Source organism: Streptomyces sp. NPDC005925 (genome assembly GCF_040638805.1).
Classification (GTDB): domain Bacteria; phylum Actinomycetota; class Actinomycetes; order Streptomycetales; family Streptomycetaceae; genus Streptomyces.
Window position 1 is genome coordinate 1 of record NZ_JBEXVL010000017.1, and the last position, 115343, is coordinate 115343.

Genomic DNA, 115343 nt, shown 5'->3' on the forward strand with positions numbered 1-115343 from the left:
CAGGACTCCGGCGAGGGCCGCTGGACGGTGGAGGCCGCGATCGACAACGCGGTGCCGCTGCCCGCGATCACCGCGTCGCTGTTCGCGCGGTTCGCGTCCCGTCAGGACGACTCGCCGCAGATGAAGATGATCGCGGCGCTGCGCAACCAGTTCGGCGGCCACGCGGTCGAGAAGAAGTAAGCAGTACCCGAAGGCTGGGGAGGCCGGCGAACGACCATGCACGTCACGCATCTGTCGCTTGCCGACTTCCGTTCCTACCCCCGGGTCGAGGTTCCGCTCGACCCGGGGGTGACGGCCTTCGTCGGGCCCAACGGGCAGGGCAAGACCAACCTCGTCGAGGCCGTCGGCTATCTCGCCACCCTCGGCAGCCACCGCGTCTCCTCCGACGCGCCGCTGGTCCGCATGGGCGCAGACCGGGCGATCATCCGCGCCCAGGTCCGCCAGGGCGAGCGGCAGCAGCTCATCGAGCTGGAGCTCAACCCGGGCCGCGCCAACCGCGCCCGCATCAACAGATCCACGCAGGTCAAACCCCGTGACGTACTCGGCATCGTACGGACCGTGCTGTTCGCGCCCGAGGACCTCGCGCTGGTCAAGGGCGATCCCGGCGAGCGCCGCCGCTTCCTGGACGAGCTGATCACGGCCCGCTCGCCTCGCATGGCCGGCGTCCGCTCCGACTACGACCGCGTCCTCAAGCAGCGCAACACCCTGCTGAAGTCGGCCGCGCTGGCCCGGCGGCACGGCGGTCGCACCATGGACCTGTCCACCCTCGACGTCTGGGACCAGCACCTGGCGCACGCGGGCGCCGAACTGCTCGCCCAGCGCCTCGACCTGATCGCCACCCTCCAGCCGCTCGCCGACAAGGCGTACGAGCAACTCGCCCCGGGCGGCGGCCCGGTCGCCCTGGACTACAAGCCGTCGGCGCCGGGCGAGGCACACACGCGTGACGACCTCTACGCGCAACTGACGGCGGCGCTCGCCGAGGCGCGAAAGCAGGAGATCGAGCGGGGCGTCACGCTGGTGGGCCCGCACCGTGACGACCTGCTGCTCAAGCTCGGCCGGCTGCCCGCCAAGGGCTACGCCTCGCACGGCGAGTCCTGGTCGTACGCGCTCGCCCTCCGGCTGGCCTCCTACGACCTGCTGCGCGCCGAGGGCAACGAGCCGGTGCTCGTCCTGGACGACGTGTTCGCCGAACTGGACACCCGCCGCCGCGAGCGCCTCGCCGAACTGGTCGCGCCCGGTGAGCAGGTCCTGGTGACCGCCGCGGTCGACGACGACGTACCGCTCGTACTGGCCGGGGCGCGGTACGCGGTGGCCGAGGGGACCGTGGAACGCGTATGAGCGAGAAGCCGGTGGAGAAGACGGCCAAGGGCACGCCCGAGCCGTCCGGCGTCGACCTGGCACGCGTGGCACTGCGGGCGGCCAAGGAGGCGGCCCGCGCGCGTGGCGACGCGGCACGGCAGACGAAGCAGGCGCGGCGGGTGGGTCTGCGCTCCGGCGCGCGCGCCGACGGCCGAGACCCGATGGCGCTCGGCGCTGCCGTCAACCGGCTGATCACCGAGCGGGGCTGGGAGGCCCCGGCCGCGGTGGGCGGCGTGATGGGCCGCTGGCCGCAGATCGTCGGCGAGGACGTGGCCAAGCACTGTGTGCCGGAGAAGTACGACGAGGACGAGCACGTGCTGGTCGTGCGGTGCGACTCCACGGCGTGGGCGACGAATCTGCGACTGCTCGCCCCGACGCTGGTGGCCCGGCTCAACGAGGACCTGGGCCACGGGACGGTGCGGCTGATCAAGGTCAACGGGCCCGGCGGCGGCAGTCGTCGCTACGGCCCGCTGCGCGCTCCGGGCAGTACGGGGCCCGGCGACACCTATGGGTGACAGACATCACATTCAAGGCCGCTGAGGGGCCTCTTCCAGGGCTCTCGGCGGCCTTCGGCGTGCCCCGGGACAAGGGTGGGAATCCCGACCTGACTTCCAAGTAGCCAAGGGTTGACACCCGGAAGCGCTGAGTGCCGTTGTGAGCCTCTTGGAGCCCCCATCCGTATATCGGGAGTCGGGAGAGCCAGGTTCAGGGCGGCACATGAGGACTCAGGGACCGGCACGCCCCCATCAGTGTCAGTGCTACCGGTAGACTGGAGGGCAATCCCGCCCCCACTCGTGGGGACCGTCGGGAAAAGCTGAGCAACGCTGATCAAGGCTTACCAACGCAACATGCCGCAGCCGCTCCGGCAACCGCCGACGAGCCCGGCTCGTGCTGTGCCAGAAAGGGCGCTTCGTGGCCGATTCCGGCAACCCCAACGAGAACATCCCGTCCACCGACACCGGCGTGAACGACGCGGCGAGCACCTCGAACGGCGAGGTCGCGGCGGCCTCGTACGACGCCAGTGCCATCACCGTCCTCGAGGGTCTGGACGCGGTCCGCAAGCGACCGGGTATGTACATCGGTTCGACCGGTGAACGAGGACTGCACCACCTCGTTCAGGAAGTCGTCGACAACTCCGTCGACGAGGCGCTGGCCGGCCACGCGGACACCATCGACGTCACGATCCTCGCCGACGGCGGTGTACGCGTCGTCGACAACGGCCGCGGCATCCCGGTGGGCATCGTCCCTTCCGAGGGCAAGCCCGCCGTCGAGGTCGTGCTGACCGTGCTGCACGCGGGCGGCAAGTTCGGCGGCGGGGGCTACGCGGTCTCCGGCGGTCTGCACGGCGTCGGCGTGTCCGTCGTGAACGCCCTGTCGACCAGGCTGGCCGTCGAGATCAAGTGCGACGGACACCGCTGGACGCAGGACTACAAGCTGGGCGTTCCCACGGCCCCGCTCGCCAAGCACGGCGCGACCGAGGAGACCGGCACGTCGGTCACCTTCTGGGCCGACCCGGACATCTTCGAGACCACCGAGTACTCCTTCGAGACGCTGGCGCGGCGCTTCCAGGAGATGGCCTTCCTCAACAAGGGCCTGACCATCAAGCTCACGGACGAGCGCGAGTCCGCGAAGGCCGTCACCGGCGCCGACGAGGCGGGCGCGGACGAAAAGGCCGAGGTGAAGACGGTCACGTACCACTACGAGGGCGGCATCGTCGACTTCGTGAAGTACCTCAACTCCCGCAAGGGAGAGCTGGTGCACCCCTCCGTCATCGACATCGAGGCCGAGGACAAGGACCGGCTGCTCTCCCTCGAAGTCGCGATGCAGTGGAACAACGGCTACAGCGAGGGCGTGTACTCCTTCGCCAACACCATCCACACGCACGAGGGCGGTACGCACGAAGAGGGCTTCCGCTCCGCGCTCACCAACCTGATCAACAAGTACGCGCGCGAGAAGAAGCTGCTGCGCGAGAAGGACGACAACCTCACGGGTGACGACATCCGCGAGGGTCTGACCGCGATCATCTCGGTCAAGCTGGGCGAGCCGCAGTTCGAGGGCCAGACCAAGACCAAACTGGGCAACACCGAGGCGAAGACGTTCGTCCAGAAGGTCGTCTACGAGCACCTCAACGACTGGCTCGACCGCAACCCCAACGAGGCCGCGGACATCGTCCGCAAGGGCATCCAGGCGGCCACCGCGCGCGTGGCGGCCCGCAAGGCGCGCGACCTGACCCGCCGCAAGGGCCTGCTGGAGTCGGCGTCCCTGCCGGGCAAGCTGTCCGACTGCCAGTCGAACGACCCGACCAAGTGCGAGATCTTCATCGTCGAGGGCGACTCCGCCGGCGGCTCGGCCAAGTCCGGCCGGAACCCGCAGTACCAGGCGATCCTCCCGATCCGCGGCAAGATCCTCAACGTCGAGAAGGCGCGCATCGACCGGATCCTGCAGAACCAGGAGATCCAGGCGATGATCTCCGCGTTCGGCACGGGCGTGCACGAGGACTTCGACATCGCCCGGCTCCGCTATCACAAGATCATCCTGATGGCGGACGCCGACGTCGACGGCCAGCACATCAACACCCTGCTGCTGACCTTCCTGTTCCGCTTCATGCGGCCGCTGGTCGAGGCCGGGCACGTGTACCTGTCCCGCCCCCCGCTCTACAAGATCAAGTGGGGCAAGGACGACTTCGAGTACGCGTACTCCGACCGCGAGCGCGACGCCCTGATCGAGATGGGCCGCAACGCCGGCAAGCGCATCCGCGAGGACTCGGTCCAGCGCTTCAAGGGCCTCGGCGAGATGAACGCCGAGGAACTGCGCATCACGACCATGGACCAGGAGCACCGCGTCCTCGGCCAGGTCACCCTCGACGACGCGGCCCAGGCCGACGACCTGTTCTCGGTGCTGATGGGCGAGGACGTCGAGGCCCGCCGCGCGTTCATCCAGCGCAACGCCAAGGACGTCCGCTTCCTCGACATCTGAGTCGGTCTCAGCTGACCGCACCAGGAAGGACCTTCACCAGCAATGACCGACGAGAACACCCCTGTGACGACGCCCGAGGGCGACGCCCTGGCGATGCGTGTCGAGCCCGTGGGGCTCGAGACGGAGATGCAGCGCTCGTACCTCGACTACGCGATGTCCGTCATCGTCTCCCGCGCGCTGCCCGACGTCCGTGACGGACTCAAGCCCGTCCACCGCCGCGTGCTGTACGCGATGTACGACGGCGGCTACCGGCCGGAAAAGGGCTTCTACAAGTGCGCCCGCGTCGTCGGCGACGTCATGGGCAACTACCACCCGCACGGCGACTCCTCCATCTACGACGCGCTGGTCCGCCTCGCGCAGTCGTGGTCGATGCGGATGCCGCTGGTCGACTCCAACGGCAACTTCGGCTCGCCGGGCAACGACCCGGCGGCGGCCATGCGCTACACCGAGTGCAAGATGGCGCCGCTGTCGATGGAGATGGTTCGCGACATCGACGAGGAGACCGTCGACTTCACGGACAACTACGACGGCCGCTCCCAGGAGCCGACCGTCCTGCCGGCCCGTTTCCCGAACCTGCTGATCAACGGCTCGGCCGGCATCGCGGTCGGCATGGCGACCAACATCCCGCCGCACAACCTGCGCGAGGTCGCCGCCGGCGCCCAGTGGTACCTGGAGAACCCCGAGGCCTCGCACGAAGAGCTGCTCGACGCGCTCATCGAGCGCATCAAGGGCCCCGACTTCCCGACCGGCGCGCTCGTCGTGGGCCGCCGGGGCATCGAGGAGGCGTACCGCACCGGCCGCGGCTCCATCACGATGCGCGCGGTCGTCGAGGTCGAGGAGATCCAGAACCGCCAGTGCCTGGTGGTGACGGAGCTGCCGTACCAGACCAACCCCGACAACCTCGCGCAGAAGATCGCCGACCTGGTGAAGGACGGCAAGATCGGCGGCATCGCCGACGTCCGTGACGAGACGTCCTCCCGCACGGGCCAGCGCCTGGTCATCGTCCTGAAGCGGGACGCGGTCGCCAAGGTCGTGCTGAACAACCTCTACAAGCACACCGACCTGCAGACGAACTTCGGCGCCAACATGCTGGCGCTGGTCGACGGTGTGCCGCGCACGCTGTCCCTGGACGCGTTCATCCGCCACTGGGTGACGCACCAGATCGAGGTCATCGTCCGGCGTACGAGGTTCCGGCTGCGCAAGGCCGAGGAGCGCGCGCACATCCTGCGCGGCCTGCTGAAGGCCCTGGACGCCATCGACGAGGTCATCGCGCTGATCCGGCGCAGCGACACCGCCGAGATCGCGCGCGGCGGCCTGATGGACCTCCTGGAGATCGACGACATCCAGGCCAACGCCATCCTCGAGATGCAGCTGCGCCGGCTGGCCGCCCTGGAGCGCCAGAAGATCGTCCAGGAGCACGACGAACTCCAGGCGAAGATCCGCGAGTACAACGAGATCCTGGCCTCCCCGCTCCGCCAGCGCGGCATCGTCAGCGAGGAGCTGGCCGCGATCGTCGAGAAGTACGGCGACGACCGCAAGACCAAGCTCATCCCGTACGAGGGCGACATGTCCATCGAGGACCTGATCGCCGAAGAGGACATCGTGGTCACGGTCACGCGCGGCGGCTACATCAAGCGCACCAAGACCGACGACTACCGCGCCCAGAGGCGCGGCGGCAAGGGCGTCCGCGGCACGAAGCTGAAGGAAGACGACATCGTCGACCACTTCTTCGTCTCCACCACGCACCACTGGCTGCTGTTCTTCACGAACAAGGGCCGCGTCTACCGCGCGAAGGCGTACGAGCTGCCGGACGCCGGCCGTGACGCGCGCGGCCAGCACGTGGCGAACCTGCTCGCCTTCCAGCCGGACGAGGCCATCGCCGAGATCCTCGCCATCCGCGACTACGACGCGGCGCCGTACCTGGTCCTGGCGACCAAGGGCGGCCTGGTGAAGAAGACCCCGCTGAAGGACTACGACTCCCCGCGCGCGGGCGGCGTCATCGCCATCAACCTGCGCGAGCGGGAGGACGGCACCGACGACGAGCTGATCGGGGCCGAGCTCGTCTCGTCCGACGACGATCTGCTGCTGATCAGCAGGAAGGCGCAGTCGATCAGGTTCACCGCGACGGACGACTCGCTGCGCCCCATGGGCCGTGCGACCTCGGGCGTCAAGGGAATGAGTTTCCGCGAGAGCGACGAGCTGCTCTCGATGAATGTCGTGCGACCCGGTACGTTCGTGTTCACTGCCACTGACGGCGGGTACGCGAAGCGGACCGCCGTCGACGAGTACCGCGTCCAGGGTCGCGGTGGCCTCGGCATCAAGGCCGCCAAGATCGTCGAGGACCGCGGCTCGCTCGTCGGCGCGCTGGTGGTCGAGGAGACCGACGAGATCCTCGCCATCACGCTGGGCGGCGGAGTGATTCGTACGCGAGTCAACGAGATCAGGGAGACGGGCCGTGACACCATGGGCGTCCAACTGATCAACCTGGGCAAGCGCGATGCCGTGGTCGGTGTCGCTCGCAACGCCGAGGCGGGGCGCGAGGCGGACGAAGTCGACGGCGACGTGGTCGTCGACGAGTCGGCGGACGACGCGGGCACCGGCGCCGGCGGTACGGACGAGGGTGAGGCGCCCTCGGCCGAGTAGGACGAGGAGTGAGTCAGCGTGAGCGGAGCCACGGGCCCCGGACCGGCCGGTACCAACACGGGAACGGACGGCGGAGGCCGTGGCTCCGCCCCGCAGGCACAGGACTCGCACACCACTCAGCTGAAGGCGATCAAGTCCCCCGGGACCGACGCGCACTCGCCCGACACGCCTGGCACCCAGGGGGGAACTGTGACGGACACCCGAGGCCCGCAGGCCCAGCACTACGCGGCCGGCGCGGACCCGGCAGCAGGGGCACAGCCGCAGCCCGCCGCCCACCGGGACACCGCCTCGCCCCTCCCCGGGGAGCGGCAGGCGCAGCAGCCGAACGGGCCCTACCACCCGCCGCAGGCCTACCCCACACAGGGCGACGACGGCCGGTCCGGTGCGGCCGTCCGCCGACCGCGCACGGGCGCGCGCACCACGCCCCGGGTCCGCAAGGCCCGTCTGCGGGTGGCGAAGGCCGACCCGTGGTCGGTGATGAAGGTCAGCTTCCTGCTCTCCATCGCCCTCGGCATCTGCACGATCGTCGCGGCCGCGGTGCTGTGGATGGTCATGGACGCGATGGGCGTCTTCTCCACGGTCGGCGGCACGATCTCCGAGGCCACCGGCTCCAACGAGTCGAACGGCTTCGACCTGCAGTCCTTCCTCTCCCTGCCCAATGTGCTGCTCTTCTCGTCGATCATCGCGGTCATCGACGTGGTCCTCGCCACGGCCCTGGCGACGCTCGGCGCGTTCATCTACAACCTCTCCGCAGGCTTCGTGGGCGGCGTGGAACTCACGCTGGCCGAGGACGAGTGACGGGGCCGGGACGAAGGCGAGTCACGGGCGGGCCGGGGGCCTGACGGCCAGGCCGATACAGGTCCAGGTTGGCTTGCAAGGGACCTGGTTCGGCGGGTCGAGAACGGGGGAACGACCGGCGCCGGAGCGGTGCGGGGGCGGCACGGACAGCCCCCGGACAACCGATTTTGGGACTCCCCACCTCGTGCGCTAATCTTCAGGGGTCAGCGCGCGGGACACCCCCGCAGAGCGCGGCGGGGCTATAGCTCAGTTGGTTAGAGCGCATCCCTGATAAGGATGAGGCCACAGGTTCAAATCCTGTTAGCCCCACAGCGAGAAGACCCCCAGTCGATCAGACTGGGGGTCTTTTGTCATAGATGGTCGACACCGACACCGACAGCGCCGGTCGGCCGAGGGTCGGTCTTCCCGTATCTCCGCGAGAAATGACGCCCGCCCCACGGGTGTGGGGCGACGGCGGGCGGGCCGTCGGGTCGGGATTGGCGAGGGTGGGGCGCGTTCCGCGCTGAAGTGCCCGTTCTGGTTCTGTGCCTCGCGCCGGACCGGGCTCGGCCCGGTCGGACAGGGGCGAGGGCTGTGCGATAAAACGCCCTATTGCATCCATAGCGTGATTCGGGCGCGGGCGCGCAACCGGTGGGTCCCTCCTCGGTTTCTGTTGAGACCGAGGACGGCGTTCACGACCCGAAGGAGAGCGGTATGCACACGATGACTGCCCCACCCGCTGCCGGCCTGACGCGCGGTTACGCAGCCGAGGGCGACTTCCTGCTCGCCCCGCCCAACCCGGTCGACCGCCTGTCGAGCCGCCGTATCGATCCCAAGGACCAGCGCCGACTGGACCTGCACGCCGCCCTGACCGCAGCCGGTATCCCGCCCTCGCCGGGGGACAGCGAGGCCATCGAGCGCCTCAGCGACCTCCCGGTCACCGTGCACGAGGCCCTGCACCGCTGGCTCAAGACCCTGTCGTGATCGCCGCCGCGCCCGGGCGGGACAAGCCGACAGCGCGAAGACCCGAGGACCGTGTCGGCCCGTCGGGTCTTCGCGTCGAGGCGGTGCTGTACGCAAAGCGCCGGAACTGCCGGTACTGCACGGCATGGCTGGAACTGCCGCGTCCGGTCAGGGAGAGGGGGCGGCCGGGCGGCACCCGCGCCGCGGTCAGCGCTGGAGGGGGATCTCGGGGGTGAGGGGTTCCTCGGAGGCCGTACCCGGAGTGCAGGGGCTCGGGGCGGCGGGGGACTCGTCGGGGCGGTGGCGGCACCTGGGGGCATTGCCGTGGGCCTCGGCGTGAATGCGCTGCTTCATCGTGGGGGGCAGGGCGCCGGTACGGGCCCAGGACCAGGGGGACGCCGTGCGCGCCGCCGGCTGGGGAGTGCTCCGGCCGGTGTTGCGCCCCCTGTCGCTGTGGCTGTTGCGCGTGGTCTCGGTCTGCTGTACGGCCGCCGAGGCGTTCGTGGTGGCGACTCCGAGCGCCGCGAACAGCGCGAGGAAGGCGGTGACGATGGCGGTCCACAGCTTCATGACCTTGATCCGGGCCATGGCCCCTCACTTTCGGGTCGGACGATTTGCGTACTTTCCTCATGATGTGTATGGGGGTCGAGAAGTGGTGGACCTGCACCCGTGGCGCGGCGATGTTCAGATGAACACCACTCGAATGGGTGCAGAGTGGCGAAAAAGAAGGAGAATCAGGAGGGAAGGGCAGAAAACGCGTCCTTCTGGAGGGTGTGATCACCTTCCTGTCGGAGCGGAGTACTCCCCTCCTTTGCAGTGCGCCGGACGGGAGTTGAGGGCCGACACAGGTCACTGATCGGTATCGGCCGGTGTGTATAGTCGGGCGCCAGAAGTCCCCTACGTCAAGGAAAGACGAGGTCGCGCGGTGAAGAAGCTTCTCCTGGTCGCACTGGCCGCCATCGGCGGGCTCCTCGTGTACCGCCAGATCCAGGCGGATCGCGCCGAGCAGGATTTGTGGACGGAGGCGACCGACTCCGTACCCACGGGTTCGTGAGCGTCGACTTTCGCATCAGAACAGACCCCGGCCGTCGTAGCGGTCGGGGTTTTGTGTGTCCAGGGGCTGAGGGACCGCCGTGTCAGCGCCGGCCCACGTCCCGCCGGCCGGGCGCCCCGGCCCCGGCCCACGTCCCGCCGGCCGGGGCCGGGGCGGCGGGCGGTCGTCTTCGGCGGTCGTACGGAATGTGCCGACGGCCTGGGGATGTGAGGGGCGTGGGGGCAGGATGGACCGCGGTCCGGGTCCGGTGTGCGGACCGGGCCGGCGTGAAGGCGGTGACGACGTGGGGTGGGGTGGCGAGTCATGACGGGGTGGCGTACGGCGAGGGCGTGGCGTAGGGACGGAGCCCGGGGCCCGGCCCTGTGGCGCGCCGCCTCCCTGGCTGTCGTCGGCGCGGTGCTGTGGACCTGTGCCGTACTGCCCGCCCCCGCTGCCCTGGCCGCGGGCACCGGGAGCGCGTACGACCACGCCGATGGCGCTCGCCGGGTCGACGGCGCGGGGAGCGCCGCGGACGCCGAGCTCCTCGAACCCGGCACGACGTACCGCAGCTCCCTGTCCGCCGACGGCACGGTTCACTACCGTCTCGACCTCGACGACGTCTCCAGTACGTACGTCTCCGCCACCGCCGTGCCCCCGCCGGACGGCACGATCGCCAGTGTCGACGGGATCGAGGTGACCGTCCGGGACGCCGAGGGACACTCCTGTTCCGCCAGTACGGCCCGTATCGGCGCCGCCCGCAGTCCTCATCCGATCGCCGCCTGGGGCATGCGGGAGGTCTCCCCGGGCAGACCCCTGTGCCAGGAGGCCGGCAGCTACGACGTCTCCGTCCGCCGCGTCGCACCGGCGGACACCTCCCCCGACACCTGGGACCTGGAGCTCACCGTCGCCTCCGAGCCGCGCCCGGCGAAGCCCGGTGCGACGAGCCCGCCCGGCGCCTGGGACTCGGCCTCGCCCGAGCCCGCCGGGGGCCGCGCCGTACGCCGTTCCGGCGGCGCGGGCTTCGCCACGGCCGCTTCCGTCGGGCAGGGCGTCTGGCGCGCCGACATCGCGCCCGGCGGGACGCTGTTCTACAGGGTGCCGGTGGACTGGGGGCAGCAGTTGTCCGCCACCGCCGAGCTGGGCAGCGCGGACGGGGGCGGCGGATTCGCCGAAGGCGCCCTGGACCTGTCGCTCTACAACCCGGCACGCGGCCAGGTGCAGAACACCGTCGTCGGCTACGACGGTACCGGCGCGGCAGCCACTCTCGCCCCGCTGCCGCCGGTGGCGTACGCCAACCGGCGTGCCGCCACCGAGCAGGCGAACACCGTACGTTTCGCGGGCTCCTACTACCTCGTCGTGCACCTCGCCGAAGGGGTGGCCGGCAGCTTCGGCGAGGGGCCGTTCGCGCTGACGCTGCGTGTGCGGGTACGCGGGGCCGCACAGGCCGGCCCCGACTACGCGGGGGAGTCGGCGCCGCGGGGCCTGTTCGAGGTCACGGAACAGGACCGGGAGGCCGCGGTCGAGGGCACTGCCGCCGACGACGACCTCGCGATGACGGTCCTCGCCGCGGGAGGCATCGGCACCGGGACGCTCCTGCTCGTGGGGCTCGGGGTGTGGACGGCCGTGGAGCGCCGGAGAGCCGACGTCCCGTAGGGCTCGAAGGGACAGAACGGCTCGAAGGACAGAACGGCTCTAAGGGGCAGAACGCAGAGGTCCTGGGGCTCAGAGGCGGGTCAGGGCCCAGAAGCCCACGGCGTAGCAGGCCAGCGCCAGGAGAACGACCGGGACCGTGACCCTGGCCCGGGGGCCGGGACGGCGGGGGCGCGGGGCGCGGTGCCCTCGTACCGTCGACGGCATGGGCGTCGGTGGCGGCGGTCCCTGCGGGGCCTGCGCGGTGTACGAGGCCGTGACGGCGCCGGTGCCGTGCTGGGGAGGATGGCCCGCGGGCGTGGGGCCGAGCCGAGGGGGCGGGGCGGCGGCGTACGGCGGTGGGGGCGGGGGGAGCCGGGCGCCCAGGGCGTGGGCCGCATCCAGGGGGGTGCCGTGCGGCGGCTGGGGAGCCGTGGGTGGGCGGGGTGTGGCGGCCGTGGTGGCCGTGGTGGCCGTGGCCCGCGGGGGCGGCAGAGGGAAGCTGCCCGTGTCGGACAGGGAGGGCGGCTGTTCCGCCGGGGCGGACCCCTCAGGGGCCGGGGCGGCCGGAGGCGGCGCAGCGGCGGCAGAGACGGCAGGCGCTGGTGGTGGTGGTGGTGCTGGTGCTGCGGCGTCGGCGGATCCCGTGCCCGGTTCCTGGCGGGCTGCGGACACCGGGGTGGACGTGGGGGACGGTGACGGGTCCTGGGAGGTGCCCTGCACGGCCGCCCCGGACGCATGTCGGAGCGGGCCGTCCGGGGCGAACTCCGGTGGCAGCGGGCCGATGTGATCGAAGATCTCGATGAGTTCGTCGTCGGGACCGGGTTCCGGCAACAGCTCCGCGGCCGAGGCGAGCGCCTTCCGCGCCCCCGTCGCCGAACGGAAACGGGCGTCCGGGTCCGGTTGCAGCATCGTGGCCACCACCTGCCACAGCGGCTCCGGGATGCTCTGGGGCGCGCCGGGCGTCCCGTGCTCGGCGAAGTACTGCACGAGTGCCCTCGCGTCCGGCTTGGCGCCCTCCAGGAGGTACAGGGCGACGAGGCCCACGGCGAACAGGTCGGCGGGGAAGTCCGGCTCCGAGCCCGTCAGCTGCTCGGGTGCGAGGTAACCCGGCGTCCCCACCACGAGGTTGGTCTCCGTCAGGCGTGGTTCGCCCAGCCGCATCGCGATGCCGAAGTCGGACAGCCGCAGCCGGGGCCGGGCGGTGCCGGTCGCCTCCAGCAGCACGTTGGCGGGCTTGATGTCCCGGTGGACGACGCCTTCCGCGTGCACGGCGGCCAGGCCCGACAGGAGCTGGTCGAGCAGGGTGCAGACGAAGGCCGGAGGCAGGGGGCCGTAGTCGCCGACGAGGTGGACCAGGGAGCCGCCTGCGACCAGGTCCATGGTGAACAGGACCTTGTCGTCGTCCGCGGCCCAGCTGGCGGGCGCGAGCACGTGCGGGTGGTCGATGCGCAGCGCCTGCTCGCGGACGAACCGCAGCAGGGAGTGCGCGTCGCTCTGCTGGAGCACCTTGGCCGCGACATACCGGCGGCGGCGGTGGTCCCAGGCGCGCCAGACGGCGCCGACGCCACCGCGCCCGATCGGGTCGACCAGCTCGTACCGGCCGGCGAAGACCTCACCCATGGCTGTGCGTCGCTCCTCCCCTGCGGCCTGCCCGGACGACCCGCGAATTCTCCGGTCTCCCGGGCCTTCGGCTCTCCGCGATGTCCTCGGCTTCCCGGATGCCCTCGGTCCCGGACGCCCTCGGTCTCCGCTGTTCTCGGTCCCCCCGGTGAGGACACGCCCCCACGTGTCCTCACCCCCAGACCCGTCGTCCCGGCTGCCGACCCCCTTCGGCCGCCGGACGGCGGGATCAGCTCTGGTGGGACTCGTAGTGCGCGACGGCGTCCGAGGTGCGGCCGGCGCCGTACACCCGGAGGAACTCCGCCAGCTCCGGGTGGGTCGGAGAGAGCGTGTTCGCCGCGTCGATGATGTCACCGGCCGCCGCGACCGAGCGGAGCAGCGACTGGATCTCGCGGACCACGCGCTTGACCGTGGGTGCTCCCGAATTGCTGGTCGTCTGCGTGGTGTTGTTGAGCACCGAGCCCCCCTGCGACTTCTTGATCTCCTCCATGCGTTCGGTGGCCTCGGCGGCACTCACGTTGCCGTGGGCGACCTGCCCCGCCAGGTCCTGCAGCAGCTGCACCCGCTGGACCACGGCAGGATTGCCGATCTTCGCCCGCTGACCGCTCATCAGCTGCGACAGCATCGGCGCCGACAGTCCCAGTACCCCCGCGAGACGAGCCTGGTTGAGACCAAGATCGTCGATGAGCCTACGGAAGAGCGCCCCCAACGGCTCCCCGTACCAGTTCCGCTGCAGTTCCCGCGCTCTTGCGGTGGCTTCCTGCTGTGCGGCGTCCATTGCGTCTCCCCATCGCTTCCCCTTAAGACCGCGGTTCGCTGTAGCGAACCACGCGTGCATCCTACGGAGAGTGGTGGGGCATCGGGACCCCCTCATTTGCGAGATCCCGGGGCCGACCCGGTACTCTGGACTGCGGCGTCGACCGGTATGAAGTCCCTCCGGCCAGGCGCTCGTCATCCAGGGGCCTTAGCTCAGTTGGTAGAGCGCTGTCTTTGCATGGCAGATGTCAGGGGTTCGACTCCCCTAGGCTCCACCTGAAAACACCCTCTGACCTGCGGAAAAGCTGGTCAGAGGGTGTTCGTGCGTGAGAGGGGCGCTGCCACCGGCGGCCTTGACCGGCGGGCGGGCCCCTGCCGCTTGCTCCGGCGGACGAGCCGCCCGCGAGTACTCCCCGCCCGAGTCGGAGCCATATGTGGAAGCGCTCGGCGACACCTCAATCCACCCGGCCCCAAGGTGAGTTGGGGATATCGAGCACCGAGGGGTGGCCGACGTCGACGGTTTCACGTGAAACATGGCTGTGGGGCGGGAAATCGTGCAGGCTTCCCGCCCCACCCAGCGACGCCGGGATGATCCCCCGATAGGGCTCAGTGCCTGTCGTAGCGGTTCGTGCCCTCCTGCTCGGCGTCCTTGGCGTCCTTGTCGTCCTTGGCCTGCTCGGCTTCTTCGGCTTCCTCGGCCTGCTTGGCCTCCACCTCGGGGTCGAGCACGGTCGTCGAGCCGCTGCCGTCGACCGAGTTCAGTCGTCCGGACTCCGGAACCTCCGTCGCCGCGGGCGGCTCCACCAGCCAGTCCGGGTTGGCCTGCTTGTCCCACCACTTCCAGGCGGCGAAGGCGCCGCCGGCGAGAATGCCCAGCACTGCCAGCATCCTCGTCGCCCGGCCGGCGCGCGCCCGCCGCTGGTGCTTGCGGACCAGCTTCTGGACGTCCTTCGCGGAGACCTGGCCGCGCAGCGCGGCCAGCGCGGCGGCACCGCGCGCGGCGGCCTCGTCCTTGACCGGAGTGGCGGCGGCCACGGCCTGCTCGATCCGTGGGCGGGAATACACGGCTGCCTGCTGTGCGGCCCTCCGTGTCCGGCAGGCGGCTTCCTGGGCGGCCTGGTCGATCTTCGGCGGCACATGCGTACGGGCCTGCTCCAGACGCGGTGCCACATGGGCGCCGTACTGGGCGCGGGCCTGTTCGGCGGCCAGCGTCACCTTGGGCGCGAGCCGTACGCGGGCCTCGTGTGCGTAGTGCGCGGCCCTGTCCTTGGCCGTGTCGGCGTAGGGCGCCACCACTTCCGCGGCGTGCAGCACGCTGTCCTTCGCCAAACCGGTCGCGGCGCGCACGCTGTCGATGCGGGTCACGGGTTCCTCCTCCTCGGTGGCGTACGGTATTTCGACTTTCCACCCTTTTACGGATCATGCCTGCCGGTGCGGTACCGGGCATGCGTGGACGGGCATCCGGGTCACGGGACAACGGCCGCGGAGCCCCGCAGGCCGCCGGTGCCGGACGAGGCCGGAGGACAGGGCCGAGGGCGCTGACGGAGGGGGGCGCCGGTCGGTGCCGGGGTACGGAAGTCGATCTCGTGGGAATCGTCGGCCTAGGGGTGTCATAGGGGGACGAATGCGGAACAACGGGAGGCTGGTGCCGACACTGTCACGGATCGCCGGTTCTCGCGCCCGTCTCGCGTCTACGCGGCCCGTTTTCCACAAGTGACACGCGACGCATGCCCCCCACGCCTCGCCCGCCGGACGACGAGGGGCTCCGGCCGTGCGAGGATCAGGGAGTCACAGGAAGACAACGGAAGGCAGATCGTGGCTGAGCAGCTTTACGCCACCCTGAAGACCAACCACGGCGACATCGAAGTCCGGCTCCTGCCGAACCACGCGCCCAAGACGGTGCGGAACTTCGTGGAGCTCGCCAAGGGCGAGCGGGAGTGGACGCACCCCGCCACCGGCGAGAAGTCCACCCAGAAGCTCTACGACGGCACGGTCTTCCACCGGGTGATCAGCGGGTTCATGATTCAGGGCGGAGACCCGCTGGGCAACGGCACCGGCGGCCCCGGCTACCAGTTCGAGGACGAGTTCCACCCGGACCTGTCCTTCGACAAGCCCTACCTGCTGGCGATGGCCAACGCGGGTCCGGGCACCAACGGCTCGCAGTTCTTCGTCACCGTCGCCCCGACGACGTGGCTGAACCGCAAGCACACCATCTTCGGCGAGGTCACGGACGCGGCCAGCCAGAAGGTGATCGACTCCATCGCCGGTGCGCAGACCAACCAGCGCACCGACCGACCGGTCAACGACGTGGTCATCGAGTCGGTGGTGGTCGAGACCCGCTGAGGCGCGTCCCGACCTCGGGTTCGACTTCCGGGTGCCCGAGTGCCCTTGCTCGGGATCCTGGTCCCGGGCAAGGGCGGGACGCCCGGCGGAAGCACCGGCAGGGCCGGCGGAGAACCACCGCGAGGGCCCTGGGAACCAAACGCCCCGCTCATCCGTAAGGATGGGCGGGGTGGTGCTTTCCCCGGAAGGCACCTGCCCGAGGTTTTCCCGCGCCGACGAATGAGGGGACGCCATGGACCAGGCGCCAGGCAGCCCGAAGGACCCCAGGGACCCGAAGGGCCCGGGAGACACCGGTCCGACGGACGATGCCCGGAGCCTGCCCACCTGCTATCGCCACCCGGAGCGCGAGACCGGCATCCGCTGCACCCGCTGCGACCGCCCGATCTGCCCGGACTGCATGATCGACGCGTCGGTCGGTTTCCAGTGCCCCGAATGCGTCCGGGGCGGCTCCGGCACCGGACACCCGCCGGGCGCTTCCCGGCCCCGCACCCTTGCCGGCGGCGCCGTTCCCGCGGACCGTCGCCTGGTGACCAAGATCCTCCTCGGGATCAACGTCGCGGTGTTCGTCGCGGTGCACGTCTGGTCGGGGCTGCTGGATCACCTGCTGCTCATCGGAGCCTGGCCTCCGGCCCCGTTCGGCCCCGTCGAGGGTGTCGCCGAGGGCGAGTGGTACCGCATGGTGACGGCGATGTTCGCGCACGAGGCCCCGTGGCATCTCGCGTTCAACATGCTCAGCCTGTGGTTCCTCGGCACACCGCTCGAAGCGATCCTCGGCCGTGCCCGCTATCTCGCCCTGTATGTCACCTCGGGGCTGGCGGGCAGCGCCCTCTCTTATCTGCTGGCCGAACCGACCGCGGCCTCGCTCGGCGCGTCCGGCGCGATCTTCGGGCTGTTCGGCGCGACCGCCGTCGTGGTGCGGCGCCTCAACCACGACATGCGCCCGGTGATCGCCCTGCTGGTGATCAACCTGGTCATCACCTTCGGGTGGAGCAACATCGCGTGGCAGGCGCACATAGGCGGCCTGGTCGCCGGTGCCGTGATCGGTTACGCCATGATGCACGCCCCGCGCGAACGGCGGTCACTCGTGCAGTTCGGCAGCTGCGCGCTGGTGCTGCTCGTGGTCGTCGTCGTGACGCTGCTGAGAACGGCGCAGCTCACCTAGGGGCCTGTCGTGTGGATCACCCCGGCGTCGCGGGGTCTGGCACGCACGTCTGCCGCGTTGTCGTCGGTTGCCGACGCTCCGCGTTGACGCCCTCCGCCTTGCAGCCGCACGCACCAGACCCCGCTCGGGTCGGCCGCAAAGCACCGCGTCCCACAGCCGGCCTGATCCACACGACAGACCCAAGGGAGACGCGGGGTTGCTGAGCGCTTGGTCAGCGTTATCCACAGTAGGTGGCGGATCTTGTGCATATTGTGCGGGAACGCGTGTGCGTCCCGTATCTGATGCGTGTTTCCGCAGGTCAGGCGTGGGGTGAACAGGTTTTCGACCGCCGGTAGGGCAGTCACACCGGCGTCAACCGTCACTGGGTTATCCACAGATCGTCGTTCTTTTCCCCAGTGTGGAAAACGGCTGTGGATAACTTGGTGGACGGTTGCCGGCGGAGCCGTGTTCACGCGGAAGCAGCCGGTACCTCTCCGGCTGCTCCCACGGCGCGCGAAAGCTGCGTCACCGCTGTCTCCACCGCTCTGTCGCTGCTCCCGCCGTTCCTTCAGCCGCTACTTCCACTGAGTGGAGACGCCGAATCCGGCGGCGATGAACCCGAAGCCCACGACGATGTTCCAGTTGTCGAACGTGTCGACGGGCAGGGAACCGTCGGTGACGTAGAAGACGACGATCCAGGCCAGCCCGAGGAGGAACATGGCGAGCATGACGGGGGCGACCCAGGAACGGTTGGTCAGCTTGATGGCCGCTGCCTGCTTCGCGGGCGGCGGCGTGTAGTCGGCCTTCTTGCGGATACGTGACTTCGGCACGAGGGTCTCTCCTGTCGATGCGCTGCGTGGCCGCGCAGGTTCTGGGTCGGGCTCGGGGCGGCTTGCAGGGGACTCTGAGCGCTCCCCCGGGCGTCCGTTAGCGTAGTGCTTCCGTGGCGCCGAAGGAGATAAGGGTACGTTGAGCAATTCTGCCGACTCCCCCGGGACGGGATCCAGCCCCACCGGCCGACGTTTCCGGCCGGTCCGGGTGCTCACCGTGGCCGTCTTCGCTCTCGCGGGGCTCATCTTCTTCACCAGCTTCGACACCGCCAAGGGCACCAATATCCGTACGGACTCGTCCTTGCTGAAGCTTTCCGACCTGATTCAGGAACGAAGCCGCAAGAACGGACAACTGGACGAGTCCAACGCCGGCCTGCGCGACGACATGGAGGTGCTCGCCGAACGGGACAACGGCAGCACGGCCGCGGAGGAGAAGAAGCTCGCCGGGCTGGAGAAACGCGCCGGTACGCAGAAACTCACCGGTGAGGCGATCTCCGTGACGCTCAACGACGCCCCGCCGGACGCCACCGCCAAGCTCCCCGGCTACCCGGAGCCGGAACCCGACTACCTGGTCATCCACCAGCAGGACCTCCAGGCCGTGGTGAACGCGCTCTGGCAGGGCGGCGCCCAGGGCGTCAAGGTCATGGACCAGCGGCTGATCTCCACCAGCGCGGTGCGCTGCGTCGGCAACACGCTGATCCTTCAGGGCCGGGTCTACTCACCGCCGTACAAGGTCACGGCGGTCGGCGACCCGCGGCGGCTGAAGAAAGCCCTCGCCGTATCCCCCGCGATCCGCAACTACATGGTGTACGTGAAGGTCTACGGCCTCGGCTGGAAGGTCGAGGACGAGGGCAGGACGACGCTGCCCGGCTACTCGGGCACGGTCGACCTGCACTACGCACAGCCCGTGGACTGACCGAACGCCCTACCGAAACGTCTCACCCGACGCTCCCTGTGGACAACGGGATGCCGGGACCGTCCCGCCGTTAGTCTGTTTGCTGTACGGCGTGAGTCTGGTGCCGTGGTGCGACGGAAGGGACGGCATGTACGGCTGGATCTGGCGGCATCTGCCGGGGAACGTGTGGGTGAGGGCCCTGCTCTCCCTCGTACTGACCGTGGCCGTGGTCTACGTGCTCTTCCAGTACGTCTTCCCGTGGGCGGAACCCTTGCTGCCCTTCAACGATGTGACGGTGGACAACCAGTGAGCGCACGCATCCTCGTCGTCGACAACTACGACAGCTTCGTCTTCAACCTGGTCCAGTACCTGTACCAGCTCGGCGCCGAGTGCGAGGTCCTGCGCAACGACGAGGTGGCCACCGCCCACGCCCGAGACGGCTTCGACGGCGTCCTGTTGTCACCCGGACCCGGCGCTCCCGAGCAGGCCGGCGTCTGCGTCGACATGGTGCGGCACTGCGCGGCGACCGGCGTGCCCGTCTTCGGCGTCTGCCTCGGCATGCAGTCGATGCAGGTGGCGTACGGCGGGGTCGTGGACCGGGCGCCCGAGCTGCTGCACGGCAAGACCTCGCTCGTCGAGCACGGGGGCCGGGGCGTCTTCGCGGGCCTGCCCTCGCCCTTCACGGCGACGCGCTACCACTCCCTGGCCGCCGAACCGGCGACCGTCCCGGCCGAGCTGGAGGTCACGGCGCGCACCCGGGACGGCATCGTGATGGGCCTGCGCCACCGTGAACTGCCCGTCGAGGGCGTCCAGTTCCACCCCGAGTCGGTGCTGACCGAGCACGGGCACCGCATGCTGGCGAACTGGCTGGTGGAGTGCGGTGACCACGGTGCGGTGGCGAGGTCGGCGGGGCTCGCCCCGGTGGTGGGCAGGGCAACGGCGTGACCGCACTGCGCCCCGAGCGCGAGTCCGGCACCTCGTACGGGCAGGAGCCGTACGGGGCGCGGGGCGCGTTCGAAAACTGGTCGCACGGGGACCAGGGGCAGGCGCGGACGCCGTACGAGCAGAATCCGTACCAGCAGTCCCAGCCGCAGCCGCAGCAACCGCACCGCACCACGGTGTACGAGGGGACGGCACCGTCTTACGATCCGGCGCCGCCGCCGTACCAGGAGGCGTCGTACGACCCGCGGCCACAGGGGCAGAGGTACGAGCCTTCCGCACCCGCACCTGCGCCGGTGTCCCCGCCCCGGCCCGGCGACGACGAGACCGTGGCGCTGCGGATGGCGGATCTGCCGGACGGGCCGGAGGGAGCGGGTGGGGCCGCGGGCCCTGCAGCGGCCTCTGCCGCCTCCACGGCCGCCGGGGCTTCCGGTCCCGCGCACGGAGGCCGTGCGGCCCGCAGAAAGGCCGCCAAGCGGCGGCACGGGCGTCATGGCGCCGGCAGCCGCGCGGGCTCGCCGGGGGCGCGGAGCGAGGACACCGAGCCGGAGGAGCAGCCCGCCGCGCCGCTGTCACGGATGGAGGCGCGCAAGCTGGCGCGGGCGCGCAAGGCCGGGCCCGCGGTGATCGCGAGCCGCGCGATCGGTGAGGTCTTCATCACCACGGGCGTCCTGATGCTGCTGTTCGTCACGTACCAGCTGTGGTGGACGAACGTCCGGGCGCACGCACAGGCCGGCAGGGAGGCCAGCGACCTCCAGGAGGACTGGGCGAACGGCAAGCGCAGTCCGGGCGCCTTCGAGCCGGGCCAGGGTTTCGCGCTCCTGCACATTCCCCGGCTGGACGTGGTGGTGCCGATCGCCGAGGGCACCAGCAGCAAGGCCGTCCTGGACCGGGGCATGGTCGGCCACTACGCGGAGGGTGCGCTGAAGACGGCCATGCCGGACGACAAGACCGGCAACTTCGGGCTGGCGGGCCACCGCAACACGCACGGCGAGCCGTTCCGGTACATCAACCGCCTCGAGCCGGGCGATCCGGTCGTCGTCGAGACGCAGAACAAGTACTTCGTCTACAAGATGACGTCGACGCTGCCGGTGACCCCACCGAGCAATGTGAGCGTCCTCGCCCCCGTCCCGCGGCAGTCGGGTTTCACCGGGCCCGGCCGGTACATCACGCTCACGACGTGCACACCGGAGTTCACCAGTAAGTACCGGTTGATCGTCTGGGGCAAGATGGTCGAAGAACGGCCGCGCAGCAAGGGCAAGCCGGATGCGCTAGTCAACTAGGGGCAGAGGACACGTGGCAGCGACCACCGACGGCACCGACGGCACCGACGGCACCGACGAGCACACCGACGCGCACCCGCCGCCACCCCGTTCGGCGGCACGCCGCCGAGGGCCGGGGCCGCTGGGCAGGGTGGTCGGCTTCATCGGCGAACTCCTGATCACGGCAGGCCTGGTGCTGGGCCTGTTCGTCGTGTACTCGCTGTGGTGGACGAACGTGGTCGCCGATCGTGCGGCCGACAAGCAGAGCGACAAGGTCCGTGACAGCTGGGCCCGGGACTCCGGTCCCGGCGCGCTCGACACCAGGAACGGCATCGGCTTCCTGCACGTCCCGGCGATGGGGAAGGGCGAGATCCTCGTCGAGAAGGGCACGACGTCGAAGATCCTCAACGACGGCGTCGCCGGCTACTACACCGACCCGGTCACGTCGGCGCTGCCCCCCTCGGGCAAGAAGGGCAACTTCGCCCTCGCCGCCCACCGCGACGGCCACGGCGCGAAGTTCCACGGCATCGACAAGCTCGACAAGGGCGACCCGATCGTCTTCGAGACCAAGGACACGTGGTACGTCTACAAGGTCTTCGGCATCCTTCCCGAGACCTCGAAGTACAACGTCGAGGTCCTCGCCCCGATCCCCGAGGAGTCGGGCAGGAAGAAGGCCGGCCACTACATCACGCTGACGACCTGCACCCCGGTCTACACCAGCCGCTACCGCTACGTGGTCTGGGGCGAACTGGACCGCGTGGAGAAGGTCGACGCGGAGCGGACCCCGCCGAGGGAACTGCGCTGACGCCCACCGCACGACGGGAACCGCGCCGGGCCCGACGCGGCGACCGCACCACATGACAGAGCCCCGGCACCGGGAAGGTGCCGGGGCTCGCGTCGTCGCGACGGGCGGACGGGTCAGTCGCCGCCGGTGATGCCGCCGAAGACGCCGCCGTTCTGACCGCCGTTGCGGCCGCCGTTGTTTCCGCCGACGGTCGTCAGCGTGATGGCCTGGCCGCCGGGGTTGTCCACCTCGGTGCCCGGCTGCGGGTCCTGCTGGGTGACCACCGCGTTGTCTTCGCCGGGGCCGGCCACCTGGATGTTGGTGAACCCGGCGCTCTGCAGGATCTGCTTGGCCTCGGCCAGGGACCGCAGGCGGACCTCCGGAACCTTCGCCTTCTGCTGCTTGGCCTTGCCGATCTGGATGGTCACCGTGGACTTCTTGTCGACGGAGGAACCGGCTGCCGGAGTGGTCGCGATGACCTTGCCGACCAGCGCCGGATCGTCGGTCTCCACGTCGGTGCAGGTGCCCGTCAGCTCGTTCGCCTGCATCTGGGCCACGGCTTCGTCGCAGGTCTTCCGGGCGACATCGGGCACCGTCGCCTTGTCCGCCTTCTTGGCGACCGTCAACGTGATCGTGGAGCCCTTCTCCACCTCTTTGCCCTTGATCGGGTTCTGGTCGAGGACCGTGCCCGGCTCTTCCGAGGACTCGCGGGCCTTCGTCTCGACCGTCAGCTCGTAGTCGTCGCCCTCGAGCTGCTTCTTGGCCTCGTCCAGGGGGAGGCCGATCACGCTGGGAACCGTGACCTTCGGCGCACCGGTGGACACCACCAGGTCGACCGTGGAACCCTTTTCGATCTTGGTACCCGCCGCGGGTTTCTGCGAGCAGATCTTGTTCTTGCTCTGGTTCTCGCAGGGCTTGGAGGTGAAGGAGAGCTCGAGCTCCGCGTTGGTGGCGAGCTCTCTGGCGGTGGTCTTGGTCTCACCGACGAAGTTCGGGGCCGAGACCCTGTCGTTGTCGGAGCCACCACCGGTGAACGCGTACTTGCCGATCAGGATGGCGCCGACGAGTACGAGCAGGCCCGCCACGACCAGCAGGATCGTCGAGGTGTTCGACTTCTTCTGGCGGCGCCGGTCCGGGCGGTCGTCGTAGCCGTAGCCGCCGTCGTCCGGGTTCATGGGCGGCAGCATCGACGTGGCGCCGGCGCCGGAGTCCGCGCGCAGGGCCGTCGTCGGCTGGTCGTCCGGGTAGCCGCCGTAGCCGGCCGGACCCATCCCCGCCGCGGCCGCGACGGGCCGGCCGTCGAGGCAGGCCTCGATGTCGACGCGCATGTCGTCGGCGGACTGGTAGCGGTAGTCGGGGTCCTTGACCAGCGCCTTCATCACGATCGCGTCCATCTCGGGCGTGATCTCGGGATCGAAGACGCTCGGCGCCTGCGGTTCCTCCCGCACGTGCTGGTACGCGACCGCCACCGGGGAGTCCCCGACGAAGGGCGGGCGGACCGTCAGCAGCTCGTAGAGCAGGCAGCCGGTCGAGTACAGGTCGGACCGCGCGTCGACCTGCTCGCCCTTGGCCTGCTCCGGCGACAGGTACTGCGCGGTGCCGATGACCGCGGCCGTCTGCGTCATCGTCATGCCGGAGTCACCCATGGCGCGGGCGATGCCGAAGTCCATCACCTTGACCTGGCCGTTGCGCGTCAGCATGACGTTCGCCGGCTTGATGTCGCGGTGGACGATGCCCGCCCGGTGCGAGTACTCCAGCGCCTGGAGGATGCCGATGGTCATCTCCAGCGTCCGCTCCGGCAGCAGCTTGCGACCGCTGTGCAGCAGCTCACGGAGCGTGGAGCCGTCGACGTACTCCATGACGATGTACGGGATCGAGACCCCGTCGATGTAGTCCTCGCCCGTGTCGTAGACCGCCACGATCGCGGGATGGTTGAGCGAGGCGGCCGACTGGGCCTCCCGGCGGAACCGGGCCTGGAAGGACGGGTCGCGCGCGAGGTCCGCGCGAAGCGTCTTCACCGCCACGGTGCGGCCGAGGCGGGTGTCATGCGCGAGGTAGACCTCCGCCATGCCACCGCGGCCCAACACCTGGCCCAGCTCGTACCGGCCGCCGAGGCGACGCGGCTCTTCCATAGCTACCTACCAGCCCTCTCCGTCGGTCCCGGCCGGCGTGTGCGCGCGGCCGGAGGCTGCCGTCCGGGCCTACCGTACCCGGCTCGTTTTGTGTGACCTGGCCAAGCCTGTCAGCCGATACCGGACCGGTACCGCAACGTGCACCGATGTGAAGCAGACGTGATCGGTCTCACTTCCGGTCGTGTTCCGGTTGTTCACTTCCGGTTGTCGAGGACCGCCTCCATCACATTCTTGGCGATCGGCGCCGCGAGGCCGCCACCGGAGATGTCGTCGCGGACGGCGTTGTCGTCCTCGATGACCACGGCCACGGCGACCGGCGAGCTGCCGTCGGCGAGCTTGGCGTAGGAGATGAACCACGCGTACGGGTTCTCACTGTTCTCCACACCGTGCTGGGCGGTACCGGTCTTGCCGCCGACCGTGACACCGGGGATCCGGGCGTTGGCGCCCGTGCCCTTCTCCACCACGGTCTCCATCATCGACTGGAGGATCTGCGCGTTGTCCGCGGACAGCGGCTTGCTCATCTCCTCCGGGTCCGTCTTCTCGATGGTGTCGACGTTCGGGGCCTGGAGCTCGTCCACCATGTACGGCTTCATCAGCGTGCCGTTGTTGGCGACGGCCGACGCGACCATGGCCATCTGCAGCGGGGTGGCGGCCGTGTTGAACTGACCGATCGAGGACAGCGCCGTCTGCGACTTGTTCATGTTGTCGGAGAAGACCGAGGCACTGGAGCGGATCGGCGTGAACTGCTCCTCGGTGAAGCCGAACTTCTTCGCCGTCTCCAGCATCTGGTCGTTGCCGAGGTCGGCGCCGACCTTGCCGAAGACGGTGTTGCAGGAGTACTGCAGGGCGACCCGCAGGGTGGCGTCCTCGCAGGGGATGTCGCCCTCGTTCTCCAGCGGGGTCGTGGTGCCCGGCATGATCCACGGCAGCGGGGTGTCGGTCTTCTCGTCCGGGTCCGTGTACAGGCCGTGCTCCAGGGCCGCGGCGGCGGTCAGCACCTTGAAGGTGGAGCCGGGCGGGTAGACCTCGCGCAGCGCGCGGTTCAGCATCGGGTCGTCGGCGTTGTTCTTCTTCTGCAGGTTCTTCCACGCCTTGGCGTCCGAGGCGCCGTCGCCCGCGATCGTCGACGGGTCGTACGACGGGTACGAGGCCAGCGACAGGATCTTGCCGGTGGACGGCTCCAGGGCCACCACGGCACCCTTGGCACCCTGCCGCTTCAGGCCGTCGTAGGCGGCCTTCTGCGCGGCGGCGCTGAGGGTCGTGACGACGTTGCCGCCCTGCTTCTTCTCGCCGGTCAGCATGTCGAGCGTGTTGCGGAAGAACAGCCGGTCGTCGTTGCCGGTGAGGATGCCGTCCTCGATGGACTCCAGCTGGTTGGCGCCGAAGGCCTGCGAGACGAAGCCGGTGACGGGCGCCCACATGGGCCCGTTCTTGTACGTCCGCTTGTACTTGAAGTCGCCGGACGTGGTGGCGTGCCCGGTGATCGGGTCGCCGCCGACGATGATGTCGCCGCGCGGCGAGGCGTACCGCTCGATGGCGACACGGCGGTTGTGCTCGTCCGTGCGCAGCTCGTCCGCCTTGACGTACTGGAGCCAGTTGTCGCGGATGAGCAGCGTCAGGACGAGAAGGCCGCAGAAGATCGCGATCCGGCGCAGGGGCTTGTTCACGGGCGGACCACCTGGGTCATCTCGGCGTCGGGGTTGGCGGCGGGGGCGGGCGCCGGGCGGCGCGCGGTGTCGCTGATGCGCAGCAGAATGCCGATGAGCGCCCAGTTGGCGATGACGGAGGAACCGCCGTACGCCAGGAACGGCATCGTCATACCGGTCAGCGGGATCAGGCCCATGACGCCGCCGGAGACGACGAACACCTGCAGCGCGAACGCGCCGGACAGGCCGATGGCGAGCAGCTTGCCGAACGGGTCGCGGGCCGCGAGGGCGGTGCGCACGCCGCGCTCCGCGATCAGCGCGTACAGCAGCAGGAGCGCCATGACACCGGCCAGGCCCAGCTCCTCGCCGAACGTGGCGAGGATGAAGTCGGAGTTGGCGGCGAAGCGGATGAGCTCGGAGTGTCCCTGGCCCCAGCCGGTGCCGAGGGTGCCACCGGAGCCGAAGGCCCACAGGGCCTGCATGGCCTGCTCGGAGTGGCCGCCGACGCCCGCGCGGCTGAGCGTGTACTCGCGCATCGGGTCGAGCCAGGCGTCCACGCGCTGCTGGATGTGCGGCTCGAAGCTGGCCACGCCGACCGCGCCGCCCGCGGACATCAGCAGACCGAACACGATCCAGCTGGTCCGCTCGGTGGCGACGTACAGCATGATGACGAACATTCCGAAGAACAGCAGCGACGTACCGAGGTCGGTCTCGAAGATCAGAATGAGGATCGAGATGAACCAGACCACGAGGATCGGCCCCAGGTCGCGGCCGCGCGGCAGGTACAGGCCCATGAACCGGCGGCTGGCCAGCGCGAGCGCGTCCCGCTTCACCATCAGGTAGCCGGCGAAGAACACCGCCAGCACGATCTTCGCGAACTCACCGGGCTGGATGGAAAAGCCCGCGACCGAGATCCAGATCTTCGCGCCGTAGATGTTCTTGCCGAGGCCCGGCACCAGCGGCAGCAGCAGCAGGAACAGCGCGCCGAGCATGGAGATGTAGGTGTAGCGCTGCAGGGCGCGGTGGTCCTTGAGGAAGATCAGCACGACCGCGAACAGCGCGATGCCCATCGCCGTGTAGAACAGCTGGCGGGGGGCGGCCGTGCCGGCCTGCTCGATGTCCTGGAGCAGCTCGGACTGGTCGAGCCGCCAGATGGCGACGAGCCCGAGCCCGTTCAGCAGGGTCGCCAGCGGCAGCAGCAGCGGGTCCGCGTACGGGGCGAACTTCCGTACGACGACATGGCCGACGCCGGCCAGCAGGCCGAGGCCGAGGCCGTAGCCCAGCAGGCCGGCGGGCACCTCTTCGTTGATCGCCAGCCCCACGTTGGCGTAGGCGAAGACCGGGATCACCACCGCGAACACGAGCAGCGCGAGCTCGGTGTTGCGTCGGCTCGGCGCGCCGATCGAGCCGATCGTGGACGTGTGGTGCGTCGGCGAGTTGGTTGAACTGCTCATCGTGTGACAGGGCCTCTCACGGCTTGCCTATTGCTTGCTGCACAGCGAGACGACCTTCTGCTCTTCCTCCGAGAGGCTGGGGCCGGGCGTGGGCTTGGGGGATTTCTTGGCCGGTGACGACGGTGAGGCCGCCGGCGGCGACGGGTCCGGTGTCGCCGTGGCCCTGGACGTGACGGCGGTGTGGCTGGTTCCCAGCGTGCCGCCCGCCTCGCCCTCGCCCGTGCTCGCGTTGTTCTCGCTCTCCGCGGCGCGCCGGTCGGCCTCCTTCTCGCAGGCGGAGGCCTGTACGGCGAGTTCCTCGATCTTCACCCGGGCGTTGCTCAGACTGCCCTCGGTGATGGTCGCCCTGACCGCCTTCTGCTGGTACGGCGGCAGGTACTTGAGTTCGATCTCGGGGTGGTCCTTCTCCACGTCCGACAGCGAGAGCCAGGCGAGGTCCTGGCTGATGCCGCGGTACAGCGCGACGTGCTCGCCGTTGGCGCCGACGTAGTACTGGGTCTGTGTCCAGCGCCAGCCGCCGTACAGGCCGCCGCCGACGACGGCGAGCGCGAGCGCGCCGTAGAGGGACGTCTTCAGCCACCTGCGGTTCTTGCGGGGTTTGACGAAGTCGTCGTCGCCGTAGTCCCCGAAGGTGCCCGCGGCGGCGTAGCCGGTGTCGCCGCTGCCGGGCGGGCCGAACTCGCCGCCGCCGGGCGGGCCGCCCTGGCGGCCGAGGTGCGCGGCGCGGCCGGCCGGGGTCTGCATGATGCCGTTGTCGTTCAGCTGGTGCTGGTTCTCGGCGACGGCGCCGACCACGACGGGGGTGTCGGACAGCTGACCGGCGAGGGTGTCGCCGGTGTCCAGGTCGAGGACGTCGGCGACGATCACGGTGATGTTGTCCGGGCCGCCGCCGCGCAGCGCGAGCTGGATCAGCTCCTGCACGGTCTCCTGCGGGCCCTGGTAGCCGGCGAGGGTTTCCTCGAGCGTCTGGTGCGAGACGACGCCGGACAGGCCGTCGGAGCAGATCAGGTACCGGTCGCCGGCCCGCACCTCGCGGATGGACAGGTCGGGGTCGACGTGGTCGCCGCTGCCCAGCGCGCGCATCAGCAGGGAGCGCTGCGGGTGGGTGGTGGCCTCTTCCTCGGTGATGCGTCCCTCGTCGACGAGGCGCTGCACCCAGGTGTGGTCCTGCGTGATCTGCGTCAGTACGCCGTCGCGCAGCAGGTAGGCGCGCGAGTCGCCGACGTGGACGAGGCCGAGGCGCTGGCCGGTCCACAGCAGGGCGGTCAGGGTGGTCCCCATGCCCTCGAGCTGGGGGTCGTCCTCGACCATGGAGCGCAGTTGGTCGTTGGCGCGCTGTACGGCCGTACCGAGCGAGGTGAGGATGTCGGAGCCGGGGACGTCGTCGTCGAGCGCGACGATGGTGGAGATCGCTTCGGAGGAGGCGACCTCGCCGGCCGCGGCGCCGCCCATGCCGTCGGCGATGGCGAGCAGGCGCGGGCCGGCGTAACCGGAGTCCTCGTTGCCCTCCCGGATCATGCCCTTGTGCGATCCGGCGGCGAAGCGCAGTGACAGGCTCATGCGCACCTCGCCCGTCGGCTCCGGGTACAGCCGGTCTGGTCGAGCCACACTGCCCACCCTCCGGTCGGGAGCGCGCCCGGGCCCGGGGTGCCGGGCGCCGCCGCTTGCTCGCTCCGCTCGCGCTCATTCATGACGTAGCACTACTTCCGCAGCTCGATGACGGTCTTGCCGATGCGGATCGGCGCGCCCAGCGCAATCGGTGTGGGGGTCGTCAGCCGGGTCCGGTCCAGGTACGTGCCGTTGGTGGAGCCCAGGTCCTCGACGATCCACTGGCCGTCGCGGTCCGGGTAGATCCTGGCATGGCGGCTGGAGGCGTAGTCGTCGTCCAGCACGATCGTGCTGTCGTGCGCCCGGCCCAGCGTGATGGTCTGGCCCTGCAGCGCGACGGTGGTGCCGGTGAGGGTGCCTTCGGTCACCACGAGTTTGGTGGGGGCGTTGCGGCGTTGCCGGCCGCCGCCGCCCTGCTGGCCGCGCGGCTGCGCGGGCGTGGCCGGCTGGGGGCGCGCGGCCTCCCGGCGAGCCCCCCGCTGGGTGACACGCGTACCGAACAGATCGCTGCGGATGACCTGCACGGCCACGATCACGAACAGCCACAGAACGGCTAGGAAACCCAGCCGCATGACCGTGAGGGTCAGCTCTGACATTGCCCCCGGATCACCCTTCGGCTTGCCTGTAGATAACGGTGGTACTGCCCACGACGATCCGTGAGCCGTCGCGGAGCGTAGCGCGGGTGGTGTGCTGCCCGTCCACCACGATGCCGTTGGTGGACCCGAGATCCTGGATCGTCGGGGGTGTTCCGGTCCGGATCTCGCAGTGCCGGCGGGAGACGCCGGGGTCGTCGATCCGCACGTCGGCCTCGGTACTGCGGCCCATCACGAGCGTCGCGCGGGAGATCTGGTGGCGGGTGCCGTTGATCTCGATCCAGTGCCGGGTGCGTGCGCCGGGCTGGGTCGCGCCGGGACGCGGTGCGGCGGGCTGCGGGTAGCCGTAGCCGCCGGGACGGCCGGCGCCGGGTGGCGGCGCGGCAGGCATGGGGGGCGCGCCCGTGGGCGGCTGCTGGCCGGGCTGCGGGTAGCCGTAGCCACCGCCCGCGGGGGGCCGGCCGGCGGGCGGCGCGGACGCCGGTGCCTGCTGGCTGCTGGAGGACGCGAGCGTGCGGCTGCGCACCCGGTACAGGCCCGTGTCGAGATCGTCGGCCTTCTCCAGGCTGACCTTGATCGGTCCCATGAACGTGTAGCGCTGCTGCTTGGCGTAGTCGCGCACCATGCCGGCGAGCTCGTCGCCGAGCTGTCCGGAGTACGGGCTGAGCCGCTCGAAGTCGGGCGCGCTCAGCTCCACGATGAAGTCGTTGGGCACGACCGTCCGGTCGCGGTTCCAGATGGTCGCGTTGTTGTCGCACTCGCGCTGGAGCGCTCCCGCGATCTCCACGGGCTGCACCTCGGACTTGAACACCTTGGCGAAGGTGCCGTTGACCAGACCTTCGAGACGCTGCTCGAACTTCTTCAGGACTCCCATGGGGCACCTCCTCCGCCGTTGCCGTCCTGTGTCCTGCTGCCGTGCGTGCCGCCGTCCCGTCCCGTCTCCCGGACCGGCCCGGCCACCCGGCACTGCTCTACCTGGTACTGCTTACTGATCGTATCCACGCGCCCGTGAATCGGCTGGTTCCCCCTGTCCGCCCGGTCGACGGGTGTCGACGCCTGACGACGTTCCCTGCGGGGCTCCTCTCCGAACCCGTGGTGCAGCATGCCTGCGCGTACTCCTGCCCAGGATCGTAGAGGGGGCCGTAGACCAGTGTCCCGCACCCGGCCGTGGTCCCCGACCGGCTCCTGCACAGATGTCCGGGACCGGTACGAGGTTGATACGCGAACCGGCGCCGGTCGCCGCGTGCGGGACGCGTGGTGCCCGCGGGGCGGGGCGGGTGCGTCGGGCCCGCCCGGGGGCGGCGCGGCGGCGGGCCGGTGACCTGCCCGGGGGGCCGTCGGCGCCCCTCTCGCGGGCTGCGTGTCGGCCGTCCTCGCGGGAGAGAAAGGGATGTGAATCCACCCCGTCCAGCGTGCTAATGTTCTGGGTGTCGGAAGGCGCCAGGCCCGAAAGGGCGGACCGGAAGACACACCCAATGCGCGGGTGGCGGAATAGGCAGACGCGCTGGATTCAGGTTCCAGTGCCCGCAAGGGCGTGGGGGTTCAACTCCCCCCTCGCGCACCAGTAGCACCGACGAAACGGGCTCATCGTAATCACGATGAGCCCGTTTCGTTGTGGTCGTTGATCGTCGTCGCCCGTACTCGGTGTGTTCGGTTTCACACGCCGGGCCGGGGTGTTCCGGCTCGGTGGCGTGGCCCGCGAGGGTCCGGGTGCCCGGGTGCTCGGCCCGGGCGGGGCCGGGCAGGTGCCCTCCCCGGGGCACCCGGCCGCGGCCAGGACGCTTGCGGCTATGCGTCCGTCCCGAAATAGCGGTCACCGAAGTCGCCGATGCCGGGGAGCATGTAGGCGTTCTCGTTGAGCCGCTCCTCGATGGAGGAGGTCACGATCCTCACCCGGGGGTACCTCTCGCACACGGCGCTGACGCCCTCCGCCACGGTGATGAAGTTGACGAAGATGATGTTCTGTTCGGCGACGCCGCGCTCCAGGAGCACCTCGATGGCCGCCAGCGCGGTTCCCCCGGTCGCCAGCATGGGGTCGAGCAGCAGGACATGGCGCTCGTCGATGTCGCGGGGGAGCTTGGTGTAGTACAGCTTCGGCAGCTTGGTGGTCGTGTCCCGCTGGATGAGGATCTTCCCGATCGGGATTCCGGGACACACCGCGCGCAGTTCGCTCTCCATGCTTTCCCCGGCGCGTACGACGGGCACGCCGCACAGCTTCGCGGCGAGGCGCAGGCCGTGGTACTCGCTGCCCACGGGGGTACGGACGTCGTGCGGTTCGTAGGGGAGCAGGTTCAGGCCCGCCTCGATCAACAGGCGGATGATGCGGCCGGAGTGGAACACGAAGTCCTCACGGCGTGCGTTCCGGTCGCGAATCACCGTGTGCAAGGCGCGCAGCTGGTCGGTCTGGGGCAGCAGGTGGAGGTTCGTTCCCAGGTATTTGCCGATGGACGGCGCGGTGAGAGCGGTCATAGGGGTCTCCTGCACGGGTATCAGGGGCTGACGCTGCCCGGCGGACGGGGCGGCACGGCGGCTACTCGACCGGCGGCTGCTCGAAGGTGGCGGGGAGTTCCGGCGTCGCGGTGAACTGGCCCGCGGCGACGCGGTACAGGGACATGCCGCCGCTCCTGCGCCACATGTCGCGCATGACGTACACCAGCTTGGGGTTGTGCTCCTCTTCCTCCTCCACGGCCCGCGCGACGAGCCAGTCCCACTCCCGGGCCCACCGCGGGTCGTCCACGTCGTCCAGCGCGGTGTCGAAGAGGGAGCTCAGCGCTCTCAGCTTCCCCGGCTTGGGGAAGTGCCCGCGGGAGAACAGCACGCCCAGGATGCCCGTCCAGTAGCACCGGACCACGTCGTGGCGCTGGTCGGCCGGAAGCGCGTCCGCGATGTGCCGCATCGCGTGCAGGGAGGTGATCAGGTGCAGCAGCAGGAAGTCTCCGGGCTCCGCCAGGTACAGCAGGGTGACCAGGACGGTGAGTTCGTCCCAGCTGGTGGCGGGGTCCTGGTCCGTGACCCAGGCGGGCGTCTCGTGGATCAGCGGATGGCCCTCGCCGAGCATCCGGGCGATGCGGTACTGCAGTCCCGAACGGCGGAGTTCGGGGTGGATGTCGGCGATTGGCGCGGCCGTGGTGTCGTCGACCAGCTTCTCCACCCAGGTGCCGAGTTCCTGCCGGTTCTCCTCCCAGACGCCGGCGATGCGCAGCAGGGAGTCCCAGGGCTTCTCCCCGGTGCGGCCGGTGGCCGGGCGGGTGCGTTCGGGGTGGCAGGAGACGTGGGCGAAGGTGAGGTAGGCGAGGCCCTCGACGGCCATCCAGCGGTTGCCGGCGTCCAGGGCCCAGCCCAGGTGGATGGTGGCGTGCTGCAGCGCTCCGGCCCAGCCGGGCAGCAGGTGGGGCAGATAGCGCCGGAGCACCTCCGGCAGGCCGAGTTCCCGCTCGCGGCGGTCGAAGAAGTCGCAGTACGCGGCGAAGTCGGTGCGCCTGCCGAGGAGGTGGAGCCAGTTGTCGTCGGTGACGGTGCGCTGTGCCTGCCGGGCCGGCTCCACGGCGCAGCCGTACGGCGTGAGGGTCACGTAGTTGTCGTGGTACTCGCTGATGCGTCCGGGATCCACCCCGAGGCCGGCCAGAGCCACCACGGCGTGCTTGACGTGGTTGGTGAGGTGGCCGTTGAACTCGATGTGGTGGGTGCGGTCGTCCAGCAGGCGCTCGACCACATCTGAGTGGATCGGTCCGGTGCCCGCCGGTGCGGTGTGCGCTGCGGTGGTGTCGGCCATGCGTGGCCTGCCCTTCTCGTCCGGGGTCCTGTGCTGGAGGCGGGGATGCCGGGGCGCGGGCGCCCCGGCCGGGTCAGCCCTGCGGCAGCATTTTGAGGATGTACGCGACGACCTCTTCGAAGCTGTCGGCGATGTGCGACGGCTCGGCCGTGGCGAGTTCGGACCGCGTGTGCACTCCGTAGGTGACCGCGACCGAGCGGATGCCGGCCGCCCGGGCCATGAGCAGGTCGTGGGTCGTGTCGCCGACCATCACCGCGTGCTCCGGCTCGGCACCGCTCTGTGCGAGGACGGCGTGTCCCGACTCGGGGTGCGGCTTGGGGTGGGTGACGTCGTCGGCGCCCACGAGGACCGCGAAGCGGTCGCGCAGTCCCGCGGCGCTCAGCAGGGCGTCGGCGCTGGCGTGGAACTTGCTGGTGGCCACGGCCGTCTCGATGCCCCGGCGGCGCAGTTCACCGAGTCCTTCGGGGACTCCGGGGAAAATCAGCGAGCGGGCCCTGGGCAGGATGACGGTGCGAAAGGCCTCCTGGTAGCGGGCCACGCCCTCGGGGACACGGGCGTCGTCCCGGGGGACGCCCAGCAGTCTGCCGAAGGCCTCCTCCAGTGGCAGTCCGATGGTGGCGCGCACGTCCGCCGGGTCTCGGGGCTCGACGCCCATCGCGTCGAACGCGGCGGCGAACGTCTCCACGATCGCCCGCGGCGAGTCCACCAGTGTCCCGTCGAGGTCGAATATCGCCACGCGTGTCATCTCTGCCCCTTCTCGGCTGCTGTGCGTACGGACGTCCCGGTGATCCGTCATCGGTTCTCCTGACGCCGGTACTCGGCGTGGGCGGCGGCGAGCCGGGCGCCGACCTCCGCGGTGTGGACGACGACGGCCATGTTGGCCCGGGCCGACTTGCCCTCGGTGGCCCGGTCCACGGCGCGCATGACGTACTTCGTCACGGCGCCGCCCCGGACGCCGTCGCGCTCGGCGTCGGCGAGGGCCCGGACGATGGCCGCCTCGACCTCCTCGCCGTCGATGGCGTCCTCCTCCCGGGTGGGGCTGGTGAGGAGAACGGCACCGTCGTTGCCCAGCTGCCAGTGGGTCTCCACGGCGCGGGCGATCAGCGCGGCGTCGTCCAGCCGGTGCGGAGCGCGCAGTCCGCTGGAGCGGCAGTAGAAGGCGGGGAAGTCGTCGAACCCGTAGGAGATGACGGGGACGCAGTACGTCTCCAGGAACTCCATGGTCAGGCCGAGGTCGAGGATCTTCTTCGCGCCGGCGCAGACCACCGCCACCTTCGACCGGGTGAACTGGATCAGGTCGGAGGAGATGTCCATGCTGGTCTCGGCCCCGCGGTGGACTCCTCCGATGCCGGCGGAGGCGAAGAAGGCGATCCCGGCCAGTTCCGCGGCGACCAGGGAGGAGGCGACGGTGGTGGCGCCCATGCCCCCGGAGGCGAGGACGACCGGCAGGTCCCGGCTGCTCACCTTGGGGATGCCGGGTGTGGCGGCGAAGCGCTCGATGTCCTCGTCGGTCATGCCGACCAGGATCCGGCCGTCGTCGATGCCGAGCGTGGCCGGCACCGCGCCGCCGGCCCGGACGGCCTGTTCGACCTTGCGGGCGGTGGCCGCGTTGTCGGGGTACGGCAGGCCGTGGGTGATGACGTTGGATTCCAGGGCCACCACGGGGTCGCCGGCGGTGAGCGCGGCTGCCACCTCGTCGGTGAACACCAGCGGCACGGGGCTGCGGGCGCCTAACTGTGCGGTCATGTCGGGTCCTTCCGGGCCGGAGGGCGGTCGGTGGGCGCTTTGCCGGGTCGGCCTTTGCGCTCGGAACGGTTTCGGGGAGGCGGGCGTTCGCTCCGTACCTCCCGCTCACGGGTGACGGGCAGCGGGACGTGCCGGAGGCGGGCGTGGGGCACCGGCGGCCGTCGGCACACGGACCGCGGGTGGGCGGGCCGTACGGCACCGCGTCGGAGTGCCGGGGAAAGGGATTCTCTCCGCCCGTCACGACCCTGCTTCCGCGGACCGGGGGCTGAACGTCTGCCCCGGTCTGGCGTCACCACGGGTGGGGGTCTTCTGGGTACTTTTCCGCCGCCTATTTCGCCGCCATCGTGCCGCACCTCGGCAACCTGCTCACGGGCAGAGCCCGGTGATGACTTCCAGCATGCGGAGCTCTTCTTGCGGGGGTGGCCGGACCTCGCCTACGGTCACCTCGCGTCACGCCTGCTTGCTTGGGCAAGAAGCCCAGGTCACAGCTGCTTCGGCTGGGGAATGTCTCGTTTGCGCTCATGTGTTTCCCTGTGTCTCCTGACAGGAATACGGCGCTTTTCCTCGGGGGCGTCAGCCTCGGGTCGACCGGAGAAAGGTGCGGGACGCGGAGTCGATCGAAAAGAAGGTGAAAACGGGGGCCAATCGGTGTGCTGAAGATCTGCTGCCCATATCTCCGGACGTAGGGTGAACCGATGACGGATAAAGGTTTCTCGGCCTCTTTTTGCGGTTCTATCGACCAGATGAAACCGTAAGGGAGGCGGGTTGTCCGGTCAACAAGATCCGCGAAACTGTTTGCTCGTGCCGTGACCGTCCGTCAGCCGATCTGGCGGGCGCGTCCGGCCAGCAGGCCGGCTCCGATTTGCGCCAGCATCAGCAGCATGGTGAAGAGCAACGGCACCCGCCAGCCGCCGGAGTGCTGGTAGAGGGCGCCGACGAGGATGGGCCCGGGGATCGACAGCAGGTAGCCGAAGCTCTGCACGAAGCCGGACAGCCGGACGACGGTGCCGCTGTCCCGGCCGCGCATGCCGATCATCGTCAGGGCCAGGGGGAAGGAACAGTTGGCGACGCCGAGCAGCACGGCCCACAGCCAGGGGGCGCCGGCGGGAGCCGCCCAGAGTCCGGCGTAGCCGGCCAGGCCGCACACGCCGAGGGTGGCGGCGATCCCGCTCTGGTGGGACAGCCGCCCGGCCACGGCGGCCAGGGCGAAGGACAGGGGCACGCCGAGCAGCGAGGTCACGGAGAACAGCAGCCCGGCGGTCCCGGCGGACAGCCCGGCGTCCCGGAAGATCTGCGCCAGCCAGCCGATGATGATGTACGCGGAGCCGGCCTGGAGGCCGAAATAGGCGGTGAGCGCCCAGGCCGTGGGGTCGCGGCTGATGCGGTGGTCCGCCGGGGCCTCTGGCCGCGGGGCCCCCTGTTCCGGCGCTTGCCGTTCCGGTGCCTCTTGTGCCGGTGCCTTCTGTTCCGGGGCTTCCTGTTCCGGTGTGGCCGCCTCGGGGTCGGCGGGCCGGTCGCGGCGGCCGGAGAGGGCGATCCAGGGGGGCACGGCCAGCGCGGCCAGGACCGCCCAGGCCCCGAGGCCGAACCGCCAGTCGCCCCCGAACGCCTCGGTCAGCGGCACGGTGACGGCGGCGGCCGAGGACGCGCCGGCGTTCAGCGCCATGGAGTACAGCCCGGTCATCGCGCCGACCCGGTCCGGGAAGCGCTGCTTGACCACGGCCGGCAGCAGCACGTTGGCGATGGCGATGCCGGCCAGGGCGAGGGTGCTGAGCACGATGAACAGGAGGCTGCCGGCGGCGAGCGGACGCAGGGCGAGCCCGAGTGTCAGCACCACGCCGCCGAGCGCCACGGCACCGGCCGTGCCGTAGCGACGGGCCAGCCGGGGCGCCGACGAGCCGATCACGGCGAAGCAGATGGCCGGGACGGAGGTCAGCAGCCCGGCGGCGGTGCCGCTCATGTCCAGGGAGGCGCGGACCTCCTCGAGCACCGGTCCCAGGCTGGTGACCGCCGGGCGCAGGTTCAGCGCGGCCAGGACGAGAGCCACCACCGCCAGTCGTCGCAGCCCCTTCGAGGAGCCGGCAGGTGGGTCCTGGCCGTCGTGCGCACCGCGCCGGCCTGTCAGCTCATCGCTCGCCATGGGCCAATCGTAGACTCATGGGATGACTCTACGTCCAGTCATCCCACTAGAATTGTGGGATGGCATTGGACCCTGTCCGTCGTGAGGTGCTCTCCGACCAGGTGATCGCCCGGCTGCGCGGGCAGATCACGTCCGGGGCGTGGCCGGTGGGGGCGCGCATCCCCGCGGAGTCGGAGCTCGTCGAGCAGCTCGGTGTGGCGCGCAACACGGTACGGGAGGCGGTCCGGGCCCTCGCGCACACCGGCCTGCTCGAGATCCGGCACGGCTCGGGGACGTATGTCCGGGCGACCAGTGAGCTGGCCGGGGTGATGCGCGGCCGGTTCGCCGGGACCGCCACCGAGGACGTGACCGAGGTGCGCGGCGCGTTGGAGGCCAGGGCGGCGCGGCTCGCGGCCGTCCGGCGCAACCCCCAGGACCTGCGGCGGCTCGACGCCGCGCTGGCGCAGCGCGAGAAGGCGTGGTCGTCCGGCGACCGGATCGCCTTCGTCAACGCGGACGCCGCCTTCCACCTGGCGATGGTGGCCGCGTCCCACAATGTGGTGCTGGTCGAACTGCACGCGGATCTGGGCGAGATGATCCGGGAGTCGCTGCTCGACCACTTCGGTGACGCGTTGCGTCCCGATCAGTACCAGGACCACGCCCGGCTCGTGGAGGCGATCCGGGCCGGCGACAGCGAGCAGGCCGCGTTCGAGGCCGGCTCCTATACTGCGGGGTGTCTTCCCCGGCCGGAGCCCGGCGCCTGCGCGTGACATCCCCCCGCCCGCCGGGCCGGCGCGGCCGGGTGCGGCAGGGGGCGCGTACCGCCGGGACGCGGGCGGCTGCCGTCCGGGCACGCCACGCCTCGCGGTCGCCGTCGCCGGCGTGCGAACCGGCGGGCGCGAGGGCCGCCTCATGTGCCGTCGTCGGCGGTCGCCCGGCCGGCCGACGCCCTGGTGAGCAGCGTCGCCAGCCCCGTGCCCAGGCGGCCGAGCTCCGCTTCGTACGTCCGGAACACGGCGTTCTCGCGGGTGAGTTCGACACGGGGCACGCGGCCGTCCCTTCGCAGCCCGTCCAGTTCGGCCATGGCTGCCGCACGGCGACGCACGAGGGCTATGACGGCGGCGTCGATCTCCGCGATGCGGGCGTGGATGGCGTCGGACTCGGAGGCGAGGACGGGCTGTTGCGGCGAGGACATCGGAGTACTCCCTTTCTTCGCGAGGCTCCAGGGTCAGAACGACAACGGGGTGCGCAGGCCCTCCAGCCATGCCTGCCACACGGGGGCCCGCTCGGGCTCTTTGGCCCGCAGTGAGCTTTCCGTCCAGGCGGTGACGGGGCGCAGCCCGTGCAGGGCGTTGGTCACCCAGACCTCCCGCCCGGCCAGCGCGGACAGACGGCGGCGGCAGGGCCGTACCTCGATGCCCGTCCGCTCGGCGTGCTCGGTCAGCAGCGCGGCGGTGACGCCGGGGAGGGCGGGCAGTTCGGGGGCCGGACGGCACAGCACGTCCCCCTCCCACCACAGGAGGGAGGAGCCGGCGCCTTCGAGCACCACCCCGTCCGCGGTGACCAGGAGCGCCTCGTCGGCGTCGGCTGCCGCGGCCTTGCGGCGGACGCCGGCCAGCGTGTCGAGGTCCGGTCCCTTGTGCCGGGGCATCCGTCGCGGGTCGGGGACGGTCCAGCCCCAGAGCCGGACGGAGCTGCCGAGCGCCGGGGCCGGACGCAGCCGGTACAGCAGCCGGTGGCCGCCGGGGTGGACCGTGTCCGCGGGGGCGTCCGGGTCCGCGGCCCGCAGTTCGACGCGCGGGAACCAGGAACCGGGCTCCCGGGGGAGCAGATCGACCACGGCGGCCCAGAAGAGGTCCAGGAGCGGGCCGGGGACTCCCGCCGCCTCGGCACAGGTGGTGGTGAAGCGGTGCCGGTGCCGCTCCAGGGCACGCACGGTGCCGTCGGCGACCAGCCAGGAGTCGGCGGCGAGCAGTGGTGTGCCGGAGGCCGCGTCCCGGTCGCCGAGTTCGCGCAGGTCGCCGGAGTGGGCGAGGGCGAAGAGCCGTTCGCCGTGGCCCGGCGCGTGCACCGCGCTCAACGGGACACGGGGGTCGCGGTGACATCGGCCGGGACGGCGCCGGGGTCCGGTTCCCGGCCGGGGAACCCGGTCTCGAGGAGTCGGAGCAGGGGAGCCGACTTGGTGATCGTCTCCTCGTATTCGGCGTCGGGGTCGGAGAGCGCGACGATGGCGCCCCCCACGCCGTACCGGACTCCTCGTGGGGTCACGACGGTGGTGCGGATGACGATGCTGAGGTCGGCGGCACCGGTCAGCGAGAAGTAGCCGATCGCTCCGGAGTAGACGCCCCGCGGGCCCTCCTCCAGTTCGTCGATGATCTGCATGGTGCGGATCTTCGGGGCGCCGGTCATCGAGCCGCCGGGGAAGGCCGCGCGCACGCAGTCCGCGGCGCTCGCGCCGGGCCGCAGCCGGGCCCTTACGGTGCTGACGAGCTGGTGGACCGTGGCGTAGCTCTCCACGTCGAAGAGCCTGGGCACGTGGACCGAGCCGACCTCCGCGCACCGGCCGAGGTCGTTGCGGACGAGATCGACGATCATGAGGTTCTCGGAACGGTCCTTCTCGTTGTTCCGCAGGTCCGTCCGCTGCGCCTCGTCCTCCTCCGGGGTGGCGCCCCGCGGCCGGGTGCCCTTGATCGGTTTCGATTCGGCCAGCCTGTCGGCGCCGATGCGCAGGAACCGCTCCGGCGAGGTGCTGAGCACGGACAGGTCCTCGAAGAGGAGGAGCGCGGCGAACGGCGCGGGGCTGGTGCGGCGGAGGAAGCGGTATCCCTCCCAGGCGTCCACCTTGGCCTCGCTCTCCATCATGTTGGTGAGACAGACCTCGTACGTCTCGCCCGCGGCGATGTCCTCCTGGCTGCGCCGGATGCGGTCGAGGTAGGCGGACCGGTCGTGCCGCAGCCGCAGGTCGGCGAGGCCGGAGGGCTGCGCGGCGACGTCGGTGTCCGCGGCCTGTCCGGCGAGGGCGCGCAACTGCTCGGCGGTGGTGCGCAGCCAGCCGCGGGCCGATGCGGCGACGGCGTCCGCGGCCGGGTCGTCCGCCGCGTCCGCGGGGGCGAGGGCCAGCAGGTGCGTGGTGCCGGTCAGGTGGTCGAAGACGAGGGCGCGGGCGGCGAAGACCATGGTGGCGTCGGGTTCTTCGGAGCGGTGGACGCCGGGGCCGGCTCCGCACTGCGCCTTGAGTTCGTACCCGAGGTATCCGACCCAGCCGAGCGCGAAGTCGCAGGGCAGCGGGGGTACCTCGACGTGCGTCGACTTCAGGTCCTCGTCGATCCATTCGAGGAAGGGCCGCCGGTCGACCCGCGTGCTGCGGACACCGTCCTCCTCGGACATGACGGTGACCGTGCCGGCCGTCACGTCGGCCGTGGCGACGCGGGCCAGGTCGCCGGAGGCGTCGCCCATGACGGAGAACCGCCCCAGGTCGCCGTCGGTGCGGCTGCTGTCCAGCCAGAAGGGATGGTTTCCGCCGCGCAGCAGTGCGTCGAAAACGATTTCGGGATCCCACTCGGTGGGGAGCTGCTCGGTGAGGACACGCAGCCGTCGGCGCGGTGCGGGCTGGGGGGCCCGGACGGCGTCGGCGGGCTCGGCGGGCCCGGCCGACGGCGCGGGGCGGTCCTTGTCCTGCCACCACCGTGCCGTGAGGTCGCGGAAGTTCCCCATCAGCCGCAGCCCGTGTTCGCTGGATATGGATTCGGGGTGGAACTGCACCCCCCACAGCGGGCGTTCCCGGTGGCGCAGGCCCATCAGAATGCCGTCAGCCGTCCATGCCGTCGCCTCGAGGACGTCGTCGGGCAGGTCGGTCACCGTGAGGGAGTGGTAGCGCACGACGTCGAAGGGTGAGGGAATCCCCGCGAAGAGATCCGTCCCGGAGTGCTCGACCGCCGACACGCGTCCGTGGCGGGGTTCGGGCGCGCGGCGCACGGTCGCGCCACTCAGCAGGGCGATGCCCTGGTGGCCGAGGCACACGCCGAGGACCGGGAGCCGTGCGGAGCGGACGATGTCGCGGCAGATACCGAAGTCCTCCGGGCGCTCCGGGGTCCCGGGTCCGGGAGACAGGACAACATTGTCAAAGCCTTCCAGATGGCCGATTCCCCACCCTGGCTCATCATTGCGGATGACCACAGGATCCTGCCCATTCGCCTCTGCCAGGAGATGGAAGAGATTGAAGGTAAAGGAATCGTAATTGTCCACCAGGAGAGTGCGCATACTCACCTCACGAGGTCATGGGAGGACGTATTCGAGCCAAGTGTCGAAGTCCGGCCATGCCAAGGCGGCACGTCTTGGCGCGCACCAGGAATAAACGGGTGGGGCCGAATGAAGGGCGGAAATCAGACGATGTCGGCCCGTCCGGATGTCGGCGCCCTTCGGACGGGCGCTCGCGACGGGGCGGCGTGCGGCACGCGACGGATCAACAGCCGCTGTTCCTGGACGCCTTGTGGCATCCGTCCGCTCGTGGGCACACGAATGTCAGCCCGCTTCGCATGATCGACACGTCCCCCCGCTTCCTCGCAACCGGAGACGGGCGTCAACCCGGTCTCCGTTCGACATTGGGAGACCGTACAGGGCTTGGCGGTCCTGTCAATCGGTTTCCGGGTCGTGTTTCCTGCAATGGATCGGAGCAGGCCGGAAAGGAATTAATCATTCCGCTCCAGCGTCGGCCGAGGTCCACCCGGTGGGAATTAATCATTCCGCATAGCCGCCGTGGCGTTGTCCCTCCAAACCTTGACATCAACGGCGTGATCTTTCCTATGATGCAGTGATGCTGAGTCAGCCAGTTGGGCTGAATTAGGTCGTACAACGGGGGGATGTTCGTTCGTGATCAGCGATTCCGCAGGCCCCGAGCCGGACATAACCGAACCACAACCGCATGACGGCAGCTGGGTCGACGAACTGCTCCTGCACACCGTCGCCGACGACACCGCTCCCGCGGTGCACATCGGTGAGCGGCTGGATCGGGCCGCATTCCGCCGCGAGGTCGGCGCCCACCAGGCCCGGCTGGCGGAAGCAGGGCTGCGCCGCGGCGGGTCCGTCGCTCTGCAGCTCCCGCCGTCGCTCGCCCTGCTCACCGGCATGCTCGCCGCCTGGCGGACGGGAGCCCAGGTGGTCCTGCTCGACCACCGCCTGACCGGCCGTGAGACCGACCAGGCGCTGCGCCGGGTCGGCCCGCAGTTCGTCGTGCGCCCGGCCGGTCCGGTACGGCGCGGCAGTCTGCGCGGCTTCCACGCCGTCGACGCCACCGTCGAGCCGTACGCCGACGGACGCCCGGCCGCCACCGATCACGCGCTCGTCCAGCTCAGTTCCGGCTCGACCGGCCCCTCCAAGGTGATCGGGCGCACGGCCGGGGAACTCGTCGCGGAGGTCCACCGCTACACCCGGATCGAGGGCATGCCCCGGCCCGGCGACCGTGTCGTGGTCCTCAACTCCCTGATCCACGCCATGGGGCTGATGGCGGGACTGCTGCACAGCCTGCACGCGGGCATCGAGATCGTGCTGCCGCAGCGGATGACCGCCGACGGCATCCTCGCCGCCGTGGCCGAACGGACCGCGCCCACCGTGATCATGGGCGTGCCCTTCCACGCCGAACTGCTGGGCTCCGTCTCCTCGCCTCCCGCTCTGCCGCATCTCGTGCGGGCCGTCTCCGCCGGCGAACTGGTCCGCCCCCGGGCCGCCGACGCCTTCGCCGCACGGTACGGAGTGCCGCTCGGCGAGGTGTACGGCATGACGGAGATGGGCGTCATCGCGACCGACCTGTCCGGATCCCACCGCCCCGCCACGGGGTGGCCGGCGCCGGGCATCGACGTGAAGGTCGTGGACGGGGAACTCCTCGTGCGGCGGCCCACCAATCCGTACCTCGGGCTCACCGACCCGGCACGCTGGTCGGACGGCTGGCTGCGCACCCGGGACGCCGCGGAACTCGACCCGGAGACCGGCCTGCTCACCATCCTCGGCCGACTGGACTCCCAGGTGTCGGTCGGTGGCCTGAAAGTGGACCTCACCGAGGTCGAGTGGGCCCTGTCCGAACTGGCCGGGGTACGGGAGGCCGTGGTCGTCCACGACGGGGCCATCCAGGCCTACGCCGTGCTCGACGAGGGCGTCACCACCGGCGCCGTGGAGGGGCTGCTGGCCGAGCACGTCGCCGGATTCAAGCTGCCGCGCCGTATCCACGCGCTGCCCGACCTGCCCCGTACCACCACCGGCAAACCGGTGCGTGATCCGGCCGCTCTGCGGGCCATGGCCCTGGAGCAGGTATGAGGGGGGCGGCGCCGGGCGCCGGCTCAGCCCTCCACACGGCGTACGGACACGGCGGCGCCGTCGGTTCCCCGGCCGCCCGCCACGCACAGGACGTAGCCGTCGGGGGCCCCGGGTGCGGCGCTGGTGAGCTCCGCACCGGGGACGACCTCCCGCAGCGACACCGGACGCCCCGCACGCTGCCGGGCCACACCGCCGGCGGGCAGGGGAACCGGCAGGAGGCGGCCGCCGCGGGCCAGCCCGGTCCCGCGCACCTTTCCCAGCGCCTCCTTGTGCGTCCACACCCACAGCAGGGCGCGCGACCGCAGGGCGGCGTCATGGGCCTCGATCCAGCGGGCCTCCTCGTCGCCGAACCAGCGGCGGGCCAGAGGCACCGCCGGAAGGTCGCGCACCGCCTCCACGTCCACCCCCACGGCACCGTCCGTGCCCACCGCGACCGCCGTCAGCCCGCGCGTGTGGCTGACGCTCACACCCACGGACGGCGCCGACCGGTGATCGGGCCCCCCGGGACGTAGCAGCACATACGGCCGTCCGTCCCGCTCCCGTGCCACGACCAGGTCGTCGGCACCCACCCCCAGCACGGTGGCTGCGGCCCGCCGCAGCACGGCACGCGCGTGCTGCCGCTGGTCCCCGACCGGCACCGTGAGCCACACCTCGACCCGAGACAACACCGCCCCCACCCGTCCCAGAGGCCGCAACAGCCGCGCCCCGCCCACACGAACACCGAACAAGGAGCCAGGCCATGAGCACCCCTGTGCGCGCATTCGTAGTGAACACCCTGGAGGCCATGAACCTCGACACCTCCGACGTGACGGACAGCACGCCGATCGGCGACGGTGGCATGGAGCTGGAATCGCTCACCACCGCCGAACTCGTCATGCAGGTCGAGGAGGAGTACGGGGTCAAGTTCTCCGACGACGACGTCGAAGGAATGCAGACCATGACCGTCGGCGACTTCGTCGCAGAGGTCGAGCGGCGCCTGACGCAGGTCGCGGCCGAGGCGGGCTCGGCATGAGCGGCCCCGCTCTCGCGCCCGGCCGCGAGGACGTGATCGCCCTGCTGGCCGAACAGGGCGAGTGCGCCCCGGAAGCCGTGGGCGAACGGATCGACTCGCTGCAACTGGCATGGCTCGTGCATGCCGTCGAGGAGCGGTACGGCGTCCGGCTCGACCTCGACGACGACGAGCTGGAGGCCATGGACACCGTCGAGGGCGCCGTGGCCGTGCTGGGGACCGCCATGACCGGCGCGGCACCCGACAGGGGCGCCACATGACCGGCCCGGACCGGGACGTCGTCATCACGGGGCTCGACGTCGTCAGCGCCTTCGGCCGCGGAACGGACGCCCTCCGGCAGGGGCTGGCCACCGCCCGGGCGGCGTTCGCCCCGGTCGGCCGGTTCGCGACGGACCGGTACCGCACCGGCGTCGCCGCCGCGCTGCCGGAGGCGACCGACCTCGACGAAGAACTGCGCCGGGTCGTGACCGGGGCCTGCGACCAAGCCGGTCTCAGCGCGGCGGAACGGGCGGAGGCACCCCTGCTGCTGGGCCGCCACGCCGACCCCGCCGTCGCCCGCAGGCCGCTGTCCGCCCAGGGGAAGACGGCCATCTCGGACACCGCGGCCCACCTGGCGCACGGCTGCGGGCTGCGCGGTGCCGCACGGACGTACACCAACGCCTGCGTCGCCGCGAGCACCGCGCTCTCCGAGGCCGCCGTGCGGATCCGCGGCGGCCGGGAGGACCGCGTCGTGGTGTCCGCCGGCTACCTCGTCGACGAGGACAACTTCGCGCTGTTCTCCGCCGGGCGGGCGCTGGCCCCCGACGGCGTCCTGCGGTCCTTCAGCGCCGGGCGGCGCGGACTCCTGCTCGGCGACGGCGTGGCCGCGGTGGTCCTGGAGTCCCGGGCGGGGGCCGCCGCGCGCGGGGCGCACCCGCTCGCGGTGCTGTCCGGCTGGGGCCTGGCCGGCGACGCCTACCACGTGTGCCAACCGCACCCGGAAGGCCTGGGCATGGCCCGCGCGATCGGCGCCGCCCTGGCCAAGGCCGGACTGGAGCCCGGCGACATCGGCTACGTCAACGCCCACGGCACCGGCACGCCCCACAACGACGCGGCGGAGACCGCCGCCCTGCGCCGGGCCCTCGGGAACGCGGCCGACACCACACCCGTGAGCTCCACGAAGTCCCTGCACGGCCACGCCCTGGAGGCCTCCGGAATGCTCGAACTCGCCGTGAGCGTCCTGGCGTTGCGGCACGGCGAGCTGCCGGTGAACGCCGGCTACGCGGGACCCGACGACAACTGCCGCCTGGACCTCGTCCTCGACGAGCCCCGCCGGGCCGACCCACGGCACGTCCTCAGCCTGAACGCCGCCTTCGGAGGAGCCAACACGGCCTTGGTGGTGAGCGCGCCATGACCCACTCCCCGCACCTGGCGGACACAGAGATCCTGGCCCGGGGCAACTGGCCCGGCCCGGCCGACACCGGACCACCACCGCCGCTCACCGGGTTCGTGGTGTCCGGGTTCAGCCCGATGGCCGCGGCGGCCGCCGACCGCTGCCTGGAACAGGTCCACGGAGCACCCCGGACGCAGGACGGGACGATGCGGCGACGGGCGGAACGCACCGCGATCGTGCTGGGCAGCCGGGGCGGCGACCTCGAGACCCACACCGCGACCGCCGCCGCCGTGGACGCGGGCAAGGCCGCCGCGCCCCTGCTGTTCTTCCAGTCCGTGCCCAACGCGGTGGTCGGACACGTCGCCAAGCGCTGGGGGCTGGCCGGTCCGGTGATCTGCTTCAGCCCCGACGACACGCTCGGCGACCCGCTCGGCGAAGCCGTGGACGTCGCCCGCTCCCTGGTCGCCGGGGGCGACGCCGACGAGGCGCTGGTGCTGCTCGTGGAGCAGATCGGCCCGGACGGCGAGGCGGGCGGTGCCCGAGCCCTGCTGGTACGGCCCGCCCCGGGCGCCGGGGAGGTCACGTCGTGAACCGGCCGCACGAGGTCTGGGTCACCGGCATGGGCCTGGTCACCCCCCTGGGGCTCGGTGTGTCCGCGTTCGCCGACGGGCTGGCCGGGCAGCGGTCCGGGCTGCGCCGTCTGGACGGGGAGGAGTGGGCCGCGACCGGAGCCGACGTGGCCGGCGTCGCCCCCGACATCCCCGCCACCGACGTCCTGCCCCGCACCGAGGCCCGCTCGGTCGACCGGTTCGTGCTGATGGCCCTGGCCGCCGCCGACGAGGCACTGCGGCACAGCAGGCTGACCATCGGCCGGGACGTGGCCGCGGAGCGCACGGCGGTGGTGGTCTCCACCGGCGCTGGCGGTCTGGGCACGTACGAGGAGCAGGCCGTCGGGCGGGCCGCTCGCGGCCGGGTCGCCGTCAGCCCGTATCTGCTCCCCGGCATGCTGCCCAACATGGCGGCGGCGCGCATCGCCATCCGCCACGGCGTCCGCGGAGTCAGCAGCTCCATCGCGACGGCCTGCGCGTCGGGTGCCATGTCGGTGGCCGAAGGGCTGCGGCTGATACGCGAGGGCGTCGCGGACGTCGTGCTGTGCGGCGGCACGGACACCGCGCTGGCTCCCTCGGTGGCCACCTCCTTCGGCAACGCCCGCGCCCTCGGACGGGCCGGGGAGGGCGACCCCGCGGCGGCCAGCCGCCCGTTCGACAGGGACCGCGGCGGGTTCGTCCTGGCCGAGGGCGCGGGCATCCTCGTCCTGGAGCGTGCCGGCCACGCCCGCGCCCGGAACGCCACCCCGCACGGGCAGGTGCTCGGGTGGGGCGCGACCACCGACGCCCACCACCCGACCGCCCCCCTGCCGGACGGGTCCGGCGCGGCGGCGGCGATGCGCCTGGCCCTGGCCGACGCGGGCCTGTCGGCCGGGGACGTCGGCTACGTCAACGCCCACGGGACCGGGACAAGGACCGGGGACGTGGCGGAGGCGCGGGCCATCCGCGCCGTCTTCGGCGACGACGGTCCGCCGGTCAGCTCGGTCAAGGGCGCCATCGGGCATCTGCTGGGCGCGGCCGGGGCCGTGGAGGCGGCGGCGACGGTGCTCGCGCTGCGCGACGGCAGCCTCCCGGCGACGGCGAACCTCGACCATCCGGACCCGGAGTGCGCGCTCGACCACATCCGTGGCGCGCCCCGGGCGGCGGCCCCCGAAACAGCGGTGTCCAACTCCTTCGCGTTCGGTGGCCACAACGTGAGCCTCGTGTTCGGACGGCCCCGGGGAACGGCCTGACGCACCTCGTATCCACCCACTCCCACCCCGGAAGGACAAGGACACCGTGACCAGTTCCGCACCCCGGCCGCCCGGACCGGCAAGCCCGGACGAGTCGCCCGCCGACCTGCTGCGCCAGTTCTGGTGGCTGCACGACGCCCGCTGGTACCAGGGGGTCGCGAAGCGCTTCGGCCAGGAAGCGGCCAACGAGATCAACGCCGAGGCGATGCGGTTCGTCGCCCGGCGGATCGCCGCCGCCTACGCGCGGGAGAACGGGCTGGGTCCGGGGCTCTCCGCCGCCGAACTGGCCTCCGCGCTGACCGGCATCTCGCACCTGATGACCGGCAACGCCGTGGAAGCCGCCAACAAGGTCACCGGCGAGGAGTCCTGGGAGACGGTGGTCTCGCGCAATTTCGCCCTGGAGATGCTGGCGCGGGCCGGGACGCTGGAGGGCTACGACTGTCCGTGTCCGCAGATGCGGGAGGGCTGGTTCGACGGCCTGCGGACCGAGGTCCGCGACCGGCGTGTGGAGTGCATGCGCACCGGCGGCACCGCCTGCCGCTTCCAGTCCTGCACGGTGCCCCGGGGCTCCGGCGACGCCGCCGCGGAGCGTGCGCTGTGACGGCCCGGACCGCGAACGCGCCCGCCGCGTACGTCACCAGCGCCGTCGCGCAGTTCACCGGGTGGGGCGACGGCACGGCTCTCGTCCACGGCGAGCGGAGCATGAGCTTCCGGGAACTGCTCTCGCTGACCCACCGCACGGCCCGGGTCTTCCGGGACCGCGGCCTGGGCCGGGGGGACGGGCTGGTGCTGCTGGCCGCCAACCCGCTGGAGATGACGGCCGTGGGGCTGGCCGCACACATCCTCGGCATCTGCTACACGCCGGTGTACGCGAGCGGCGGCGCCCGGACGACCGAGCACATCCTGCGCGACGCCGCCCCGAGCGCCGTGGTCGTCGCCGGCGCCGGACCCGCCGGGACGGCGCACCGCACCCTCGAGGCCGCACGCGCGGCCGGGGCGCGGCTGCTGTTCACCCTCGGGCCGTGCACCGACCCGCAGGTGACGGACCCGCAGGTGACGGACCTGCTCGCCGCGGCCGGCGACCAGACGGACGACCCCGTCCCCGTGGCGGCCCAGGAGGACGACGTCGCCCGGGTGCTGTACACGGGCGGCACCACGGGACAGCCCAAGGGCGTGGCGTACACCTTCGGCGCGCTCGCCGCGGCCGCCGGAGCCTGGGCGGGGGCCGCGCCGCCGCCGGGGCTGCGGTTCCTGGCGATGACGCCCATGGCGCACGCCGCGGGAGCGATCGCGTTCGGTCTGCTGCGCCACGGGGTGAGCGTCGAACTGTTCGACGGCTTCGACGCCGGCGTGCTGCTGCGCCGGGTGGCCCGGGCGTCCGACGCCGGGCGACTGGTCAGCACGTACCTGTACCCGCCGTACCTCTACCGGCTCCTGGACCACCCCGAGCTGCCGCACACGGACCTGAGGGGCCTCGCCTCCCTCAGCTACGGCAGCGCCCCCGTGGCCCCGCACCGGCTCGCCGAGACGGTGCGGCTCCTCGGCCCGCGGCTGCGCCAGAGCTACGCGCTGACCGAGGCCATCGCGATCACCGGCCTGGGCCCGGAGGACCACGCCCTGGCCGCGGCGTCCCGGCCCGAGCTGTTCTCGTCCGTCGGCCGTGCGGTGCCCGGCGTGACCGTCCGGATCACCGGGGCGGACGGCCACCCGCTGCCGCCCGGTGCGGAGGGCGCGGTCGAGGTGTCGGGCCCCACGGTGATGGCGGGCTACTGGCAGCGCCCCGACCTGACCGAGCAGGTGCTGCGACGCGGCCGGCTCCGCACCGGCGACCTGGGGCGGCTCGACGAGGACGGTTACCTCTACCTGACCGGGCGGGAGAAGGACCTGGTCATCGTGGACGGGACGAACTGCCATCCGCAGGCCGTGGAGGACGTGCTGACGGCCCACCCGGCCGTCCGGAACGCCGCCGTCGTGGGAGTTCCCGACGCGCGCACGGGCGAGGCGCTGCTCGCCGTGTGCGTCCCGGCGCAGGACGCCCCGGCCGACGTCGAGGACACCCTGCGCGCCCTGGTCCGCGACGCCCTGGGGCCGGCCCACGTGCCCGGACGGTTCGCGTTCGTCACGGACATTCCGACGGCGTCGTACGGCAAGCCCGACAAGGCCGCGCTGCGCGCCCTGTACTCACCCGACGGCCCGGCACCCGCCGACCCGGCACCCACCGGCCCGACACCCACCGGCCCGGCACCCACCGGCCCGACACCCCTCAGGAGCGAGGCATGAACACCGAGGCCAAACCGTGGAGCCGCCCCGCGCAGCCGCTGGGCCTGGAAGGCTGGCTGGAGTCCCTGCGGAACCTGCTGGTGATCCCGCAGGACCTGCGCGACGAGTGGGTGACGCGGGCCGGTGCGCTGGAGATGCTCCAGTGCGGGCCGGACACCCTCGACCTGCTGCTGCGGGAGGGCCTGCCGCACGGCGGGGAGCCGGGGGCCGAGCTCTTCGACCGGTTCGACCTGGTGAACCTCGCGCTCTACTCGGGGTCGGGCACGTCCGTGCCCGAGAAGACGATGCGCTTCGCGCTGCGCTGGATGCACGCCGACCCGGGCACCCTGTTCCGGCCCCAGCGCTGGGACTGCTCGGTGGCGCTCACACCGCCGGCCGGTGAGGAGGACGCCGACCCGGCGCACATGGAGTGGAACCTGGCCACGCCCCGCCCCGAGCTGCACGGCGGCTGGGTCGAGTCGCTGTCCGTCGGCCCGGAGGGTGCCGTCCGGGGTGACAAGGACATCACCGTGCGCGGCACGACCGGGCTGACGGCGTCCGGGGTCGTCGTGACGTCGGGCGAGCGGCGTGAGATCCGCTCGCGGACGCTGCGCGAGATCGTGACGTCGTTCGGGCCGGACCAGTTCCGCTGGGGCCGCATGCCCGAGGAGATGCAGTGGCGCAAGGACGTGGTCCTGTCCCAGGGCTACGCCCCCTGCATCTCGGTGTGCCTGGAGCTGACCGAGCGGTGCCGGGCCGCCGGCTTCGAGGCGCGTACCCGGCGCGGCTGGATCATGGGCATGCTCGACCTCGCCCACTCGTGGCTGGAGGTCGTCGACGAGGACGGCCTGGTCAAGACCGTCGACCCCGCCTTCGTGATCCTGGCCGGGCACCACGCCGAGATGCCGCATCCGGCGGTCGCGGAGGCCTTCAACGGCTCGCTGCTGAACCGTCTGATGCCCACGGACCACCACGCGGACGAACCCGTGAACGGATACCGCCGCGACGGCAGGTTCATGCACCCGCGCCACCAGACCGACATCCAGCTCTCGGCGGAGCAGCCCGCCCTGTCCGAGGCGAACGGTGCCGGTAACGGCGCCGACGAATAAGGGAGGAAGACCCATGGCCGTACTACAGGCCGACGAGCAGCTGCAGACCATACTCGACCGGCTCGTGTCGATGTCCGAGCGGGACTACTACGACCCCTACAAGCTGTTCCAGTGGCCCGACTCACTGCCCGAGAACCAGTACTGGATGTCACCGGAGCTGATGTCCGTCCACGGGACCAAGGTGGCCGAGTCGTTCACCGAGGAGCAGATGTGGGCGATCAGCAAGTGGGAGAGCGTCAATTTCTACAGCCTGAACGTCGACGGCATCCGTGACCTGATCACGGAGATCATCGCGCGCATCCACACCAAGGACTTCGCCGTCTCCTCCGAGTACTTCCACCACATGATCGGCGAAGAGAACGAGCACATGTGGTTCTTCGCCACGTTCTGCCTGAAGTACGGCGGAAAGGTCTACCCCGACAAGGGCGTCCAGCTGGAGATGAAGTCCGAGGGCGAGTCGGCCCACTTCCTCGTCTTCGCACGGCTGCTGCTCTTCGAGGAGATCGTCGACTTCTTCAACAAGAGGATGGGCGACGACGAGCGGCTGCACCCGACCGTCCGGCAGATCAACGCGATCCACCACCAGGACGAGTCCCGGCACGTCGCCTTCGGACGGCAGATCGTCTCCCTGCTGCACCGGCAGCTGCGGGAGAAGCTCGGCAAGGAGGAACTGGCCGAGCTGGAGCTGTACCTCAAGCGGTACCTGCGCAAGTCCGTGGACGGCCTGGTGAACCCGCACGCCTTCAAGGACGCGGGCATCCCCAACCCGTACCAGGTGCGCAACGAGGTGCTGGCCGACCCGGCCTTCCACGAGCTGGAACGCAAGATGCTCAAGCGCTCGATGAGCTTCCTGGTGAGCGAGGGCATCTTCACCGACGACGTCCTGCCGCGCTCATGAGCGATGTGGAGCAGCAGACCTCGGCCGGTGTCGACGCGGTGGTCCGGTACCTGCTGAAGAAGCGCCCGGACCTCACCTCCATCGACCCGGAACTCGACCTGGTCGAGAACCGCATCCTGGACTCGCTCGGCTTCGTCGACTTCCTCTACGTGCTGGAGGAGCAGACGGGCGAGGAGATCCTGATGGAGAACGTGCGGCCGTCCGACTTCCGCACGATCAACGCCATTCGAAGGAGGTTTTTCCATGAGCCCGACCAGTCCGGGCACTGAGGCGGGTCGTACGGCCGCGATCCGGGGCGGTCTCGCCACCATGGGGCCCGGAGCGCTCCGGCTGCGGGCCGCGCTCGAGGCGGTGTTCACCCGCTGGGCGGCCGAGGCCGGTGCCGACGAGGTCCAGTACCCGCCGCTGATGCGGGTCGAGGACCTGCACCGGCTCGACTACTTCCAGAACTTCCCCCACCTGGCGATCCTCGGGGCGGCCCTGACACAGGAGGCTGCCCCGGAGTACGCCACGGGGAAGCCGAGGCCGCCGGCCGTGCCGGCCGGTCAGCTGACCGAGGCGGCGTACGCGCTGCCGTCCGCCGCCTGTTACAACATCTACCTGGACGCGGCGGGCCGGACGCTGGACGGCGCCCACAAGGTGACCACCGTCGCCACCTGCTTCCGCCGCGAGGACCACTACGACGGCCTGCGGCGGCTGCTGGGCTTCAGCATGCGGGAGATCGTCTGCGTGGGCGGGCGGGACGAGGTGCTGGACCACCTCCAGGTGTTCCGCAAGCGGGTGTCGGGCTTCCTGGCGGACCTCGGGCTGCCGGTCGAGATCCAGTCCGCCACCGACCCGTTCTTCGACGCGAGCGCCGGAAGGGCCCTGATGGCGCAACTCTTCCCCGTCAAGGAGGAGTTCGTCTTCGACGGTTCCCTGGCCATCGGGTCGCTCAACTTCCACCGCAACTTCTTCGGCGAGCGCTGCGAGATCCGCACCGCGGACGGCGAGCCGGCGTTCACCGGTTGCGTGGCCTTCGGGCTGGAACGCTGGATCAGCGCGCTGACCTCGCACTTCGACATGACCGAGGACGAGCTGGCCGACCGGGTTCAGGCGGTCGGCCGGTAGTGACACACGGCGGATCGGACGCGGCGCCCGACGTCCCGGCGCACGACGCCGTCGGCTGCGTCTGCGGCGTCGGCGGGGGTGGCCCGAGTCCGGTCACCGGCCTGGCGGCGCACGTCCCGGACGGGGCCGGCGGCATCCACGCGTGGTGGGCCGACGGGCGTGGTCTGACGGCCGAGGTGGTGGCGGAGCTCGCCGCCACCACGCTTCCCCCGCACGAGCGCCGGCGGTACGACGCCGTGTCCGATCCGCTGGGCAGGACCGAGTTCGTGCTGGCACGGTGGGTGCTGCGCGGTGCGCTGGGCCGGGTGCTCGGCCTGCCGCCCGACCGGGTCCCGCTCGCCGTGGACGGCGCCGGGCGGCCCTGGACGGCCGGCGAGCCGGACGTGGACGTGAACGTCGCGCACACCGCCGGCCTGGTCGCCGTCGCCGTGGGGACGGGGCTCGCTCCCGGTACCCGCGTCGGCGTCGACATCGAGGCGATACGGCCGGTGCCCCGGGCCGACGTGCTGGCCCGCCGCCTGTTCTCCCCTGCCGAACGCGCCCTCCTGGACGCGGCCCGGGGCCCGGCCGAGGACGCCGCCTGGCTGGACATCTGGACCAGGAGGGAGGCGTACGTGAAGGCCCTGGGCACCGGGGTCCTCACCCTCGCCGACGCTCCGGAACAGGGCGTCGGCCACGCCTGGCATCCCCTGCGGCTGCCGTGCGGTTTCACCGGGGGCCTGGTCGTCGTGCCACCGGCCGGACGGGCAGGCCCCCCTCCATTCCCCCACCCCTTCCCCCTCTCCTCCGATGCACAAGGAGCACTTCCATGACCTCCGAGAACGCCGTCGACCAGCTCGCCGTCACCACGGTGGGCGGGCCCACCGTGGTCATCGACCTCGGCGGGCTGCGGTTCGTGACCGACCCGACGTTCGACGCCGCCGACACCGCCTACAGCATGGGCCCGGTGGCCCTGCGCAAGCTGACGGACCCGGCGCTCACCCCGGACGAGGTCGGCGACGTGGCGGCCGTTCTGCTGTCGCACGACCAGCACCCCGACAACCTCGACGGAGCCGGCCGCGCCTTCCTCAAGGCGGCGCCGCTGGTGCTCACCACCGAGCAGGCCGCCGAGCGGGTCGGCGGCACGGGCCTCGCCCCCTGGGCCGAGCACGTGCTGCGGCGCCCCGACGGCGGCCGGGTGGTCGTCACCGCCGTCCCGGCCCAGCACGGCCCGGACGGGACCGAGCAGATGCTCGGCACCGTCACCGGCTTCCTGCTGACCGGCGAGGGCCTGCCCTCGGTGTACGTCAGCGGTGACAACGTGTCCCTGGAGCCGGTGCGCGCGCTCGCGGAGCGCCTCGGCGGGGACGGCGTGGACCTGGCGGTGCTGCACATGGGTGCCGCGCAGCTCGCCCCGTTCGGTCCGACCCTGCTGTCGATGACCGCGGACCAGGCCGCGGAGGCCGCCCGGCTGCTGGACGCGCGCAAGGTGCTCGCCGTGCACCACGACGGCTGGGAGCACTTCACGGAGGGCCAGGACGCCGTCGCCGCGTCCTTCGCCAAGTCCCTGGGCGCGGAGCGGCTGGTGACACCGGGAGCGGGCAGCCGCGTCGCGCTGTGACGCGCCGGCCGGGCTGACACGCCGTGTCCCGGCAAGGCTGCTGCCCCGGCCCCCGCGAGGGGACCGGGGCAGCAGCCTGACGCGCCCGTCAGGCGCCCACGGCGTGATAGCCGCCGTCGACGTGCACGATCTCGCCCGTGGTCGCCGGGAACCAGTCGGACAGGAGCGCCACGCAGGCCCGGGCGGTGGGTTCGGTGTCGGAGACGCTCCAGCCCAGCGGCGCTCTCGCGGCCCAGTCGTCCTGGGTCCGGGCGAGGCCGGGGATGGCCTTGCCGGCGGTGGTCCGCAGCGGACCGGCGGCCACCAGGTTGGTCCGGATGCCGCGTGGGCCGAGCTCCTGCGCGAGGTAGCGATTGGCCGACTCCAGGGCTCCCTTGGCCACGCCCATCCAGTCGTAGGCGGGCCAGGACTTCGTGGCGTCGAAGGTGAGGCCGACGACCGAGCCGCCGTCCCCCATGAGGGGGAGCAGGGACACGGCGAGCGACTGGTAGGAGTAGGCGGAGGTGTGGACCGCGGTGGCCACGTCCTCCCAGGGCGCGGTGAGGAATCCGCCGAGGCAGCTCGGCGGGGCGAAGGCGACGGAGTGCAGCACGCCGTCGACGCCGCCCAGGTGTTCGCCGACCGTGTCCGGGAGCCGTTGCAGGTGCGCCGGGTCGGTCACGTCCAGTTCCACGACCGGCGGCTTCTCCGGCAGGCGCCGGGAGACCAGTTCGACCAGGGACATCCGGCCGTAGCCGGTGAGCACGATCCGGGCGCCCTGCAGCTGGGCGAGGCGGGCGACGGCGAACGCGATCGACCGCTCGGTGATCACACCGGTGATCACCAGGCGCTTGCCGGCGAGCAGGCCGGTGCCCCCGGCGGCCGGACGGGCGCCGAGGGCCGGACGGTCGCGGGGGGCGGGGGTCGTCGTGGTCATGCGATCAGTGCCCCATTCCGAGGCCGCCGTCGACCGGTATCACCGCGCCGGTGACGTAGCCGGCCCGTTCCCCGGCGAGCCAGGAGACCGTGGCGGCCACCTCCTCGGCGCTGCCCGCCCGGCCCGCCGGGATCTCCTTGAGATGCGCCTCCTTGCGGGCTGCGGGCAGGGAGGCGGTCATGTCGGTCTCGATGAGGCCGGGTGCCACCACGTTCACGGTGATGCCGGCGACGGCGCACTCGCGGGCCATCGAACGGGCCATGCCGACCATCCCGGCCTTGCTGGCCGCGTAGTTGACCTGACCCGGGTTGCCACGCAGCCCGGCGACGGACGACAGGAACACGATGCGGCCCCACCGGGCCCTGAGCATTTTGGGCAGGGCACGCCTGGCGCAGCGCCAGCCACCGGTGAGATTGGTGTCGAGGACCCGCGAGAATTGCTCTTCCCGCATACGCAGCATGGGCCGGTCGTCGGTGATTCCGGCGTTGGAGACGAGAATCTCGACTGGGCCGAGTTCTTGCTCCACGGCGGTGAATGCCGCGTCGACCTGTTCCGGATCGGAGACGTCGCAGCGGACGCCCAGCATTTTCCCGTCCGGTGGCTCATTGCGATAGGTGACGGCCACTCGGTCGCCTTTGCCGAGGAATTCCTCGGCAATGGCCCGGCCGATTCCTCTGTTGCCCCCTGTGACCAGCACTGTGCGTGGCAACCACATGCTCCGTTCCCGCTCGGTTCCTGTGTGCGGCACCCGTCGCTGAATCAGCTCTGGATCTGGGTGCTCTGGAATTCCTTCATGTAGTAGACGTCGTTGATCCGCACCGCGGTCCAGGAGACGATGATGCGCTGGCCGATCGGCACCTGCTCCGGGTCGGTGTAGGTGTCGCCGGGCAGGAGCAGGCCGCCGAGCCCGTCGATCACGGCCGTGCCGCTGGACAGGCAGCGCACGCTGAGCGGCTTGCCGATCATCCGGGTGCCCTTGAGCGGCCCGCCGAAGGCCGCCTTGTAGTAGCTGGCTATCGCACTGCTGCTGGTGAGATAGACGCCATTGTTCGGAATCATGTGGCCGTCGGTGGTGAATTGCGCGGCCACGCCGCTCGCGTCACCCTTGTCCCAGGCCGCAAAGAGTCTGTGCGGGACGTCCAGAATGGCGGGCTGCGTGGGCGAGCAGCTCGTGTCCTTGATGCTGGTGCTGGGCGAATCGGCGGCATTCGCCGCCGTCGTCACCCCGGCCAGCAGGGCGAGCGAAATGGCGGACAGCACGATGTTGCGGATACGGCTCATGGTTCCCCCCGTTGTTTCCCCTGGCGAGATTGTTTCTGCAGTCTAGAGGTGGCCCGTTGGAATGGGAAGTTTTTGGCCAGATCAATCGCCAGGAGTTTCGTCTGCGGTGAAGTGTGGAATTACCCGCGAGTCGGAATTCCGCTCTCCGTTTTACCCCCGCGTTCCCCGTCCCGGTGTCCTGCCTACGGGGCGTTCCCCGTCTCCGGCGCGCCGTCGGTGCCTGCCACGCGCTCCACGCGCACGGACACCCCGTTGAAGACGGCCGTCCCCGACAGCGGGTCCACCGTCGCGCCGTCGGTGAGGGCGTTGACGCTCACCCCCGGCTCGGTGGCCGCGTGCCGGAGCCGGGTGCCCTTCCGGCCGTGGCCCCAGCCGTAGGGCAGGCTCACCACGCCGTCGCGCAGCCGGTCGGTGGGCTCCGCCGGCACCACCACCTCGCCGACCCGGCTGCGGACGCGGACCTGGTCGCCCGCGGCGATGCCGAGGCGGCGGGCGTCCTCCTCGCTGATCTGCAGGGTGCAGCGGTTCGTGCCGCCGGACAGCGAGGGGATGTTGTGGGACCAGCTGTTGACGGACTTCAGCTGCCGGTGCGACACGAGCACCAGACCGCCGTCGTGGAGGTCCCGCATCCGCGCGGCGAGCCGGGGCAGGTCCGCGGTGACGGCTGGCGGGCACACTTCCACCAGGCCGGAGGCGGTCATCACCACCTCGCGGCGGCGGGGCCGCAGCGGCCCGAGGTCGATCCCGTTCGGGGAGTCCTTCAGCCGGGACAGGCTCAGGCCGTCCGCGCGCGCGCCGAACAGGTCACCGGCAGGGCCCAGCCGGAGCATCAGGTCGAGCCGGCGTTCCAAAGCGTCGTCCCCGTCCAGCTGTTGTTTCAGCGTGGCCGGTTCGCGTCCTCTCAGCGGGGTGCCCGGACGGGCGCAGGCCGCCCTGAGGGTCAGGTCGATCAGCTGCTCGTCCACCTGCTCCGGATCGGCGTCGGGTCCTGCGCCGGAGGCGATGAGGACCAGCCGGGCGAGGATCTCCGCCTCGCTGGGCCGGCCCGGCTCCAGGTCACGCAGCGGTGCCGAGAAGCGGGCGTTGCGACGCACCGAACGACTGGCCAGGACCACGTCGTAGTGCGGCGACTGCAGGGGGCTCGGCGGCGGCAGGATGACCGACGCGTGCCGGGTGGTCTCGTTCAGGTAGGGGTCGACGCAGACCATGAAGTCCAGGCCGGGCAGCGCCCGGTCCAGCCGTTCGCCCTGCGGGGCCGCGAGAACCAGGTTCCCGGCGATGCAGACCAGGGCCCGCACCTGGCCCTCGCCGGGCGTCTCGATCTCGTCCGCGAGGGTGGCGGTGGGCAGTTCGCCGTTGACCTCCGGCAGGCCCCGGACCCTGCTGTGCAGGCGGCCGGTGCGGAACGGCTCGGCGGGGCGGCGCGTGGCGTGCGGCGCCTCGCCGAAGAGGACTCCGCCGGGACGGTCGAAGTTGCCGGTGATGATGTTCACGACGTCCACCAGCCAGCTGGTGAGCGTGCCGAACTCGGTGGTGCAGGTGCCGAGCCGGCCGTAGACGGCGGCCGTGGGCGCCGCTGCCAGGTCGCGGGCGAGCCGGCGCACGGTCGGGGCCGGGACCCCGCAGGCGTCGGCGACCTCGTCGGCGCCGAAGTCCTTCACCAGGCCGGCGAGTTCACCGAATCCGGCGAAGCCCTCGCCGGGGTCGGTCGCCAGGTCCTCGTCGAGCAGGGTGTGGACGATGGCGAGCAGCAGCAGGGCGTCGGTTCCCGGCCGGAGCGCGACGTGTTCGTCGGCGAGGTCGGCGGTGCGGGTCCGGCGCGGGTCGACGACGACCAGGCGCCCGCCCCGGGCCTTGAGGGCCTTGAGCCGCCCGGGCAGGTCCGCCACCGTCCACAGGCTCCCGTTGGACTCCGCCGGGTTGGCGCCGAGGACGAGCAGGTGGTGGGTGCGGTCGATGTCCGGCAGCGGGAAGGCGAGCGGATCTCCGTACATCCATCCGCAGGCCACGCTCTTGGGCATGGTGTCGAGCGTGGTGGACGAGTAGATGTTCCGGGTGCCCAGCCGCTCCCGCAGCACCAGCATGTACAGCGGAAGTGCCAGGGTGTGGATGACGGGGTTGCCCATGTAGAGGGCCACGGCGTCACGGCCGTACCGGTCCGTCGTGGCCCGCAGACCGCGGTCCACGGCCTCGAAGGCCTCCGCCCACCCCACCTCGTCGAAGCCGCCGTCGGGCCGGCGCACCAGCGGCGCGGTCAGCCGGTCGGGGTCACTGTCGAACCGGCCCAGCGAGGCGCCCTTCGCACAGAGGTAGCCGTGGCTGAAGACGTCGTCCGGGTTGCCCCGGACACGGGTGACGTGTTCGTCCGACATGGTGACGCTCAGGCCGCAGGTGGCCTCGCACAAGGGGCACACGCGTGCCGCTGTTCGACCCAATTCTGTCCCCCGCACAGTTGATCGACTGCGCGCAGTTAACCAGAAGGCCGAACGCGCCGTCCCGACTTCCGCAAAAGAACGGCACGCGGTCCGCTGTGCGGCCCGAGCGTCGGCCCGCTACATGTTGATCATGTGTCCGGCCAGGCCGTGAACGGCCTCCTTGACCGCCTCACCGAGCGTGGGGTGCGCGTGGACGTTGCGTGCGATCTCGTGGACGGTCAGGTCCCACTGCTGGGCCAGCGTCAGCTCGGGCAGCAGTTCGGTGACCTCGGGGCCGATGAGGTGGGCGCCGAGCAGTTCGCCGTGCGTGCCGTCGCTGACGATCTTCACGAAGCCGACGGCGTGTCCCAGGCCGTGCGCCTTGCCGTTGGCCGTGAAGGGGAACTTGGCCACCTGGACGTCGAAGCCACGCTCGCGTGCCTGGGCCTCCGTCCAGCCGAAGCTGGCGATCTGCGGCTGGCAGTAGGTGGCCCGCGGAATCATGGTGTAGTCCAGCTCCATGGTCTCCGCGTCCGCGATGGTCTCGGCGGCCACGATGCCCATGGACTCGGCGGCGTGGGCCAGCATCAGCTTGGCCGTGACGTCCCCGATCGCGAAGATGTGCGGCACGTTGGTGCGGCAGCGCCCGTCGATGTCGACGGCGCCGCGCTCGGTGAGACGGACACCGGTGTTCTCCAGGCCGTAGCCCGCGACGTTCGGGGCGAAGCCGATCGCCTGGAGGATCTTGTCGGTCTCCAGGGTCCGCCGCTCGCCGCCCTTGGCGATGGTCACCCGGACCCGCTCGCCGGAGTCGTCGATGCTCTCCACGGCGGTCCCCGTCAGGACCTCGATGCCGAGCTTGCGGTAGTGCCTGGCGAGTTCCCTGGAGATCTCCTCGTCCTCCATCGGGACCATGCGGTCGAGGTACTCGACCATGGTCACGTCCACGCCGTAGCTGCGCAGCACGTAGGCGAACTCGACGCCGATCGCTCCCGCGCCCGCGATGACGATGCTGCGGGGCAGCGTCTCGCTGAGGATCTGGCTCTCGTAGGTGACCACCCGGTCCGACAGGGAGGTGCCGGGCAGCAGCCGGGGGCTCGCGCCGGCCGCGAGGATGCAGTGGCCGAAGGTCACGGTCTCCGTGCGGCCGTCGGAGAGGGCCACCTCCAGGGTGTGGGCGTCGGTGAAGGTGCCGCGCCCGTCGAACTGGGTGATGGCGTTCTTCTTCATCAGATAGTGAACGCCCTTCACCCGGCCGTCGGCGACCTTGCGGCTGCGCTGGTACGCGGCTCCGAAGTCGACCGACACCTCGCCGCCCACATGAATCCCGTAGGCCTTGGCTTCGTTCGCCACGAACTGCACCATTTCGGCGTTGCGCAGCAGGGCTTTGGAGGGGATACATCCGACGTTGAGGCACACGCCGCCCCAGTACCGTTCCTCGACGACGGCGACGGAGAGGCCGAGTTGCGCGCTCCGCACCGCTGCCGTGTAGCCGCCGGGTCCCGCTCCCAGAACAAGTACGTCAAAGTGTTGGGTCACAGGGGAACTGTCGTCCCGTCGGGGCGGGCAATCAACCGTGTCGGTGTGGGCACGGGCTGTGATGTTGCCCTCACCGATCACCCCGGGCGGCTGAGGGGCCGGATCGCGTTCCGCTCCCGGCCGGTTCCGGGTGGCCTCCCCGTGACATGGCATCAGGCGGCCGGGCGCCGTCCCGCACCGGCGGGTCCGTGGCTCCTAGGCTGTTTCCGTGTACGCCATCAAGGTCGTCCTGGAGCCTGAAGAGAGCACTCCTGTCATGGAGCAGCGCGCCTGCGACGTGGCGGCCTCCCTGCTCCGGGGCGACCCGCAGCGGGGGGCGGAGCACATCACCCTGGTCTCGAGCCCTCCCCGTGTCGTGGCGATGACCTTCGTGTCGGCCCGAGACCTGCTGGAGGCGGAGTGTCTGGCCCTCACGGCATGGACCGCGTGGCTCACCCGGACCTGGCCGACGGGGTGGCGGCTCTACTCGTGCGCGGGCGATCTGCCGCTCGGGGTCATGGCGGCCGCGGAACTGTACTCCGACCCCCCGTACGACGGTACGGCCTGAGCAGACGGGTGGACGCGGCGCGGCGCAGCGCCGCCTCCGGCGCCCGGCGAGTGCGTCGGAGGCGGCGCTTTCGCCGTGCGGTGCCCTACCGGGAGCCGCGGGGGCGTGGCAGGGGGTCGGGGAGGGCCTTCAGGTCCCGTTTGCCGTTGTGGCTGGTCGGGATGGCGTCCACCTCGACGAGGTGCTGCGGGACCATGTACGCGGGCAGCTCGGCGGCGAGTGCCTCGCGCAGGCGGTCGCGCGTGTAGGCGGGGCCGGGGACCACGTACGCGACCAGTGCCGGGTGGCCCGCCCTGTTCGCCGTGGTGGTGACGGCGCAGTCGAGGACGTCGGGGCAGGTGGCGGCGACGTGCTCGATCTCGCCCGGTTCGATGCGGTAGCCGCGGATCTTCACCTGGGTGTCGATGCGGCCGAGGTACTCGAGGGTGCCGTCGTCCAGCCAGCGGGCCAGGTCGCCCGTCCGGTACAGGACGCCGTCCTCCTCGAAGGGGTTCGGGACGAAGCGTTCCCGGGTGAGGTCGGGGGCGTTGAGGTAGCCGCGGGCCAGGCCGGTGCCGGCGATGCACAGCTCGCCGGGGGTGCCGACGGGGGCCAGGGCGCCCGAGCGGGTCCGGATGTAGACGCGGATGTTGTCGATGGGGCGGCCGATCGGGACGGACCGGGTGGTGTCGACGTCGCCGCACGGCCGGCAGGTGACGTCGACGGCGGCCTCGGTCGGGCCGTAGAGGTTGACCAGTTCGGCGAAGGCGCCCAGACGCCGCGAGAAGGTCTGCGCGTGGCTCGCCGCGAGCGCCTCGCCGCTGGCGAACACCCGGCGCAGCGAGGAGAGGTCCCCGGTGTCCTGGGTGAGGGCGGTGTACTGCAGGAAGGCGTGCAGCATCGACGGCACGAAGTGCATGGTGGTGACCCCGGCCCCGGCGATCCGCCCGGCCAGGCGCCGCGGGTCACGCTCGTCACCGCCGGGCAGGGTGGCCACGCGGGCCCCGGCCAGCGACCACCAGAAGATCTCCCACACCGATACGTCGAAGGTGATCGGCGTCTTGTGCAGGATCACGTCGTCCGGGCCCAGCGGGTAGGCGCGCTGCATCCACCACAGGCGGTTGACGATGGCCCGGTGCTCGACCATGACCCCCTTGGGACGGCCGGTGGAGCCGGAGGTGTAGATGACGTACGCCAGGTCCTCCGGGCCGCTCAGGGCGGGCAGGTCGGCGGGGTCCGCGGTCTCGGTCTCCGGGTCGGTCACGGCGACGGTCCGCCGGCCGGTGACCACGTGCGCGGTGTCGTCGGCGACCACGACCAGCGACGTACCGCTGTGGTCGAGGATGTAGCCGACGCGGTTGGCGGGGAGGGCCGGGTCGATCGGCAGGTACGCGCCGCCCGCCTTGAGGACGGCGTACACCGCGACCAGCATGCCCGGTGAGCGGGGGACGCAGACGCCGACGACGTCGCCGGCGCCGACACCGCGCGAGCGCAGCACCCGGGCCAGGCGGTTGGCCGCCGCGTTCAGGGCGGCGTAGGTCGTGCCGTCGTCGGCCAGGGCCACCGTGTCGGGCGCTTCGGCGGCGCGTTGCTGGAGGAAGCTGTGCAGGGTGCGGTCGGCGGGGAAGTCCGCGGTCGTGGCGTTGAACTCGCCGGTGATGCGGGCGCGTTCCGCGTCGGCCGGGGCGAGGAGGGCGGCGAGGGGCTGCGCCGGGTCCTTGAGCAGCAGGCCGAGCAGGTCCGCGAAGGACTCGGCGAGACGCCGGGCCGTGTCCCGCGAGAACAGCCGGGCGTCGTAGGCGAGGTGGACACCCGGGGTGCCCTCCGGCCCGCTGTCCGGTGTCAGGTGCAGGTCGAGCAGGAGGGGGCAGCCCCGGGCGTCGGCGTCGTCGGTGGTGAGGTCCGCGCCGACGGCCAGCATGAGGTCCGTGGGCCGGATGCCGTCCGCGTCCAGCAGGGTGTGCGGGGGGACGTCCAGGTGGGCGGAGGCCGTCACGCAGGCCTCGTGCACCGCGTCGAGCAGGTCGTGTCCGGTGGCCGCGGCCGTCAACGTCGCGGTGACGGGGACCGCCAGGGTCTCGTCCGGACGCGCGACGGGGGACAGCGGGACGAACACCGTCACCTCGTCCCGGTCGGTGGCGCGGGCGGCGAGCAGGGCCAGGACCGCGGCTCCGAGGGTCCGCGTCCGCAGCGGCTCGGCGCGGGTCAGGTCGCGGGCGGCGGAGAGGGTCGCGCCGGGGAGCGTCGCGGTGACGGTGGGGCGGGCCGCGGCGTGTTCCCGCAGGTGGTCGCGGACGAGCGCGGTGGGTTCCGCCCAGGCGGTGCGGTGCCGTTGCCAGAACGACGTGGACCCGGGGGCGTCCTGCCGGCCGGGCTCGGGTTCGAGGGCGTTGCTCACGAGGCGTCCTAGGAGGAGTTCGGGGCCGTCGAAGCCCCCGAGGGCTCCTCGGCGTGGCGCGGACGGGAGGACTCACCGGTGCGGTGCGGTGGGGCCGCGGTGCGGAGGGCAAGGCTCCGGGGCCGCGGAGGCGCCGCGGGACGTGGCATGCGCGCGGAATGGGCACGGGCCTGTGGGAGCCGTCCGAAGCCCTTCAGGAAAAACCTACGGAAGTGATGCGCGCTCACCGCCCGCGAGGGGATGCGGAGAAAATGAATCGATTCGGAAGAGCTGTCAATTCGGCATGGCTGTCAGTTTGTGGGGGCTGTCAGAAAATCGGTTTCGTTGCGGCCCTCATTTTGAACGGTTCCGGGCGCTGCGTCACTCTTTCCGGCTGGCACCTGTAGGCCATGGCCGTCACAGGCCACGTACGAGCGGCCCTCATGGCGGTCACCTGTGCTTTTGTTGCGTGCCGGTCGGCGCCGGGGCGTACTGGAGGGCGCACGGACGGCCGCCGTATGGCATGTGGCGGCCATGGCCTGGAGGTGCCAGTCGAAACGAGTGACGCCGCGTTATTCGGGGGCCAGGATGGGCCCACCGGCCGGGGTGCGGCACGGCGGACGGGAATTCCGTCCATTGCCGCCCGTCCATCTGTGCGACGTAGAGGGTGAATCCGTACATGAAGAATGTCCTCCGGGCGACGCTCCTTTCCGTACTGGTCGCCCATTCCGTGGTCGCCCTCGCATCGGCGTCCGCGGCCCAGACGTCCACGTCCGCCGCCGTTGTCCGGGCGGAGACGGCCGGCGGGACCGCCCAGCGGGCAGTGCTCGACAACTGGGCCTGGGACTGACCGGCCCCCGCACGGACCGGCACCGGGAACACACCGACAACACTGGGGGTACGCACGTGGTGGCCGCTGGCTTGGAAGCCCGCTCCGCGGCGACGGACGGCACGGCGACGGACGGCGCGGCAGCGGGACGGAAAGTCCTGCTCATCGGCTGGAGGATCACCACTCTGGCCGCGCTGAGGGGGCTCGGCGCCCGGGTGTGGTGCGTCGCCACGCCGGACGTCTACGCGCGGTTCGGGCACCAGGCGGACGTCGAGGGCGCCGTGCTCGTCTCCGACTGCGCCGACGTGGAGGAGATCCTCTGCGCACTGCGGCGCGCGGGACTGGGCCCCGAGGACTTCGACGTCGTGTGCAGCCAGCAGGAGTTCTCCCTGGTCGCCACCGCGCTCATCGCGGGCGACGCGAGCCCGATCCGGCCCCGGACCGCGGTCATGCTGCGGGACAAGTACCTGCAGAAGCGGCGCATCGCGGAGGCCGGACTGCCCGTGGCGGGCTGCCGGATCCTGTCGGACGCCGACGCGCTGCACGGCGTACGCGGCGAACTGCCCGTCGTGATCAAGCCCATCCTCGGAGCCTCCTGCGCGCACACCTACGTCGCCCGCGACGAGCGGCAGCTCGACGACGCGCTCGGCGGGTTCCGTGCCGACGGCTTCACCGGTCCCTTCCTGGTCGAGGAGTTCGTCACCGGGGCCGAACACCACGTCGACGGCATCGTGCGCGACGGTGAACCGGTCTTCCTCGGCATCAGCCGCTACCTGCAGAACGTCATCGAGCTGCGCTCCGGCGCCGTCTCCGGGAGCGTCGCGCTCGCCCCCGCCGCGTACGGCGCGCTGTACGAGAAGGTCGGCTCCCTGGCGCGGACCGCCCTCGACGCCCTCGGGCACCGGGACGGCGTCTTCCACATGGAGGTCTTCGCCGACGGCGACCGGGTCGTGTTCAGCGAGTGCGCCGGACGCGTGGGCGGCGGCCCCATCGACCAACTGGTCCGGGCGCACTTCGGCGTCGACCTGCACCTGGAGTGGGCGAAGCTCGTCTTCGGCGAGGAGCCGTCCGCGCCGGTGCGGGCGTCCGACGAGGTCCACGGGTACGTGCTGCTGATGGCGCCCGGCGCCGGCACGGTGCGCCGCATTCCGAGTGCCGAGGAGATGCGCGCCCGGGACGGGGTGGTCTTCGGCCGCCCCATGGTCCGGCCCGGCCATGTGATCACGGCGCCCACCGCCGCCTCCGACGTGCACGTCGGTGAGGCCGTGGTGCGCGGCGCCACCGAGGACGACGTCGTCAAGCGGCTGCACGAGATCAACGAGTGGTTCCGGGCGAACACCGACCTGGACTGAGCCACCGGCCCTCTCCACGAACGACCACCCCACCACCCAAGACAGCGAAGCGAGTGCGGGAAGCATGGATCAACTGGTGCTCATCACCGGCGCCGCCGGGAACATGGGCCGGATGCTGCGGGACGGGCTGCGGCGGCCGATGCGGCTCACCGACAGCGTGCCCGAGGAGGGCTGCGCGCGGGCGTCCGTCACCGACCTGGACGCGATGCGGGCCGCGATGCGCGGAGTGTCCGCCGTCGTGCACTTGGCCGGCATCACCGACGAGGACACCTGGGAGCGCATCGTCGACGTCAACGTCGACGGCACGCGCACGGTGCTGGAGGCCGCCCGGCTGGAGGGCGTGCGCCAGGTGGTGCTGGCGTCCAGCAACCACGCCGTGGGATTCCAGGAGCGGGGTACGGGCGAGCTGCCCGGCGACGTGCCGGCCCGCCCGGACACGTACTACGGCTTCAGCAAGGCGGCCGGGGAGGCGCTCGGCGCGCTGTACCACGACCGGTTCGGCATGAACGTCGTCTGCCTGCGCATCGGCACCTGCTACGACAAGCCGTTCGACGTGCGCTCCCTGTCGACCTGGCTGTCCCCCGCCGACGCCGTACGGCTGGTGGACGCGGCGCTCGACGCCGAGGGCTACCACCTCGTGTGGGGCGTCTCCGACAACACGCGGCGCTGGTGGTCGCTGGAGACGGGCAAGAAGATCGGCTACGAGCCGCAGGACGACGCGGAGGTGTTCGCCGCGGAGATGGAGGCGAAGGCCGCCGGCGACCGGGCGGCCGACCTGGGCGGGCGTTACGTGGGTGGCTTCTTCTGCGCGCTGCCCCTGGGGCAGCCCCCCGTCGGCTGAGGCGGGCGACGGCATGAGGACCGTACTGGTCGGCTACGGCCACGCGGCACGCGATCTGCACCGGGTGGCCATCGAGGAGTCCGTCGTCGGACGTCTCGTCACGGACATGGTGGCCGTCGACCCCGCGTACCCCGCCGGCCCCGCACGCGCCGGCGGGGGCCCGGACCTGACGGTGTACGCGACGCTCGGTGACCTCCCCGGCATCGACGGGTCCGACGTGTTCCATGTGACGGTGCCGCCGGCCGGTCACGGGTCCGTGGTGGAGGAGATCGTCGCGCTGGGCGGCCGGCGGATCGTCGTGGAGAAGCCGCTCACCACGGACGGCCCGGCCGCACGCCGGATGGCGAAGCTCTGCGCGGACGCCGGTGCCGACCTGTTCCCGGTCGCCGTGTGGCCCTTCTCGTCCGGTGTCGCACGTGTCAGGGGACTGCTCGACGCGGGGCGCCGGCCGCTGCACTACGAGTTCGAGCAGTCCAAGAACCGCATCGAGCGCACCCTGGGCAACACGAGCCACTCCAGCGCCTTCGAAGTGGAACTCCCCCACCAGGTGCTCGCCGCGATCTGGCTCTTCGGCGACATCACCGACGTCCTGCACGCCGAGGCACGGCCGCTGCGCCACGCGGGCCGGGAAGTCCCCCACGCGGGCGGCGCGTACCTGGTCGTCCGGCACAGCAGCGGGCTGACCGGCACGCTGGTCGGCCACCTCGACAAGGAGCGGCGCACCAGGCGACTGCGCGTCGTGTGCGCCGACGGCGACGTGGAAGTCGCCCTGCCGTGCTCCCGGGACGAGACGTCGAGCTTCTTCAAGGACGGCGCGGGGCCGGTCCTCGACCTCCCCGACCGACCCCTCACCGAGTGCCTGGTGTCTGCCTACACGGCAGGACCGGCGGAAAGTCAGGCCAGGTTCAACGTGGACATGCACGTGCACTGCATCGACGTACTGGAAGCCGCGCGCGGGAAGGCGGGCGTGCCGTGACCACACCTTCGAGGGCCACAGGCCGTCAACGCGTCCCGTTCTTCAGGAACTCGGCGACGTGGCAGCGGGTCCGCGACGCGGTCGAGGCCGACATCGCCCGCAGCATCGACAAGGGAACCGCCGTCGACGGCATCCTGGTGCGCGAGACGGAGGAGGAGCTGACCCGGCGCCTCGGCTGCGCCGGGGTGCGGATGACGGCCAGCGGGTCGGACGCCCTGCTGGTGCTGCTGAAGCAGCAGGGCATCGGCCCGGGCGACGAGGTCATCGTCCCGGCGTACACCTTCTTCGCGTCCGTCGCGGCGATCGCCCACGTGGGGGCCCGCCCCGTCATCGTGGACATCCTGCCGGACCGCTACACGGTCTGCCCCGGGGCCGTGCGCGACGCGATCACCGAGCGCACCCGGGCCGTCCTCGCCGTGCACCTGTTCACCACCATGGCGGACATGGAGCGCCTGGCCGCGCTCTGCGCCGAACACGACCTGCTGCTCGTCGAGGACAGCGCGCAGGGCATCGGCATGAGCCGGGCGGGCAGCATCGCGGGCACGGCGGCCCGGGGCGGGGTGTTCTCGTTCTTCCCGGCCAAGACCGTCGGCGCGCTGGGCGACGCCGGCGCCGTCATCGCCACCGACGAGCGGCAGCTCGCGGAGTTCGACGCGATCCTCGGCCGCGACGGGGCGGGGCGGGACGGGGAGCCCACCTACGGCTGCGACGAGATCCAGGCGGCCGTCGTCCGCGCCTGCCTGCCGCTGCTCGACGAGTTCACGGCCAGGCGGCGCGAGCTGTTCGCGTACTACGACGCGCGGCTGCGGCCCGTCGGGGGCGTGCGCCGCCTGCCGGTCCTCGCGCCCGGGGACGTCGGATACGTCTACGTCGCCGAGTTCGACCGGCGCGACGAACTCCAGGCCCACCTGCGGGCCCACGGCGTGACCACGGAGATCTTCTACCCGATGCCGCTGTCCCGGCAGGACTGCCTGGCCGACGTGGCCGACTGCACGCGGCCCGTGCCGGTCGCCGAGGCGGCCTCCACCCGGGTGCTGGCCCTCCCGCTCTATTCGGATCTGCTGGAAGAGGAGGCGGCGCATGTCTGCGACATCGTCCACGACTTCTACCGCCAGGCGTGACCTGGCCCGCACGCTCGTGTCCCACCTGGACGCCGCCGTCCGCGACGAGTCCTTCATCGTCGGCGCCCGGGTGCGCCGCCTGGAGGAGTACGTCTGCGAGGTCACCGGCCGCAGCGCGGTCGGCGTGAGCAGCGCCGCCGTGGGGCTCCTGCTGGTGCGCCAGGAACAGTTCGGCGGGGCGCCTTCGGCTCTCGCCCCGGACGCGGGCGGCAGGGCCCGGTCGATCGTCGCGGCGGAGCGCAGGCTCGTGCAGCGGGCGAGCGTGCTGTGGCAGGGCGGCCGCCGCCCCGAAGGGGCCGTGCTGGTGCGGGACTTCGGCAGCGGGGCCGAGGCCGGGCCGGGCGCGGCCGGGATCGTCGAGCTGATCGACGTACGGCAGCTCGGCCTCCTGGACGCCGGTGAGCGGTCCACCGCCGAGGCCCTGCCCGGCGGGGGCGGCGAACGGTCCGCCGCCGACGCGCTGGTGGTCCACGGGCCGCACGACTACTCGTACGGCGCCGGTGACTTCGGCATCGTCGTCTGCGCCGAGCCGGTCGCCGAGCGGCTGCGGGTGCTGCGCAACCACGGCCGGGGTGGTCTCGGCACGTACCTGCACGCCGAGGTCGGCTTCAACAACCGGATGGACGAGGCCCAGGCGGGCCTTCTGCTGGACCGGCTGACCGGCACCGGCACCGGCGCGGTGACGCGATGAGCGCCCGGGGATGGCGGGAGCGGCTCGCCGTCATCGGCGACGAGTGCGGGTTCACCTGGCAGGACCAGGTCGCCACCGTCCAGGCGCTGGAGATGCGCTCCATCGAGCTGCGTCACGTCGGCGGGCGTTCCCTGGGCGAGACCGGGCAGGACGAGGTCGACGCGCTCGGCAGGGCACTCGTCGACGCCGGTGTCGGCGTGGTCGCCCTGGACAGCCCCGTCGGCGCCGGGCGCATCACCGACACCACCCTGGCCGAGGACCTGGCGACGGCCGAGCGCTGGCTGGAGCTGGCCGGCCGGCTCGGGGCCCCGTCGGTGCGCGTGATGTCGTACGGGCAGGGCGATCTGGAACCGGAGGCGTGGCACGCCGAGACGGTGCGGCGGCTGCTCGCGCTGCGGGAGCTGGCCGCGCGCCACGGGCGCCGGTTCCTGCACGAGAACTGCGTCGGGTGGGGCGGCCGGGACGCCGAGTCGGCGCGCCGGCTCATGGCGGAGGTCGGCGACGAGCACCTCGCGTTCCTCATGGATACCGGGAACGGCGTCTGGTACGGCTACGACTCCGTGGCCATGACCGAGGCGGTGCTGCCGTACGTCCGGCACGTCCACATCAAGGACGCGCACCCGCGCCCGGACGGCGCCGAGCCCTGCCTGCCGGGCCTCGGCAGCGGTCGCGTCGCGGACTCGCTCGCCCTCGTCCTCGACGCCCACCCCGACATGACGCTGAGCCTCGAACCGCATCTGCTGGTGCAGCCGCACCTCGGCATCACGTGCCGGGACGCCGGGGCGCTGCGCCACAGCGTCGCCGCGTGCGTCCGCAGCCTGGCGGACCTGCTGGACCGCGCCGAGGGTGCCGAGGAGGCCGCACGGTGATCGACGACGACGCGATCGATTTCCTGCTGCGCTTCCTCGACGTGCCCAGCGTGAGCCCCCTCGAAGGCGGCGATCCGGCCCAGACGCGGCGCGCCCAGGACCTGTTCGGCGCGTTCGCCGCGAGCCGGGGCTTCACGGTGTCCCAGGAGGTCGCCGATCCGGCCGGCGTCCTGGCGGACCCGCGCACCCCGGTGCTCGTGCGCGAGAAGGCCGCCCTGGACGGCTGGCTGAGCGACCAGCCGGTCGTCGCCGCGAGCATCGGCGACCCCGACGCCCCCCGCACCCTGGTGATCAACGCCCATGTCGACACGGTCTCCCCGCATCTGGCGGTGACCCTGAGGGACGGGGTCATCCGCGCGCGGGGCGCCGTGGACGACAAGGGTCCGCAGGTCGCGGCGCTGTGCGGGGTCGCTCGGGCGTACCGGGACGATCCCGGTCTGGCCCGCAGGGTGCGCACCACGCTGCTCTCCGTGCCCGGCGAGGAGGGCGGCGCCATGGGGTGCTACGGCACCAAGCCGGCCCTGGAGCGGCGTGGCAAGGCGTCGCTGCTGGTCTTCGCCGAGCCGACCGGGCTGCTCGTCCACGACACGTCCTTCGCGACGATGACGCTCGAAGTGACCATGGACGCGCCGGACAGCACGGACGACTTCCCGTACGAGAACGCCAACGCCACGCTGGTGCTGGGCGCCGTCGCGACGGGTCTGGCGTCCGGTCTGAAGGACCGCGTCGAGGGCCGTGACGTGCGCTGCTGCATCGCCGGCCTGCACACGGGCACGCAGCACAACCGGGTGTACGGCAGCGGACGGCTCCTCGTGAACATCGCCTACTGCGACGCCGGGGCCGCCGCCGCGGTGCGGGAGAGCGCCGAGGAGATCCTCACCGCCACGGTGGAGCGGGTGAAGGAGGAGTACGGCACGAGCCGCTTCGGACGCCTGTGGGCCCGCGACCTCGGCCGTGTCCTGCACTGGCGTTGGCTGAAGCAGGGCCTGCCGTCGCTGCGCAACCGCTCCGAGACGTACGAGGCGCTCCTCGCGGAGTGCGGTTTCGACCGGCTCGCCGGGGACCAGCTCGGCGAGGCCTTCACCAGCGACGCGATCTGGGGCCAGGGCGCCGCCGACTACACGGTGATCTGCGGGCCCGGCGGCCTGGACAGCCACGGCGCCCACACCGACGGGGAGTACGTGACGGTCGACGAGCTGAACGAGTACGCCCGGCGGATCGCGCTGCTGGTGCGGCGGCTCGCGGACACGGCCGCCTGACCTGTCCCTCCGGCCCCGCCCCTGTGGGCCCCCGAACGACCCCCCGTACATGCCCTGAACGAACCCTTCCCAGAGCCCTGAAGTGAGGTTGAGCCATGCGGGAGAGCGCCGCGAATCTGCGGGATCTCGTAGCAGCCCGCGCCCTGACCCACCCCGACGCCCGCGCGGTGGGGAGCGACGACGCGGGCTGGCTGACGCTCGCCGAGCTGGACCGGGCGGCCGGCGTGCTGGCCCGGCGGCTGGTCGGCCGGGGCGTGCGGCCGGGTGACGTGGTGGGGGTGCTGCTGCCGCGGTCCGCCGCGTTCGTGGTCGCCGCGTTCGCCGTGTGGAAGGCGGGGGCCGCGTACACGCCCCTCGACCCGGCCGGGCCCGAGCGGCACCGCGCGTTCGTCCTGGACAACAGCGGCGTACGGGTCGTGATCACGGACGACGGGGCGGCCGGGCGCGCGACGGGGCGGGAGGTGTGCCCGGTCGGCACGCCCGGCGCGGGGGAGCCGGACCCCGGCGACTTCGTGCCGGTGCCGCTCGGCCCCGGGGACGCGGCGTGGGTGCTGTACACCTCCGGGTCGACCGGGCGCCCCAAGGGCGTGATCGGTTCGCACGGGGCCTCGCTCAACCGCTGCACCTGGATGTGGGAGGAGCAGCCGTTCGGCGAACGGGACGTGTGTGTGCAGAACACGGCGCCCTCCGTCGTCGACTCCGTCTGGGAGGTGTGGGGCGCCCTGGCCCGGGGTGTGCCCGTGGTGCTGCCGCCGGCGCACGCCTCGCTCGACCTGGACCTGCTGACCCAGGTGCTCGCCGGGCACGCGGTCACCCGGATCTGCCTGGTGCCGTCCCTGCTGCGGGCCCTGCTCACCACGTACCCGGACCTGGGCGACCGCCTGCCCCGCCTGGGCATCTGGACGGCCAGCGGGGAGACCCTCGACCGGGACGTGGCGGAGCTGTTCCACGCCGCGCTGCCCGGGCGCACGCTGCTGAACCAGTACGGGCTGACCGAGTCGTGCGCCGACGTGACGACGTACGACACCGCCGGCCTCGGCACCGACGGGGACGCGGGGGACGCGCGGGTGCCCGTCGGGCGGCCGATCCGCGGCACCCGGCTCCTCGTCGTCGACGAGGACCTGCGGCCCGTCCCCGACGGCACGGTGGGCGAACTCTGCCTGGGAGGGCCCGCCCTGGCCCACGGCTACGCGAACGCGCCCGAGCTGACCCGCGACCGGTTCCTGACCGACGAGACGGGCGGCACCCTCTTCCGCACCGGCGACCTCGCCCGCCTCGGGACGGACGGCGTCCTGCACCACCTCGGCCGGCGCGACCGGCAGGTCAAGATCCGGGGATTCCGGGTCGAGCCCGAGGGCGTGGAGGCCGTCCTCAAGGAGAACCCCGCGGTGCGCGACGCCGCCGTACGGGCCTTCACGCGCGGCGGGGAACGGGAGCTGGCCGCGTACGTGGTGCCCGCCGACCCGGGGAACCCGCCGGCCACCCGCGAGCTGCGGGCCGGGATGCTCGACCGGTTGCCGCCGTACGCGATACCGGCGTCCTTCACGGTGCTCGCCCGGTTCCCGCGCACGAGCAGCGGCAAGACCGACCACGGCCGCCTTCCCGAGCCGGGCGGGCCGCCGCCGGGGGCCGCGGGGCCGGTGGAGCCGCGCGACGAGACCGAGAGCCGCGTCGCCGCGATCTGGGGCGAGGTCCTGCGGTTGCCGGCCGGGCGGGGACCCCTCGGTGTCCTCGACGACTTCCACGAACTGGGCGGCCACTCCCTGGCCCTGATGCGGGTCGTGGCCCGGGTGAACGCCGCGTTCGGCGTACGGCTGCGCAGCCGGGACTTCGCCCGGTCCGTCACCGTCGAGTCGCTGGCCCGGGCCGTACGGCACGTCTCCGCGCGGCCCGGCGGCCCCGCCCCCGGGCCCGCCCCGGCCGGGAAGCCGGGCGTGGGCGTCGACCTGGCGTCGGACACCCAGGAGGCCATGTGGCTGCACGAGAAGTTCTCGCGGGCGCCCGGGCTGTACAACATCCAGCTGGCGTTCGCCGTGCGCGGCCCCCTGGACACCGACGCGCTCGCCCTCGCCCTGGACGACGTGACCGCCCGCCACCGGGCGCTGCGGCTGGGCTTCGTGCACGAGGACGGCGCGCTGCGGCTCGTGGCGAACACGCCCGGCTCGCTGAAGCCGGACCTGGTCGGGACGGGCGCCGGCCGGGTGGGGGAACTGCTCGCCGACGAGGGCGCCCGGCCCTTCGACCTGGCCCGCGGGCCGTTGCTGCGGGCCCTGCTGCTCAAGATCGGCGACGACGACCACGTACTGAGCCTCACCGTGCACCACACCGTGTGCGACGGTCAGTCGCTGCGCACCCTGCTGGCCTCGCTGCGGGAGGCGTACGGGACACGGGCACGCGGTGACGTGCCGCACATCGTCGCGGACGACGGCCCGGTCGCGACGGAGCGGGCACAGCCGGGGGAACGGGTGGAGGGCGGCAGGCCGCCGCAGGAGCGGTACGCGCCGGTCGAGCTGCCCACGGACCGGCCACGGCCCCGGCGCGCGGACGGCAACGGCTCGTCCTTCCGCGTCGAGGTCCCGCCGGGACTCGCCGCCCGTGTCCGGGAGCGGGCCCGCCGGCTGCGGACGACCGCGTTCACGGTGTGCTGCGGGGCGTTCGCGGCGGTGCTCGCCGAGCGGTCCGGGCAGCGGCGGTTCGCCATCTCGATCCCGCTGGCGAACCGCGGGGAGGAGATCGGCGACGACGCCCTGGGCTGCTTCATGCGGACCGTCCCGCTCAACCTGGACGTGCCGCCGGGCGCCCGTACGGAGGAACTGCTGGAAGGCGTCCGGGACGCGCTGCACGAGGCGTACGACGCGCCGAGTGTGACGCGCGTGGCGGTCGGCGGCCGTCCGCCGCAGGTGATGCTCGCCTACGACGAGGCCCACGGGGCGGAGTTCTCGCTGGCCGGGACGACCGTCGTCCCCCTGGACGTCGAGAGCAGGTCGGCGAAGCTCGATCTGACGCTCTACGTGGACGAGGCGGGCGACGACTACGACTGCCGCGTCGAATACGCGACGGCCCTCTTCGACGAGGGCACCGTGCGCGCCCTCGGCCGGGACTTCCTCGCGGCGCTCACCCGCGTCTGCGACCCCACGCACTGAACCAGGCACCAGCAGCACAGGCACCACACACGGCACAAGCGGCCGGACAAGGAACGGACTCGCAGTGGAAGAACGGGTGGAAACAGTGGACCGGATCGACGAGATCGCACGGGAGAGCTGGGAGCGGAGCCTCGGCTGCGACGTGGCCGACGACACGAACTTCTTCGAGTTCGGCGGGGACTCCATCTCGGCGATCCTCATGATGTCGGAGGTCAACGCGGCCCTCGGCACCTCGCTCTCCCCGCACGAGCTGTTCGACGCCCCGGACTTCGGCGCCTTCCGCGCGCTGCTGCGCACGGAGTCCGGCGCCGGGGCCGACACCGGGCAGGCCCCTCGGGAGGAACCCGTCGCCGCCGGGACGACCGTCACCTCGCTGTTCCAGGAACGCTGGTTCGGCCTGTCCAAGGAGCGGCTCGGCAACGTCGACGTCTTCTTCGAGGTGACCGGCCCGCTCGACCCCGCCCTGTTCGAGCAGGCCCTGGAGCACCTGTGCCGGCGGCACGCGGTGCTGCGCAGCGTCTACGAACCGGGCAACCCTCCGGTGCAGCGGACCGTCGAGGACTTCCGGCCCCGCCCGCGCATCCAGGACCTCCAGGGGCTGCCCGGCGACGAGGTGCGGGCGGCCGTGCACGCCGCCGTCGAGCGCTCGGTGCGCTTCTTCGACCTGGAGTCGGAGGTGCCGTTCGAGCTGGAACTGCTGACGCTGTCCCCGACGGAGCACCTGATCGTCGGCCACCTCCACCACATCGCCATCGACGGCTGGTCGATCGCGCTGCTCGTCGACGACCTGGAGCGCGTCTACCACGCGCTGGAGCGCGGCGAGGACCCGGCGGCGCTGGAGGCGGCTCCCCAGTACGGGGACTTCGCCGCGCGGCAGCGCGCGTACGCGACGGGCCCCGGCATCGAGGAGTCCCGGGAGCACTGGCGGTCCGTCTTCGCCGGTGTCGGCGGCCCCACGCGGCTGCCCGCCACCGTGCCGCCCGCCGCCGACACCGGCGAGTCCAGCGCCTACGTCAACCTGCTGCTCGACACCGGGCGCGCCGACGCCGTCCGGGCCTACGCGGCGGCCGGCCGGGTGACCGTCTACAACGTCCTGCTGAGCGCGTTCGCCCGGCTGCTGGCCGAGATCACCGGCACGGACGACCTGCTGATCGGCACCTCCACGGCGGGCCGGCACGGCGGCGCCGACGACCACTGCCTCGGCGTGTTCATCACCCCGATGCCGCTCAGGATCTCGCTGGCCGACGCGGACACCGCGGACAAGCTGCACGCCCAGGTCGGCGACCGGATGCGGGACCTCGCCAAGCACCGCATGTACCCGATGGCGGACCTGCTGCGGTCCGTGGAGCCCTTCCGGGGCAAGCAGCTCGCGGACCTGTTCGCGCTCCACTTCATCTACCAGAACCAGCCACAGCCCAGTGCCGGCAACGGCCGCGTCTACCGCCAGCTCGACTTCCAGGACGCCGGCCTCGAGCGCCCGCACCAACTGGCCAGGCCCCGCAGCCGGGTGCTGCGCCAGCTGGAGGTCGTCGTCTTCGACCGGCTGGACGGCGCGCTCTCGCTCAACTTCGCCTTCGACCCGGCCCGCTTCGCCGAGAGCGAGGTCCGGGGCTGGCTCGAGGCGTACGGCGCGCACGTGGACCGGCTCGTGGGGCTCGCGGGACTCGTGGGGAGCACACCGGCGGAGCGCGGATGACCGGGACCACCGCCGCCGCGGAAAGGAAGCCCGTGGACCGCAGCCTCGGGGAACTCCTCGAACGCAACGTGCGTGTGACGGGCGAACGCCTCGCCCTGTCGGACGCGCACCGCTCCTGGACGTACGCCGCGCTCGGGGCCCTCGTCGGCCACCTGGTCGAGGAGTTCAAGGACCTGGGGATCGCGCCGGGCGAGCCGGTCGCCGTCGCCGGGCCGCGGGACGCCCGGCTGCTGGCGCTGCTGTACGGCGTGCTCGGCTGCGGCAACCCGGTCGTGGCCGTCAGCCCCGACTGGAGCGACAGCGACCGGGCGCGCCGGCTGCGCACGGTCGGCGTCCGCGTGGTGCTGACCACGGAGGCAGGGGCCGTCACCGCGGACGGCGGGGAGACGGGTGGCGGTGGCGGCCGGGTCGTCGTGGTCGACGTGGACGCCGTACTGGACGGCGCCGCCGACACCGGCTCGTGGGGCCGGCAGCCCGACCCGGACGACGTCGTCTACTACTCCTTCACCTCCGGTTCCTCCGGGGAGCCGAAGGCCGTGGCGGTGGCCCAGCGCAACGCCGCCCACTACGCGTCCTCGCTCGCACGACGGCTCGGTCTCGGCGCGGACGGCGGCGCGGACGGCGGCGCCCGCCCCGACGCGACCCGTGAGGCGGTCCGCGACACCGGACGCGACACCGGCCCCGGCGTGGGCGAGCCGCCCGTGCTGGCCCATCTGACCACCCTCGCCGCCGACCTCGGCCACACCTCCTGGATGCTCGCCCTCGCCACGGGCGGCCGGGTCCACGTGGTCGGCGACCGGGTGACCCGCGACCCGTACGCCCTGTGGCGGGAGCTGGCCGAGCACCGGGTGACCGGCCTGAAGACGACCCCCTCGCACCTCGCCGCGCTGCTGCCCGGCCGGGACGCGGACACGCCCGCGCTGGACACCCTGATCATCGGCGGGGAACTGCTGTCCCGGGAGTTCGCGGCCGGCCTGTTCGCGGGCGGTGTCGCACGCCGGGTCGTCAACCACTACGGCCCGACGGAGGCCACCGTCGGCGCGGCCTGCTTCGTCGCCTCCTCGCCCTCCGACCTGCCCCCGGACGAGCCGTCCGTGCCCATCGGCACGCCCATCGGCGCGAACACCCTCACGCTGGACGGGACCGGGGAGAGCGCCGAGGGCACGGGTGAGCTGGTCGTCGGCGGCCCCGGGGTCGCCCTCGGCTACGCCGGCACCCGGCCGGACGCCGGCGGTAGGTTCCGCACCACGGACGCCGGGCCGGTGTACCGCACCGGCGACCGTTGCCGCAGGCGGTCCGACGGCACCCTCGTCTTCCTCGGCCGGGCGGACCGCCAGACCAAGGTGAACGGCTACCGCGTGGACCTCGCCGAGATCGAGCAGGTCCTCGCGCGGTGCCCCGGCGTCGAGCAGGCGGCCGTCCTCGGCCGTACCGTCGACGGGCGGACCCGCCTGGTCGCGGCGGTCCGCACCACGGCGGACGCCGTCCTGGCCGACCTGCCCGGGCACCTGGCCCGCACCCTGCCCCGCTACGCCGTACCCGCGCCGATCGTGCCGCTCGCGGACTTCCCCGTCGACGCCAACGGCAAGCGCGACCACCGCGCGCTGCACAGCGCCGTCGACCAGTGGCTCGCATCCGGGCCGGGCGGCGGCCACGGCGGCCACGGCGGCCCGGCGGACAGCACCGGCCTCGTCGGCGAACTCGCCGAGTTCTGGGGTGCGAGCCTGGGCATCGGCACACTCGGCGCGGACGCCGACGTGATCGCCCTGGGCGCGGACTCCATCCTCGCCATGCGCACGGTCGTCTTCTTGCGCGAGCGCGGCCACGAGGTCGTCGTCACCGACGTGTACGACCATCCGACGGCGGCACGGCTCGCCGGGGTGGCGGCCGGGCGCCGGGCGGCCGGCCCGTCCCCGGTCTGCTCCGGGGCCGCCGAGTCCGCGGCGGCGGGCCGCCGCGGCACCCTGGGCCCGGCCCAGCGCTGGTTCTTCGACGCGGTGCCCGGCGGCAGCGCCCACTGGAACCAGGCGATGCTCCTGGCCTGCGAACCCGCCCTCGACCTCCCCGCACTGAGTACGGCGCTGACCGCCGTGCTGGAACGCCACGAGGCCCTGCGCGCCGGCGTGACCCCGACAGGAGCCCTCGGCACCACCTACCCGGCGTCGGGCACCCTGGCCGTGACCTGGTCACCCGCCGGACCGGCCCCGTCGGCGGAAGAAACGATCGCGCGCACGAGCGCCGAACTGAACCGCTCCCTGGACCCGGCCTCGGGCCGGCTGCTGCGCTGCCACGTCTTCCGCGGCGGCCCGACGGCCCCGGACCGTCTTCTGCTGGTCTGCCACCACCTGGTGGTCGACACCATCTCCTGGCGCATCCTCCTCGACGACCTGATACGGGCCTACGAGACGGCGGCCGGGGGTGCCCGGCCCGCGCTGCCGCCGGCCCGGTCGTACTACGACTGGGCGGCCGCCGCCGGCGAACCCGGGCCGCGTGCCCCCCGCCCGCGTGACGGGCGCCACGGGGCGACGTACAGCTGGGCCGCCGACGCGGAGGTGACGCGGGCGCTGGTCGCGGAGTTCGGGACCGGGCTGCGGATGGAGGCGCTGGCCGTCGCGGCGATGACGCGGGCGCTGCAGGACGCCGGGGGAGCCCGGCGGACCCGGGTCACCGTCGAGACCCACGGGCGGGACGGCGAGCACGCCTACCTGGACACCGTCGGCTGGTTCACCGCCGTGAAGCAGCTGGTGCTCGGGTACCGCCCCGACGTCGCCGACGTCGAGCGGCTCGTGGCCGGGACCGGGGCGCGGCGCCTGGACGAGGCCGACGGGGTGCCGGACGGGACGCCGGGCGGGCTGCCGCACGTGGCGGTCAACTACCTGGGGCAGTTCAGGGCGCCCTCGGGACGGTCCGTCAGCTGGACGTTCGCACCCGAGTACTGCGGGCCCGCGCGCGCGGTGCGGCACGACCCGCTGTATCCGCTGGTGCTGACGGCACGGCTGGTCGGCGGCCGGCTCGTCGCGGACCTCGTGTGCGACGAGGAGCAGCGCGCGTCGGGCACGGCGCGTCGGGCCTTCGCGCGGTTCACCGAGGAGATCCTGGCAGCGGCCGGCACGACCGGGACCGTGCCGTCCATCGAGGAGCCGGCGCACACCACGTCCGGCCTGCCGGTCCACACCGGCACCGCGAAGGCGCCCGTCCCGGCCGGGGCGCGTGCCCTGGTCACGCAGACCCCGCGCGTGCTGCTGACCGGTGCGACCGGCTTCCTCGGCGCGCACCTCCTCGACCACCTGGTCGCCCAGGGCGCCGAGGTCACCTGCCTGGTCCGGCGGGCGGGCGGGCGCGGCGCGGCCGAGCGGCTCGCGGCGTCGGACCGGGTGCGGGTCGTCGAGGGCGACCTGGCCGACGCGTCCGCCGTGCGCGCCCTCGCGTCCGGCGGCGTACTCGACGGGCTGACGGCGGTGGTCAACGCGGCGGCCGACGTACGGCTCGTCGCGCCGCCGGAGGAGCTCGCCCGGGTGAACGTCGGCGGGCTGCGCAACCTGCTCGACCTCATCCGCGCCACCCGGCCGGAAACACCGCTGCACCACGTGTCGACGCTGGCCGTGGCGGGCTACCACGACAGCGGGCCCCGCCGGTTCAGCGAGGCCGACTTCGCGCTCGGGCAGCGGTTCCTGTCGCCGTACGAGGCGTCGAAGTTCGAGGCGGAGAAGGTGCTGCGGGAGGCGAGCGACCTGGGCACGCGCGTGTACGTCTACCGCACGAACCACGTCGCCGCCCACAGCCGCACCGGCGCCTTCCAGACCAACATCGGCGACAACCGCGTCTATCAGACCCTCAGGGGCTACATCCTCGCCGGATGCGCGCCCCGCAGCCCGCACACCGCCTTCGGGTTCTCCCACGTGGACACCGTCGCGGCGGGCATCTGCCGGCTCGCGCTCGCCGCGGACGTACCGCCCGACGTCTACCACGTCGAGACGCCGCACACGGTCGCGCACGACGAACTGGTCGGCTGGATACGGGAGTTCGGGCACCCGGTGCGGCTCGTGGAGCGCGGCGAGTTCGTCCGGGCCCTCGGGCGGCTGGAACACGCCGACGCGCGCAGCGCGGACATGAGCCGTGCCTGGGAGCACCGGCCCGACCGCAACGTCGCCTTCGACCACACGCGGACGGTGGCCCTGCTGCGCCGGCTCGGCGTCGAGTTCGCCCCACCGCGACAGGCCTGGCTGGACACGGCCCTGGCGTGGGCCTCGGGGACGGGCTTCTTCCCGGCCCCGGCCCCGGCGCCGGCGCCGGCCCCGTCCTGGGCGCCGGTCCCGGACCCGGCCCGGGCCCAGGCTCAGACCGCGGCCCGGACCCTGGCCCCGGCCCGGGCGGCGAGCGGGGCCGGGGCCCCCTGAACACCCCTGACCGGCCCCACCCCCACCCCTCTCCTTTCATCCCGTTCCACCCCGTTCCACCACCGGAGGATGCAGTGCAACAGCAGGACAGACGTGCGGCGGTCGTCACCGGAGCCTCGTCCGGGATCGGGCTGGCCGTCGCCCGCAGGCTGGCCGCCGAGGGCTACGACCTCGTCGTCAACGCCCGGGGCGGCGAGCGGCTGCGGGAGATCGCCACCGGCCTCAAGGAGTCCGGCGGCGAGGTGATCGCGGTGGCCGGTGACGCGAGCCGCACCGAGGTCGTCGCCGAGTGCGTCGACCGATGCGTCACCGAACTCGGCCGGGCCCCCTCGGTCGGCGTGGTGAACGCGGGCCGCGGCCTGCCCGGGACCGTGATGACGTCCGACGACGCCCAGTGGGCCGAACTGTTCGAGACCAACGTCCTCGGCGCGCTGCGCCAGATGCGGACGATGGCCGGCGCGATGCTCACCCACGGCACACCGGACGTCCCCCCGCGCCGCCCCTTCGACCTGGTGGTCCTCGGATCGAACGTCGGCCGGAACGTCTCCCCGTTCAACAGCGTGTACGGCGCGACCAAGTTCGCCGTGCACGGCGCCGCGGAGGGGCTGCGGCGCGAACTCGGCCCCAAGGGCATCCGGGTCACGCTGGTCGAGCCGGGCGTCGTGGGCACGTCCTTCCAGGCCAGCGCCGGTTACGACGCCGACTGGTTCACCTCGTACCAGTCGGAGATCGGGCCCATCCTCGCGCCCGAGGACATCGCGGACCTCGTGCACTTCATCGTGACCCGGCCCGCCCACGTCCACCTGGACAACGTCTCCGTCCGGCCGACCCGGCAGAGCTACCCGTAGCCGCCCCGCCGCGTGGCGCGGGCCGGGTCACGCACACCGGCGGCCTCCGCGCCAGGCGCGACATCCACAAGATCCGCGACATCACACAGAAAGTGACAGGGGGACAGTCATGCGTGCAGTGCAGAAGACGGTGGCGGTCGTCGGACAGGGCTATGTGGGGCTACCGCTCGCCCTCCAGGCGGTCCGGGCGGGATTCCACGTCGTCGGCGTCGAGGTGAACGAGGAGCGGGTCACCCGTCTTCGCCACCACGACTCCTACGTCGAGGACGTGTCGGACCTCGACCTCGTGGCCGCGTTCGACTCGGGCCGATACCGCGTCACGTCCGACTTCGCCGGGGCGGCAGGCTTCGACGTCGCCGTCATCAGCGTGCCGACACCGCTCACCGACGGAGAGCCGGACCTGTCCGCCGTCATCGCCTCCTCCACCTCGCTGGCACCCCTCATCAGGCCCGGCGCCGTCGTCGTCCTGGAGTCCACGACGTATCCCGGCACCACGGAGGACGTCGTCGCCCCGCTGCTGGAGGAGGGGTCGGGCATGCGGGCGGGCCAGGACTTCTCGCTGGGCTACAGCCCCGAACGCATCGACCCGGGCAACGCGACCTGGACGTTCGAGAAGACCCCGAAACTGGTGTCCGGGATCAACGACTCCTCCCGGATCGCGGTGCAGGAGTTCTTCGACGCGATCGTCGACCGCACGGTCGCCGTCAGCGGCACCCGCGAGGCCGAACTCGCCAAGCTGCTGGAGAACACCTTCCGCAGTGTGAACATCGCCCTCGTCAACGAGACCGCCATGTTCGCCGCCGACATGGGCATCGACATCTGGGAGGCCATCCGGGCCGCGGGCACCAAGCCATTCGGGTTCATGTCCTTCACGCCGGGCCCGGGCGTCGGCGGCCACTGCCTGCCCATCGACCCGATCTACCTCGACTGGCTGTCCCGCGAGCGCACGGGCCGCTCCCTCGGCTTCGTCAACCTCGCCAACGACATCAACCGGGGCATGCCCGGCTACGTCGTGCAGCGCATCGGCGACATGCTGAAGAAGCGCGACCGCGTCCTCGCCGACAGCCGTGTCCTGCTGCTCGGACTGTCGTACAAGGCCAACTCCTCCGACATGCGCGAGTCGCCGGCCATGGACGTCGCGCTGAAGCTCGCCGACGCCGGGGCGCGCGTACGGGCCGTGGACCCCTGCGTCGAGGACCTGCCCCGCGACCCGCGGATCGAGATGACCACACTCACGGAGGAGGAACTGCGCGCCGCGGACGTCACGGTGCTGCTCACCGACCACGACGGCTTCGACTACGACCTGGTCGAATCGGCCTCGCAGCACCTCTTCGACACCCGTAACCGGATGGCCGGCCGGGCGGTCGAACGCATCTGAGCAACGCGCCCCGAGCAACGAGCAAGCACATCACGTCTGTGGGAGGTAGGTCGAAGGATGGTCACGCACAGGAACGGCGGTGACGGCAGCGGCGGAGACGGCGGCGCGGTGGCGGTGATCGGCTGGGATCCGTCACTGGTCCGGGAGGTGGCCGAACGCGGACTGCGGCCCGTGATGGTGCGGGACGTACGCGCCCACCTGCGGGGTGCGTCGATCGCGCTGCGGGAGGAGACCGAGGAGATCGTCGTCGAGGACATCACGGATGTCGGCGACGTGTGGGCCGGACTCACCCGCCACTTCGGCGACCGCCTGCACGAGGACCTGCGCGGCATCGTCACCTTCGACGAGTTCGCCGTCACCACGGTCGCGGCCCTCACCTCGCTGACGAACCTGCCGGGCACCCGCCCCGGGCAGGCGGTGCTCATGCGGGACAAGCACCTGCAGAAGCAGGCGGTGCGCGCCGCGGGTGTCCCCGCCGCCGCCTCCCGCCTGACGGTGCCCGGCAGCGACCTGGTCCGTACGCCGTTTCCCGGGCCCTGCGTCGTCAAGCCGGTCGCCGGGGGCGGCACGGCGCACACCGAGGTGGTGCGCACCGAGGCCGCGTACGAGGCGCTGCTGGAGAAGCTCGCGGCCTCGGCGACGTCGCCGTTCGTCGTGGAGGACCTCGTCGACGTGGCGCAGGAGTGGATCGTCGACGGGGCGATGCGGGACGGCGCCGTCGTCTTCTCCTCCGTGGGCCGCTACGCCGCGCCCTGCCTGTCCTACACGACGGACACCGAGCCGCTGCACATCTACCGCGCGGACGGCACGGGCGAGGACGAGCGCTGCGCCGAGGCACGCGCCGTCGCCGGCAAGGCCCTCCAGGCGCTCGGATACACCGACGGCGTCTTTCACCTGGAGCTGCTCCTGGACCGCTCCAGTGACAGCTTCGTCTTCGGAGAGGTCGCGGCCCGCGTCGGCGGCTGCCTCACCCAGGAGGCGGTGCTGCTCCGGCACGGCTTCTCGCTGGCGGGCGCCGCCGTGGACGTGGCACTCGGCCGGCCCCTGCGGCCCGCGGAGGGCGGGCCGGACGACCGCTGGGTGGCGGCCACGTCGCTGCACCTGCCGCGCGGCACCATCGTCAAGCTGCCGAACCCCGACCGTTTCACCGCGCCCGAGGACATCCACGAGCTGCGCATCGCGGCCCTGCTGGGCGTCAACGACGACCCGGCGGTCCGCGCCACGACCAACTGGCAGGGCCTGGCCCTGGTCTCGGCCACCTCCGCCGCGGGACTCGACGCCCGGATGGCGGACGTGCGCCGCGAGTTCGCCGAGCAGTCCCTGGTCGCGCCGACGTTCGGCACCGGGCGCCGGCAGCGCGTGTTCCTCGCGGACCACGAGGACGCGTTGAGGCGGCTGCTGTGAGGCTCGCCGCGGTTCTGCGCAAGGATCTGCGCCCGCTGGGCGTCCCGGCGTTCCGGCGGTACTGGATCGGGTTCGCCGCCTCCTGCTTCGGCGACGGCATGGTCCCCCTGGTCACCGCCTTCGCCGTCATCGGGCAGGGCGACGGGGCCGTCGAACTCGGCGCGGTGCTCGCCGTAGGGCTGCTGTGCCGGCTCGCTGCGACGCTGGTCGGCGGGGTGATCGCGGACCGGATGTCCCGCGTGCGCCTGATGGCGTGCGCCGACATCCTGCGCTGCACGGTCCAGCTCGGCCTCGCCGGGCTGCTCGTCACCGGGCACGGCTCGGCCCTCGTCCTGGCCGTGGGCAACGCGCTCTACGGCATCGGGGCGGGCCTGTACGGCCCGGCGTCCAAGGGCCTGACGCCCACCCTGGTCGGCAGGGAACTCCTCCAGCAGGCCGTCGCCGTCCAGGCCCTGACCCGCAGCACCTGCATGATCACCGGCCCCGCCGTGGCGGGCATGCTGATCCCGCTCGCCGGCACGCAGTCCGTGTACGTCATCGACGCGGCGACCTTCGCGGTCAACATCGCCGTCCTGCTGCGGCTGCCCGCCGGCCACCACCGGGCGACCGGCGGGGCGTCCTTCCGCGCCGATCTCGTGCAGGGCTGGAGCGAGATGATCCAGCGCCGCTGGGTGTCCGCGAACCTCGTCGTGCACGCCCTGTGGAACTTCGGCATGGCCGTCTTCTTCGTCCTCGGCCCGGTGCTGGCCGACCGGCGCCTCGGCGGACCGGCCGCCTGGGGCGTGGTCAGCGCGGGCATGGCCGTCGGCTCGCTCCTCGGCGGCGTACTGGCCCTGCGCTGGCGTCCGCGCCGGCCCCTGGTCGCGGGCAACCTCGTGCTGATCGCGTCCGGCCTGCCGCTGCTCGCCCTGTGGCTCGGCTGGTCCACCCTCTGGCTGGCGCTCGCCGCCGCGGTCGCCGACGCCTGCGTCGTCCTCCTCAACACCCTGTGGGAGGCCACGCTCCAGCGCGTCATCCCCGAGCACGCGCTGTCCCGGGTCGCGTCCTACGACTTCCTGCTCACCATGATGTCGATGCCGCTGGCCTACGCCTTCATCGGCCCGATCACCGGGCTCGTCGGCACCGACGGCACGCTGCTGACGGGTGCGGCGCTGGTCATGATCCCCTGCGTGTGGGTCTGCCTGCTGCCCTCGGTGCGGCACATCACCGGCCCGGCAGTGGAGGCCGAGCCGCGGGAGCCGGCGAAGGCGGGGGTGGCGTAGGCGGGGTGACGTAGGCGCCCGCCCCACCACGTTCCTCCGGTGCCCGCGCCGCCCCTGCCGAGCGAACGGCCGTTCGCCGGGGGCCCGGAGGACGGGGAGGGCGGGGAGGACCTGGCGGGTCGCGGCCCGCTGCCCGCCGCGGGCGTCCCGTCCGGCGATCCGGGGCGCCGTCGCGCCGGGCTGGGCACGGGCGGATCGGGCCGGAGGGGACTCTTCCGGCGGGGGTGAACGGGAGCGGCGGAAACCGGTCACCGCGGTCACGGCAGCGGTGACGGATGCGAATTCCGGTGCCCGCGTGAGCGGCGACGCCACGGCCGGCGGGGGGTGATGTCGGCCGCCACAGAGGCCCGATGACTGCCACTCACTTGTTACACATGGCCGTTGACCTGCGCAAATCCGCCAGTATCATGAGAACGCTTTGATCGCAGGGTGACGGTGGTGGCCGCAGGGGGGACCGAAATGCTCTCGAGCGTCGGGCTGGAAAAGCAGGATCAAGACGTATATCGGACGCTCCTTCTCCACCCGGACTGGGACATGGCCGAAATTCAGCGCCATGTCGGAGTGGCGGACGGAGAGATACGTGCCTCGCTCGACCGGCTCACCAAGCTGTCCCTGCTGAAGTCCGCCGCCTCCGCCGAACAGTTCGTCCCGGTCAATCCCCACGTGGGCCTGGGGCCCCTGCTCCACGAGATCAAGGCCGAACTCGACGAGAGACAGGCCAAACTCTCCCGCGCCCAGGCCACCGTGGCGTCCCTGGCCTCCGAGTACACCGCCGCCCGCGTCCAGTCGGGCACCGAGGGAGTGGAGCGCCTCAACGGCGTGGAAAACGTACGGGCCAGGCTGACGGAGCTGTCGCAGCAGGCCACGGCGGAGGTCCGGGCGTTCATGCCGGGCGGCGCGCTCAGCGGAGCGGCGCTGGAGGCGTGCCGGCCCCTCGACGAGCACAACCTGGCCCGCGGCGTACGCATGCAGACGGTGTACCTGGACAGCGTGCGCAACGACGCCGCCACGGTCGACTACGCCACCTGGTTCGCCGGGCGCGGCGGGCAGACCCGGACCGTGCCCTCGCTGCCCATGCGGCTGATCCTGTGCGACCGTTCCGTCGCCGTGGTCCCCGTGCACGAGGACGCGAGCGGGGCGGGCGCGTTCGTCATCCGGCTCAAGAGCGTGGTCGCCGCCCTCGACGAGCTCTTCGACCTCGTCTGGGAACGGGCCACCTCACTGGGCGAGACACCGTGCACCGACGGCGACGGACCCAGCGAGCGTGATCTGGCCCTGCTGAAGATGCTGGAGGACGGCCTCACCGACGAGGGTGTCGGCCGCAAGCTCGGCGTGTCCATCCGTACGGTCCGACGGCTCATGGCGGACCTCCTCAGGCGGCTGAACGCCCAGAGCCGCTTCCAAGCGGGTGTGGAGGCCGTGCGCCGCGGCTGGCTCTGACGGGCCGGCCGTGCCGCGTGCCCGTCAGAGCACGCAGAGCGTCACCGACAGCCGCGAGGCCCCGCCCGGCGCCGTGGCCCCCATCGGCCGGCTCAGCCGAGCCGTCTCCACGCACACGAACTCCGGATGCGCGTCGTCGGCCAGGTCGGGCATGGCCCGGATCAGCTCCGCGCCGGGGTTCCACACCACCACGTCGCTGTGCTGCCCGTGCCGCACTTCCACGACCCGGCCGAGGGCGCCGTCCCGGACCTCGCTCACCGGCTCCGGCCGCGGGTAGTACCGCTCGACCGGCTCACCCTCGGCGAGGACGAGGACCCCGCCCTCCTGACGCCCCGGGGCGCCGCCGCGCAGGCCGTCCGTGTACCGGTCCCCCAGCCCCGCGACGCTCGTCCGCCCGACCCCGCCCACGCGCAGGTAGGTGTGCAGCGCCGCCACGCTCGGGTGTCCGGCGCGGACCTCCAGCCCGACGGAGCATTCCCGGCCCACGCCGACGCGGGTGACCAGCGTGAAGTCGTACGGCCACAGGGCCCGGGTCTCCGCCGTGCTCCGCAACTCGAAGGCCAGCAGCACGGTGCCGTCGGCCGTGCGGCAGCCGGTGAGCTCCCACAGCGCGGTGCGCGCGAACCCGTGCATGGGCTCCCCGGCGTCGTCGAACCACGGCCAGCACAGCGGGACCCCGCCCCGCACGGGGGCACCCCGCCGCCACGCGGTCCGGTCGCTGAGCCACAGGACCGGCTCCTCCCCGCCGGGCTGCCAGGCCACCACCTGCGCACCCTGCAGACTCACGGCGGCGCGCACCTCGGGGTGGTCCACGACGACGAGGGGCACCTCGTCCAGGCGGCGCAGGGTGACCCCCGCCTCGCCCAGCACCTCGTCCACGGGCAGGGAAAAGATCTTCTCGAACACGGGACGACCCTGGGCGCCGAAACCGCCGGCGTCAAGAGCCGCCGTGTGCCGAGGGGCGAAACCGGGGTCTGACGCGTCCGGGGCCCGGGCGGGTACCGTCGGCACGCATCGGTGTTCGTGCGCGTGTACGAGGGAGGCGGTCGCGGTGGCCGAGGCCGGGACGGGGACGGTCGACACGAAGGCGGCTGCCGCGGCGGGAACGCGGGTGACGGGCGCGGGCGGTGGCGCGGGGCCGGCGCGGCCCGCCGACGGCCGGGCGCGGCGGCTGCCCCCGGTGCGCGGCTTCGCCCGGTGGCCGGACGGGGGCTCCCCCAAGAAGGCCGGCAAGGCGCTGCGCGACAGCGTCCCGCGCGCCGCGCACGCGGTGCTGGACCTGGACGCCGCCCGCCCCGGCGCCGTCGACGCCGTCGAGGAGTCCAACCGGGGCCGCCTCCCCGCCCTCGCCCCGATCCGGGTGGGCCGCATGGCGGCCACGCCGTTCGCCTTCTTGCGCGGTTCCGCGGGCCTCATGGCGTACGACCTGGCGCGCACGCCGGTGACGGGCATCCCCGCGCAGATCTGCGGCGACGCCCACGCGGCGAACTTCGGGCTGTACGGTGACGCGCGCGGCGGCCTCGTCATCGACCTGAACGACTTCGACGAGACGGTCCGGGGCCCCTGGGAGTGGGACCTCAAGCGGCTCGCGACGTCCCTGGTCCTCGCGGGACGGGAGGCCGGCGCCGACGAGGACACCTGCCGCGGGGCGGCCCACGACGCGGCCGGTGCCTACCGGCGCACCATGCGGCTGCTGGCGAAGCTGCCGGTGCTGGACGCGTGGAACGCCATCGCGGACGAGGAACTGGTCTCCCACACGGACGCGCACGACCTGCTCGGCACGCTGGAGCGGGTCTCCGAGAAGGCGCGCGCCAACACCAGCGGGCGTTTCGCGGCCAGGTCGACCGAGCCCACCGAGGACGGCGGCCGGCGCTTCGTCGACGCCCCGCCGGTGCTGCGGCGCGTGCCGGACGCGGAGGCGGCGGCGGTCGCGGCGTCCCTGGAGGCGTACCTGGCCACGCTGCCCGAGGACCGGCTGCCGCTGCTTGCCCGCCACGCGGTGCACGACGTGGCGTTCCGCGTCGTCGGCACGGGCAGCGTCGGCACCCGGTCGTACGTCGTGCTGCTGCTGGACCACCGGGGCGAACCGCTGGTCCTCCAGGTGAAGGAGGCCCGGCCGTCGGCGCTGCTGCCGCATCTGGCGGCGGCCGGCTTCGAGGTGCCGGAGCCGGCGCACGAGGGGCGGCGCGTGGTCCTCGGTCAGAAGCGGATGCAGGTCGTCAGCGACGTGCTGCTCGGCTGGACGTCGGTCGAGGGGCGGCCGTTCCAGGTGCGGCAGTTCCGCAACCGCAAGGGCAGCGTGGACCCCGCCGCGCTCGCCGCCGAGCAGGTCGACGACTACGCGCGCATGACCGGCGCCCTGCTGGCCCGCGCCCACTCCCACAGCGCCGACCCGCGCCTCCTCGCCGGCTACTGCGGCAAGAACGAGGAACTGGACGAGGCACTGGCCACGTTCGCCGTCGCCCACGCCGACCGCACGGAGGCCGACCACGCGGACCTGGTCACGGCGATACGGGCCGGGAGGGTCGCGGCGGAGGCGGGGGTGTGAGACGAGGCGTCCGCTCGCGCGGGTGCCGTGCCCGGCCGTGAGGCGCCGTACCCGGCCGTGAAGTGCCGTGTCCGGTGGTGCCGTATCCGCTCCTGAGGCGCCGTCTTCCGGTGGTGACGCGCGTACCCGGCAGTGGGGTGCCGGACCCGGTCGTCCGGCCGGGCCGGGCACCCAGGGCGGGGTGGGGCGGGGTGAGTACGGCGGGCCCGTGGCCTACGCTGGGCGGGTGACGACCCCGGAAGCTGAGCAGCCGCGGCCCGAGGACCGGCTGGAGCTGGCCGTGCGGGCCGCCGAGCAGGCGCTGATCGAGTACGAGATCGCGGTGGAGACCTTCCGCGTGGAGGTCGAGAACTTCTCGCGCCTGCACGAGCGGAAGCTCGGCCCGGTGTACGCGCGGCTCGAAGAACTGGACGCGCGGATCCTGGAGGCCAGGGCCGCCCGCAGCGGTGACCCCGAGGACCGCCGCCGTGCCGAAGAGGCGCTGGCGAGCCTGACACCGATCCCCGGCGTCGAGGAACTGCTGCACGGCTGGATGGACGGGGACGGGTTGTTCCCGGAGGCCGCGGCGATGCTCACCGAGCAGGAAGTGCGGCCCCCGCAGCGGGTCCGGCCCAGCGAGGGCGCCCGCAAGCTGTTCCGTGACCTCGTCCGCAAGGCGCATCCCGACCTGGCGCAGGAGGAGAGGGAACGCGCGCGGCGCGAGGAGTTCATCACCCGCGTCAACGCCGCCTACGCCCGCGGCGACGAGACCGAGCTGCGCGAGCTGGTCGAGGAGTGGGCCGCCGGACCCAGGGTGGAGCGCGGTCCGAGCCGTGCCGAGGAGCTCTACACCCGTCTGGAATGGCTCGCCGAGCGCAAGGACCTGCTGGCCGCGATCGCCAAGGAGCTGGAGGACAGCGCGATCGGCGCGATGCTCAGGCTCGCCCCGGACGACCCGGACAGGCTCCTGGAGGAGATCGCGGACCGGCTCACCGCCCAGGTCGCCGAGCGTGAGGCCCAGCTGGCGGCGTTGCTGGACACGCCATTGGACAGGCCTTAGTTAGGGCCTGTCGTTTGGATCACCCCGGCGTCGCGGGTACGGCACCGCGCCGCACAGCCGGGCCGGCCCGGACGACGGGACCCGGGGGTCCGGTAGCGTCGACGCATGCAATTCGGAGCTGGTGTGCCCACGGTCCAGGTCGCGGACCTCAAGGACGGCGACTTCCTGCTGGACGTCCGCGAGGACGACGAGTGGAAGGCCGGTCACGCAGAAGGGGCGCTGCACATCCCCGTCAGTGAGTTCGTGGCCCGGTACGGCGAGCTGACCGACGCCGCGCCGCAGGACGGCACGGTCCATGTGATCTGCCGGTCCGGCGGCCGTTCGGCGCAGGTCACGATGTATCTGGCGCAGCAGGGCGTCGACGCCGTGAACGTGGCGGGCGGCATGCAGCGCTGGGAGGCCGCGGGTCGCCCCGTCGTCACGGACGAGGGGCAGCAGGGGCACGTGCTGTAGGCGGCGCCCGCGCCGGGCGTCCGCACTGTCGGCGGCCCTTCGGCGGTCCTTTCGGTGTCCGTGCCCGCACGCCGTCCGCACGCCGATGAGCGTCCTGTTCCGGTGTGGTCACGACCGGCCGGGAAGGCCGGCCGGGGGTGTGCCGTGCGGGCGCGTCTGAGTACCGTTCCGTGCGAGCGCCCTGCCGGCGGCGGGCGGACACCGGCGATGCGTCACGGCCCGCGGGGCCGGCGCCGCGACCGGGCGGACGGAACGACTGACGGACCGACGGACCGACGTACCGGTCACCATCGGGGAACGGGGCGGAATGGACGCGTACGACGGAGGCACGGACGACGGCCGGCACGGGCCCGGCTCGCCGGCCTCGCAGCCCCCACCCGCCCCGGAGCCGTCGCCGGCACCGACATCCTCCCCGGCCTCCCCGGACGCACCGGGCGAGGCGCCCCGTTCCGGCGGCGCAGCGCCCGGTTCCGGGGACAACGCATCCGGTTCCGGCGACGCAGCGCCCGGCTCCGGGGACAGCGCATCCGGTTCCGGCGACGCCGCGCCCGGCCGGGGCGGCACCGCGCCCCGTTCCGAGGGCGGCGAGCCGGACCTCGCCGCGGGTGACGCACCGCCGACGCCCGAGGAGCCCCCGCCCCCGCCCCCCACCGACATCACCACCCTCTCGCCGCGCCACCAGATAGGCGTGGCGCTGGCGCTCGCCGTCGTCGCGATCGCCGTCTGCGTCCACCTGGGCATGTCCTTCCTGCACGTCGCGCCCGCGAACGTCGTCACCAAGCAGCACGGGCAGGCCATCGACGACTGGATCTACCCCGAGTTCGAGCAGAACTGGAAGCTGTTCGCTCCGAACCCGCTGCAGCAGAACATCGCCGTCCAGGTCCGTGCCGAGCTGCGTACGGGCGACGGCGGAACCCGGACCACCGGCTGGTACGACCTGTCCGCGCAGGACGGCCGCGCCATCGACCGCAACCTGCTGCCGAGCCACACCCAGCAGAACGAGCTGCGCCGGGCCTGGGACTTCTTCACCGCCACGCACGGCAGCGACAACCGCGCCGTGGGTATGCGCGGCGCGCTGTCCGAGTCGTATCTGCTGCGCATCGTGACGCTGCGTCTCGACCGCGCGGACGTGGCAGGACCGGGCGGCACCGTCGACCGGATCCAGGTCCGCTCCCGGACCACCAACGTGCCACCGCCCGACTGGTCGGGGGAACGGGTCTCGGACAAGGCGGCCTACCGGGTACTGCCCTGGTGGCCGGTCTCCACCGACACCGACACCGACACTGACACCGACACCGACGCCGCCGCCGAGCCCCACGGCGACGCCGCTCTCCGTACCGCCGCCGTGGTCGAGGGGAGCGTGCGGTGATGAACCGTCTCGCGCTGTACTTCTCCCGCGGCATCGCCCGCGTCACCGGCGTCGCCCTCGCCCCCTACCAGACGGCGATCGTCCGGATCGGGTTCAGCCTGACCTGGCTGCTGTTCCTGCTGCGCGAACTGCCGCACCGGCACGAGCTGTACGGACCCGACGGCCCCTGGTCCTGGGAGCTGGCCCAGCAGCTGATCGGGGCGAACGGCGCGTTCACCGCGCTGATGTGGTCCGACGGCCGGGTGTGGTTCGAGGCGGTCTACGCGTTCGGCGTGCTGACCAGTGTGCTGCTGCTGCTCGGCTGGCGGACCCGCACCATGTCGGTGCTGTTCATGATCGGTGTGCTGTCGCTGCAGAACCGCAGCATCTTCGTGGGCGACGGCGGCGACAACGTCCTGCACCTGATGTCGATCTACCTGGTGTTCACGCGCTGCGCCCAGGTGTGGTCGCTGGACGAGCGGCGGGAGCGGCGCGCGCGGGCCGCACACGCGCGGGGCGAGCGGGTCGTGGACCGGACCGGGCCCGTGCTGTGGTGCGTGCTCGGCTTCGCGCTGATCGCCCTGACCCTGGCGGGCAAACTCGACGGTGATCCCGTGGTGCCGGTCCTCATGTGGGGCGTGTGGCCGGCGCTGGGCGTGTGGTGGCTGGTCGGGCAGCGGTCCCCGAGCGGCCAGCCGCGGATGATGCTGGACGCCGTCGGCAACATCGTGCACAACGGCGCCCTGCTCGTGATCATGGCCGAGGCCTGTCTGATCTACGCCACGGCCGGCTGGTACAAGATCCAGGGCTCGCGCTGGCAGGACGGCACCGCCGTGTACTACCCGCTGCACCTGGAGTACTTCTCGCCCTGGCCGGCTCTCGGCGACCTGCTGACCGCCGGCGCCACGATGCTGCTGGTGGTGACGTACGGGACGGTGATCGTGCAGGTCGCCTTCCCGTTCACGCTGATCAACCGGCGCGTGAAGAACGTCCTGCTGGTGGCGATGATGACCGAGCACGCCGTGATCGCCGTCGTGCTCGGGCTGCCGTTCTTCTCGCTGGCGATGATCGCGGCCGACGCGGTGTTCCTGCCGACACCGTTCCTGCGCCGCCTCGGCGACTGGGCGTCCCGCGCGCGGGGGCGGGCCGTGCGGCGCGGCCGCCGTGCGCCCCTGCCGCCCCAGCGCGCCCGGCAGGCGGGGGAGAAGGCCGAGCAGCCGCACGTAGGCTTCCCGGCATGACCGACCCCGGCCACCCCGGCCACTCTGGTATCTCCGGCCACGCTGGTGTCCCCGGTCACCCCGGTCACCAGCGCGGTCCGCTGCCGGTCTGGCACCGGCTCGCCGGCACCGCCGTGCTGCTCGACGGCTTCCACGCCCTCAAGCACGCCGTGCGGTTCGGGGCCGAGGTGCCCGTGGCGGTCACCGCCGACCGGTCCGCCGCGCTGGCGCTCGCGGAGGAGCTCGCGCCGGACGTCCTGGCCGTGCTCGACGGCCTGCTCACCGAGGTGCCGGAAGCGACGTACCGGACGCTGGTCCCGCGCCCGCATCCGACCGCCGTGGCAGCCCTGGCCGTACGGCCGTCCCGCGAGGCGCACCTCGCGGCGCTGGCGCACCTGCCCCGGGCGACGCCCGTGGTGGTCCTCGACAACCCGCGGAACCTGGGGAACGCGGGGGCCGTGATCCGGCTGGCCGCCGGTTTCGGCGCGACCGGCGTGGTCACCACCGGCACCCTCGACCCCTGGCACCCCACGGTGGTGCGCGGCGGGGCGGGACTGCACTTCGCGACGGCCGTGGAGCGGCTGACGGCCTCGGAACTGCCTCCGGGGCCCGTCTTCGCCCTCGACCCCGAGGGTGAGGACATCCGCGGGGTGCTGCTGCCGGACGACGCGCTGCTCGCGTTCGGCTCGGAACGCAGCGGCCTGTCGGCCGGACTCCGCGCCCGTGCCGACCACCTGGTGGCCCTGCCGATGCGCCCCCAGGTCTCCAGCTACAACCTCGCGACCAGTGTGGCCATGACGCTGTACCACTGGAGCGCGGGCGCCGGCGCGGGCGGCAGATGGACGGGTACGGGAGGCGGAGACGGCGGCGCGGCGAGCGCGACCGGGCCGGCCACGGCGCCCGGACCGGCCACCGCCACCGGCGCGGCGAGCGCGACCGGGGACACGCCGGCGTAAGCCGTCACGCCCCCGCCCCGCCCGCGCCCCCGCCTCCGTCCGCAGGGGACTTCACCGGGTCACGTGGCTGGTCACGCGTCCCGGCGCACCTCCACCACGCGGAAGCGGTTCGCGACGAACGCCCCGTCGCACAGCGCCGCGTTGGCCGCCGGGTTGCCGCCCGAGCCGTGGAAGTCGGAGAAGGCGGCCGTCTGGTTGACGTACACCCCGCCGGTGAGGTTGAGGGACAGCTGGGCGGCCTCGTCGAGGCAGACCTCCTCGACGGCCTCCTCGACCTGGGCGTCGGTGGTGTACGCGCCGACCGTCATGGCGCCCTTCTCGCGGATCGTGCGCCGCAGCAGCTCCACCGCGTCGGCCGCCGAGTCGACCGCGACGGCGAAGGCGACCGGTCCGAAGCACTCGCTCATATAGGCGGCCTCGGCGTCCGGCTTCGCGCCGTCCAGCTTCACGATCACCGGCGTGCGGACCACCGCGCCCGGGAAGTCCGGGTTGGCGATCTCGCGGGAGGCGAGCGCGACCTCGCCGAGCCCCGCGGCGGCCTCCAGGCGGGCCTTGACGTCCGGGTTGACGATCGCGCCGAGCAGAGCGTTGGCCCGGGCGTCGTCGCCGAGCAGGCCGTCCACCGCCTTGGCGAGGTCGGCGACCACCTCGTCGTAGGACTTGGGGCCCTGGTCCGTGGTGATGCCGTCGCGCGGGATCAGCAGGTTCTGCGGGGTGGTGCACATCTGGCCGCTGTAGAGCGACAGGGAGAACGCCAGGTTGGCGAGCATGCCCTTGTAGTCGCCGGCCGACTCCACGATCACCGTGTTGACGCCGGCCTTCTCCGTGTACACCTGGGCCTGGCGGGCGTGGGTCTCCAGCCAGTCGCCGAAGACCGTGGAGCCCGTGTAGTCGATGATCCGGATCTCGGGGCGGGTCGCGAGGGTCTTGGCGATGCCCTCGCCGGGCCGCTCGGCGGTCAGCGCGACCAGGTTCGGGTCGAAGCCGGCCTCGGCGAGCACGTCGCGCGCGACCCGCACGGTGAGCGCGAGCGGCAGCACCGCGCGCGGGTGGGGCTTGACCAGGACCGCGTTGCCCGTGGCCAGGGAGGCGAACAGGCCCGGGTAGCCGTTCCACGTGGGGAAGGTGTTGCAGCCGATCACCAGGCCGATGCCGCGCGGGACCGGCGTGAACCGCTTGGTCATCGCGAGCGGGTCGCGCTTGCCCTGCGGCTTGCTCCACTCGGCCGTGCCGGGCGTGCGGACCTGCTCGGCGTACGCGTACGCCACGGCCTCCATGCCGCGGTCCTGCGCGTGCGGGCCGCCCGCCTGGAACGCCATCATGAAGGCCTGCCCGGACGTGTGCATGACCGCGTGCGCGAACTCGTGCGTCCGGTCGCTGATCCGCCCGAGGATCTCCAGGCACACCATCGCGCGCACCTCGGCACCGGCGTCCCGCCAGGCCCGCATCCCGGCCTTCATGGCGGGCAGCAGCACGTCGACGTCCGCGTGCGGGTACCTCACGCCCAGCTCGATGCCGTACGGGGAGACCTCGCCGCCCACCCAGTCGTCCGTGCCGGGCTGGCCGAGGTCGACGCGGGTGCCCAGCAGGGCGTCGAAGGCGGCCTTGCCCGCGGCCATGTCCAGGCTGCCGCCCTCGCCGTAGGCCTTGGGGTGCTCGGGGTGCGGTGACCAGTAGGCGCGCGTGCGGATGGCTTCCAGCGCCTGGTCGAGGGTGGGCCGGTGCCTGGCGATCAGGTCGTGCGCGGTCAGTTCGGCGGCCATGCGGGACCAACTCCTCGTCTCAGGAACTCGTCGTCGAGCTCACGGACCTGGACAGAAACGTGGGCGGGAACGGGCGGTCAGAGTTAGAGTAACCGAACGATCGGTCGGGACAAGGGGGCCTGCCGCATCCGTGGAAAACCTCGTGCGGGAGGATCGCGCTCATGACAGCACTCGACCTCAGCAGCCCCGTGGCCGTCGTCGGCACCGGCACCATGGGCCAGGGCATCGCCCAGGTCGCGCTGGTCGCGGGACACCCCGTCCGGCTCCACGACACCGCGCCCGGCCGCGCCCGGGAAGCGGCCGACGCGATCGGCGCCCGCCTCGACCGGCTCGTCGAGAAGAACCGGCTCAGCGGCGCCGACCGGGACGCCGCGCGCGAGCGGCTGCTGCCCGCGGAGTCCCTCACCGACCTCGCGGACTGCGCCCTGGTCGTCGAGGCGGTGGTCGAGCGCCTCGACGTGAAGCAGCGGCTCTTCGCCGAGCTGGAGGCCATCGTCGCCGACGACTGCCTCCTCGCCACCAACACCTCCTCGCTGTCCGTCACCGCCATCGGCGCCGCCCTCGCCAACCCCGGCCGCTTCGTCGGCCTGCACTTCTTCAACCCGGCGCCCCTGCTGCCGCTGGTCGAGGTGGTCTCCGGGTTCGCCACCGACGTCACGTCGGCCACGCGCGCCTACGAGCTGGCCGGCGCCTGGGGCAAGGCGCCCGTCGCCTGCGCGGACACCCCCGGCTTCATCGTGAACCGCATAGCCCGGCCCTTCTACGCCGAGGCGTTCGCGGTGTACGAGGCGCAGGCCGCCGACCCCGCCACCATCGACGCGGTGCTGCGCGAGTCCGGCGGCTTCCGGATGGGCGCCTTCGAGCTGACCGACCTCATCGGGCAGGACGTCAACGAGTCCGTCACGCGCTCGGTGTGGGAGGCCTTCTTCCAGGACGCGCGCTTCTCGCCGTCGCTGGCGCAGCGGCGGCTCGTGGAGTCCGGCAGGCTCGGCCGCAAGACCGGCCGGGGCTGGTACGACCACCGGGACGGCGCCGAGCGCCCCGAACCGCACACCGCCGAACCGGCGGGGCCGCCCGCCTACGTCGTCGCCGAGGGCGACCTGGGCCCGGCGTCCGACCTGCTCGCACTGATCCGGGAGGCGGGCATCCCGGTCCGTGAGGAGGACGAGGACCACGGCACCCGGCTCGTCCTGCCGAGCGGCGGCCAGCTGGTCCTCGCCGACGGGCAGACCTCCGTGGAGTTCCGCGACGTCGTCTACTTCGACCTCGCCCTCGACTACCGCCGCGCCACCCGTATCGCCCTGTCCGCGTCCCAGGACACCTCGCCGCGCACGCTCGCCGAGGCCACCGGCCTGTTCCAGGCGCTCGGCAAGAAGGTCAGCCTCATCGGTGACGTCCCCGGCATGATCGTCGCCCGTACGGTCGCGCGGATCATCGACCTGGCGCACGACGCCGTGGCCAAGGGCGTCGCCACCGAGGAGGACGTCGACACCGCGATGCAGCTCGGCGTCAACTACCCCCTCGGCCCCTTCGAATGGAGCCAGCGGCTCGGCCGCAACTGGGCGTACGCGCTGCTGGACGACCTGCATCTGCGCGACCCCGGCGGCCGCTACGCGCCGTCCCTCGCGCTGTACCGGCACGCGTACGCCTCCGACAAGCGGGAGGGCGGCTCGTGACCTCCGCGCGGCGCGACACGTACACGCCGGAGACCCTGCTGACCGTCGCCGTGCGGGTGTTCAACGAGCGCGGCTACGACGGCACGTCCATGGAGCACCTGTCCAGGGCCGCCGGCATCTCCAAGTCCTCGATCTACCACCACGTCTCGGGCAAGGAGGAGCTGCTGCGCCGGGCCGTCAGCCGCGCCCTGGACGGCCTGTTCGGCATCCTGGACGAGCCGCACGCGCGCGAGGGGCACGCCGCCGACCGCCTGCAGTACGTCGTACGGCGCATGGTCGAGGTGCTCCTCGGCGAACTGCCGTACGTGACGCTGCTGCTGCGGGTGCGCGGGAACACCGCGACCGAGCGGTGGGCGCTGGAGCGGCGCCGCGAGTTCGACCACCGGGTCGCCGCGCTGCTGAAGGCCGCGGCGGCCGACGGCGAGGTGCGCGGCGACATGGAGGTGCGCCTCGCGACCCGGCTCGTCTTCGGCATGATCAACTCGATCGTGGAGTGGTACCGGCCCGAGGTGCGCGGCATGGGGGAGCGCGAAGTCGCCGACGCGGTGGTGCGGCTGGTGTTCGGCGGGCTGCGCAAGGACGGGGCCTGACGCAGGGCCTCCCAAGGAAGGCCCCTGGAGGCGCACGGACGACGGGCCGCCGGGCCGCCGGGATCAGGCCGGAGGTTCCAGGTCCTCTTCCTCGAAGACCAGCAGTGTGCGCGTACTGAGCACCTCCGGGATCGCCTGCAGCCGGGTGAGCACGAGCTCGCGCAGGGCCCTGTTGTCGGCGACGTGCACCATGAGCAGCACGTCGAAGTCGCCGCCCATCAGTGCGATGTGGGAGGCCCCGGGCAGCTGTCTGAGCTGTTCGCGCACGATGCGCCAGGAGTTCTGGTCGATCTTCAGCGTGATGTACGCCGATGTGCCGTGGCCCGCCCGCTGGTGGTCCACGCGTGCGCCGAAGCCGCGGATCACGCCGTCCTCGACGAGCCGGTTGATGCGCGCGTAGGCGTTCGCGCGCGAGACGTGCACCCGTTCGGCGACCGACCGTATCGAGGCGCGGCCGTCCGCCTGGAGCATCCTCAGGATGTCCTGGTCTATGGAGTCCAGGGGGCGCGGCGGCGGGAGCCGGCCGCCCGGGTCCGCCCCCTCGGCCATTTGTTCAGATGCCATCTCCCCCCGCCTCTCCACCATGGACGTACTGCGTCCATTTGAGGTCGTGCAGAACCGTTTGTCCACAGCCTTGGCCCGCCTGTAGCCAAAATGTGCCGACGACCGAACAATCGGTAGGTGAGGCGCGTCACAGATGCCGCGCCTCCAGCCGCTCCCACCAGGAGGTGCCGTCATGACGGTCATGGAGCAGCGGGGTGCCTACCGGCCGTCCCCGCCGCCCGCCTGGCAGCCCCGCACGGACCCCGCGCCGCTGCTGCCCGACGCCCAGCCCCACCGCGTCCTCGGTACCGGGTCGGCCGAGCAGGCCGACCCGGACCTGCTGCGCAGGCTGTACGCGGAGCTGGTGCGCGGCCGCCGGTACAACACGCAGGCGACCGCCCTCACCCGGCAGGGCCGCCTCGCCGTCTACCCGTCCAGCACCGGCCAGGAGGCCTGTGAGGTCGCCGCCGCGCTCGTGCTGGAGGACCGCGACTGGCTCTTCCCGAGCTACCGCGACACCCTCGCGGTCGTGGCACGCGGCGTGGACCCCGTCGCGGCGCTCACCCTGCTGCGCGGCGACTGGCACACCGGCTACGACCCCTACGAGCACCGCGTCGCCCCCCTGAGCACACCGCTGGCCACCCAGTTGCCGCACGCCGTCGGACTCGCCCACGCGGCCCGCCTCAAGGGCGACGACGTGGTCGCGCTGGCCATGGTCGGCGACGGCGGCACCAGCGAGGGCGACTTCCACGAGGCGCTGAACTTCGCGGCCGTCTGGCAGGCCCCGGTCGTCTTCCTCGTCCAGAACAACGGCTTCGCGATCTCCGTGCCGCTCGCCAAGCAGACCGCGGCCCCGTCGCTGGCCCACAAGGCCGTCGGCTACGGCATGCCCGGCCGGCTCGTCGACGGCAACGACGCCGCGGCCGTGCACGAGGTCCTCGCCGACGCCGTACGGCGCGCGCGAGCGGGCGGCGGACCCACCCTCGTGGAGGCGGTGACGTACCGCGTGGAGGCGCACACCAACGCCGACGACGCGACCCGCTACCGCGGCGACGCCGAGGTGGAGACCTGGCGCGAGCACGACCCGATCCGGCTGCTGGAGCGGGAGTTGACCGACCGCGGCCTGCTGGACGACGCCGGGGTGCGCGCCGCGCGGGACGCCGCCGAGGAGATGGCGGCCGACCTGCGCGAGCGGATGAACCAGGACCCGGCGCTCGACCCGATGGACCTGTTCGCCCACGTCTACGCCGAGCCGACCACCCAACTGCGCGAGCAGCAGGCCATGCTGCGCGCCGAGCTGGCGGCCGAGGCCGAGTCGGAAGGGGCCGAGCCGGAGGGGGAGCGTCGATGACGACCGTCGCCGTCAAGCCGGCCACCATGGCGCAGGCCCTCACCCGCGCGATGCGCGACGCGATGGCCGCCGACCCCACCGTGCACGTCATGGGCGAGGACGTCGGCACCCTCGGCGGTGTCTTCCGGGTGACCGACGGCCTGGCCGAGGAGTTCGGCGAGGACCGCTGCACGGACACCCCGCTCGCCGAGGCGGGCATTCTCGGCGCGGCCGTCGGCATGGCGATGTACGGGCTGCGGCCGGTCGTGGAGATGCAGTTCGACGCGTTCGCCTACCCGGCGTTCGAGCAGCTGGTCTCGCACGTGACGAAGATGCGCAACCGCACCCGCGGCGCCATGCCGCTCCCGCTCACCATCCGCGTGCCCTACGGCGGCGGCATCGGCGGAGTCGAGCACCACAGCGACTCGTCCGAGGCGTACTACATGGCGACTCCGGGGCTCCATGTCGTCATGCCCGCGACCGTCGCCGACGCCTACGGCCTGCTGCGCGCCTCGATCGCCTCCGACGACCCGGTCGTCTTCCTGGAGCCCAAGCGGCTGTACTGGTCGAAGGACTCCTGGAACCCGCAGGAGCCGACACCCGTCGAGCCCATCGGGCGTGCCGTGGTGCGGCGTCCGGGGCGCAGCGCCACGCTCATCACGTACGGACCGTCCGTGCCCGTCTGCATGGAGGCGGCCGAGGCCGCCCGGGCCGAGGGCTGGGACCTCGAAGTCGTCGATCTGCGCTCGCTCGTGCCCTTCGACGACGCGACGGTGTGCGCCTCGGTGCGGCGGACGGGACGCGCGGTCGTCGTCCACGAGTCGGGTTCCTTCGGGGGACCGGGCGGGGAGATCGCGGCCCGGGTCACCGAGCGCTGCTTCCACCACCTGGAGGCGCCGGTGCTGCGTGTCGCCGGGTTCGACGTCCCGTACCCGCCGCCGATGCTGGAGCGCCACCACCTGCCCGGTGTGGACCGGATCCTCGACGCCGTGGGGCGTCTGCAGTGGGAGGCCGAGGGCTGATGGCACAGGTGCTGGAGTTCAGGCTGCCCGACCTCGGTGAGGGGCTCACCGAGGCGGAGATCGTGCGCTGGCTCGTGGAGGTCGGCGACGTCGTCGCGATCGACCAGCCGGTCGTGGAGGTCGAGACGGCCAAGGCGATGGTCGAGGTGCCCTGCCCGTACGGGGGTGTGGTCACCGCCCGCTTCGGCGAGGAGGGCACCGAACTGCCCGTCGGGGCCCCGCTGCTGACGGTCGCCGTGGGCGCGCCCGCCGCGGCCCGGGGGGCCGCGGACGCGGGCCCCCCGGGCTCGTCGGCCGCGTCGAGGCCGACGGCGCCGGACTCCGGGGCACGGTCCTCGGGCGCGGCAGCCGGGGGCGGGTCCGGCTCGGGCAACGTGCTGGTCGGGTACGGCACGTCGGAGGCACCGGCGCGCAGGCGGAGGGTACGGCCGGGGCAGCCGGCGCCCGCCGCGCCCGCCGTGTCCGGGCAGCCGGACGGGCAGGTGAACGGGCAGCCGGACGGGCAGGCCGGGGTTACCGCCGACAGGGTCACCGCCGGCAGGCCCGAAGGTCCCGTGCCGGTGATCTCCCCGCTGGTCCGCCGGCTGGCCCGGGAGAACGGGCTGGACCTCCGGGAGCTGACCGGTTCCGGACCCGACGGGCTGATCCTGCGGGCGGACGTGGAGTACGCGCTGCGGGCCGCCGCCGGTCAGGAGCGCCGGGCGCAGCCGTCGGCCGAGCCGCTCGCGCGCGTGCCGTCCGCGCAGGCCCCCGCGCCGGTTACCGTCTCCGCGGCCGGTGGCGTCCGTACCCCGCTCAAGGGGGTCCGGGGCGCGGTCGCCGACAAGCTGAGCCGCAGCCGGCGCGAGATCCCGGACGCGACGTGCTGGGTGGACGCCGACGCCACGGAGCTGATGCGCGCGCGGACCGCGATGAACGCCACGGGTGGGCCGAAGATCTCCCTGGTCGCGCTGCTGGCACGGATCTGCACCGCCGCGCTGGCCCGCTTCCCGGAGCTCAACTCCACGGTGGACACGGCGGCCAGGGAAGTCGTCCGGTTCGACCATGTGCACCTCGGCTTCGCCGCGCAGACGGACCGCGGCCTCGTCGTACCGGTCGTCCGGGACGCGCACGCGCGGGACGCCGAGTCGCTGACCGCGGAGTTCGCCAGGCTGACCGGGGCCGCCCGTGCGGGGACCCTGACGCCGGGCGACCTCACCGGCGGCACGTTCACGCTGAACAACTACGGGGTGTTCGGCGTCGACGGTTCCACGCCGATCATCAACCACCCCGAGGCCGCCATGCTCGGCGTCGGCCGTATCGTCCCCAGGCCGTGGGTGCACGAGGGCGAGCTGGCGGTGCGGCAGGTCGTCCAGCTCTCACTCACCTTCGACCACCGGGTCTGCGACGGAGGCACGGCGGGCGGCTTCCTGCGATACGTGGCGGACTGCGTGGAACAGCCGACGGTGCTGCTGCGCACGCTGTGAGGTGAGGCGAGGGGAGCGGGCGCGCACCCGCTCCCACCGGGGGCGCTGTCCCGACGGGGGCGGTCCGCTCTCCCGGGGCGCACTGCCTCACCACGGCGCACTGCCTCACCACGGGGGGCGCCCGCCCCGCTCTCCCGTGCGGCGCTGTCTCGACGGCGGGTGGCGTGCGCGGGGGTGTGGGGCGCCGCTCCCGTGTGGGGTGGTGTGCGCCGCCGGCCGGGGGCGCACCGCTCCCGCGGTGGGGGGCGTGCCCGCTCCCACGACGTGGTTGGCGCTGGTCCCACGGCGGGCGGCGTGTGCTGCGTTTCGGCGGGAGGTGCGTGCTGCGTTCCGTTGGAGGTGCGTGCTGCGTTCCGGCGGGCGGTGCGGTTGGGCGGCGTGTGCTGCGTTTCGGCGGGAGGTGCGCGCCCAGCCCTTCCCCCAGCTTCAGGCTGGGCGGGAGGTGCGCACCTGCGCCCTTCGCCCGGCTTCGGGCCCAGCCCTTCGCGCCGCCTCGTGCCCAGCTTTCCGCGGGCCCCTCGCATCGACCGCCGCGCGGCACGCGCCTCCGCATGTTGCGGACAGGGGGTGGCAATGATCCTTCCGGCGCCCATACTCGGGGGGTGACCGCCTACGAGCCCCCCGGTGACCCCGGCGCCGGTACCCGCCCCGCGCCGCGGACGGACACCGCCGCGTACGACGCAGTCGTGCTGGCCGGTGGTGCCGCGCGGCGGCTCGGCGGTGCCGACAAGCCGGGTCTGCGGGTGGGCGGACGGGCGCTGCTCGACCGCGTGCTGACCGCCTGCGCCGACGCCCGCACCACGGTCGTGGTCGCCGCCCCCCGGCCCACGGCCCGGCCGGTGTCCTGGGCCCGCGAGGAGCCGCCCGGCGGCGGTCCGCTCGCCGCCCTCGACGCCGGGCTCCGCCACACCGGCGCCGACCACGTCCTGGTGCTCTCCGCCGACCTGCCGTTCCTCGCCCCGGCCGCGGTGGGACGCCTGCTCGCCGCGGCGCGGGCGGGCTCCGCCGACGGCGCGCTGCTCACGGACGCCGACGGCCGCGACCAGCCGCTCGTCGCCGCGTACCGGTCGGCCGTGCTGCGCCGGGACCTCGCCGCGCTCACCGCCCGGCACGGCGGCCTCGCCGGACTGCCCCTGCGCCGACTCACCGGGGGCCTCCACCTCACCCGCGTCCCGGACCCTGTAGCGTCCTTCGACTGCGACACCTGGGACGACGTCGCCACTGCCAGGTCACGCATCAGGGAGCATGAGCACGTGTTGGACGAATGGATCTCCGCAGTCAAGGACGAGCTGGGCCTCGACCTGGACGTCGACACCGGCGCCCTGCTCGACCTGGCCCGTGACGCCGCCCACGGCGTGGCCAGGCCCGCCGCACCGCTCACCACCTTCCTCGTCGGCTACGCCGCGGCGCAGTCGGGCGGCGGCCCGGGAGCCGTCGCCGAGGCGGCCCGCAAGGCGGTGGCGCTCGCGGCCCGCTGGGCGGACGAAACCGGTCGGGCCGCCCCGGACGACAAGGGGAACGCGGGCAGCGCACCCGCCCACGAATCCGGTGCCGGCGAAACCGCCCCCGACGACGCCCGGCCCGACGCCGGATGACCGCGCACGGCACCCGGGACGGACACACCCGGGACGGCCAGGACGCCGACGACTTCGACGTCGAGGAGGCGCTCGCCCTCGCGAAGGACGGCGGCGGCCACGAACCGCCGCGCACGTCGGCCGATCCCGGTACGTCCGGCTCGCCCGCCACACCGTCCGCCCCCGGCGGACGGCCCGCGCCCCGGCACCACGTCACCCCCTGGGCCGAGGCCCGTGCGCTCGCCGCCCGCGCCCCGCACCTCGGCTCCCGCCCTGCCCCCGTCTCCGTCCCGCTCGACGCCGCGCTCGGCCTGACGCTGGCCACGCCCCTCACCGCCCTCACCGACCTGCCGTCCTTCGACACGTCCGCGATGGACGGCTGGGCCGTCGCCGGTCCCGGCCCCTGGGACGTACGCGAAGAGGGCGTCCTCGCCGGGCACGCGACGCGCGAGCCGCTCACCGACGGCGAGGCCGTGCGCATCGCGACCGGCGCCCGCGTCCCGCCCGACACCACCGCCGTCCTGCGCTCCGAACACGGCCGTACCGACGCCAGGGGCGCCCTGTACGCCACCCGCCGCGTCCTGCACGGCCAGGACATCCGCTCCCGTGGCCAGGAGTGCCGGGACGGCGACCGCCTGCTGTCCGCCGGAACGCTCATCACCCCGGCCGTCCTCGGCCTGGCCGCCGCCGCCGGATACGACACACTGACCGCCGTACGCCGTCCGCGCGTCGAGGTCCTCGTCCTCGGCGACGAGCTGCTGACCCAAGGGCTGCCGCACGACGGCCTGATCCGTGATGCCCTCGGCCCCCTGCTGCCGCCCTGGCTGCGGGCGCTCGGCGCCGACGTCGTCGCCGTCCGACGGCTCGGGGACGACGCCGACGCGCTGCACCACGCCCTCACCGCACCGGACGCCGCACCGCGCGTCGCGCAGGACACCGCGTCGGACACCGCGTCGGGCACCGCACCGAGCGCCGCCCCGGATGTCGACGTCGTCGTCACCACCGGCGGCACCGCCGCGGGCCCCGTCGACCACGTCCACCCCACCCTGCGTCGTATCGGCGCCGAACTCCTCGTGGACGGCGTCCGGGTGCGCCCCGGCCACCCCATGCTGCTGGCCCGCCTCGGCGACGGCCGGCACCTCGTCGGCCTGCCCGGCAACCCGCTGGCGGCCGTGTCCGGACTGCTCACCCTGGCCGAGCCGCTGCTGCGGACCCTGGCGGCCCGGCCGGTTCCGGAGCCGTACAGGCTGCCGCTCGGGGACGCGGTCCACGGGCACCCCCACGACACCCGGCTCGTTCCCGTCGTCCTGCGCGGTGACCACACCGTGCCGCTGCACTACAACGGACCGGCCATGCTGCGCGGCGTCGCGGCGGCCGACGCCCTGGCGGTCGTACCGCCCGGCGGTGCGCGGTCGGGTCAGGAGACGGAAGTGCTCGACCTGCCCTGGGCGTCCGGCGGAATCGGAGTGTGTTTCACGTGAAACTTCCGGGCCAGGATGCAATCGCCCGCCAGGCGGACGAACAGTTCGTGACCCACCGCGTGCGCCTCCCGCGGCAGATGGTGGAACACCCCATCCGCCAGGTCCTCAAGCGGCTGTCCATGGCCCTGGTGGTCCTCGTGGTGACCGCGTTGCTCGTCTACCTGGACCACGACGGTTACGGCGACAACTCCGACGACTCCGTCGATCTCCTCGACTCCTTCTACTACGCGACCGTCACGCTCTCCACGACCGGGTACGGCGACATCGCACCCGTGAGCGACACGGCCCGGCTCACCAACATCTTCGTCATCACGCCGCTGCGCGTGCTGTTCCTGATCATCCTGGTCGGCACCACGCTCGAGGCCCTCACCGAGCGCACTCGGGAGGAATGGCGACTGAACCGCTGGAGGTCCACCTTGCGCGATCACACCGTCGTCGTCGGCTTCGGCACCAAGGGCAGGTCGGCGATCCAGACCGTGTGTGCGACGGGCCTGAAGAAGGATCAGGTCGTCGTGGTCGACCCCGCCGCCAAGGCGATCGAAGCGGCGAGTGCGTACGGCTACGCGGGTGTCGTGGGTGACGCGACGCGCAGCGACGTCCTGCGCCGGGCGGAGGTGCACCGGGCGCGGCAGATCATCATCGCCACCCAGCGGGACGACACGGCGGTCCTGGTGACGCTGACGGCACGGCAGATGAACCGCGGCGCCAAGATCGTGGCCGCGGTGCGCGAGGAGGAGAACGCGCCGCTGCTGAAGCAGTCCGGCGCCGACGCGGTCATCACCAGCGCCAGCGCCGCCGGCCGGCTGCTGGGCCTGTCCGTGCTGAGCCCCGCCGCCGGCATGGTGATAGAGGACCTCATCCAGCAGGGCAGCGGGCTCGACATCGTCGAACGCCCGGCCATAAAGGCCGAGGTGGGCAAGACCCCGCGGCAGCTCGACGGCCTGGTGCTGAGCGTTCTCCGCGGCCATCGGGTGCTCGGCTACGACGATCCGGCCGTCGGGACGGTGCAGTTGACGGACCGGCTCATCACCATCGTGCGCGCGACGCCCGGCTCGCAGGTCACGCCGGACGCCCGGCCGCTGCCACAGGACTGACTCGAGGGGTCCATTCGTACGGATCCGGCGCACCGGTGCGTGGAGGCGGCGGGCGGCGGGCGGGGCCGCCTTGCCACCCGCTACTTGCGGTTGTACAGGCGCATCGTGACCGGTCCGAAGACCAGCACGAGCAGGGCTGCCCAGCCCAGCGTCCAGGCGACCTCGGCCGTCGGCCGGTCGCCCGCCATCAGGCCGCGCACCGCGGACGCGAGATGGGTGACGGGGCTGTTGTCGACGAAGGCCTGCAGCCAGCCCGGCATGGTCCTCGGGTCCACGAAGACGTTGGACAGGAAGGTGAGCGGGAAGATCACCATCATGCTGACGCCCATGACCGACTTCTCGGTGCGCAGCATCAGCCCGAACATCGTCCAGATCCACGAGAACGCGAACGAGAAGACGATCAGCAGCCCGACCCCGGCGAGTACGCCGCCCGCACCGCCGTCGGGCCGGTAGCCGAGGACGATGCCGACGGTGAGCATGACGACGGACGCGATGGCGTACCGCAGTGCGTCGCCGAGCAGGTAGCCGACCATCGTGGAGGGCCGCCAGATCGGCAGGCTGCGGAAGCGGTCGAAGACGCCCTTCTCGATGTCCGTGTTCACCGACACGCCGGTGTACATGGTGATCATCACGACCGACATCACGAGGATGCCCGGCAGCAGGAACTGGATGTACTCCTCCGGCGACCCGGCCAGCGCCCCGCCGAACAGGTACGTGTACATCACCACCATCATGATCGGGAACGCGGTGACGTCGAACAACTGCTCCGGCACGTGCTTGATCTTCAGCATGGCCCGCCAGCCGAAGGTCAGCGACGCCGAGAGCGCGCTGGGCCGCGGCGGACGCTCCGTGCCGACGAGCAGCGCGGTGAGCGACTCGGCGCTGACCGGTGCGAGCTCGGTGGTCTCGGGGATCGTCGCGGTGCTCATACCGCCACCTCGTCCTTCGGTTCGCGGGTGCCCTGCCCGTCGCGGGCCTCGCCGGCCTCGTGAGCCTGGTGGGCTTCGTGGGTCTTGTGGACGTCAGGGGTGTGAGGGGTGCCGTGGCACTCGTGGGCGTCAGGGGTGCCGCGGGTGCCCTCTGGTTCGTGGGCGTCCCGGGTGTCGTGTCCGGTGAGGGCGAGGAACACCTCGTCCAGGCTGGGCTGTCCCAGCGAGAAGTTGTCGACGGTGACGCCCGCGCGGGCCAGCTCGGCGAGCGCGCGGGCGGCCTGCCCGGCCGCGGTGTCCCGACCCGTCGCCGAGCCCAGCCGGGCGGTCAGCGCCAGCGGATCGGGCTCGGGCTGCACGTGCGCGTCCAGGGCACGCAGCAGGATGTCCGCCGCGAGCTCCCGCTGCCGGGCGTCCCGCAGCCGCAGATGGACGCTCCCCGCGCCGACGGACGCCTTCAGCTCGCCCTTCGTGCCCTCCGCGATGACCTTGCCGTGGTCGATGACGGCGATCCGGGAGGCCAGCTGGTCGGCCTCGTCCAGGTACTGCGTGGTGAGCAGCACGGTCGTGCCCTGGGCGACCACCGCCCGGACGATGTCCCACACCTGGTTGCGGCTGCGCGGGTCGAGCCCGGTCGTCGGCTCGTCGAGGAAGAGCAGGTCGGGGGTGTTCAGGATGGACGCGGCGATGTCGATACGCCGCCGCATGCCGCCCGAGTAGTGCTTGACCTGCTTGGCCGCCGCCTCCGACAGCCCGAAGGCCTCCAGCAACTGCGCGGCACGCTCCCGCGCGGCCTTCTTGTGGTGGCCGAGGAGCCGGCCCAGCAGCACCAGGTTCTCGGTACCGGTGAGGTCCTCGTCCACGGACGCGTACTGCCCGGTGAGGCTGACCCGGGCGCGTACCTCGTCCGCCTCGCGCACGATGTCGTGTCCGAAGACATGGGCCTGGCCGCCGTCGGGCCGCAGGAGGGTGGCGAGCATCTTCACCGTGGTGGTCTTGCCGGCGCCGTTCGGCCCGAGGACTCCGTAGACCGTGCCGGCCGGCACGGACAGGTCCACACCGTCGACGGCCCGGGTCTCACCGAATGTCTTCACCAGGCCAGCCGTCTCGATGGCCGGGCCGGACGTCTGTCTGCTCATGCTGTGGGTCCTTCCGCGCTGAAGCTACGGGGAGTGAGACTCTCCCCGGCACGCGAACTCATCGCTCCCGCACGAGCACCTCACGGCAGGACGCCGGGCCGGGCGTGACCGCGGCAGCGGACCCGGCGAGGCGGAGCGGCCGCACGGCCGGTGGCGGGCACGCGGCGGCGCGAGCGGCCCGGCGTACGGGGGCGGCGGCACGGTGCGGCGGCGCGGCGGGGAAGGCCGCGAGCGGAAACCGCACCCAGGCGCGGCGGTGCGGAGACGTGGGGCGGCACGGCGGGACGTGGGGCCGGCAGGAGCGAGGGGTAGCGTCCCTTCCATGCATGCGATCACGATTCCCGAACCCGGAGGGCCCGAGGCGCTGGTGTGGGACGAGGTCCCCGACCCGGTGCCCGGCGAGGGCGAGGTCCTGGTCGAGGTGGCGGCAAGCGCCGTCAACCGGGCCGACATCCTGCAGCGGCAGGGCTTCTACGACCCGCCGCCGGGCGCGTCCCCCTACCCGGGCCTCGAGTGCTCCGGGCGGATCACCGCGATCGGCACCGGCGTGGCCGGGTGGGCCGTCGGTGACGAGGTGTGCGCCCTGCTCTCCGGCGGCGGCTACGCCGAGAAGGCCGCCGTCCCCGCTGGCCAGCTGCTGCCCGTGCCCCGAGGGGTCGGCCTGACGCAGGCCGCCGCGCTGCCCGAGGTGGTCTGCACGGTCTGGTCGAACGTCTTCATGGCGGCCCATCTGCGTCCGGGCGAGACACTGCTCGTGCACGGCGGCTCCAGCGGCATCGGCACCATGGCGATCCAGCTGGCCAAGGCCGTCGGCGCCAGGGTCGCCGTCACGGCGGGCACACCGGAGAAACTGCAGGAGTGCGCCCGTCTCGGCGCGGACATCCTGGTCCACTACCGGGAGCAGGACTTCGTCGACGAGGTCAAGAAGGCCACGGACGGGGCGGGCGCCGACGTCGTCCTCGACAACATGGGCGCCAAGTACCTGGACCGCAACATCCGGACCCTCGCCCTCAACGGCCGCCTCGCGATCATCGGCATGCAGGGCGGCATCAAGGGCGAGCTGAACATCGCCGCGCTGCTCGGCAAGCGTGCCGCCATCAGCGCGGCCTCGCTGCGCGCCCGCCCCCCGGAGGAGAAGACGGCGATCGTGGCGGCCGTACGGGAACACGTCTGGCCGTTGATCGAGGCGGGCCAGGTACGCCCCGTCGTCGACCGCGAACTCCCGATGCCGGACGCTGCCGCCGCCCACCGGGTCGTGGAGGAGAGCGGCCACGTCGGCAAGGTGCTGCTGCTCACGCCGTAGCACCGGACGGCCGGGCGGGCGCCGGCACTAGACACGCCGCAGGCGCAGGCCGAAGAAGGCGAGCCCCAGGCCGAGGCCGATGAGGACGAGCCCACTGCCCAGCGGCAGGATGCGCAGCGGCGGGCCGACACCCCGCCGGCCGACGGCCCGCGGCGAGGCGTCGCCCGTCGCCCGCCCGGCCCCCGAGGGCACGGGCCGGGCGTCCCGGGCAGTCCCCTCCGCGTCGGGTACGGCGCCGGCGTCCGGCTCCCCGGACACGCCGCCCTCGTCGGGGCGGTCGGGGCGGTCCGGGCGGTCGGGGCTGTGGTCCGGGCGGCCGGGCCGTGCACCGCCTTCCTTCCGCGGCTCCCGCCGTTCCTCGACGCCCTCCCCGTGCCGCCCCGGCCGCAGCCGCCCCTCGCCGGGGACGCTCCCGGCCCGGGACGGCGACGGTGACGCGGGCGGCGACGCGGACGGGGCCGGGCGCGCGGCCGAGGCCGTGATCAGGGGCAGACCGCCGGAGGTCGCCGCAGGCCGGGCAGGGGAGGACGCCGGGGACGCCCCGTGCGCCCCGGACGGCTCGGACGCGTCGGGCGCAGAGCCGGACGCGGGGTCCGACGCGGACACAGACGCGGACGGGGACGGTTCGGCGCCGTACGCCACGGACAGGCCGACGCCCCCGGGCCCGTACGACCCGTGCGGCAGCACGCACGCGCCTGCGGTCAGGGTGGCCAGCACCGCCGCCGCCCGGAGTATGCACAGCCAGGAAGTCACCGTACAAGCGTCACATCGGCGGTGATACTCGGCATTCCGCGACCCGCCAACGGATTGATCACGTTCCTCGGGGGCATGGCCGTGACAGCGCGCCCGGTGCGAGACAATGGGGGCATGGAGATGCCGAGGAACGAAAGGTCGCCGGAGAACCCGCAGATCCTGGTGGTCGGCCAGGACGGCATGTCGCTCGGCGGCGGCACCGCAGACGAGGACTCCCGCGAGATCCCGGTCACGGAGCAGGTGGAACAGCCCGCAAAGGTCATGCGCATCGGCAGCATGATCAAGCAGCTCCTGGAGGAGGTGCGCGCGGCCCCCCTGGACGAGGCCAGCCGGGTCCGGCTGAAGGAGATCCACTCCAGCTCGGTCAAGGAGCTGGAGGACGGCCTGGCACCGGAGCTCGTCGAGGAACTGGAGCGGCTGTCCCTGCCGTTCACGGACGAGGCGACCCCGAGCGACGCGGAACTGCGCATCGCGCAGGCCCAGTTGGTGGGCTGGCTGGAGGGCCTCTTCCACGGCATCCAGACCACGCTGTTCGCCCAGCAGATGGCGGCCCGCGCGCAACTGGAGCAGATGCGCCGCGCTCTCCCCCCGGGCACCGTCCACGAGGACGAGGAAGACCACCCGATGGGCCGCTCGGGCGGACCGTACCTGTAGAAGACACCGACAAGGGGCCCGACGCCGAAGCGCCGGGCCCCCTGCTGTGCCGGTCGACGTGCTGTACCGGCCGACGGCCGCGCCGCGCCGGGCGGAACGCGGCGGCGTCCGTCAGGAGGTGGACGGGTAGCCCGTCGACACCTTGAGGGTGATCTCCGGCATCTTGTTGGGGTCGACGTCCGTGTCGGGCGGCGGGAACTGGTCCCTGACCGAGCCCTCGCCGAACGTGTTCTCGTCGACCTTCTCGATCTTCAGCTGCCAGCCCGCGGCCTGCGCGCACTCCTTGACCGACTGGATGTACTTGAACTTGAAGTCGGGGAGCTTGATCTTGTCGGGGTCGTTGTACGCCTCCCGAGGCTCAAGGCACTCTTCCTTGTCGATCTTCTTCGACGTGTCCGGCCCCCGGTACCCCGTCGGCTTCGACGGGGACCCCGACACGTTCCCCGTGCCGCTGCCCCCGCCCGCCGACGGCTTGTCGTCGTCGCCCTTGCTGAGGTTCAGGGCCACGATCAGGCCGACGACCGCCACGAGCGACACCGCGATCGAACCGATGACGACGGGCCTGTTGCTCCTGCCGCCGCTCCGGGTGCCGACGGACGTCGAGTGCTGCGGGGCGAGGTTGTACGGCGGAGGGGTCGAGGCCTGGTAGCCGCCCTGCTGCGGGTAGCCGTACGCCGGGGAGGGCATCTGGGGCGGTGTCGGGGCGCCGTACGCGCCCGGGTGGTACGGCGTCTGCACGTTGCCCTGCGGGACCGCGCCGCTCTGGTCGACCGGCGGGAACACCGCCGAGCCGACGCCCGCGCCGCTCGACGTCTGCGCGCCCGGCACGATGCTCGGCGCGGCGGGCTGGAAGGACGACGCCACGCGCAGGCACTCGGTGCGCATCGCCTCGGCGCTCGGGAAGCGCTCGTTCGGGTTCTTCTTCAGCGCGCGGGTGATCAGCGCGTCCACGGCCGGCGGCAGCGCGCGGTTGACGGTGGACGCCGTGACCGGCTCCTCCTGCACGTGCGCGTACGCGATGGCCAGCGGGGAGTCCGCGTCGAACGGCAGCCGCCCGGTGACCAGTTGGAACAGCATGATGCCGACCGAGTACAGGTCGGAGCGGGCGTCGACGCCGCGGCCGAGGGCCTGCTCCGGCGACAGGTACTGCGGGGTGCCGACGACCATGCCGGTCTGCGTCATCGACGTGACACCGGACTGCATGGCCCGCGCGATGCCGAAGTCCATGACCTTGACGACGCCGCGCTTGGTCACCATCACGTTGCCCGGCTTGATGTCGCGGTGGACCAGGCCCATCTCGTGGCTGATCTCCAGCGCGGCCAGCACGTCCGCGGTGACCTTCAGTGCCTTGTCGGCGGGCATCGCGCCGTACTGCCGCACGGCCTCGTCGAGCACCGAGCCGAGCGGGCGGCCCTCGACGTACTCCATGACGATGTACGGCATCGTCATGCCGTCGAGGTTGTCCTCGCCGGTGTCGAAGACCGAGACGATGTTCGTGTGCGTGAGCTTCGCCACGGCCTGTGCCTCGCGGCGGAAACGCTCACGGAACGCCTGCTCACGGCCGAGCTCGGTGTGAAGTGTCTTGATGGCGACCTGTCGGTCCAGCACGCTGTCGTACGCGAGATGCACCGAGGCCATGCCGCCCTCGCCGAGCAAGTCGCGCAGCTGATAGCGGCCGCCGGCGAGCGCGCGCCCCGCATACCGGCCCTGTGCGCCGTCCTGGCTCATCGTTCTGCGTCCCCCATGGCCCTTGAGGCGCCGGCTTGTGTCGGTGACCCGTGGCAGTGATCCAATGTGCTATTCCCGGCCAAGTCTGCCCCAGGGCACTGACACGTCAAGTTCGGTGCCCGTTCCGTGACCGTACGCGAAAGAAGCGTCGCGGAAGCGTTACAGCCGACGTACAGCCGGTACACGGAATTTGCACGACTGGACGCCTGGCCGGTTTGATGACCGGCCCGTCCCATGCCGGTCGCGGCCTCCGTCGCGCACCGGAGCCCCGCGCCGAGGCTGTAGCGTGGCCGACGGAGACCGTAACAACACCGCGCGCACCGCGGGCAGAAACGACGGCGAGGACTGATGGCACAGCAGCAGCGCGCTCAGGGCCCGTCCGACCCCGAGGCGACTGGCGGCGGCAAGTCGGACGCGCCGGAGCACTGGGGCAACGGCGGGCTGGTCGGGGACGGCCGGTACCGGCTGACCCACAGGCTCGGCCGGGGCGGCATGGCCGAGGTGTTCGCCGCGGAGGACGTCCGTCTGGGGCGCACCGTGGCGGTCAAGCTGCTGCGCGCCGACCTCGCCGAGGACCCGGTCTCCAAGGCCCGCTTCACGCGCGAGGCACAGTCGGTGGCCGGGCTCAACCACCACGCGATCGTCGCCGTGTACGACTCCGGCGAGGACGTCGTGGGCCGCCAGTCGGTGCCGTACATCGTGATGGAGATCGTCGAGGGCCGCACGATCCGCGACCTCCTGCTGAACGCCGAGGCGCCCGGCCCCGAGCAGGCCCTGATCATCGTCTCGGGCGTCCTGGAGGCGCTGGCCTACTCGCACCAGCACGGCATCGTGCACCGCGACATCAAGCCCGCCAACGTGATCATCACGCACAACGGCGCCGTGAAGGTCATGGACTTCGGTATCGCGCGCGCCCTGCACGGCGCCCAGTCCACGATGACGCAGACCGGCATGGTCATGGGCACCCCGCAGTACCTCTCACCGGAGCAGGCGCTCGGCAAGGCCGTCGACCACCGCTCCGACCTGTACGCCACGGGCTGCCTGCTCTACGAACTCCTCGCGCTGCGCCCGCCGTTCACCGGCGAGACCCCGCTGTCGGTGGTCTACCAGCACGTACAGGACATCCCGACGCCCCCGTCCGAGGCCTCCGACGTCTGCCCGCCGGAGCTGGACGGCCTGGTCATGCGCTCCCTGGCCAAGGAGCCCGACGACCGCTTCCAGACGGCCGAGGAGATGCGCGGCCTGGTCCAGTACGCGCTGCAGATGCTCTACGACCAGGGCGGACACACCGGCACCTGGAACACCGGCCCGGTGGACACGCACGACGGCCGGCACACCCCGGCCGGCGGCTTCAACGGCACGACGGCCATGCCGCACCCCGACGGGCACGGCACCACGCAGGTCCCTGCGATCCTGCCCGGCGGGTACGGCGGCGACGACGGCGGCTTCGAGGGCCACGGCAACAAGGGCAGCGGGCGGGGCAAGCTGTGGATCCTCGCGGTGCTCGCGGTGATCGCCATCGCGGCCGGTGTCGCGCTCGCGCTGAACAACGGCGGCGGTGGCGGCGGTGGCGGCGGCAAGGAGTCGCCGGCGACCTCGGAGACCGACAAGGACCACAAGGCCAGCGAGACGCCGAGCGGAGACGCGAC

Annotated in this window: 97 protein-coding genes, 3 tRNA genes and 1 pseudogene (1 of these 101 running past the window's edge); 68 read left to right on the plus strand and 33 right to left on the minus strand. The window is 72.4% G+C overall.

Going from position 1 to position 115343, the window contains the following annotated elements:
* From ABZ354_RS19725 to ABZ354_RS19760, 8 genes and pseudogenes are all read left to right on the plus strand, one after another.
* A pseudogene (locus tag ABZ354_RS19725) lies at window positions 1–180 on the plus strand (6-phosphogluconate dehydrogenase); the annotation flags it as partial.
* A gap of 36 nt (window positions 181–216) precedes the next feature.
* Window positions 217–1338, plus strand: a complete 1122-nt coding sequence (gene recF / locus ABZ354_RS19730; RefSeq protein ID WP_358658380.1) for a DNA replication/repair protein RecF — start codon at window positions 217–219, stop codon at window positions 1336–1338.
* Window positions 1335–1874, plus strand: a complete 540-nt coding sequence (locus tag ABZ354_RS19735) for a DciA family protein (RefSeq protein WP_358658381.1) — start codon at window positions 1335–1337, stop codon at window positions 1872–1874. The genes recF and ABZ354_RS19735 overlap by 4 nt, the downstream gene beginning before the upstream one ends.
* 397 nt (window positions 1875–2271) lie before the next feature.
* Window positions 2272–4335: a DNA topoisomerase (ATP-hydrolyzing) subunit B gene (gyrB, locus tag ABZ354_RS19740; RefSeq protein WP_358658382.1), complete on the plus strand. Its 2064-nt coding sequence runs from the start codon at window positions 2272–2274 to the stop codon at window positions 4333–4335.
* A 42-nt stretch (window positions 4336–4377) separates the two neighbouring features.
* On the plus strand, window positions 4378–6978 hold the full coding sequence (gene gyrA, locus ABZ354_RS19745) for a DNA gyrase subunit A (RefSeq protein ID WP_358658384.1): 2601 nt from the start codon (window positions 4378–4380) through the stop codon (window positions 6976–6978).
* Window positions 6979–6996: 18 nt separating this feature from the next.
* Window positions 6997–7776, plus strand: coding sequence for a DUF3566 domain-containing protein (locus ABZ354_RS19750; protein ID WP_358658386.1), 780 nt, complete (start codon window positions 6997–6999; stop codon window positions 7774–7776).
* Between the two features lie 235 nt (window positions 7777–8011).
* A tRNA-Ile gene (locus ABZ354_RS19755) sits at window positions 8012–8085 on the plus strand.
* A 384-nt stretch (window positions 8086–8469) separates the two neighbouring features.
* Window positions 8470–8739, plus strand: coding sequence for a hypothetical protein (locus ABZ354_RS19760; protein ID WP_358658388.1), 270 nt, complete (start codon window positions 8470–8472; stop codon window positions 8737–8739).
* Window positions 8740–8925: 186 nt separating this feature from the next.
* Here the strand turns inward: ABZ354_RS19760 and ABZ354_RS19765 are convergent, their stop codons facing one another.
* Entirely contained in the window at window positions 8926–9306 is a 381-nt protein-coding gene (locus tag ABZ354_RS19765) for a DUF6344 domain-containing protein (protein ID WP_358658390.1), read from the minus strand.
* A gap of 337 nt (window positions 9307–9643) precedes the next feature.
* Here ABZ354_RS19765 and ABZ354_RS19770 point away from each other — a divergent pair, with 337 nt between their 5' ends.
* Together ABZ354_RS19770 and ABZ354_RS19775 are read left to right on the plus strand one after the other, a co-directional pair.
* Entirely contained in the window at window positions 9644–9772 is a 129-nt protein-coding gene (locus ABZ354_RS19770) for a DLW-39 family protein (protein ID WP_003999697.1), read from the plus strand.
* A 303-nt stretch (window positions 9773–10075) separates the two neighbouring features.
* The gene (locus ABZ354_RS19775) at window positions 10076–11404 is read left to right on the plus strand and encodes a hypothetical protein (RefSeq protein ID WP_358658392.1); all 1329 of its coding nucleotides are present in this window, start codon (window positions 10076–10078) and stop codon (window positions 11402–11404) included.
* Window positions 11405–11473: 69 nt separating this feature from the next.
* Here ABZ354_RS19775 and ABZ354_RS19780 read toward each other — a convergent pair whose 3' ends face one another.
* Both ABZ354_RS19780 and ABZ354_RS19785 read right to left on the minus strand, forming a co-directional pair.
* Window positions 11474–13003, minus strand: coding sequence for a serine/threonine-protein kinase (locus ABZ354_RS19780; RefSeq protein ID WP_358658394.1), 1530 nt, complete (start codon window positions 13001–13003; stop codon window positions 11474–11476).
* A gap of 229 nt (window positions 13004–13232) precedes the next feature.
* Entirely contained in the window at window positions 13233–13781 is a 549-nt protein-coding gene (locus tag ABZ354_RS19785; protein ID WP_358658396.1) for a DNA-binding protein, read from the minus strand.
* 180 nt (window positions 13782–13961) lie between these two features.
* On the opposite strand from ABZ354_RS19785, the gene ABZ354_RS19790 reads away from it, so the two are divergent.
* A tRNA-Ala gene (locus ABZ354_RS19790) sits at window positions 13962–14034 on the plus strand.
* A gap of 331 nt (window positions 14035–14365) precedes the next feature.
* Here ABZ354_RS19790 and ABZ354_RS19795 read toward each other — a convergent pair.
* Complete coding sequence (locus ABZ354_RS19795) at window positions 14366–15124, minus strand: DUF5324 family protein (RefSeq protein ID WP_358658397.1); 759 nt, start codon at window positions 15122–15124, stop codon at window positions 14366–14368.
* Between the two features lie 450 nt (window positions 15125–15574).
* Here ABZ354_RS19795 and ABZ354_RS19800 point away from each other — a divergent pair, with 450 nt between their 5' ends.
* On the plus strand, window positions 15575–16102 hold the full coding sequence (locus ABZ354_RS19800) for a peptidylprolyl isomerase (protein ID WP_358658399.1): 528 nt from the start codon (window positions 15575–15577) through the stop codon (window positions 16100–16102).
* Window positions 16103–16334: 232 nt separating this feature from the next.
* On the plus strand, window positions 16335–17264 hold the full coding sequence (locus ABZ354_RS19805; RefSeq protein ID WP_358658400.1) for a rhomboid family intramembrane serine protease: 930 nt from the start codon (window positions 16335–16337) through the stop codon (window positions 17262–17264).
* Between the two features lie 554 nt (window positions 17265–17818).
* Here the strand turns inward: ABZ354_RS19805 and crgA are convergent.
* Window positions 17819–18073: a cell division protein CrgA gene (gene crgA, locus ABZ354_RS19810; protein WP_358658402.1), complete on the minus strand. Its 255-nt coding sequence runs from the start codon at window positions 18071–18073 to the stop codon at window positions 17819–17821.
* A 139-nt stretch (window positions 18074–18212) separates the two neighbouring features.
* Between crgA and ABZ354_RS19815 the strand changes: the two genes are divergently transcribed.
* The 5 genes from ABZ354_RS19815 (at window position 18213) to ABZ354_RS19835 (ending at window position 21974) form a co-directional block, all read left to right on the plus strand.
* The gene (locus ABZ354_RS19815; protein WP_358658404.1) at window positions 18213–18989 is read left to right on the plus strand and encodes a DUF881 domain-containing protein; all 777 of its coding nucleotides are present in this window, start codon (window positions 18213–18215) and stop codon (window positions 18987–18989) included.
* 91 nt (window positions 18990–19080) lie between these two features.
* Window positions 19081–19278, plus strand: coding sequence for a hypothetical protein (locus ABZ354_RS19820; protein WP_358658406.1), 198 nt, complete (start codon window positions 19081–19083; stop codon window positions 19276–19278).
* Window positions 19275–19913 (plus strand): aminodeoxychorismate/anthranilate synthase component II, encoded by a 639-nt coding sequence (locus ABZ354_RS19825; RefSeq protein ID WP_358658408.1) that lies wholly within the window; start codon window positions 19275–19277, stop codon window positions 19911–19913. The genes ABZ354_RS19820 and ABZ354_RS19825 overlap by 4 nt, the downstream gene beginning before the upstream one ends.
* Entirely contained in the window at window positions 19910–21190 is a 1281-nt protein-coding gene (locus ABZ354_RS19830; protein ID WP_358658410.1) for a class E sortase, read from the plus strand. Before ABZ354_RS19825 ends, ABZ354_RS19830 begins: the two co-directional genes overlap by 4 nt.
* Before the next feature lie 13 nt (window positions 21191–21203).
* Complete coding sequence (locus tag ABZ354_RS19835; protein WP_358658412.1) at window positions 21204–21974, plus strand: class E sortase; 771 nt, start codon at window positions 21204–21206, stop codon at window positions 21972–21974.
* Window positions 21975–22087: 113 nt separating this feature from the next.
* Here the strand turns inward: ABZ354_RS19835 and pknB are convergent, their stop codons facing one another.
* From pknB to ABZ354_RS19865, 6 genes are all read right to left on the minus strand, one after another.
* Window positions 22088–24085 (minus strand): Stk1 family PASTA domain-containing Ser/Thr kinase, encoded by a 1998-nt coding sequence (gene pknB / locus ABZ354_RS19840; RefSeq protein ID WP_358658413.1) that lies wholly within the window; start codon window positions 24083–24085, stop codon window positions 22088–22090.
* Window positions 24086–24279: 194 nt separating this feature from the next.
* A complete protein-coding gene (locus ABZ354_RS19845; RefSeq protein ID WP_358658415.1) occupies window positions 24280–25752 on the minus strand; it encodes a penicillin-binding protein 2 in 1473 nt (490 codons plus the stop codon).
* Window positions 25749–27185 (minus strand): FtsW/RodA/SpoVE family cell cycle protein, encoded by a 1437-nt coding sequence (locus tag ABZ354_RS19850; RefSeq protein WP_358658417.1) that lies wholly within the window; start codon window positions 27183–27185, stop codon window positions 25749–25751. Before ABZ354_RS19850 ends, ABZ354_RS19845 begins: the two co-directional genes overlap by 4 nt.
* A gap of 27 nt (window positions 27186–27212) precedes the next feature.
* A complete protein-coding gene (locus tag ABZ354_RS19855) occupies window positions 27213–28745 on the minus strand; it encodes a Stp1/IreP family PP2C-type Ser/Thr phosphatase (protein WP_358658564.1) in 1533 nt (510 codons plus the stop codon).
* A 140-nt stretch (window positions 28746–28885) separates the two neighbouring features.
* Entirely contained in the window at window positions 28886–29389 is a 504-nt protein-coding gene (locus ABZ354_RS19860) for an FHA domain-containing protein (protein WP_358658419.1), read from the minus strand.
* A gap of 10 nt (window positions 29390–29399) precedes the next feature.
* Window positions 29400–30260: a DUF3662 and FHA domain-containing protein gene (locus ABZ354_RS19865; protein ID WP_358658421.1), complete on the minus strand. Its 861-nt coding sequence runs from the start codon at window positions 30258–30260 to the stop codon at window positions 29400–29402.
* 603 nt (window positions 30261–30863) lie between these two features.
* Here ABZ354_RS19865 and ABZ354_RS19870 point away from each other — a divergent pair.
* Window positions 30864–30950, plus strand: a tRNA-Leu gene (locus tag ABZ354_RS19870).
* 224 nt (window positions 30951–31174) lie between these two features.
* On the opposite strand, the gene upp is transcribed toward ABZ354_RS19870, so the two are convergent.
* From upp to ABZ354_RS19895, 5 genes are all read right to left on the minus strand, one after another.
* Window positions 31175–31855, minus strand: a complete 681-nt coding sequence (upp, locus tag ABZ354_RS19875; protein WP_358658423.1) for a uracil phosphoribosyltransferase — start codon at window positions 31853–31855, stop codon at window positions 31175–31177.
* Window positions 31856–31916: 61 nt separating this feature from the next.
* Window positions 31917–33158 (minus strand): questin oxidase family protein, encoded by a 1242-nt coding sequence (locus tag ABZ354_RS19880; RefSeq protein ID WP_358658425.1) that lies wholly within the window; start codon window positions 33156–33158, stop codon window positions 31917–31919.
* Between the two features lie 73 nt (window positions 33159–33231).
* Window positions 33232–33903 (minus strand): HAD family hydrolase, encoded by a 672-nt coding sequence (locus ABZ354_RS19885; RefSeq protein WP_358658427.1) that lies wholly within the window; start codon window positions 33901–33903, stop codon window positions 33232–33234.
* 47 nt (window positions 33904–33950) lie between these two features.
* Window positions 33951–34904 carry a pseudouridine-5'-phosphate glycosidase gene (locus ABZ354_RS19890; RefSeq protein WP_358658429.1) on the minus strand — a complete coding sequence of 318 codons (954 nt, stop codon included), beginning with the start codon at window positions 34902–34904 and terminating at the stop codon, window positions 33951–33953.
* A gap of 817 nt (window positions 34905–35721) precedes the next feature.
* Window positions 35722–37044 carry an MFS transporter gene (locus ABZ354_RS19895; protein ID WP_358658431.1) on the minus strand — a complete coding sequence of 441 codons (1323 nt, stop codon included), beginning with the start codon at window positions 37042–37044 and terminating at the stop codon, window positions 35722–35724.
* 59 nt (window positions 37045–37103) lie between these two features.
* On the opposite strand from ABZ354_RS19895, the gene ABZ354_RS19900 reads away from it, so the two are divergent.
* The gene (locus ABZ354_RS19900) at window positions 37104–37793 is read left to right on the plus strand and encodes a FadR/GntR family transcriptional regulator (RefSeq protein ID WP_358658433.1); all 690 of its coding nucleotides are present in this window, start codon (window positions 37104–37106) and stop codon (window positions 37791–37793) included.
* 140 nt (window positions 37794–37933) lie between these two features.
* On the opposite strand, the gene ABZ354_RS19905 is transcribed toward ABZ354_RS19900, so the two are convergent.
* The 3 genes from ABZ354_RS19905 to pabB are packed head-to-tail and all read right to left on the minus strand — an operon-like array spanning window position 37934 to window position 41283.
* Entirely contained in the window at window positions 37934–38218 is a 285-nt protein-coding gene (locus ABZ354_RS19905; RefSeq protein WP_358658435.1) for a hypothetical protein, read from the minus strand.
* Window positions 38219–38251: 33 nt separating this feature from the next.
* Window positions 38252–39094, minus strand: coding sequence for an aminotransferase class IV (locus ABZ354_RS19910; protein ID WP_358658566.1), 843 nt, complete (start codon window positions 39092–39094; stop codon window positions 38252–38254).
* A 5-nt stretch (window positions 39095–39099) separates the two neighbouring features.
* The gene (gene pabB / locus ABZ354_RS19915; RefSeq protein ID WP_358658568.1) at window positions 39100–41283 is read right to left on the minus strand and encodes an aminodeoxychorismate synthase component I; all 2184 of its coding nucleotides are present in this window, start codon (window positions 41281–41283) and stop codon (window positions 39100–39102) included.
* Window positions 41284–41892: 609 nt separating this feature from the next.
* Here pabB and ABZ354_RS19920 point away from each other — a divergent pair.
* A complete protein-coding gene (locus tag ABZ354_RS19920) occupies window positions 41893–43329 on the plus strand; it encodes an AMP-binding protein (protein ID WP_358658436.1) in 1437 nt (478 codons plus the stop codon).
* 23 nt (window positions 43330–43352) lie between these two features.
* Here the strand turns inward: ABZ354_RS19920 and ABZ354_RS19925 are convergent, their stop codons facing one another.
* The gene (locus tag ABZ354_RS19925; protein WP_358658438.1) at window positions 43353–43967 is read right to left on the minus strand and encodes a 4'-phosphopantetheinyl transferase superfamily protein; all 615 of its coding nucleotides are present in this window, start codon (window positions 43965–43967) and stop codon (window positions 43353–43355) included.
* Between the two features lie 101 nt (window positions 43968–44068).
* On the opposite strand from ABZ354_RS19925, the gene ABZ354_RS19930 reads away from it, so the two are divergent.
* The 13 genes from ABZ354_RS19930 to ABZ354_RS19990 are packed head-to-tail and all read left to right on the plus strand — an operon-like array spanning window position 44069 to window position 54526.
* Complete coding sequence (locus tag ABZ354_RS19930; protein ID WP_358658440.1) at window positions 44069–44341, plus strand: acyl carrier protein; 273 nt, start codon at window positions 44069–44071, stop codon at window positions 44339–44341.
* Window positions 44338–44598 carry an acyl carrier protein gene (locus ABZ354_RS19935; protein ID WP_358658442.1) on the plus strand — a complete coding sequence of 87 codons (261 nt, stop codon included), beginning with the start codon at window positions 44338–44340 and terminating at the stop codon, window positions 44596–44598. Before ABZ354_RS19930 ends, ABZ354_RS19935 begins: the two co-directional genes overlap by 4 nt.
* A complete protein-coding gene (locus ABZ354_RS19940; protein WP_358658443.1) occupies window positions 44595–45731 on the plus strand; it encodes a beta-ketoacyl synthase N-terminal-like domain-containing protein in 1137 nt (378 codons plus the stop codon). The genes ABZ354_RS19935 and ABZ354_RS19940 overlap by 4 nt, the downstream gene beginning before the upstream one ends.
* Entirely contained in the window at window positions 45728–46300 is a 573-nt protein-coding gene (locus ABZ354_RS19945) for a hypothetical protein (protein WP_358658445.1), read from the plus strand. Before ABZ354_RS19940 ends, ABZ354_RS19945 begins: the two co-directional genes overlap by 4 nt.
* Complete coding sequence (locus ABZ354_RS19950; RefSeq protein ID WP_358658447.1) at window positions 46297–47550, plus strand: beta-ketoacyl-[acyl-carrier-protein] synthase family protein; 1254 nt, start codon at window positions 46297–46299, stop codon at window positions 47548–47550. Before ABZ354_RS19945 ends, ABZ354_RS19950 begins: the two co-directional genes overlap by 4 nt.
* Before the next feature lie 46 nt (window positions 47551–47596).
* Window positions 47597–48151, plus strand: coding sequence for an L-2-amino-thiazoline-4-carboxylic acid hydrolase (locus ABZ354_RS19955; protein ID WP_358658449.1), 555 nt, complete (start codon window positions 47597–47599; stop codon window positions 48149–48151).
* Window positions 48148–49830 (plus strand): AMP-binding protein, encoded by a 1683-nt coding sequence (locus tag ABZ354_RS19960; protein WP_358658451.1) that lies wholly within the window; start codon window positions 48148–48150, stop codon window positions 49828–49830. The genes ABZ354_RS19955 and ABZ354_RS19960 overlap by 4 nt, the downstream gene beginning before the upstream one ends.
* On the plus strand, window positions 49827–50918 hold the full coding sequence (locus ABZ354_RS19965) for a hypothetical protein (RefSeq protein WP_358658453.1): 1092 nt from the start codon (window positions 49827–49829) through the stop codon (window positions 50916–50918). Before ABZ354_RS19960 ends, ABZ354_RS19965 begins: the two co-directional genes overlap by 4 nt.
* Window positions 50919–50931: 13 nt before the next feature.
* The gene (locus tag ABZ354_RS19970; RefSeq protein ID WP_358658455.1) at window positions 50932–51816 is read left to right on the plus strand and encodes a diiron oxygenase; all 885 of its coding nucleotides are present in this window, start codon (window positions 50932–50934) and stop codon (window positions 51814–51816) included.
* Window positions 51813–52085, plus strand: coding sequence for an acyl carrier protein (locus ABZ354_RS19975; protein WP_358658457.1), 273 nt, complete (start codon window positions 51813–51815; stop codon window positions 52083–52085). The genes ABZ354_RS19970 and ABZ354_RS19975 overlap by 4 nt, the downstream gene beginning before the upstream one ends.
* A complete protein-coding gene (locus ABZ354_RS19980; RefSeq protein ID WP_358658459.1) occupies window positions 52060–52926 on the plus strand; it encodes an aminoacyl--tRNA ligase-related protein in 867 nt (288 codons plus the stop codon). The genes ABZ354_RS19975 and ABZ354_RS19980 overlap by 26 nt, the downstream gene beginning before the upstream one ends.
* A complete protein-coding gene (locus ABZ354_RS19985; protein ID WP_358658461.1) occupies window positions 52926–53738 on the plus strand; it encodes a 4'-phosphopantetheinyl transferase superfamily protein in 813 nt (270 codons plus the stop codon). Before ABZ354_RS19980 ends, ABZ354_RS19985 begins: the two co-directional genes overlap by 1 nt.
* Window positions 53735–54526 carry an MBL fold metallo-hydrolase gene (locus ABZ354_RS19990; RefSeq protein ID WP_358658463.1) on the plus strand — a complete coding sequence of 264 codons (792 nt, stop codon included), beginning with the start codon at window positions 53735–53737 and terminating at the stop codon, window positions 54524–54526. Before ABZ354_RS19985 ends, ABZ354_RS19990 begins: the two co-directional genes overlap by 4 nt.
* 88 nt (window positions 54527–54614) lie before the next feature.
* Here ABZ354_RS19990 and fabI read toward each other — a convergent pair whose 3' ends face one another.
* The 5 genes from fabI to lpdA all read right to left on the minus strand — a co-directional run bounded on the left by fabI (window position 54615) and on the right by lpdA (window position 60676).
* Window positions 54615–55442 carry an enoyl-ACP reductase FabI gene (gene fabI / locus ABZ354_RS19995; RefSeq protein ID WP_358658465.1) on the minus strand — a complete coding sequence of 276 codons (828 nt, stop codon included), beginning with the start codon at window positions 55440–55442 and terminating at the stop codon, window positions 54615–54617.
* A 4-nt stretch (window positions 55443–55446) separates the two neighbouring features.
* A complete protein-coding gene (fabG, locus tag ABZ354_RS20000; RefSeq protein WP_358658467.1) occupies window positions 55447–56151 on the minus strand; it encodes a 3-oxoacyl-ACP reductase FabG in 705 nt (234 codons plus the stop codon).
* A gap of 50 nt (window positions 56152–56201) precedes the next feature.
* The gene (locus ABZ354_RS20005; protein WP_358658469.1) at window positions 56202–56723 is read right to left on the minus strand and encodes an SgcJ/EcaC family oxidoreductase; all 522 of its coding nucleotides are present in this window, start codon (window positions 56721–56723) and stop codon (window positions 56202–56204) included.
* A gap of 182 nt (window positions 56724–56905) precedes the next feature.
* Complete coding sequence (locus ABZ354_RS20010) at window positions 56906–59158, minus strand: molybdopterin dinucleotide binding domain-containing protein (protein WP_358658471.1); 2253 nt, start codon at window positions 59156–59158, stop codon at window positions 56906–56908.
* Between the two features lie 117 nt (window positions 59159–59275).
* Window positions 59276–60676, minus strand: coding sequence for a dihydrolipoyl dehydrogenase (gene lpdA, locus ABZ354_RS20015; RefSeq protein WP_358658473.1), 1401 nt, complete (start codon window positions 60674–60676; stop codon window positions 59276–59278).
* Window positions 60677–60884: 208 nt separating this feature from the next.
* On the opposite strand from lpdA, the gene ABZ354_RS20020 reads away from it, so the two are divergent.
* Entirely contained in the window at window positions 60885–61223 is a 339-nt protein-coding gene (locus ABZ354_RS20020; protein ID WP_358658475.1) for a hypothetical protein, read from the plus strand.
* Window positions 61224–61308: 85 nt separating this feature from the next.
* Here the strand turns inward: ABZ354_RS20020 and ABZ354_RS20025 are convergent, their stop codons facing one another.
* On the minus strand, window positions 61309–63600 hold the full coding sequence (locus tag ABZ354_RS20025; protein WP_358658477.1) for an amino acid adenylation domain-containing protein: 2292 nt from the start codon (window positions 63598–63600) through the stop codon (window positions 61309–61311).
* 658 nt (window positions 63601–64258) lie between these two features.
* Here ABZ354_RS20025 and ABZ354_RS20030 point away from each other — a divergent pair.
* From ABZ354_RS20030 to ABZ354_RS20105, 16 genes are all read left to right on the plus strand, one after another.
* The gene (locus tag ABZ354_RS20030; RefSeq protein ID WP_358658479.1) at window positions 64259–64429 is read left to right on the plus strand and encodes a hypothetical protein; all 171 of its coding nucleotides are present in this window, start codon (window positions 64259–64261) and stop codon (window positions 64427–64429) included.
* 71 nt (window positions 64430–64500) lie between these two features.
* Window positions 64501–65760, plus strand: a complete 1260-nt coding sequence (locus ABZ354_RS20035; RefSeq protein WP_358658481.1) for an ATP-grasp domain-containing protein — start codon at window positions 64501–64503, stop codon at window positions 65758–65760.
* A 64-nt stretch (window positions 65761–65824) separates the two neighbouring features.
* Window positions 65825–66601 carry an NAD(P)-dependent oxidoreductase gene (locus tag ABZ354_RS20040; RefSeq protein ID WP_358658483.1) on the plus strand — a complete coding sequence of 259 codons (777 nt, stop codon included), beginning with the start codon at window positions 65825–65827 and terminating at the stop codon, window positions 66599–66601.
* Window positions 66602–66614: 13 nt separating this feature from the next.
* On the plus strand, window positions 66615–67577 hold the full coding sequence (locus tag ABZ354_RS20045) for a Gfo/Idh/MocA family oxidoreductase (RefSeq protein ID WP_358658485.1): 963 nt from the start codon (window positions 66615–66617) through the stop codon (window positions 67575–67577).
* A complete protein-coding gene (locus ABZ354_RS20050; RefSeq protein ID WP_358658487.1) occupies window positions 67574–68698 on the plus strand; it encodes a DegT/DnrJ/EryC1/StrS family aminotransferase in 1125 nt (374 codons plus the stop codon). The genes ABZ354_RS20045 and ABZ354_RS20050 overlap by 4 nt, the downstream gene beginning before the upstream one ends.
* The gene (locus tag ABZ354_RS20055) at window positions 68658–69389 is read left to right on the plus strand and encodes a DegT/DnrJ/EryC1/StrS family aminotransferase (RefSeq protein ID WP_358658489.1); all 732 of its coding nucleotides are present in this window, start codon (window positions 68658–68660) and stop codon (window positions 69387–69389) included. Before ABZ354_RS20050 ends, ABZ354_RS20055 begins: the two co-directional genes overlap by 41 nt.
* Complete coding sequence (locus tag ABZ354_RS20060; RefSeq protein WP_358658491.1) at window positions 69386–70258, plus strand: sugar phosphate isomerase/epimerase family protein; 873 nt, start codon at window positions 69386–69388, stop codon at window positions 70256–70258. The genes ABZ354_RS20055 and ABZ354_RS20060 overlap by 4 nt, the downstream gene beginning before the upstream one ends.
* Window positions 70255–71517, plus strand: coding sequence for a M20/M25/M40 family metallo-hydrolase (locus tag ABZ354_RS20065; RefSeq protein WP_358658493.1), 1263 nt, complete (start codon window positions 70255–70257; stop codon window positions 71515–71517). Before ABZ354_RS20060 ends, ABZ354_RS20065 begins: the two co-directional genes overlap by 4 nt.
* Window positions 71518–71612: 95 nt before the next feature.
* The gene (locus ABZ354_RS20070; RefSeq protein ID WP_358658495.1) at window positions 71613–74660 is read left to right on the plus strand and encodes an amino acid adenylation domain-containing protein; all 3048 of its coding nucleotides are present in this window, start codon (window positions 71613–71615) and stop codon (window positions 74658–74660) included.
* 64 nt (window positions 74661–74724) lie between these two features.
* Window positions 74725–76356, plus strand: a complete 1632-nt coding sequence (locus tag ABZ354_RS20075; protein WP_358658497.1) for a condensation domain-containing protein — start codon at window positions 74725–74727, stop codon at window positions 76354–76356.
* Window positions 76353–80753, plus strand: coding sequence for an AMP-binding protein (locus tag ABZ354_RS20080; protein ID WP_358658499.1), 4401 nt, complete (start codon window positions 76353–76355; stop codon window positions 80751–80753). Before ABZ354_RS20075 ends, ABZ354_RS20080 begins: the two co-directional genes overlap by 4 nt.
* A 74-nt stretch (window positions 80754–80827) precedes the next feature.
* Window positions 80828–81601 carry an SDR family oxidoreductase gene (locus ABZ354_RS20085; RefSeq protein WP_358658501.1) on the plus strand — a complete coding sequence of 258 codons (774 nt, stop codon included), beginning with the start codon at window positions 80828–80830 and terminating at the stop codon, window positions 81599–81601.
* Between the two features lie 109 nt (window positions 81602–81710).
* Window positions 81711–82979 carry a nucleotide sugar dehydrogenase gene (locus tag ABZ354_RS20090; RefSeq protein ID WP_358658503.1) on the plus strand — a complete coding sequence of 423 codons (1269 nt, stop codon included), beginning with the start codon at window positions 81711–81713 and terminating at the stop codon, window positions 82977–82979.
* Between the two features lie 57 nt (window positions 82980–83036).
* Window positions 83037–84383: a hypothetical protein gene (locus ABZ354_RS20095; protein ID WP_358658505.1), complete on the plus strand. Its 1347-nt coding sequence runs from the start codon at window positions 83037–83039 to the stop codon at window positions 84381–84383.
* Window positions 84380–85645 carry an MFS transporter gene (locus ABZ354_RS20100; protein WP_358658507.1) on the plus strand — a complete coding sequence of 422 codons (1266 nt, stop codon included), beginning with the start codon at window positions 84380–84382 and terminating at the stop codon, window positions 85643–85645. Before ABZ354_RS20095 ends, ABZ354_RS20100 begins: the two co-directional genes overlap by 4 nt.
* Window positions 85646–86179: 534 nt before the next feature.
* Window positions 86180–87085 carry a helix-turn-helix domain-containing protein gene (locus ABZ354_RS20105; protein WP_358658509.1) on the plus strand — a complete coding sequence of 302 codons (906 nt, stop codon included), beginning with the start codon at window positions 86180–86182 and terminating at the stop codon, window positions 87083–87085.
* A 24-nt stretch (window positions 87086–87109) separates the two neighbouring features.
* On the opposite strand, the gene ABZ354_RS20110 is transcribed toward ABZ354_RS20105, so the two are convergent.
* Entirely contained in the window at window positions 87110–87991 is an 882-nt protein-coding gene (locus ABZ354_RS20110) for a D-hexose-6-phosphate mutarotase (protein WP_358658511.1), read from the minus strand.
* 205 nt (window positions 87992–88196) lie between these two features.
* Here ABZ354_RS20110 and ABZ354_RS20115 point away from each other — a divergent pair, with 205 nt between their 5' ends.
* The 6 genes from ABZ354_RS20115 to ABZ354_RS20140 all read left to right on the plus strand — a co-directional run bounded on the left by ABZ354_RS20115 (window position 88197) and on the right by ABZ354_RS20140 (window position 94649).
* The gene (locus ABZ354_RS20115) at window positions 88197–89633 is read left to right on the plus strand and encodes a DUF2252 domain-containing protein (protein ID WP_358658570.1); all 1437 of its coding nucleotides are present in this window, start codon (window positions 88197–88199) and stop codon (window positions 89631–89633) included.
* Window positions 89634–89859: 226 nt separating this feature from the next.
* Window positions 89860–90672: a hypothetical protein gene (locus ABZ354_RS20120; protein ID WP_358658513.1), complete on the plus strand. Its 813-nt coding sequence runs from the start codon at window positions 89860–89862 to the stop codon at window positions 90670–90672.
* A gap of 123 nt (window positions 90673–90795) precedes the next feature.
* Entirely contained in the window at window positions 90796–91125 is a 330-nt protein-coding gene (locus ABZ354_RS20125) for a rhodanese-like domain-containing protein (RefSeq protein WP_358658572.1), read from the plus strand.
* A gap of 307 nt (window positions 91126–91432) precedes the next feature.
* The gene (locus tag ABZ354_RS20130; protein ID WP_358658515.1) at window positions 91433–92494 is read left to right on the plus strand and encodes a DUF5819 family protein; all 1062 of its coding nucleotides are present in this window, start codon (window positions 91433–91435) and stop codon (window positions 92492–92494) included.
* The gene (locus ABZ354_RS20135; RefSeq protein ID WP_358658517.1) at window positions 92494–93714 is read left to right on the plus strand and encodes an HTTM domain-containing protein; all 1221 of its coding nucleotides are present in this window, start codon (window positions 92494–92496) and stop codon (window positions 93712–93714) included. The genes ABZ354_RS20130 and ABZ354_RS20135 overlap by 1 nt, the downstream gene beginning before the upstream one ends.
* Window positions 93711–94649 (plus strand): TrmH family RNA methyltransferase, encoded by a 939-nt coding sequence (locus ABZ354_RS20140; protein WP_358658519.1) that lies wholly within the window; start codon window positions 93711–93713, stop codon window positions 94647–94649. Before ABZ354_RS20135 ends, ABZ354_RS20140 begins: the two co-directional genes overlap by 4 nt.
* Window positions 94650–94720: 71 nt before the next feature.
* Here the strand turns inward: ABZ354_RS20140 and paaN are convergent, their stop codons facing one another.
* Complete coding sequence (gene paaN, locus ABZ354_RS20145) at window positions 94721–96412, minus strand: phenylacetic acid degradation protein PaaN (RefSeq protein ID WP_358658521.1); 1692 nt, start codon at window positions 96410–96412, stop codon at window positions 94721–94723.
* A 161-nt stretch (window positions 96413–96573) separates the two neighbouring features.
* On the opposite strand from paaN, the gene ABZ354_RS20150 reads away from it, so the two are divergent.
* Together ABZ354_RS20150 and ABZ354_RS20155 are read left to right on the plus strand one after the other, a co-directional pair.
* The gene (locus ABZ354_RS20150) at window positions 96574–98088 is read left to right on the plus strand and encodes a 3-hydroxyacyl-CoA dehydrogenase (RefSeq protein WP_358658523.1); all 1515 of its coding nucleotides are present in this window, start codon (window positions 96574–96576) and stop codon (window positions 98086–98088) included.
* Complete coding sequence (locus ABZ354_RS20155) at window positions 98085–98678, plus strand: TetR/AcrR family transcriptional regulator (protein WP_358658525.1); 594 nt, start codon at window positions 98085–98087, stop codon at window positions 98676–98678. Before ABZ354_RS20150 ends, ABZ354_RS20155 begins: the two co-directional genes overlap by 4 nt.
* A 63-nt stretch (window positions 98679–98741) precedes the next feature.
* On the opposite strand, the gene ABZ354_RS20160 is transcribed toward ABZ354_RS20155, so the two are convergent.
* On the minus strand, window positions 98742–99242 hold the full coding sequence (locus ABZ354_RS20160; protein WP_358658527.1) for an Lrp/AsnC family transcriptional regulator: 501 nt from the start codon (window positions 99240–99242) through the stop codon (window positions 98742–98744).
* Window positions 99243–99414: 172 nt separating this feature from the next.
* On the opposite strand from ABZ354_RS20160, the gene pdhA reads away from it, so the two are divergent.
* The 6 genes from pdhA to ABZ354_RS20190 all read left to right on the plus strand — a co-directional run bounded on the left by pdhA (window position 99415) and on the right by ABZ354_RS20190 (window position 107188).
* The gene (gene pdhA, locus ABZ354_RS20165) at window positions 99415–100572 is read left to right on the plus strand and encodes a pyruvate dehydrogenase (acetyl-transferring) E1 component subunit alpha (RefSeq protein WP_358658529.1); all 1158 of its coding nucleotides are present in this window, start codon (window positions 99415–99417) and stop codon (window positions 100570–100572) included.
* Window positions 100569–101573 (plus strand): alpha-ketoacid dehydrogenase subunit beta, encoded by a 1005-nt coding sequence (locus tag ABZ354_RS20170; RefSeq protein ID WP_358658531.1) that lies wholly within the window; start codon window positions 100569–100571, stop codon window positions 101571–101573. Before pdhA ends, ABZ354_RS20170 begins: the two co-directional genes overlap by 4 nt.
* A complete protein-coding gene (locus tag ABZ354_RS20175; RefSeq protein ID WP_358658533.1) occupies window positions 101573–103039 on the plus strand; it encodes a dihydrolipoamide acetyltransferase family protein in 1467 nt (488 codons plus the stop codon). Before ABZ354_RS20170 ends, ABZ354_RS20175 begins: the two co-directional genes overlap by 1 nt.
* 602 nt (window positions 103040–103641) lie before the next feature.
* Window positions 103642–104634: an NTP transferase domain-containing protein gene (locus ABZ354_RS20180; protein WP_358658535.1), complete on the plus strand. Its 993-nt coding sequence runs from the start codon at window positions 103642–103644 to the stop codon at window positions 104632–104634.
* The gene (locus ABZ354_RS20185; protein WP_358658537.1) at window positions 104631–106094 is read left to right on the plus strand and encodes a molybdopterin molybdotransferase MoeA; all 1464 of its coding nucleotides are present in this window, start codon (window positions 104631–104633) and stop codon (window positions 106092–106094) included. The genes ABZ354_RS20180 and ABZ354_RS20185 overlap by 4 nt, the downstream gene beginning before the upstream one ends.
* Window positions 106091–107188 carry a potassium channel family protein gene (locus tag ABZ354_RS20190; RefSeq protein WP_358658539.1) on the plus strand — a complete coding sequence of 366 codons (1098 nt, stop codon included), beginning with the start codon at window positions 106091–106093 and terminating at the stop codon, window positions 107186–107188. The genes ABZ354_RS20185 and ABZ354_RS20190 overlap by 4 nt, the downstream gene beginning before the upstream one ends.
* An 80-nt stretch (window positions 107189–107268) precedes the next feature.
* Here ABZ354_RS20190 and ABZ354_RS20195 read toward each other — a convergent pair whose 3' ends face one another.
* Both ABZ354_RS20195 and ABZ354_RS20200 read right to left on the minus strand, forming a co-directional pair.
* Window positions 107269–108117: an ABC transporter permease gene (locus ABZ354_RS20195; protein WP_358658540.1), complete on the minus strand. Its 849-nt coding sequence runs from the start codon at window positions 108115–108117 to the stop codon at window positions 107269–107271.
* The gene (locus tag ABZ354_RS20200; RefSeq protein ID WP_358658542.1) at window positions 108114–109256 is read right to left on the minus strand and encodes an ATP-binding cassette domain-containing protein; all 1143 of its coding nucleotides are present in this window, start codon (window positions 109254–109256) and stop codon (window positions 108114–108116) included. Before ABZ354_RS20200 ends, ABZ354_RS20195 begins: the two co-directional genes overlap by 4 nt.
* A 322-nt stretch (window positions 109257–109578) precedes the next feature.
* On the opposite strand from ABZ354_RS20200, the gene ABZ354_RS20205 reads away from it, so the two are divergent.
* Complete coding sequence (locus tag ABZ354_RS20205; protein ID WP_358658544.1) at window positions 109579–110559, plus strand: NAD(P)H-quinone oxidoreductase; 981 nt, start codon at window positions 109579–109581, stop codon at window positions 110557–110559.
* 27 nt (window positions 110560–110586) lie between these two features.
* On the opposite strand, the gene ABZ354_RS20210 is transcribed toward ABZ354_RS20205, so the two are convergent.
* A complete protein-coding gene (locus ABZ354_RS20210; protein ID WP_358658546.1) occupies window positions 110587–111312 on the minus strand; it encodes a hypothetical protein in 726 nt (241 codons plus the stop codon).
* A gap of 114 nt (window positions 111313–111426) precedes the next feature.
* Here ABZ354_RS20210 and ABZ354_RS20215 point away from each other — a divergent pair, with 114 nt between their 5' ends.
* On the plus strand, window positions 111427–111966 hold the full coding sequence (locus ABZ354_RS20215) for a bacterial proteasome activator family protein (RefSeq protein WP_358658548.1): 540 nt from the start codon (window positions 111427–111429) through the stop codon (window positions 111964–111966).
* Window positions 111967–112077: 111 nt separating this feature from the next.
* Here the strand turns inward: ABZ354_RS20215 and ABZ354_RS20220 are convergent, their stop codons facing one another.
* Window positions 112078–113694: a protein kinase gene (locus tag ABZ354_RS20220; protein ID WP_358658550.1), complete on the minus strand. Its 1617-nt coding sequence runs from the start codon at window positions 113692–113694 to the stop codon at window positions 112078–112080.
* 348 nt (window positions 113695–114042) lie between these two features.
* On the opposite strand from ABZ354_RS20220, the gene ABZ354_RS20225 reads away from it, so the two are divergent.
* A protein-coding gene (locus ABZ354_RS20225) for a protein kinase (protein WP_358658552.1) crosses the window boundary here: on the plus strand, window positions 114043–115343 show its 5' portion. The gene runs 259 nt beyond the window's last position; 1301 of the gene's 1560 nt are visible here — the first part of the coding sequence; the start codon lies at window positions 114043–114045; the stop codon falls past the right edge of the window.

Bases quoted from the DNA above. Each gene is read 5' to 3' on its own strand.
- ABZ354_RS19970 (WP_358658455.1), top strand. From the start codon at position 50,932: ATGGCCGTACTACAGGCCGACGAGCAGCTGCAGACCATACTCGACCGG.
- ABZ354_RS20175 (WP_358658533.1), top strand. From the start codon at position 101,573: ATGGCACAGGTGCTGGAGTTCAGGCTGCCCGACCTCGGTGAGGGGCTC.
- ABZ354_RS20215 (WP_358658548.1), top strand. From the start codon at position 111,427: ATGGAGATGCCGAGGAACGAAAGGTCGCCGGAGAACCCGCAGATCCTG.
- ABZ354_RS20040 (WP_358658483.1), top strand. From the start codon at position 65,825: ATGGATCAACTGGTGCTCATCACCGGCGCCGCCGGGAACATGGGCCGG.
- ABZ354_RS20030 (WP_358658479.1), top strand. From the start codon at position 64,259: ATGAAGAATGTCCTCCGGGCGACGCTCCTTTCCGTACTGGTCGCCCAT.
- ABZ354_RS19940 (WP_358658443.1), top strand. From the start codon at position 44,595: ATGACCGGCCCGGACCGGGACGTCGTCATCACGGGGCTCGACGTCGTC.
- ABZ354_RS20080 (WP_358658499.1), top strand. From the start codon at position 76,353: ATGACCGGGACCACCGCCGCCGCGGAAAGGAAGCCCGTGGACCGCAGC.
- ABZ354_RS20060 (WP_358658491.1), top strand. From the start codon at position 69,386: ATGAGCGCCCGGGGATGGCGGGAGCGGCTCGCCGTCATCGGCGACGAG.
- ABZ354_RS19880 (WP_358658425.1), bottom strand. From the start codon at position 33,158: ATGGCCGACACCACCGCAGCGCACACCGCACCGGCGGGCACCGGACCG.
- ABZ354_RS19860 (WP_358658419.1), bottom strand. From the start codon at position 29,389: ATGTCAGAGCTGACCCTCACGGTCATGCGGCTGGGTTTCCTAGCCGTT.
- ABZ354_RS19895 (WP_358658431.1), bottom strand. From the start codon at position 37,044: ATGGCGAGCGATGAGCTGACAGGCCGGCGCGGTGCGCACGACGGCCAG.
- ABZ354_RS19780 (WP_358658394.1), bottom strand. From the start codon at position 13,003: ATGGGTGAGGTCTTCGCCGGCCGGTACGAGCTGGTCGACCCGATCGGG.
- pabB (WP_358658568.1), bottom strand. From the start codon at position 41,283: ATGCGCACTCTCCTGGTGGACAATTACGATTCCTTTACCTTCAATCTC.
- ABZ354_RS20140 (WP_358658519.1), top strand. From the start codon at position 93,711: ATGACCGACCCCGGCCACCCCGGCCACTCTGGTATCTCCGGCCACGCT.
- ABZ354_RS20200 (WP_358658542.1), bottom strand. From the start codon at position 109,256: ATGAGCAGACAGACGTCCGGCCCGGCCATCGAGACGGCTGGCCTGGTG.
- gyrA (WP_358658384.1), top strand. From the start codon at position 4,378: ATGACCGACGAGAACACCCCTGTGACGACGCCCGAGGGCGACGCCCTG.
- ABZ354_RS20195 (WP_358658540.1), bottom strand. From the start codon at position 108,117: ATGAGCACCGCGACGATCCCCGAGACCACCGAGCTCGCACCGGTCAGC.
- ABZ354_RS19855 (WP_358658564.1), bottom strand. From the start codon at position 28,745: ATGAGCCTGTCACTGCGCTTCGCCGCCGGATCGCACAAGGGCATGATC.
- recF (WP_358658380.1), top strand. From the start codon at position 217: ATGCACGTCACGCATCTGTCGCTTGCCGACTTCCGTTCCTACCCCCGG.
- ABZ354_RS20105 (WP_358658509.1), top strand. From the start codon at position 86,180: ATGGCCGAAATTCAGCGCCATGTCGGAGTGGCGGACGGAGAGATACGT.
- ABZ354_RS20135 (WP_358658517.1), top strand. From the start codon at position 92,494: ATGAACCGTCTCGCGCTGTACTTCTCCCGCGGCATCGCCCGCGTCACC.
- ABZ354_RS19890 (WP_358658429.1), bottom strand. From the start codon at position 34,904: ATGACCGCACAGTTAGGCGCCCGCAGCCCCGTGCCGCTGGTGTTCACC.
- ABZ354_RS19760 (WP_358658388.1), top strand. From the start codon at position 8,470: ATGCACACGATGACTGCCCCACCCGCTGCCGGCCTGACGCGCGGTTAC.
- upp (WP_358658423.1), bottom strand. From the start codon at position 31,855: ATGACCGCTCTCACCGCGCCGTCCATCGGCAAATACCTGGGAACGAAC.
- ABZ354_RS20170 (WP_358658531.1), top strand. From the start codon at position 100,569: ATGACGACCGTCGCCGTCAAGCCGGCCACCATGGCGCAGGCCCTCACC.
- ABZ354_RS19930 (WP_358658440.1), top strand. From the start codon at position 44,069: ATGAGCACCCCTGTGCGCGCATTCGTAGTGAACACCCTGGAGGCCATG.
- ABZ354_RS19775 (WP_358658392.1), top strand. From the start codon at position 10,076: ATGACGGGGTGGCGTACGGCGAGGGCGTGGCGTAGGGACGGAGCCCGG.
- ABZ354_RS20090 (WP_358658503.1), top strand. From the start codon at position 81,711: ATGCGTGCAGTGCAGAAGACGGTGGCGGTCGTCGGACAGGGCTATGTG.
- fabI (WP_358658465.1), bottom strand. From the start codon at position 55,442: ATGACCACGACGACCCCCGCCCCCCGCGACCGTCCGGCCCTCGGCGCC.
- ABZ354_RS19965 (WP_358658453.1), top strand. From the start codon at position 49,827: ATGAACACCGAGGCCAAACCGTGGAGCCGCCCCGCGCAGCCGCTGGGC.
- ABZ354_RS20045 (WP_358658485.1), top strand. From the start codon at position 66,615: ATGAGGACCGTACTGGTCGGCTACGGCCACGCGGCACGCGATCTGCAC.
- ABZ354_RS19935 (WP_358658442.1), top strand. From the start codon at position 44,338: ATGAGCGGCCCCGCTCTCGCGCCCGGCCGCGAGGACGTGATCGCCCTG.
- ABZ354_RS19900 (WP_358658433.1), top strand. From the start codon at position 37,104: ATGGCATTGGACCCTGTCCGTCGTGAGGTGCTCTCCGACCAGGTGATC.
- ABZ354_RS19805 (WP_358658400.1), top strand. From the start codon at position 16,335: ATGGACCAGGCGCCAGGCAGCCCGAAGGACCCCAGGGACCCGAAGGGC.
- ABZ354_RS19735 (WP_358658381.1), top strand. From the start codon at position 1,335: ATGAGCGAGAAGCCGGTGGAGAAGACGGCCAAGGGCACGCCCGAGCCG.
- ABZ354_RS19980 (WP_358658459.1), top strand. From the start codon at position 52,060: ATGAGCCCGACCAGTCCGGGCACTGAGGCGGGTCGTACGGCCGCGATC.
- ABZ354_RS19905 (WP_358658435.1), bottom strand. From the start codon at position 38,218: ATGTCCTCGCCGCAACAGCCCGTCCTCGCCTCCGAGTCCGACGCCATC.
- ABZ354_RS19990 (WP_358658463.1), top strand. From the start codon at position 53,735: ATGACCTCCGAGAACGCCGTCGACCAGCTCGCCGTCACCACGGTGGGC.
- ABZ354_RS20150 (WP_358658523.1), top strand. From the start codon at position 96,574: ATGACAGCACTCGACCTCAGCAGCCCCGTGGCCGTCGTCGGCACCGGC.
- ABZ354_RS19765 (WP_358658390.1), bottom strand. From the start codon at position 9,306: ATGGCCCGGATCAAGGTCATGAAGCTGTGGACCGCCATCGTCACCGCC.
- paaN (WP_358658521.1), bottom strand. From the start codon at position 96,412: ATGGCCGCCGAACTGACCGCGCACGACCTGATCGCCAGGCACCGGCCC.
- ABZ354_RS20205 (WP_358658544.1), top strand. From the start codon at position 109,579: ATGCATGCGATCACGATTCCCGAACCCGGAGGGCCCGAGGCGCTGGTG.
- ABZ354_RS19975 (WP_358658457.1), top strand. From the start codon at position 51,813: ATGAGCGATGTGGAGCAGCAGACCTCGGCCGGTGTCGACGCGGTGGTC.
- ABZ354_RS20220 (WP_358658550.1), bottom strand. From the start codon at position 113,694: ATGAGCCAGGACGGCGCACAGGGCCGGTATGCGGGGCGCGCGCTCGCC.
- ABZ354_RS20095 (WP_358658505.1), top strand. From the start codon at position 83,037: ATGGTCACGCACAGGAACGGCGGTGACGGCAGCGGCGGAGACGGCGGC.
- ABZ354_RS19850 (WP_358658417.1), bottom strand. From the start codon at position 27,185: ATGAGCAGTTCAACCAACTCGCCGACGCACCACACGTCCACGATCGGC.
- pdhA (WP_358658529.1), top strand. From the start codon at position 99,415: ATGACGGTCATGGAGCAGCGGGGTGCCTACCGGCCGTCCCCGCCGCCC.
- ABZ354_RS20005 (WP_358658469.1), bottom strand. From the start codon at position 56,723: ATGAGCCGTATCCGCAACATCGTGCTGTCCGCCATTTCGCTCGCCCTG.
- ABZ354_RS20070 (WP_358658495.1), top strand. From the start codon at position 71,613: ATGCGGGAGAGCGCCGCGAATCTGCGGGATCTCGTAGCAGCCCGCGCC.
- pknB (WP_358658413.1), bottom strand. From the start codon at position 24,085: ATGGAAGAGCCGCGTCGCCTCGGCGGCCGGTACGAGCTGGGCCAGGTG.
- ABZ354_RS20130 (WP_358658515.1), top strand. From the start codon at position 91,433: ATGGACGCGTACGACGGAGGCACGGACGACGGCCGGCACGGGCCCGGC.
- ABZ354_RS19945 (WP_358658445.1), top strand. From the start codon at position 45,728: ATGACCCACTCCCCGCACCTGGCGGACACAGAGATCCTGGCCCGGGGC.
- ABZ354_RS20055 (WP_358658489.1), top strand. From the start codon at position 68,658: ATGTCTGCGACATCGTCCACGACTTCTACCGCCAGGCGTGACCTGGCC.
- ABZ354_RS20160 (WP_358658527.1), bottom strand. From the start codon at position 99,242: ATGGCATCTGAACAAATGGCCGAGGGGGCGGACCCGGGCGGCCGGCTC.
- ABZ354_RS19885 (WP_358658427.1), bottom strand. From the start codon at position 33,903: ATGACACGCGTGGCGATATTCGACCTCGACGGGACACTGGTGGACTCG.
- ABZ354_RS20185 (WP_358658537.1), top strand. From the start codon at position 104,631: ATGACCGCGCACGGCACCCGGGACGGACACACCCGGGACGGCCAGGAC.
- ABZ354_RS19785 (WP_358658396.1), bottom strand. From the start codon at position 13,781: ATGGACGCCGCACAGCAGGAAGCCACCGCAAGAGCGCGGGAACTGCAG.
- ABZ354_RS19865 (WP_358658421.1), bottom strand. From the start codon at position 30,260: ATGGGAGTCCTGAAGAAGTTCGAGCAGCGTCTCGAAGGTCTGGTCAAC.